General features: G+C 70.7%; 108 protein-coding genes and 1 riboswitch (2 of these 109 cut by a window edge). Of the genes, 70 read left to right on the forward strand and 38 right to left on the reverse strand.

Annotated features, from left to right (window positions below; all coding sequences use genetic code 11):
• A protein-coding gene (locus MUY14_RS43810) for a helix-turn-helix domain-containing protein (protein WP_247018685.1) crosses the window boundary here: on the forward strand, window positions 1-885 show its end. 1749 nt of this gene lie to the left of the window's left edge; 885 of the gene's 2634 nt are visible here — the last part of the coding sequence; its start codon lies off the left edge, out of view; the stop codon is at window positions 883-885.
• A 9-nt stretch (window positions 886-894) separates the two neighbouring features.
• Here the strand turns inward: MUY14_RS43810 and MUY14_RS43815 are convergent, their stop codons facing one another.
• Window positions 895-1983, reverse strand: a complete 1089-nt coding sequence (locus MUY14_RS43815; RefSeq protein ID WP_247017498.1) for an IS630 family transposase — start codon at window positions 1981-1983, stop codon at window positions 895-897.
• Window positions 1984-2660: 677 nt separating this feature from the next.
• Here MUY14_RS43815 and MUY14_RS43820 point away from each other — a divergent pair.
• From MUY14_RS43820 to MUY14_RS43875, 12 genes are all read left to right on the forward strand, one after another.
• On the forward strand, window positions 2661-5042 hold the full coding sequence (locus MUY14_RS43820; protein ID WP_247018687.1) for a hypothetical protein: 2382 nt from the start codon (window positions 2661-2663) through the stop codon (window positions 5040-5042).
• A gap of 47 nt (window positions 5043-5089) precedes the next feature.
• The gene (locus MUY14_RS43825) at window positions 5090-6325 is read left to right on the forward strand and encodes a helix-turn-helix domain-containing protein (protein ID WP_247018690.1); all 1236 of its coding nucleotides are present in this window, start codon (window positions 5090-5092) and stop codon (window positions 6323-6325) included.
• Between the two features lie 4 nt (window positions 6326-6329).
• Window positions 6330-6887, forward strand: a complete 558-nt coding sequence (locus MUY14_RS43830; RefSeq protein WP_247018692.1) for a flavoprotein — start codon at window positions 6330-6332, stop codon at window positions 6885-6887.
• 103 nt (window positions 6888-6990) lie between these two features.
• Window positions 6991-7263: a hypothetical protein gene (locus MUY14_RS43835; RefSeq protein ID WP_247018693.1), complete on the forward strand. Its 273-nt coding sequence runs from the start codon at window positions 6991-6993 to the stop codon at window positions 7261-7263.
• Window positions 7264-7297: 34 nt separating this feature from the next.
• Window positions 7298-7744 (forward strand): hypothetical protein, encoded by a 447-nt coding sequence (locus MUY14_RS43840; protein WP_247018694.1) that lies wholly within the window; start codon window positions 7298-7300, stop codon window positions 7742-7744.
• Window positions 7745-7987: 243 nt separating this feature from the next.
• The gene (locus MUY14_RS43845; RefSeq protein WP_247018695.1) at window positions 7988-8263 is read left to right on the forward strand and encodes a hypothetical protein; all 276 of its coding nucleotides are present in this window, start codon (window positions 7988-7990) and stop codon (window positions 8261-8263) included.
• Window positions 8250-8495 carry an AMED_5909 family protein gene (locus tag MUY14_RS43850; protein ID WP_396126640.1) on the forward strand — a complete coding sequence of 82 codons (246 nt, stop codon included), beginning with the start codon at window positions 8250-8252 and terminating at the stop codon, window positions 8493-8495. The genes MUY14_RS43845 and MUY14_RS43850 overlap by 14 nt, the downstream gene beginning before the upstream one ends.
• A gap of 334 nt (window positions 8496-8829) precedes the next feature.
• Entirely contained in the window at window positions 8830-10383 is a 1554-nt protein-coding gene (locus MUY14_RS43855; protein ID WP_247018697.1) for an FtsK/SpoIIIE domain-containing protein, read from the forward strand.
• A complete protein-coding gene (locus tag MUY14_RS43860; RefSeq protein WP_247018698.1) occupies window positions 10380-10766 on the forward strand; it encodes a hypothetical protein in 387 nt (128 codons plus the stop codon). The genes MUY14_RS43855 and MUY14_RS43860 overlap by 4 nt, the downstream gene beginning before the upstream one ends.
• Window positions 10766-12370: a replication initiator gene (locus MUY14_RS43865; RefSeq protein WP_247018700.1), complete on the forward strand. Its 1605-nt coding sequence runs from the start codon at window positions 10766-10768 to the stop codon at window positions 12368-12370. The genes MUY14_RS43860 and MUY14_RS43865 overlap by 1 nt, the downstream gene beginning before the upstream one ends.
• 13 nt (window positions 12371-12383) lie before the next feature.
• Window positions 12384-12569 carry a helix-turn-helix domain-containing protein gene (locus MUY14_RS43870; RefSeq protein ID WP_247018703.1) on the forward strand — a complete coding sequence of 62 codons (186 nt, stop codon included), beginning with the start codon at window positions 12384-12386 and terminating at the stop codon, window positions 12567-12569.
• 25 nt (window positions 12570-12594) lie between these two features.
• Window positions 12595-13830, forward strand: a complete 1236-nt coding sequence (locus MUY14_RS43875) for a site-specific integrase (protein ID WP_247018705.1) — start codon at window positions 12595-12597, stop codon at window positions 13828-13830.
• A 27-nt stretch (window positions 13831-13857) separates the two neighbouring features.
• Here the strand turns inward: MUY14_RS43875 and MUY14_RS43880 are convergent, their stop codons facing one another.
• Window positions 13858-14529 carry a hemolysin III family protein gene (locus tag MUY14_RS43880; RefSeq protein WP_247018707.1) on the reverse strand — a complete coding sequence of 224 codons (672 nt, stop codon included), beginning with the start codon at window positions 14527-14529 and terminating at the stop codon, window positions 13858-13860.
• 79 nt (window positions 14530-14608) lie between these two features.
• On the opposite strand from MUY14_RS43880, the gene MUY14_RS43885 reads away from it, so the two are divergent.
• Complete coding sequence (locus MUY14_RS43885) at window positions 14609-15385, forward strand: isoprenyl transferase (RefSeq protein WP_281506227.1); 777 nt, start codon at window positions 14609-14611, stop codon at window positions 15383-15385.
• Window positions 15386-15437: 52 nt separating this feature from the next.
• Here the strand turns inward: MUY14_RS43885 and MUY14_RS43890 are convergent, their stop codons facing one another.
• The gene (locus MUY14_RS43890; protein WP_247018708.1) at window positions 15438-15686 is read right to left on the reverse strand and encodes a hypothetical protein; all 249 of its coding nucleotides are present in this window, start codon (window positions 15684-15686) and stop codon (window positions 15438-15440) included.
• Between the two features lie 117 nt (window positions 15687-15803).
• On the opposite strand from MUY14_RS43890, the gene MUY14_RS43895 reads away from it, so the two are divergent.
• The gene (locus tag MUY14_RS43895) at window positions 15804-16019 is read left to right on the forward strand and encodes a hypothetical protein (protein WP_247018709.1); all 216 of its coding nucleotides are present in this window, start codon (window positions 15804-15806) and stop codon (window positions 16017-16019) included.
• A 390-nt stretch (window positions 16020-16409) separates the two neighbouring features.
• Window positions 16410-17702 (forward strand): PhoH family protein, encoded by a 1293-nt coding sequence (locus MUY14_RS43900; RefSeq protein ID WP_315863245.1) that lies wholly within the window; start codon window positions 16410-16412, stop codon window positions 17700-17702.
• Between the two features lie 61 nt (window positions 17703-17763).
• Here MUY14_RS43900 and MUY14_RS43905 read toward each other — a convergent pair whose 3' ends face one another.
• Window positions 17764-19203, reverse strand: coding sequence for a GuaB1 family IMP dehydrogenase-related protein (locus MUY14_RS43905; RefSeq protein ID WP_247018711.1), 1440 nt, complete (start codon window positions 19201-19203; stop codon window positions 17764-17766).
• A gap of 34 nt (window positions 19204-19237) precedes the next feature.
• On the opposite strand from MUY14_RS43905, the gene MUY14_RS43910 reads away from it, so the two are divergent.
• Both MUY14_RS43910 and MUY14_RS43915 read left to right on the forward strand, forming a co-directional pair.
• Entirely contained in the window at window positions 19238-19705 is a 468-nt protein-coding gene (locus tag MUY14_RS43910) for a DUF309 domain-containing protein (RefSeq protein ID WP_247018712.1), read from the forward strand.
• Window positions 19699-20211, forward strand: coding sequence for a hypothetical protein (locus MUY14_RS43915; RefSeq protein ID WP_247018713.1), 513 nt, complete (start codon window positions 19699-19701; stop codon window positions 20209-20211). The genes MUY14_RS43910 and MUY14_RS43915 overlap by 7 nt, the downstream gene beginning before the upstream one ends.
• Here the strand turns inward: MUY14_RS43915 and MUY14_RS43920 are convergent.
• Window positions 20208-20831: an MBL fold metallo-hydrolase gene (locus MUY14_RS43920; protein WP_247018714.1), complete on the reverse strand. Its 624-nt coding sequence runs from the start codon at window positions 20829-20831 to the stop codon at window positions 20208-20210. The genes MUY14_RS43915 and MUY14_RS43920 overlap by 4 nt on opposite strands.
• A gap of 97 nt (window positions 20832-20928) precedes the next feature.
• Between MUY14_RS43920 and MUY14_RS43925 the strand changes: the two genes are divergently transcribed.
• Window positions 20929-22149, forward strand: coding sequence for an NADH:flavin oxidoreductase/NADH oxidase family protein (locus tag MUY14_RS43925; protein WP_247018716.1), 1221 nt, complete (start codon window positions 20929-20931; stop codon window positions 22147-22149).
• Here MUY14_RS43925 and MUY14_RS43930 read toward each other — a convergent pair.
• The 5 genes from MUY14_RS43930 to MUY14_RS43950 all read right to left on the reverse strand — a co-directional run bounded on the left by MUY14_RS43930 (window position 22121) and on the right by MUY14_RS43950 (window position 28447).
• The gene (locus tag MUY14_RS43930) at window positions 22121-22738 is read right to left on the reverse strand and encodes a Pr6Pr family membrane protein (RefSeq protein WP_247018718.1); all 618 of its coding nucleotides are present in this window, start codon (window positions 22736-22738) and stop codon (window positions 22121-22123) included. The genes MUY14_RS43925 and MUY14_RS43930 overlap by 29 nt on opposite strands.
• Window positions 22739-22850: 112 nt before the next feature.
• Window positions 22851-24143, reverse strand: coding sequence for a S8 family serine peptidase (locus MUY14_RS43935; protein ID WP_247018720.1), 1293 nt, complete (start codon window positions 24141-24143; stop codon window positions 22851-22853).
• A gap of 137 nt (window positions 24144-24280) precedes the next feature.
• Window positions 24281-25813, reverse strand: a complete 1533-nt coding sequence (locus tag MUY14_RS43940; protein WP_247018722.1) for an ATP-dependent DNA ligase — start codon at window positions 25811-25813, stop codon at window positions 24281-24283.
• Between the two features lie 40 nt (window positions 25814-25853).
• A complete protein-coding gene (locus MUY14_RS43945) occupies window positions 25854-27548 on the reverse strand; it encodes a PstS family phosphate ABC transporter substrate-binding protein (RefSeq protein WP_247018723.1) in 1695 nt (564 codons plus the stop codon).
• A 35-nt stretch (window positions 27549-27583) separates the two neighbouring features.
• On the reverse strand, window positions 27584-28447 hold the full coding sequence (locus tag MUY14_RS43950; RefSeq protein WP_247018724.1) for a helix-turn-helix domain-containing protein: 864 nt from the start codon (window positions 28445-28447) through the stop codon (window positions 27584-27586).
• A 100-nt stretch (window positions 28448-28547) separates the two neighbouring features.
• Here MUY14_RS43950 and MUY14_RS43955 point away from each other — a divergent pair, with 100 nt between their 5' ends.
• Window positions 28548-29573, forward strand: coding sequence for an aldo/keto reductase (locus MUY14_RS43955; RefSeq protein WP_247018725.1), 1026 nt, complete (start codon window positions 28548-28550; stop codon window positions 29571-29573).
• A 1-nt stretch (window position 29574) separates the two neighbouring features.
• Here MUY14_RS43955 and MUY14_RS43960 read toward each other — a convergent pair whose 3' ends face one another.
• Both MUY14_RS43960 and MUY14_RS43965 read right to left on the reverse strand, forming a co-directional pair.
• Window positions 29575-30972: a class II fumarate hydratase gene (locus MUY14_RS43960; RefSeq protein ID WP_247018726.1), complete on the reverse strand. Its 1398-nt coding sequence runs from the start codon at window positions 30970-30972 to the stop codon at window positions 29575-29577.
• A gap of 321 nt (window positions 30973-31293) precedes the next feature.
• Window positions 31294-31917, reverse strand: a complete 624-nt coding sequence (locus MUY14_RS43965) for a hypothetical protein (protein WP_247018727.1) — start codon at window positions 31915-31917, stop codon at window positions 31294-31296.
• A gap of 77 nt (window positions 31918-31994) precedes the next feature.
• Here MUY14_RS43965 and MUY14_RS43970 point away from each other — a divergent pair, with 77 nt between their 5' ends.
• Window positions 31995-32984 (forward strand): NAD(P)/FAD-dependent oxidoreductase, encoded by a 990-nt coding sequence (locus MUY14_RS43970; RefSeq protein ID WP_247018728.1) that lies wholly within the window; start codon window positions 31995-31997, stop codon window positions 32982-32984.
• 1 nt (window position 32985) lies between these two features.
• On the opposite strand, the gene MUY14_RS43975 is transcribed toward MUY14_RS43970, so the two are convergent.
• From MUY14_RS43975 to MUY14_RS44000, 6 genes are all read right to left on the reverse strand, one after another.
• The gene (locus MUY14_RS43975; RefSeq protein ID WP_247018729.1) at window positions 32986-33735 is read right to left on the reverse strand and encodes a trypsin-like serine protease; all 750 of its coding nucleotides are present in this window, start codon (window positions 33733-33735) and stop codon (window positions 32986-32988) included.
• Between the two features lie 8 nt (window positions 33736-33743).
• A complete protein-coding gene (gene glpX, locus MUY14_RS43980) occupies window positions 33744-34793 on the reverse strand; it encodes a class II fructose-bisphosphatase (RefSeq protein WP_247018730.1) in 1050 nt (349 codons plus the stop codon).
• A gap of 84 nt (window positions 34794-34877) precedes the next feature.
• Window positions 34878-35105, reverse strand: a complete 228-nt coding sequence (locus MUY14_RS43985; protein WP_247018738.1) for an exodeoxyribonuclease VII small subunit — start codon at window positions 35103-35105, stop codon at window positions 34878-34880.
• On the reverse strand, window positions 35102-35500 hold the full coding sequence (locus MUY14_RS43990) for a hypothetical protein (protein WP_247018740.1): 399 nt from the start codon (window positions 35498-35500) through the stop codon (window positions 35102-35104). Before MUY14_RS43990 ends, MUY14_RS43985 begins: the two co-directional genes overlap by 4 nt.
• On the reverse strand, window positions 35497-36732 hold the full coding sequence (gene xseA, locus MUY14_RS43995) for an exodeoxyribonuclease VII large subunit (RefSeq protein WP_247018742.1): 1236 nt from the start codon (window positions 36730-36732) through the stop codon (window positions 35497-35499). Before xseA ends, MUY14_RS43990 begins: the two co-directional genes overlap by 4 nt.
• On the reverse strand, window positions 36729-37466 hold the full coding sequence (locus tag MUY14_RS44000) for a lipid droplet-associated protein (RefSeq protein ID WP_247018744.1): 738 nt from the start codon (window positions 37464-37466) through the stop codon (window positions 36729-36731). Before MUY14_RS44000 ends, xseA begins: the two co-directional genes overlap by 4 nt.
• Before the next feature lie 151 nt (window positions 37467-37617).
• On the opposite strand from MUY14_RS44000, the gene MUY14_RS44005 reads away from it, so the two are divergent.
• Complete coding sequence (locus tag MUY14_RS44005; RefSeq protein ID WP_247018746.1) at window positions 37618-38613, forward strand: 4-hydroxy-3-methylbut-2-enyl diphosphate reductase; 996 nt, start codon at window positions 37618-37620, stop codon at window positions 38611-38613.
• A 59-nt stretch (window positions 38614-38672) separates the two neighbouring features.
• On the opposite strand, the gene MUY14_RS44010 is transcribed toward MUY14_RS44005, so the two are convergent.
• Window positions 38673-39533, reverse strand: a complete 861-nt coding sequence (locus MUY14_RS44010) for a DUF6542 domain-containing protein (protein WP_247018748.1) — start codon at window positions 39531-39533, stop codon at window positions 38673-38675.
• Window positions 39534-40463: 930 nt separating this feature from the next.
• Complete coding sequence (gene rmuC, locus MUY14_RS44015) at window positions 40464-41378, reverse strand: DNA recombination protein RmuC (RefSeq protein WP_247018750.1); 915 nt, start codon at window positions 41376-41378, stop codon at window positions 40464-40466.
• Between the two features lie 222 nt (window positions 41379-41600).
• Between rmuC and MUY14_RS44020 the strand changes: the two genes are divergently transcribed.
• From MUY14_RS44020 to MUY14_RS44030, 3 genes are read left to right on the forward strand one after another with little or no spacing between them, the layout of a single operon-like run.
• Window positions 41601-42752, forward strand: coding sequence for an exonuclease SbcCD subunit D (locus MUY14_RS44020; protein ID WP_247018753.1), 1152 nt, complete (start codon window positions 41601-41603; stop codon window positions 42750-42752).
• A complete protein-coding gene (locus MUY14_RS44025; protein WP_247018755.1) occupies window positions 42749-45700 on the forward strand; it encodes an AAA family ATPase in 2952 nt (983 codons plus the stop codon). The genes MUY14_RS44020 and MUY14_RS44025 overlap by 4 nt, the downstream gene beginning before the upstream one ends.
• 21 nt (window positions 45701-45721) lie before the next feature.
• The gene (locus MUY14_RS44030) at window positions 45722-45913 is read left to right on the forward strand and encodes a DUF1737 domain-containing protein (RefSeq protein WP_125312655.1); all 192 of its coding nucleotides are present in this window, start codon (window positions 45722-45724) and stop codon (window positions 45911-45913) included.
• A gap of 6 nt (window positions 45914-45919) precedes the next feature.
• Here MUY14_RS44030 and MUY14_RS44035 read toward each other — a convergent pair whose 3' ends face one another.
• Window positions 45920-47503: a DNA-3-methyladenine glycosylase 2 family protein gene (locus tag MUY14_RS44035; RefSeq protein WP_396126641.1), complete on the reverse strand. Its 1584-nt coding sequence runs from the start codon at window positions 47501-47503 to the stop codon at window positions 45920-45922.
• 102 nt (window positions 47504-47605) lie between these two features.
• Here MUY14_RS44035 and ychF point away from each other — a divergent pair, with 102 nt between their 5' ends.
• The 4 genes from ychF (at window position 47606) to MUY14_RS44055 (ending at window position 50137) form a co-directional block, all read left to right on the forward strand.
• On the forward strand, window positions 47606-48688 hold the full coding sequence (gene ychF, locus MUY14_RS44040; RefSeq protein ID WP_247018757.1) for a redox-regulated ATPase YchF: 1083 nt from the start codon (window positions 47606-47608) through the stop codon (window positions 48686-48688).
• A 65-nt stretch (window positions 48689-48753) separates the two neighbouring features.
• Complete coding sequence (locus MUY14_RS44045) at window positions 48754-49347, forward strand: ArsR family transcriptional regulator (protein WP_247018758.1); 594 nt, start codon at window positions 48754-48756, stop codon at window positions 49345-49347.
• Window positions 49344-49811 (forward strand): hypothetical protein, encoded by a 468-nt coding sequence (locus MUY14_RS44050; RefSeq protein WP_247018759.1) that lies wholly within the window; start codon window positions 49344-49346, stop codon window positions 49809-49811. Before MUY14_RS44045 ends, MUY14_RS44050 begins: the two co-directional genes overlap by 4 nt.
• Window positions 49811-50137 (forward strand): hypothetical protein, encoded by a 327-nt coding sequence (locus MUY14_RS44055; protein ID WP_247018761.1) that lies wholly within the window; start codon window positions 49811-49813, stop codon window positions 50135-50137. The genes MUY14_RS44050 and MUY14_RS44055 overlap by 1 nt, the downstream gene beginning before the upstream one ends.
• A gap of 211 nt (window positions 50138-50348) precedes the next feature.
• Here the strand turns inward: MUY14_RS44055 and MUY14_RS47060 are convergent, their stop codons facing one another.
• Together MUY14_RS47060 and MUY14_RS44060 are read right to left on the reverse strand one after the other, a co-directional pair.
• Window positions 50349-50477, reverse strand: a complete 129-nt coding sequence (locus tag MUY14_RS47060) for a hypothetical protein (protein WP_281506229.1) — start codon at window positions 50475-50477, stop codon at window positions 50349-50351.
• 75 nt (window positions 50478-50552) lie between these two features.
• On the reverse strand, window positions 50553-50837 hold the full coding sequence (locus MUY14_RS44060; protein WP_247018763.1) for a 4a-hydroxytetrahydrobiopterin dehydratase: 285 nt from the start codon (window positions 50835-50837) through the stop codon (window positions 50553-50555).
• A gap of 32 nt (window positions 50838-50869) precedes the next feature.
• Window positions 50870-50977: riboswitch (TPP riboswitch) on the forward strand.
• A gap of 22 nt (window positions 50978-50999) precedes the next feature.
• On the opposite strand from MUY14_RS44060, the gene MUY14_RS44065 reads away from it, so the two are divergent.
• The 3 genes from MUY14_RS44065 to MUY14_RS44075 all read left to right on the forward strand — a co-directional run bounded on the left by MUY14_RS44065 (window position 51000) and on the right by MUY14_RS44075 (window position 54732).
• The gene (locus MUY14_RS44065; RefSeq protein ID WP_247018765.1) at window positions 51000-52049 is read left to right on the forward strand and encodes a thiamine ABC transporter substrate binding subunit; all 1050 of its coding nucleotides are present in this window, start codon (window positions 51000-51002) and stop codon (window positions 52047-52049) included.
• A gap of 113 nt (window positions 52050-52162) precedes the next feature.
• Window positions 52163-53719, forward strand: coding sequence for an iron ABC transporter permease (locus MUY14_RS44070; protein ID WP_247025523.1), 1557 nt, complete (start codon window positions 52163-52165; stop codon window positions 53717-53719).
• A complete protein-coding gene (locus MUY14_RS44075; RefSeq protein ID WP_247018767.1) occupies window positions 53719-54732 on the forward strand; it encodes an ABC transporter ATP-binding protein in 1014 nt (337 codons plus the stop codon). Before MUY14_RS44070 ends, MUY14_RS44075 begins: the two co-directional genes overlap by 1 nt.
• Before the next feature lie 44 nt (window positions 54733-54776).
• Here MUY14_RS44075 and MUY14_RS44080 read toward each other — a convergent pair whose 3' ends face one another.
• The 3 genes from MUY14_RS44080 to MUY14_RS44090 are packed head-to-tail and all read right to left on the reverse strand — an operon-like array spanning window position 54777 to window position 57714.
• A complete protein-coding gene (locus tag MUY14_RS44080; protein ID WP_247018769.1) occupies window positions 54777-55655 on the reverse strand; it encodes an ABC transporter permease in 879 nt (292 codons plus the stop codon).
• Complete coding sequence (locus tag MUY14_RS44085) at window positions 55652-56626, reverse strand: ABC transporter ATP-binding protein (RefSeq protein WP_247018771.1); 975 nt, start codon at window positions 56624-56626, stop codon at window positions 55652-55654. Before MUY14_RS44085 ends, MUY14_RS44080 begins: the two co-directional genes overlap by 4 nt.
• Window positions 56623-57714: an outer membrane lipoprotein carrier protein LolA gene (locus MUY14_RS44090; protein ID WP_247018773.1), complete on the reverse strand. Its 1092-nt coding sequence runs from the start codon at window positions 57712-57714 to the stop codon at window positions 56623-56625. Before MUY14_RS44090 ends, MUY14_RS44085 begins: the two co-directional genes overlap by 4 nt.
• A gap of 147 nt (window positions 57715-57861) precedes the next feature.
• On the opposite strand from MUY14_RS44090, the gene MUY14_RS44095 reads away from it, so the two are divergent.
• From MUY14_RS44095 to MUY14_RS44105, 3 genes are read left to right on the forward strand one after another with little or no spacing between them, the layout of a single operon-like run.
• A complete protein-coding gene (locus tag MUY14_RS44095; RefSeq protein WP_247018775.1) occupies window positions 57862-58578 on the forward strand; it encodes a response regulator transcription factor in 717 nt (238 codons plus the stop codon).
• Window positions 58575-59897: a HAMP domain-containing sensor histidine kinase gene (locus MUY14_RS44100; RefSeq protein ID WP_247018777.1), complete on the forward strand. Its 1323-nt coding sequence runs from the start codon at window positions 58575-58577 to the stop codon at window positions 59895-59897. The genes MUY14_RS44095 and MUY14_RS44100 overlap by 4 nt, the downstream gene beginning before the upstream one ends.
• Window positions 59898-59908: 11 nt before the next feature.
• A complete protein-coding gene (locus MUY14_RS44105; protein ID WP_247018779.1) occupies window positions 59909-60298 on the forward strand; it encodes a (deoxy)nucleoside triphosphate pyrophosphohydrolase in 390 nt (129 codons plus the stop codon).
• Here MUY14_RS44105 and trpS read toward each other — a convergent pair.
• The gene (trpS, locus tag MUY14_RS44110) at window positions 60291-61256 is read right to left on the reverse strand and encodes a tryptophan--tRNA ligase (RefSeq protein ID WP_247018780.1); all 966 of its coding nucleotides are present in this window, start codon (window positions 61254-61256) and stop codon (window positions 60291-60293) included. The genes MUY14_RS44105 and trpS overlap by 8 nt on opposite strands.
• A gap of 181 nt (window positions 61257-61437) precedes the next feature.
• On the opposite strand from trpS, the gene MUY14_RS44115 reads away from it, so the two are divergent.
• Window positions 61438-61737, forward strand: coding sequence for a YciI family protein (locus MUY14_RS44115; RefSeq protein WP_086859227.1), 300 nt, complete (start codon window positions 61438-61440; stop codon window positions 61735-61737).
• On the opposite strand, the gene MUY14_RS44120 is transcribed toward MUY14_RS44115, so the two are convergent.
• A complete protein-coding gene (locus MUY14_RS44120; RefSeq protein WP_169734962.1) occupies window positions 61734-61886 on the reverse strand; it encodes a hypothetical protein in 153 nt (50 codons plus the stop codon). The two genes, MUY14_RS44115 and MUY14_RS44120, sit on opposite strands and share 4 nt — an antisense overlap.
• Window positions 61887-62079: 193 nt before the next feature.
• On the opposite strand from MUY14_RS44120, the gene typA reads away from it, so the two are divergent.
• The 6 genes from typA (at window position 62080) to MUY14_RS44150 (ending at window position 71403) form a co-directional block, all read left to right on the forward strand.
• On the forward strand, window positions 62080-64005 hold the full coding sequence (gene typA / locus MUY14_RS44125) for a translational GTPase TypA (protein WP_247018781.1): 1926 nt from the start codon (window positions 62080-62082) through the stop codon (window positions 64003-64005).
• A 336-nt stretch (window positions 64006-64341) separates the two neighbouring features.
• Complete coding sequence (locus MUY14_RS44130; RefSeq protein WP_247025524.1) at window positions 64342-66078, forward strand: ABC transporter family substrate-binding protein; 1737 nt, start codon at window positions 64342-64344, stop codon at window positions 66076-66078.
• Window positions 66079-66368: 290 nt separating this feature from the next.
• Window positions 66369-68180, forward strand: coding sequence for an ABC transporter family substrate-binding protein (locus tag MUY14_RS44135; RefSeq protein ID WP_247018782.1), 1812 nt, complete (start codon window positions 66369-66371; stop codon window positions 68178-68180).
• A gap of 185 nt (window positions 68181-68365) precedes the next feature.
• Entirely contained in the window at window positions 68366-69382 is a 1017-nt protein-coding gene (locus MUY14_RS44140) for an ABC transporter permease (RefSeq protein WP_247018783.1), read from the forward strand.
• Window positions 69375-70304 carry an ABC transporter permease gene (locus tag MUY14_RS44145; RefSeq protein ID WP_247018784.1) on the forward strand — a complete coding sequence of 310 codons (930 nt, stop codon included), beginning with the start codon at window positions 69375-69377 and terminating at the stop codon, window positions 70302-70304. The genes MUY14_RS44140 and MUY14_RS44145 overlap by 8 nt, the downstream gene beginning before the upstream one ends.
• A gap of 82 nt (window positions 70305-70386) precedes the next feature.
• On the forward strand, window positions 70387-71403 hold the full coding sequence (locus tag MUY14_RS44150; protein ID WP_247018785.1) for an ABC transporter permease: 1017 nt from the start codon (window positions 70387-70389) through the stop codon (window positions 71401-71403).
• 7 nt (window positions 71404-71410) lie between these two features.
• Here the strand turns inward: MUY14_RS44150 and MUY14_RS44155 are convergent, their stop codons facing one another.
• Both MUY14_RS44155 and MUY14_RS44160 read right to left on the reverse strand, forming a co-directional pair.
• Window positions 71411-71764 (reverse strand): hypothetical protein, encoded by a 354-nt coding sequence (locus MUY14_RS44155; RefSeq protein ID WP_247018790.1) that lies wholly within the window; start codon window positions 71762-71764, stop codon window positions 71411-71413.
• A 117-nt stretch (window positions 71765-71881) separates the two neighbouring features.
• Window positions 71882-73663, reverse strand: coding sequence for an ABC transporter ATP-binding protein (locus tag MUY14_RS44160; protein ID WP_247018792.1), 1782 nt, complete (start codon window positions 73661-73663; stop codon window positions 71882-71884).
• Window positions 73664-73776: 113 nt separating this feature from the next.
• On the opposite strand from MUY14_RS44160, the gene mshB reads away from it, so the two are divergent.
• Genes mshB through MUY14_RS44175 form a run of 3 tightly spaced genes read left to right on the forward strand, consistent with a single transcriptional unit; the run spans window position 73777 to window position 75777 of the window.
• The gene (mshB, locus tag MUY14_RS44165) at window positions 73777-74619 is read left to right on the forward strand and encodes an N-acetyl-1-D-myo-inositol-2-amino-2-deoxy-alpha-D-glucopyranoside deacetylase (protein ID WP_247018794.1); all 843 of its coding nucleotides are present in this window, start codon (window positions 73777-73779) and stop codon (window positions 74617-74619) included.
• On the forward strand, window positions 74616-75005 hold the full coding sequence (locus tag MUY14_RS44170) for a hypothetical protein (RefSeq protein ID WP_247018796.1): 390 nt from the start codon (window positions 74616-74618) through the stop codon (window positions 75003-75005). Before mshB ends, MUY14_RS44170 begins: the two co-directional genes overlap by 4 nt.
• The gene (locus MUY14_RS44175) at window positions 74998-75777 is read left to right on the forward strand and encodes a hypothetical protein (protein WP_247018798.1); all 780 of its coding nucleotides are present in this window, start codon (window positions 74998-75000) and stop codon (window positions 75775-75777) included. The genes MUY14_RS44170 and MUY14_RS44175 overlap by 8 nt, the downstream gene beginning before the upstream one ends.
• 28 nt (window positions 75778-75805) lie before the next feature.
• Here the strand turns inward: MUY14_RS44175 and MUY14_RS44180 are convergent, their stop codons facing one another.
• Complete coding sequence (locus MUY14_RS44180) at window positions 75806-76567, reverse strand: site-2 protease family protein (protein WP_125313546.1); 762 nt, start codon at window positions 76565-76567, stop codon at window positions 75806-75808.
• A gap of 263 nt (window positions 76568-76830) precedes the next feature.
• On the opposite strand from MUY14_RS44180, the gene MUY14_RS44185 reads away from it, so the two are divergent.
• From MUY14_RS44185 to MUY14_RS44195, 3 genes are all read left to right on the forward strand, one after another.
• Complete coding sequence (locus tag MUY14_RS44185; protein WP_247025525.1) at window positions 76831-77118, forward strand: WhiB family transcriptional regulator; 288 nt, start codon at window positions 76831-76833, stop codon at window positions 77116-77118.
• A gap of 133 nt (window positions 77119-77251) precedes the next feature.
• Window positions 77252-80515: a glycosyltransferase family 2 protein gene (locus MUY14_RS44190; protein WP_247018800.1), complete on the forward strand. Its 3264-nt coding sequence runs from the start codon at window positions 77252-77254 to the stop codon at window positions 80513-80515.
• The gene (locus MUY14_RS44195) at window positions 80512-80985 is read left to right on the forward strand and encodes a hypothetical protein (protein WP_247018802.1); all 474 of its coding nucleotides are present in this window, start codon (window positions 80512-80514) and stop codon (window positions 80983-80985) included. The genes MUY14_RS44190 and MUY14_RS44195 overlap by 4 nt, the downstream gene beginning before the upstream one ends.
• 637 nt (window positions 80986-81622) lie before the next feature.
• Here the strand turns inward: MUY14_RS44195 and MUY14_RS44200 are convergent.
• A complete protein-coding gene (locus MUY14_RS44200; RefSeq protein WP_086865629.1) occupies window positions 81623-82087 on the reverse strand; it encodes a metallopeptidase family protein in 465 nt (154 codons plus the stop codon).
• Window positions 82088-82166: 79 nt separating this feature from the next.
• Here MUY14_RS44200 and MUY14_RS44205 point away from each other — a divergent pair, with 79 nt between their 5' ends.
• From MUY14_RS44205 to manA, 5 genes are all read left to right on the forward strand, one after another.
• Window positions 82167-82520, forward strand: coding sequence for a DUF3499 domain-containing protein (locus MUY14_RS44205; protein ID WP_247018803.1), 354 nt, complete (start codon window positions 82167-82169; stop codon window positions 82518-82520).
• 80 nt (window positions 82521-82600) lie between these two features.
• Window positions 82601-83956 (forward strand): phosphomannomutase/phosphoglucomutase, encoded by a 1356-nt coding sequence (locus tag MUY14_RS44210; protein WP_247018805.1) that lies wholly within the window; start codon window positions 82601-82603, stop codon window positions 83954-83956.
• An 85-nt stretch (window positions 83957-84041) separates the two neighbouring features.
• On the forward strand, window positions 84042-84263 hold the full coding sequence (locus MUY14_RS44215; RefSeq protein WP_247018807.1) for a Trm112 family protein: 222 nt from the start codon (window positions 84042-84044) through the stop codon (window positions 84261-84263).
• Window positions 84247-85341, forward strand: a complete 1095-nt coding sequence (locus tag MUY14_RS44220; protein WP_247018809.1) for a hypothetical protein — start codon at window positions 84247-84249, stop codon at window positions 85339-85341. Before MUY14_RS44215 ends, MUY14_RS44220 begins: the two co-directional genes overlap by 17 nt.
• A gap of 54 nt (window positions 85342-85395) precedes the next feature.
• Window positions 85396-86625 carry a mannose-6-phosphate isomerase, class I gene (manA, locus tag MUY14_RS44225; RefSeq protein WP_247025526.1) on the forward strand — a complete coding sequence of 410 codons (1230 nt, stop codon included), beginning with the start codon at window positions 85396-85398 and terminating at the stop codon, window positions 86623-86625.
• 809 nt (window positions 86626-87434) lie between these two features.
• Here the strand turns inward: manA and MUY14_RS44230 are convergent.
• Window positions 87435-90365 (reverse strand): BTAD domain-containing putative transcriptional regulator, encoded by a 2931-nt coding sequence (locus tag MUY14_RS44230; RefSeq protein ID WP_247018811.1) that lies wholly within the window; start codon window positions 90363-90365, stop codon window positions 87435-87437.
• Window positions 90366-90590: 225 nt separating this feature from the next.
• Between MUY14_RS44230 and MUY14_RS44235 the strand changes: the two genes are divergently transcribed.
• From MUY14_RS44235 to MUY14_RS44245, 3 genes are all read left to right on the forward strand, one after another.
• Window positions 90591-91508 (forward strand): cation diffusion facilitator family transporter, encoded by a 918-nt coding sequence (locus MUY14_RS44235; RefSeq protein ID WP_247018813.1) that lies wholly within the window; start codon window positions 90591-90593, stop codon window positions 91506-91508.
• 99 nt (window positions 91509-91607) lie between these two features.
• Window positions 91608-93137 carry an amino acid permease gene (locus tag MUY14_RS44240; protein WP_247018815.1) on the forward strand — a complete coding sequence of 510 codons (1530 nt, stop codon included), beginning with the start codon at window positions 91608-91610 and terminating at the stop codon, window positions 93135-93137.
• A gap of 274 nt (window positions 93138-93411) precedes the next feature.
• Window positions 93412-94080, forward strand: coding sequence for an LPXTG cell wall anchor domain-containing protein (locus MUY14_RS44245; protein ID WP_247018817.1), 669 nt, complete (start codon window positions 93412-93414; stop codon window positions 94078-94080).
• Window positions 94081-94139: 59 nt separating this feature from the next.
• On the opposite strand, the gene MUY14_RS44250 is transcribed toward MUY14_RS44245, so the two are convergent.
• Complete coding sequence (locus MUY14_RS44250; RefSeq protein WP_247025527.1) at window positions 94140-96395, reverse strand: hypothetical protein; 2256 nt, start codon at window positions 96393-96395, stop codon at window positions 94140-94142.
• Window positions 96396-96487: 92 nt separating this feature from the next.
• Here MUY14_RS44250 and ahcY point away from each other — a divergent pair, with 92 nt between their 5' ends.
• From ahcY to MUY14_RS44275, 5 genes are all read left to right on the forward strand, one after another.
• The gene (ahcY, locus tag MUY14_RS44255; RefSeq protein WP_247018819.1) at window positions 96488-97960 is read left to right on the forward strand and encodes an adenosylhomocysteinase; all 1473 of its coding nucleotides are present in this window, start codon (window positions 96488-96490) and stop codon (window positions 97958-97960) included.
• Window positions 97961-98070: 110 nt separating this feature from the next.
• Window positions 98071-98358, forward strand: a complete 288-nt coding sequence (locus MUY14_RS44260) for a FitA-like ribbon-helix-helix domain-containing protein (RefSeq protein WP_247018821.1) — start codon at window positions 98071-98073, stop codon at window positions 98356-98358.
• On the forward strand, window positions 98355-98795 hold the full coding sequence (locus MUY14_RS44265; protein ID WP_247018822.1) for a type II toxin-antitoxin system VapC family toxin: 441 nt from the start codon (window positions 98355-98357) through the stop codon (window positions 98793-98795). The genes MUY14_RS44260 and MUY14_RS44265 overlap by 4 nt, the downstream gene beginning before the upstream one ends.
• Window positions 98792-99133, forward strand: a complete 342-nt coding sequence (locus tag MUY14_RS44270; protein ID WP_247018823.1) for a VOC family protein — start codon at window positions 98792-98794, stop codon at window positions 99131-99133. The genes MUY14_RS44265 and MUY14_RS44270 overlap by 4 nt, the downstream gene beginning before the upstream one ends.
• Window positions 99134-99192: 59 nt before the next feature.
• Window positions 99193-99531 carry a DUF2992 family protein gene (locus MUY14_RS44275; protein ID WP_247018824.1) on the forward strand — a complete coding sequence of 113 codons (339 nt, stop codon included), beginning with the start codon at window positions 99193-99195 and terminating at the stop codon, window positions 99529-99531.
• Here MUY14_RS44275 and MUY14_RS44280 read toward each other — a convergent pair.
• Window positions 99482-100480, reverse strand: a complete 999-nt coding sequence (locus MUY14_RS44280; protein ID WP_103341215.1) for a hypothetical protein — start codon at window positions 100478-100480, stop codon at window positions 99482-99484. The genes MUY14_RS44275 and MUY14_RS44280 overlap by 50 nt on opposite strands.
• A gap of 247 nt (window positions 100481-100727) precedes the next feature.
• Between MUY14_RS44280 and MUY14_RS44285 the strand changes: the two genes are divergently transcribed.
• The 3 genes from MUY14_RS44285 to MUY14_RS44295 all read left to right on the forward strand — a co-directional run bounded on the left by MUY14_RS44285 (window position 100728) and on the right by MUY14_RS44295 (window position 102771).
• The gene (locus MUY14_RS44285) at window positions 100728-101303 is read left to right on the forward strand and encodes a papain-like cysteine protease family protein (RefSeq protein ID WP_247018825.1); all 576 of its coding nucleotides are present in this window, start codon (window positions 100728-100730) and stop codon (window positions 101301-101303) included.
• A complete protein-coding gene (locus MUY14_RS44290; protein WP_247018826.1) occupies window positions 101300-102055 on the forward strand; it encodes a hypothetical protein in 756 nt (251 codons plus the stop codon). The genes MUY14_RS44285 and MUY14_RS44290 overlap by 4 nt, the downstream gene beginning before the upstream one ends.
• Before the next feature lie 83 nt (window positions 102056-102138).
• Entirely contained in the window at window positions 102139-102771 is a 633-nt protein-coding gene (locus tag MUY14_RS44295) for a dTMP kinase (protein WP_247025528.1), read from the forward strand.
• Here MUY14_RS44295 and solA read toward each other — a convergent pair.
• Both solA and MUY14_RS44305 read right to left on the reverse strand, forming a co-directional pair.
• Window positions 102760-103890 carry an N-methyl-L-tryptophan oxidase gene (gene solA / locus MUY14_RS44300; protein WP_247018827.1) on the reverse strand — a complete coding sequence of 377 codons (1131 nt, stop codon included), beginning with the start codon at window positions 103888-103890 and terminating at the stop codon, window positions 102760-102762. The two genes, MUY14_RS44295 and solA, sit on opposite strands and share 12 nt — an antisense overlap.
• A 56-nt stretch (window positions 103891-103946) precedes the next feature.
• Window positions 103947-104396 (reverse strand): hypothetical protein, encoded by a 450-nt coding sequence (locus MUY14_RS44305; RefSeq protein ID WP_247018828.1) that lies wholly within the window; start codon window positions 104394-104396, stop codon window positions 103947-103949.
• 64 nt (window positions 104397-104460) lie between these two features.
• Between MUY14_RS44305 and MUY14_RS44310 the strand changes: the two genes are divergently transcribed.
• Window positions 104461-105429, forward strand: coding sequence for a YafY family protein (locus MUY14_RS44310; RefSeq protein WP_247018830.1), 969 nt, complete (start codon window positions 104461-104463; stop codon window positions 105427-105429).
• Here MUY14_RS44310 and MUY14_RS44315 read toward each other — a convergent pair.
• Window positions 105426-106211 carry an IclR family transcriptional regulator gene (locus tag MUY14_RS44315; RefSeq protein ID WP_247018832.1) on the reverse strand — a complete coding sequence of 262 codons (786 nt, stop codon included), beginning with the start codon at window positions 106209-106211 and terminating at the stop codon, window positions 105426-105428. The two genes, MUY14_RS44310 and MUY14_RS44315, sit on opposite strands and share 4 nt — an antisense overlap.
• Window positions 106212-106547: 336 nt before the next feature.
• Here MUY14_RS44315 and mtrA point away from each other — a divergent pair, with 336 nt between their 5' ends.
• The 5 genes from mtrA to hpf form a co-directional block, all read left to right on the forward strand.
• On the forward strand, window positions 106548-107225 hold the full coding sequence (mtrA, locus tag MUY14_RS44320) for an MtrAB system response regulator MtrA (RefSeq protein ID WP_005150760.1): 678 nt from the start codon (window positions 106548-106550) through the stop codon (window positions 107223-107225).
• Between the two features lie 7 nt (window positions 107226-107232).
• Window positions 107233-108957 (forward strand): MtrAB system histidine kinase MtrB, encoded by a 1725-nt coding sequence (mtrB, locus tag MUY14_RS44325; RefSeq protein ID WP_247018834.1) that lies wholly within the window; start codon window positions 107233-107235, stop codon window positions 108955-108957.
• Entirely contained in the window at window positions 108954-110663 is a 1710-nt protein-coding gene (locus MUY14_RS44330) for an LpqB family beta-propeller domain-containing protein (protein ID WP_247018836.1), read from the forward strand. The genes mtrB and MUY14_RS44330 overlap by 4 nt, the downstream gene beginning before the upstream one ends.
• 514 nt (window positions 110664-111177) lie before the next feature.
• Complete coding sequence (locus MUY14_RS47170; RefSeq protein ID WP_315863246.1) at window positions 111178-111543, forward strand: hypothetical protein; 366 nt, start codon at window positions 111178-111180, stop codon at window positions 111541-111543.
• A 725-nt stretch (window positions 111544-112268) separates the two neighbouring features.
• Window positions 112269-112816, forward strand: partial view of a ribosome hibernation-promoting factor, HPF/YfiA family gene (gene hpf, locus MUY14_RS44340; protein ID WP_247018838.1) — the 5' portion only. 139 nt of this gene lie beyond the right edge of the window; 548 of the gene's 687 nt are visible here — the first part of the coding sequence; the start codon lies at window positions 112269-112271; the stop codon falls past the right edge of the window.

Below are 112816 nucleotides of genomic sequence, written 5' to 3' on the forward strand. Positions count from 1 at the left end.
ACCACCATCCGGGACGCCACGCTCAGCCGCGACGGCCGCTCGCTCGCGTTCACCACGGTGGCGGCCGTGCAGGTGTGGGACGTGCCGCACTACCGCCGCCTGGCCACCATCCCCGGCGACCTGGGTCCCCAACCGGCGATCGCGTTCAGCCCGGACGGCCGCTGGCTGACGGTGTCGCGACCGCGCAACGTCGTCGAGCTGTTCGACGTGGCGAACCTGGCCGCGCCGACCGCCACGTTCCCGGACGCCGAGAGCGCCCGCATCGACCCCACGGGAAGGGTTCTGGCGCTTCGCGCGGACGGGCACCCCACCCGCCTGCTGGCGATCGACCACGTCGACGCGCCCAGGCAACTCGCCGAGCTGCCCCCGACCAGATCGGTCACCTTCGGCCCGGACGGCCACACGGTGTTCACCGGCCTGCAGGAGGGGGACACGGCGTCGATCCAGGTCTGGAGCTTGGCGGACGAGGCCCGCCTGACCACGACGTGGCGCGGAATCGGCAACGTGGTCTTCGACGCGGCCCAGGGATTCATGGCGATCGCCGACGTCTACGGCGACGAGCAGTTGCGGTTGTGGGACACGAGCAACGTCCTCGAGCCCCGCGAGCTGGGCACGCTACCGCTGCCCCCGAGCAGCATCCAGACGGCGGTCTTCGACCCGGGAGCGCGGAAGCTGGCGGTGAACGACCGCAGCACAACGGTCCGGATCATCGACCTGACCGACCCCCACCACCCACGCCTGGATGCGTCCCTGTCCGGGCACCTGGCCCCGATCCACGCGATGACGTTCCTGCCGGACGGACGCCTGTTGAGCGCGGGGGCGGACGGGACAGCGCGCCCGTGGAACCTGGACTTCGACGCGGTCACTGCCCACATGCGACGGTAAGACCGCAGGCTAGTGTCTTGAGTCGTTAATTCGTTGGCAGTATGCGGCGAGGGTGTCGAGGATCTGGTCGGCGGTCTTGGTCCAGACGAAGGGTTTGGGGTCGTCGTTCCAGGCGCCGATCCAGGCCTCGACGTCGGCTTCGAGTTCGGTAACGCTGCGGTGGGCGGATCGGCGGAGCTTGCGGTTGGTCAGCTCGGCGAACCAGCGTTCGACCAGGTTGAGCCAGGAAGCGCTGGTCGGGGTGAAGTGCACGTGGAAGCGTGGATGCTGCAGCAGCCAGTTCTTGATCGCCGGAGTCTTGTGGGTGGCGTAGTTGTCGCAGACCAGGTGCAACTCAAGATCACCCGGCGTCGCGGCATCGATGGTCTTGAGGAATTTCAGGAACTCCTGATGCCTGTGCCGTCGGTGATGCTGGGCGATCACCGACCCGGTGGCCAGGTTCAGCGCGGCGAACAGGCTCGTCGTGCCGTGGCGCACATAGTCGTGGGTCATCCGCGCCGGCGTGGTGGGCATGATCGGCAACGTGGGCGCGGTCCGGTCGATGGCCTGCATCTGCGACTTCTCATCGACGCACAGCACGATCGCGTTGTCCGGCGGGGCGAGATACAACCCGACCACGTCCCTGACTTTCTCCACGAACTGCGGGTCTCGTGAGAGCTTCCACGTCTGAACCTGATGCGGTTTGAGGCCGAACGCCCGCCAGATCCGTGACACCGTCGACTGCGACATGCCGGTGGCTACGGCCATCGACCGTGTCGACCAGTGTGTGTCCTGATCAGGTGGGGACTGCTCCAGGGTCTTCACGATCACCGCTTCCACGCGTTCGTCGGTGACGGTGCGCGGCGCGCCCGGTCGCGGTTCGTCCGAGAGGCCTTCCAGCCCGTCGGCGAGGAACCGCGACCGCCACTTCGCCACGGTGTGACGCTTCACCCCGAACTCGTCGCCCACTTCCGAGTTCGAGCCGCCATCCGCGCAGCGCAACACGATCCGCGACCGCAGTGCCAAAGCCTGCGCCGTGGTCCGGCGACGCGACCACCGCAGCAACGTCTCGCGTTCCTCATCGCTCAACATCAGCGGCGGCAGCTTCGGGCTTGGCATCACAGCATCCTAGACACTGGCCACGAAATTAAGACTCAGGACACTAGGCGTACATGGCCAGCCAGATCGCGATGATCTGCTCGGGGGTTCTGCTCGACCTGGGCTTGGGTGCTTTATAGGTACGCTGAGCTGCAGTTTTGTCTGTCATCAGTTCTCGCGGGTGCTTGCCTCTTCCTGACCTCTGACGGCCTGGAGACGGCCTGGCGGACCGACGCCACACCCTGCCCTGCATCCCGATACGAAGCCTCCACGCGGCCGGTGGTGCCGGGTCAAGACACGCTTCATCGTCTTTGACGCGGTGCTACCGGCCGTTGTCACGATCAGGCTTCGGGATGGAGGTCTCCCACGACGGTGCGTAACGGAGATCGAGTCACGAACGACCCGAATGTCACCACCGCTTGTAGCTCGTCGAGGAGGCCGGGGATGGCTCAGGGGACCCGTGTGCCGCCGCCGCGCGGCGCTACGCCAGGTGACCCGCTGGCGGCCGCTCCGCCCGGCCGGCGGGCGAAGCGGAGCGGCAGCCCGCCGTGTCGGAAGGGGATGCGGCCGCCAAGGCGAGGGGCTACATAAGAGACTGGCGCGCCGCCACCGGCGGCGCGCCCTTGATCCCATAGAGCCAACTTCGGCAACATTTATGTGCAGGCATTGGCGAGTCGACTATGTGAGGGTTACGGCTGATGGCCGAAAAAGTGGAAACAGACGTCGCAGAGTCTGACGAGAATGTTGAAGTGATCGTTCGATGTTTTTATTTGGGTCAATTGATTGAGGAGAGCTTTGTTGAGACCGGGTATGATCCCCCGCGGGCAATGACTTCTCAGTTGAAACTGAGTCGTGCTGGATCGCGAATCGCAAACCAAGAGAAGGGTGCAAGTATTGGTTTGCATGAAGCTCAGCTTGCGGTTCTTATAACTCTCTGGTCTGGGGCTGACCTTCTGATCGATCCGGATGGCTTTGATCTAGAATCGTTGCGGCTGCATGTATCTTCCGAGTTGAAGCGAGGAAAACTCAAGCTTCCGTGGATTTACGGGAGGCAGCTTTACGATTTGGTTGCCGATTCGACATTTCATGGACATATGCAGCCAACGTATGACGAAAGTCAGCAACTTCTATCTGAGCTTCCTCAGGGTGTGTTTCAATACGGGCCCTATGTTTCCGGACCATATGGAGTTATTGAGTCAACTCAGTGGCGACAGATTGAGGTGCCGTTCACGATACCGGCCTATCACTGCGAAGAGGTTGACTGTCATCGTGTTCATGGGATACGGTTTAGTACCGGTGAATCTGGGACGGCGAAAGCTCTTGAGCAGACAAGAAAAAAGGCTGCAAAGAAGCATGACAGGAACGACCGTCATGCTGAAAAGGCGACGGCCTTCTTGGCTGGCAAGGTGCCACCCTACGCGTGGTCTTACAGTGGCTCTCTTCCATACTTCCTGGTCGACTCTTTTAGTTTGGATGAGTTGCGCCTGCTGCTGGCGGATCTACTTGACTCAACAAAAGGTCATTTGCGCACTGAGATTAGGCGGGCGACGGAGATCGAAGTCAGATCTGCCGACGATTTTGTCGCTGAAAAGTCAAATGCGGATATTCTGCAACTACTCCTCCTTGCGTCGGATGAGGATATCCATGCGCGTTTAAATTGCCTCATTCGTGGCGGGACTATTGACATTCCCAGTGGCGAGACCCGTCTTTCAAAGATTCACCAGCGCGGCGACGGTCCAATGCAGGTGTCAATCGACGCTTCTGCTCTAGGTGTGCGGCATGTTCCACCTCTCAAGCTGGTGCAATTAAGGCTTTGGCAAGTGATAGCTAGAGTCTTCCCAATTGACGACGCCGACGCTGAAGCTAAGGTAATGTGGAAATTGCGCGGATATGACGGTGACTCGGCTGAAAAGAAGTTATCCGCTGCACTTGCGGACGAAAGTCCTGCCGTCCTTATTCGTAAACTAATTGTTCCCGATGAGGAAGCTTGCGCTAGGGTGCTTGAGCACCTGTGGCTGCCGAGAGAGCTTGTGGCGAACCTTGACGATGAGTCATTGAGTTCGATGTTGGCATGGCATATCGGATTCACTAATGTGGATTCGGATCCTGCGCTACAATCTTTTAGGGAACACGCCGATGAGCTGGAGAGGATGGCTCTTAGTCTGCCGGTTACGTTGGACAGGCAGGACGTGAAAGCAATTCGGGGGGTTGCGGCCAACCTGTTCGCGAGTCTAGAAGAAGTCCTGAAGGTTGCGTTATGCTTTTCCGGATGGGCTCTTCTGCGGGATCATTATGCAACGGGAGCTGAGTTCGAGTACTCGAAAGGTCAAGCCAGTCAATTTATGAGTGACTGGCTTGCGTCGAGAGATATTGGAACCGAAGTTCTCAACATTGAGAAGATGCGACTGAGTGACTTGTTGGAGTGTCTTGGCTCGGTGGCTGGATTCTTGACTTCTGCGGCAAAGTCGCCGTTATCTCATCGACGCGAGAAGTCAAAGTGGCCTCGCTTTTCCGGCGAGGTGTCTTCTCCATTTGAGTTCCCTTTCAAGCATTTGCTCCCTTTTTTGGATCTTGACGAGAGATCTCAGAAGGTCTTAATTGATACTCTGCATTCTGTTGTTAGTGACCTAAATTCAGCAGGAGCGTTGGCTGTTCGAAACGCGCTTCTGCATCACAACGAAGAAGTTCCTGCGCGCGATAAAATCTTGATGGCACTTTCCGCCGTTTCTGGCCGAGTTGGTGAAATGGTAAGCGTTGGCCTTTATCCGACTCGCTTCACGATGTACTCAAATGACTCCGATCTGAATGGTCGACGGCGAATTATGCTTAGATCGGAGGAGGGGGCGGAAGTTACGTTGAAACGTCCTAGTTCGATCAGGTTGTCTGGACTTCCAGCGATTAACTCTTTGCAAGTTGTGGTAACTCGCGCCGGGATTGGCAGTACTTCCGAGCCGCTCAGATTTAAAGTCGAATGTGATTCAAGTTATAGGGAAAAGTGGAAAGATTTCCCTAAACGTCCCGAGAGGCGAGTTCAGCATGGATTGCCGACTCAATTCAGCGGCCTAGGAAATCAAACTTGACGATCGCGTAGGCGGTGCCATCGAGTTGTGCCATGTAGCCTGGCGGCATGCGTGGTGCGGGTGACCAGCTCAGCATCGGTGAGCGGATCGCGTTCTACCGGAGGCGGCGTGGGCTGTCGCAGGCGGTCCTTGCTGACCTGGTGAGCCGTACTGAAGACTGGTTGAGCAAGATCGAGCGCGGAGAGCGGGATATCCGCAGGCTCGACGTCCTGGCCGACCTCGCGCGAGCGCTGCGGGTGACGCTGGGCGACCTGCTCGGCGAACCTGTGCTGATGGAAGAGCAGGACAAGCACGATGACGTCCCGGCGATCCGGGATGCGCTGATGGCTCCTCGTCGGCTGTCGCGGACGCTGTTCTCCTCGGCCATGTCGCCCGAGTACATCGATCCACAGCCGGTCCGTCAGCTGGTGGAAGGTGCCTGGTCGAGCTACCAGAAGGGTGACCTCGGCCGGGTCGTTACCGCACTGCCGGGCCTGATCAAGACCACGCAGGCGATGGAGGCGGCTTCGTCGGACGACGCCGGGTACAAGCGGGCCTGCGCGGCCATCTCGGCGCGGGTGCACCACCTGGCCGCGACCACGCTGAGCAAGATCGGTGAGGCTGACCTCGCCTGGATCGCGGCCGAGCGTGCCATGCAGGCGGCAGACGACTCCGACGACCCGTTGGTCCTCGCCTCCGCTGCTCGGTCTGGCACTCATGCGCTCCTGGCCGTGGGGCGGTTCGACGACGCGCTTGAGCTGGGCGACGTCGCGGCGAAATGGCTGCTGCCGAGGATGGCCGAGGGTGATCCTGCTGCGCTGAGCTTGTACGGGATGCTCTACCTCCGCACGGCTGTCGCGGCAGCGCGACACCAGGATCGGACCACGGCGAATGACCTTCTCGGGCACGCAGAAACTGCTGCTGACCAGCTGGGCGTGGACGCGAACTACTGGCAGACCGGGTTCGGGCCGGCCAACGTGGAACTCCACCGGTTGTCGGCGGCTCTGGACCTCGGCGACGTGAGTCAGGTGATCGAGACCGCTCCGCGCGTCAACGTCGACCACTTGCCCGTGGAACGCCAGGTCACGCACCTGATCGACTTCGCCCGGGCGCTGAGCCTGCTCGCTAAGGACGACGACGCGCTTCAAGTCCTTCTGCAGGCCGAGCAGAAGTCGCCGACCATCGTCCGGCACAACACGATGGTTCGGGAGGTTGTCCGGTCGATGTATCGGCGCGCCCCCGCGACGGCTGGCAAGTCCTCGGCGCTGCTCGCGCTGGCTGAGCGCTGCGGCGCGGTGAGGTAGCCGCATGTCACGAGTTCTTGGGCTTGTTGCCTCCGGGGCCGGCGGGGTCGAAGACCTGCTTCCGCGTCTGATCAAGCCTGCCCAGGAAGCGGGCTGGACGGTCGCGGTCACCCTGACCCCCACCGCCGGCCGCTGGCTGGCCGAGAGCGGGCAGCTCGACGAGATCGAGCAGGCCACCGGCTACCCGGTGCGGGTCGAGCCCCGGTCTCCGTCGCAGAAGAGCCCACACCCTGCCCCGAGCTGTTACCTGGTGGCGCCGGCCTCGGCGAACTTCGTCGCGAAGATGTCTCTCGGCATCGCTGATAACCAGGCGTTGACGCAGGTCAACGAGGCGATCGGGACGCTGAACCTGCCGGTGATCGTGTTCCCGCGCGTCAACGCAGCCCACGCGCGCCAGCCAGCCTGGACCACGCACATCGAGAACCTCAAGAGGGTCGGTGTGGACCTGCTCTACGGTGAAGACGTCTGGCCGCTGCATGAACCGCGGTCCGCTCCTGGCCGGGATCTGCCCTGGTCAGCCATGCTGGACGCGATTGAGAAGGCCGTTCCGGCCGACCGCTAGAACCGACCCGGACAGTTTGTCCGGGTGATCTTCCTTACCCGGGTGTCTCCTGGTCTCAGCGCGCCCAATCGGACGCGCGAAAGCCGAGACATCGGGAGAGCACATGGGCATTCACGTGGTGATTCAGCCCCTCGTCGGATATGGCGCTGCCGTCGTGTCGCCTTCCCCGGGAGTCCGCCAACTGGTGGCCGGGGGCGATGAAGCCGCGATTTTGATCCAGGTACCGGCTCGGATCGGCGGCCTGATGGACACCGCGCGGTTCGTGCGGAGCCTCGCGGTGGCCGCGAACGAGTTCGGCGAATGGTGCGAGACGCAGAACCGCACGCGCACCTACTCCTCTCCTGTCGGCGACCAGTGGTCGGAAGAGCGCGACTGAGCGCCAGAAACCCAGACGAGCAAAGGGAATCAGCATGGCTATCGACAAAGGGCACCGGTTCAGCATCGACTTCGACGACGCGTTCACACAGGGACTCGTCATGGTGGGCGAAGTGTCTCCCGACAACGAGTACCAGTCGCGTGAGGACCGGGCCGCTAATCGCCCGGTGCGGCAGCGGGTCGACGAGATTACGGGTAAGCGGCAATGGAAGGTCATGGTCACTGACCCGGCCGAGACGCGGGCGAAGCGGGCGTCGTTCGAGATCACGCTTCTCGCCGACGTCCAGCCGGTGCCGACGACGTCGGAGGCGCTGCCGGGGATGCGGCCGATCGAGCTGGAGGGGCTGACGGCTGAGCCGAAGGTGGCTGGTCAGGGTGAGTTCAAGTACCAGTCCTACGTGTTCCGCGCGACCGGGTTCAAGCAGGCCGCGAGCAAGGCGTCCCGGTCCGGTGGGTCCGGTGAGACGCCGAAGGCCGCGTGACAGGGATGGGCTTCCGCGAGCAGGTCGAGGCGTGGGAGCAGGCGTATCGGGACTACATGGCCGCGTGGGAACACGGCCGCGCGGTCCTCTCGCCGATGAACGCCACCAACACGGCCAACGCTGCTCGGCGGGTGTCGCGGGCATGGCACGAGCTGGCGCAGACGCGCGGGCTGCCGTGGTGGTGCGTGGCCGCATTGGAGTCGGCGGCCGAGGGGTTCGCCGAGCTGGCAAGGGATTGGGCAAGTGAAGCAGGACACGGCCGTGATGGACGGGCTGGGAGTGCGCTGGGCGGTGGGGCCGGGTATCGAGGTGACGGTGGAGGAGACCGGTCCGGGGCAGTCTTCTCCGCCGGTCCTGGTGCTGGCCGGGATGCCCTTCGTGCTGACGCTGGTCCCGCCGCAGGATCAGGAGACGTGGCCGGCCTGCGTGGCATTCCTTCGCCAGCTCCGCGACCACGCCGAGGAACTGGCGGCGCTGCTGGAAGCCCGCGCGGGGAGGCGTGACAGTGCGCAGGACTGAGCCGAAGACGCTGCGCGACGCCCACGAGGTCGTGATGGACCGCCGCCCGCCGAACGACGCGAACCCGTCAGTCTGGCTGGCGTTCCGCCTCGGCAATGCACGGCTCTATAAGGCTGTTGCGGACGTCGATCGGGGGCATCACCACGAGGCGCTGTACTGGGCCGGATACGAGGAACGGAAAGCGGGTGAGATCTCGGCGAACCTTCAGGCGGAGGGCAAGCCTGCTGATTAGTCGCATGTAGACGACTAGAAAGTCAACAGTAATAGCGAAAAACGCACGCAGCGACGTGCGGCGATAAAGCACGTCCTGTTGCGGGTGCGTGTGATCCGTAAGGCGCAGAAGCGGAACCTGGCTACCAACCTTGCCGCTCCTGCGCTGTCCACAACCAGCGGAAGTGAACAATGACAACGCTAAACGATGACAACGGGCGAGCGTCAACGGGGGTCACCCGAACGCGCTGCGCTTCATGCAAACGATTCGCGAAACTCCTGCCCGGTGAGACCGAGTGCGCTTCCTGCTTGGGGATGCTGCCGCTGGACCTCGACGTGAAGCGGGGTGGTCGGTGATGTCTCCCGGCTTCGCGGTAGTGGCTCTGGCCGGGCTGGGGCTCGGCGTGTGGGTGCTGCACAAGATCGGCCGCGCCCTGGCCTCGATTCTGGAAGCCTTGGCTGCGGCAGCCGTGGTGTTCGTCGCGCTGTGGTGGCTGTGCAAGGCCGTCGTGTGGATGCTCGCGCAGGTGGTGACCCGGTGGCGGACCAGCCTCGCCCTGGTCGCGGTCTACGCCTGGTGCCAGCTTCTCGGCTGGCTCCCCCTGGCGATCACACTGGGCAGCGTCGCGGCAGTCCTAGCGACGTGGTGGGCGATCGATGCCGTCTCGTTCGACCAGTGGTGCGGACGGTTCCTGCGCTCCTGGTGGGCCCGCTGGGCGGTCTACGGCCGGAAGCTGCCGGAGTGGCTGCACGCCTGTGGCCTGTCAGTGCGGGACGAGGCGCTGCCGGTGGTGGTGAACGTGAACCTCGTCGGTCGACGACGCGCGCTGTCCCGGTCGACGTCGAACCGGGCGAACGCACGGCTGCCCAAGGTGCTCGGCGTCCGCTCCGGTGCCTCGTGGGATGAGGTGCGAGTGGAGCTGGTGCCGGGGCAGAAGCCCGAGGACTTCGACGACGCCGCTCGTGCCTTGGCCGTTGCGCGCAAGGTCACTCGCTGCCAGGTTCGCGAGCTGGCACCCAACGTCGTGTCCATCGACTTCCAGCGGCGCGACCTCCTTGCCGGAGGTGTGGCCGGCCCCCAGGTCCCGGACGGCGTCGACGCGACCGGTGTGGACCTGCGCAACGTCTGGGCCGGGCGGACCGAGTACGGGCGTGACTGGCGCGTACCTCTGCTCGGCTCGGGTGCGCACTGCCTGACCGCCGGTGCCTCCGGGGCGGGCAAGAACTCGGTGATGTGGTGCCCGCTGGTGGCGGCGGCCTCGGCGATCCGAGCTGGGGTGGTGCGCATGTCCGGGATCGACCCGAAGGGCATGGAACTGGCCTACGGGCGCGGAATCTTCACTCGCTACGCGGTGGGTGGCAAGGACGCGGTCCAGCTGCTTGACGGCCTGGTGGAGGAGATGGAATCGCGCAAGCGCGCGTTCGCCGGTCGGCTGCGGACCATCCCGGTGTCGACGGAGTATCCGTTGGAGCTGCTGGAGTTCGACGAGATCGGCGCGTTGACCAAGTACACCGACCGCAAGACCCGTGAAGCCATTGTGGAGCGCGTCGCGCTGCTGACCACCCAGGGCCGGGCGTTGGGGATCTCGGTCCGTGGTTACGTGCAGGAGCCGACCAAGGACACCGTCCCGGTTCGTGAGCTTTTCACTCGCCGGGTGTGTCTGCGGGTCACCTCGAAGACGCACGTGGGGATGGTCCTGGGCGACGGGGCCTATGAGCGCGGGGCGTGGGCGAACCGGATCGGCGATTCGGAGGCCGGTGTCGGTTACGTGTGGGGCGAGGGCATCCGTGAACCGTTGCGCGTCCGCGCCGGGTGGGTCTCTGACGCCACGGTGAAGGCGCTGGAGGCGTATGTGACCAACGGTGGTGTCGCGGATCTGCGGCACGGCGGCGAGGGGGTGGCCGCGTGAACCGGCTGATGATCTTCCTCAACGCGATCCGTGACCACCTGGACTCGCATCAGTTGCCACCGGCGGCGTCGGTCGACGTCAACGCCTGGTTCAGCCCGATCACGGTTCAGCTCGACGTGGACGGCCTGCCCGAGGTGTCGCGGGCGTTGCTGGTGTGGACGCAGACCCTCGAGGACGTGTCGGCTCGGCTGTGGCGGCTGGTCGACGGGCGGTGGGTGCACCTGTCAATCAGTGGCCGGACGCCGTGCGGCATTCCGGTCGTGGTGTTCGGAGTGGTCCGGTTCGAGCCGAGCGTGTTCCCGGACCTCCCGGTGGGAGCCAAGCAAGAGATGCCGGTGTTCCTGCTGCGTGGTTGGTCGACTTCCGGGGAGGTGGCGGCCTGATGAGTGAGACTCGCGCGGAGCGGATGCGGACACCGCTCGCTGCTGACGTGATCCGGGCGACGGCGGAAAAGCACGGCGTCTGCGTCCGCCCGTTCACGATGGAAGTCGGCGACACCGAGACCGGCGAACTCCGCTACGTCCCGGTGCCGTGCGGGTCCACCGTCGAGTCGGTGTGCCTGCCGTGTGCCCGGAAGGCGAAGGCGCTTCGCCAGGTCCAGTGCCGCGAGGGCTGGCACATGACCGAAGAACCCGTCCTCGCCGCCGAGCCGCCCTCGGAGGATCACAAGGAGCTGTTGACCTACCGCGCGGACCTGGTGGCCGCGTACCGGGAGGTGGTCGAGCACGACCAGGCCGAAGCCGAAGAGCTGCGGGAGGAGGTCGCCGGGGTCGACGCGGAACTTCGGCAACTCGGCATGCGCGGCCGCCTGCCTGCCCTCGACCTGCCTACCAAGCGGGCCGTGAAGCGGTCGACCAAGCGGCGCCAGGACGCGCCGAACCTGCCTCGGCAGAAGGTCGCCAAGACCACCATCGGCCGCGAGTATGCGGGGAAGTTCCGGCCGTCCATGTTCGTGACGCTGACGTGCGACACCTACGGCCCGGTCCGCGATGGCGCCCCGGTCGACCCGAGTCGATATGACTACCGGCGGGCCGCCCGGGACGCGGTGCACTTCTCGGCGCTGGTGGACAGGTGGTGGCAGAACCTCCGCCGCGTCGTCGGTTGGGACGCGCAGTACTTCGCCACCGTCGAACCCCAGAAGCGCACGGCCCCGCACCTGCACGCCGCGATCCGCGGGGCGATCCCGCACGACGTCATCCGCCAAGTCACCGAAGCCACCTACCACCAGGTCTGGTGGCCGTCGCATGACCAGATCGTCTACGTCGACCGGATGCCGGTCTGGGACCCGGACAACCGCGCGTTCCTCGACCCGGACACCCGGGAGCCGCTGACCAGCTGGGACGACGCTGTGGAAGCGGTCGAGGCCCCGGCGCACGTGGTCACCTTCGGGCGGCAGGTGCACTCGAAGGGCATCCTCGGCGGGACCGAAGAGGCCGGCCGTCACATCGGCTACCTCACGAAGTACCTGACCAAGTCCACCGGTGAAGTGGTCGAGGCGGACACGGCGCGGCTGCGGGATCACCACGACCGGCTGCACGCCGAACTGTCGGTCACGCCGTGCTCCCCGCGGTGCGCGGTCTGGCTGCTGTACGGGGTCCAGCCCAAGGGCGCGGGCAGCAAGACCAGGCCGGGGCACTGCAAGGGGCGGGCTCATCGGCGGACCACGCTCGGGCTGCCGGGGCGTCGGGTACTGGTCTCCCGGAAGTGGTCGGGCAAGACGCTCGATGACCACAAAGCCGACCGGAAGGCGTTCGTGCAGCAGGCGTTGGCCGCGATCGGGATCGAGAAGCCACAACCGGACCCGGACAGGCTGGTGTGGCGCAAGGTCGAGCCCGGAGACCCGCAGGTCCCGCCTCGGCCGCACTTGGTCATGCGGGCGATCGCTGAGCGGATCACGTGGAGAGCCGAGTACGACCGGGCACTACTCGCGGCCGCTGGACCACCGGGGAGTGATCCAGAAACTCCGGCAACTCAGCTCGCAGCGTGACTAAGGGGGAGCAATGAACAACGTCCACAGCATCGAACGCCTCTGGTCCGTCGAGGACGTCTCGGACTACCTCGGCGTCCCGGTCAAGACGCTCTACCAGTGGAAATGGCGCGGTGAGGGCCCGCCGGTGAAGAAGATCGGCCGGCACCTGCGCTACAACCCGGCCGCCGTACGGGCCTGGGCCACCGAAGCCGCCTAACCAGTTTCGAGAAAGGAGAGTCCACATGGGACATATTCAGGACAGGTGGTACCGCCAGGCGCGGCACCCGGAAACCGGACGGCTGCTCTTCAACGACAAGGACAAGCCGGTCATGGAGCGGTCCGAGCTGTATGGCATCGGACTGCGATACAAGGTGCGGTACCTCGACCCGGACAACAACGAACGTTCGAAGTCGTTCGCGGACAAGCAAAAGAAGCGCGCCGAGAACTTCCTCATCGAGGTCGAGTCGGACAAGCGGGAAGGCAAGTACGTCGACCCGCAGGCCGGCCGTGTGCTCTTCGCCGTTGTCGCGGATCGGTGGGTCGCGGCGCAGACCTTTGACCACACGACGCGGGAGCGTGTGATCAGCCGTCTCGCCAACCACCTCAAGCCGTTCTTCAAGGCGAAGACGATCGGGGCGATCAAGCCCAGCGACGTCCAAGCGTGGCTCCGCTGGCTCCAGGATCGCGGGGTGAGCACGCGCTCTCGGGTCCTGTACTTCACCCACCTCGTGTCCATCCTCAGCTTCGCGAAGGAGGACAAGCTCATCGTGAGCAACCCGGCTCAAGCGTCGAGCGTGACTCGGCCCCGGGCGGATCTGCGGCAGGTACAGCCCTGGCGGCCGGAGCGGGCGCAAGCCGTCTTGAACGCGCTGCCCGTCCGGTTCAAGCCGGTCGTCAGGATTCCTGCCGGGATCGGGCTGCGACAGGGAGAGGTGTTCGGGTTCTCCCTGGACGACGTCGACAGGGAGCGGAACATCGCCCAGATCGAGCGTCAGGTCCGGATCGTCGACAACGTCCTGTGCTTCGCGCCGCCGAAGCGGGGCAAGACGCGAGAGGTGCCGATCGGCGGTGAGCTGCTGTCCGCGCTGGACGAGTACGCCGAGCAGTTCCCGGCGACCGAGATCACGCTCCCGTGGGTCCACCCCGAGGGCAAGCCAGTCACCGTGAAGCTGCTGATGGTCGACTACGACGGGTTGCCGTTCCGGCGCGGCGGCTTTCGGTTGAGCGTTTGGCTACCTGCGCTCAAGAAGGCCGGTATCGAGAAGCCGACCCGGGCAGACGGGATGCACGCGCTCCGTCACCTCTACGCCTCGGTGCTGCTCGACGCGGGCGAGTCCATCAAGGCGCTGTCCAGCTACCTCGGCCACTCGGACCCGGGCTTCACGCTGCGCGTCTACACGCACCTGCTCCCGACCAGCCACGAGCGGACCCGCAACGCCGTTGACGCCCTGTTCAGAGACGGCCTGGCGGCGGCCTGAGGAAGATCCACAAGGGTAAAACCGCAGCTAGGCGTACATGGCCAGCCAGATCGCGATGTAGTGCGAAACCGCCGCCAGCACCGTGCACGCGTGGAAGAACTCGTGGTAGCCGAACGTCTCCGGCCAGTGGTTCGGCCACTTGAAGCCGTAGAACGCCGCTCCCAGCGTGTAAAACAGGCCGCCCACGCAAAGCAGCACCAAAGCGGCAACTCCCGCGTGCGAAAGGAGCTCCGGGAACACGAACACCGCGACCCAGCCCAGTGCGATGTAGATCGGCACCCCGAGCCACCGCGGTGCGTGCGGCCACAGCATCTTCAGGGCCACACCCGCGATCGCTCCACCCCAGACGATCGACAGGATCACGTACCCCGTCGGCTTCGACATCGCCAGCAGCGTGAACGGTGTGTACGTGCCCGCGATGAACAGGAAGATCATCGAGTGGTCCGCGCGCTTCATCCACTTGTACGCGCGGGGGCTCCAAAAACGACGGTGGTATAGCGCGCTCACGCCGAACAGACCCAGCACCGTCAGGCCGTAGACCGACGTCGCCAGTGCCGCCACCGGGGACACCGTCGACGCTGCCAGGCTGATCAGCGCCGCCGCCGCGGCGAGGGCGCCGAAGAACGTCCAGAAGTGGATGTGACCGCGCAAGCGGGGGCGAAGGTCCTCCACCGGCTCGGGTTCCGTCGTCAGGCTCACCCTTTGAGGTTACGTGAGCGTAGGTTCTCCAGCAGTGCTCAGTCACGCGCCTCACACCGGGTGCGTAGGCTGCCTCGACGTGAGTGTTCGCTCCTTCTTGTCCGACGTCGTGTACAGCGCCTACGGCAGGCGCCTCATCCAGCAGGCCGCCGGCCGGCATCCCCGGCACATCGCCATCATGCTCGACGGCAACCGCCGTTGGGCCCGGGAAGCAGGCTTCGCGGACGTCGCGGACGGGCACCGGGCCGGGGCGAAGAAGATCGCGGACTTCCTGAGCTGGTGCCAGGAGGCCGACGTCGAGGTCGTCACCATGTGGCTGCTCTCGACCGACAACCTCAACCGCGATCCGGACGAGCTCACGCCGCTGCTGAAGATCATCACCGACGTCACCGACGAGCTCGCCGGGCCCGGGACGTCGTGGCGGCTGCGGATCGTCGGGGCACTCGACCTGCTACCGGACGAAGTCGCGAAGCGACTCAGCGAAGCCGCCGCGCGCACCGAGGGGCGGACCGGGATGGAGGTCAACGTCGCGGTCGGTTACGGCGGGCGCCAGGAAATCGCGGACGCCGTGCGCAAGCTGCTGCTCCAGCACGCCGACGAGGGCACGACCATTCACGAGCTCGCGAAAATCCTCGACGTCGACCACATCTCCGAGCACCTCTACACCTCGGGGCAGCCGGATCCGGACCTCATCATCCGAACTTCCGGTGAACAGCGGCTTTCCGGATTCCTGCTCTGGCAATCCGCGCATTCGGAATTCTGGTTCACCGAAGCTTATTGGCCCGCCTTCCGCCGGGTCGACTTCTTGCGTGCCATCCGCGACTACGCGTGGCGGCACCGGCGCTTCGGTTCGTAGAAAAGCCGAAGGGCCCCCGGAGCGAACTCCGAGGGCCCTTCGAAGGCCTGACTCAGTGGTGGTGGTGCTCCAGCGAGTGCAGCACCAGCGCCGGCGAGGTCAGCACGCCGGTGTAGGCGCCGGCGACCAGGGAGGCCGCACCGTAGCCCAGCGCGCCGCCGCCCTCGATGAAGGTGGCGTAGGCGTCGCCGAACGTCGGGTCCGGGGTGCCCGTCGTGTCGCCCGTGGCGGCGAACGCGGTGCTGCCGATCATCATGAGGCCCGCAGCGGTGGCGGCCACGAAACCAGCCTTCTTCAGCACTTCGCACACTCCTAGGTAGAACTGTTGGGGTCCGGGCACCGGCGAACCGGTGGTGTGTCCCGCAGTCAGAAAATTACTCGCTTGACGGGCATCCCGTCCGGCTTGTACGCCCATTGTGTGAGCCTGATGCAGGCGCTTTCACTCGGACCGGTTCTCTCTTGGTGGCGCAAAATGCGCGGCCCATCCGAACGTGGTAAAAGCCGTTCAGTCGATCTTGTGAATACGCGCGGTCAGCAATTTTCCCAAGATCAATCCGACGAGTGTGCATCGATCGAGACGATGATGACGCAGGGTGAGCGTCACCGGACGTCGATGTCGGACGACCGACAGTGAGGTGACGATCTGGCGAATCACCGTGTTGGCTCCCTGCGCGATCCGGCATTCGTGGGTACCTTCCGAAGTGAGGGCGCGCGATCAGTGCGGGTCCTCGCGGGAGGCCCTGGTCGTGACGGTGATCGAGGGGGCGGCGCAGCCGCCCACGAGACGCACGAGGGGGCCGGCACCCGGCCCTCGTGGCCGCGCCACCTGACCCACCGGTCAGAGGGAGTGGTCCAGCCAGGGAGGTGCCCGGCCCAGCGAGTGCGGGCGTGAGGTGCACACGCCCTCGAGGGAGATGCCGTCGTGACTGCGCAGCGTTTGCCCCGTAAGGCCTCTGGCCGTTCTTCGACCGGTGCCGTTCCTGGCCCGGAGAAAGCCTCGACCTCGCCCGAATCCCAGCAGCACATGTACGTGCTCGACACGTCGGTCCTCCTGTCGGACCCGTGGGCGGTCACCCGCTTCGCCGAGCATGCCGTCGTGCTTCCGCTGGTCGTGATCAGTGAACTGGAGGCCAAGCGCCACCACCCGGAGCTGGGCTGGTTCGCCAGGGAATCCCTGCGCATGCTCGACGACCTGCGCCGCCAGTACGGCCGGCTCGACGCGCCGCTCCCCATCGGGGACCACGGCGGCACGTTGCAGGTGGAGCTGAACCACTCCGACCCGTCGGTGCTCCCGTCGGGGTTCCGGACCGACTCCAACGACCACCGGATCCTCGCCTGCGCGCTCAACCTGGCGGCGGAGTTCGAGTCGGTCACGCTGGTCACGAAGGACATCCCGCTGCGGGTCAAGGCCGGGGCCGTCGGTCTCGAGGCGGACGAGTACCGCGCGCAGGAAGTCACGCCGTCCGGCTGGACGGGCATGGCGGACGTCGACGTCGATCAGGACGTGCTCGACACGCTGTTCGGCGGCGGCACCGTCGACCCGGTCGAGTACGGCATGGACGAGCTCGCCGAACTGCCCTGCCACACCGGGCTGCGGCTGCTCGCGGGCAGCTCCAGCGCGCTCGGGCGGATCACGGCGGACAAGCGCATCCGGCTGGTGCGCGGCGACCGCGAGGCGTTCGGCCTGCACGGCCGCAGCGCCGAGCAGCGCGTCGCGCTCGACCTGCTGCTCGACTCCGACGTCGGCATCGTCTCCCTCGGCGGCCGCGCCGGCACCGGAAAGTCGGCGCTCGCGCTGTGCGCCGGCCTCGAGGCGGTGATGGAACGCCGTCAGCACCGCAAGGTCGTGGTGTTCCGGCCGGTCTACGCGGTCGGCGGCCAGGACCTCGGCTACCTGCCCGGGTCCGAGAGCGAGAAGATGCAGCCGTGGGCGCAGGCGGTGTTCGACACCCTCGGCGCGCTGGTCAGCCAGGAGGTCCTCGACGAGGTCTTCGACCGCGGCATGCTCGAGGTGCTCCCGCTGACCCACATCCGCGGCCGCTCGCTGCACGACACGTTCGTCATCGTCGACGAGGCGCAGTCACTGGAACGGAACGTCCTGCTCACGGTGCTTTCGCGGCTCGGCACGGCGTCGCGGGTGGTGCTCACGCACGACGTCGCCCAGCGCGACAACCTGCGCGTCGGCCGGCACGACGGAGTCTCGGCGGTGATCGAGAAGCTGAAGGGCCACCCGCTGTTCGCGCACGTCACGCTGACGCGCTCGGAGCGCTCGCCGATCGCCGCCCTGGTCACCGAAATGCTGGAGGACCACGGCTGACGTCGCACCAGGTCGTGAGTGTTCAGGGCGGTTGGAAGGCCCTGAACACTCACGACCGGGTTCACCAGCCGGAGGGGAGGGGGCGGCCTTCGGCGAAGCCGGCCGCCGACTGGACGCCCAGCAGCGCGCGCTCGTGGAACTCCTCCAGGGTGCGCGCGCCCGCGTACGTGCACGACGAGCGGACGCCGGAGCCGATCGAGTCGAGCAGGTCCTCGACGCCGGGGCGGGCCGGGTCCAGGGACATCCGCGACGACGAGATGCCTTCCTCGAACAGCGCCTTCCGCGCGCGCTCGAACGAGTTGTCCGTGCGCGTCCGCGCGCCCACCGCGCGCTTCGACGCCATGCCGAACGACTCCTTGTAGGGACGGCCCTGCTCGTCGAACCGCAGGTCGCCGGGGGATTCGTAGGTGCCGGCGAACCACGAGCCGACCATCGCCGCGGACGCGCCGGCGGCCAGGGCCAGCGCGACGTCGCGCGGGTGGCGGACCCCGCCGTCGGCCCAGACGTGCTTGCCCAGCTCGCGGGCGGCGGCCGCGCAGTCGGCGACCGCGGAGAACTGCGGGCGGCCCACCCCGGTCATCATCCGGGTCGTGCACATCGCGCCCGGCCCGACGCCGACCTTGACGACGTCGGCGCCGGCCTGGATCAGGTCGCGCGTGCCCTCGGCGGTGACGACGTTCCCGGCGACCACCGGGACCTTCGGCGACACCGACCGGACGGCCTTCAGCGCCGCGATCATCTTCTCTTGGTGCCCGTGCGCGGTGTCCACGACCAGCACGTCGACGCCCGCGCCGAGCACGGCTTCGGCCTTCGCCGCGACGTCGCCGTTGACGCCGACCGCGGCGGCCACGCGCAGCCTGCCCGCGTCGTCGACGGCCGGGGTGTAGATGTCCGCGCGCAGCGCCCCGACGGCGGTCAGCACGCCCGCGAGGCGGCCTTCGGCGTCGAGGCCGAGGGCCAGGGTCGCGCCGTGGCTGTGGAGCTGCTCGAAGACCTCACGCGCCGGTGTGGTCAGCGGCACCGCGACCGACGCGGGCTGCGCGACGTCGGCGAGCCGCGCGAAGCGGTCGACGCCCGCGCAGGCCGCTTCGTCGACGATGCCGACCGGGCGGCCTTCGCCGTCCACGACCACGACGGCGCCGTGCGCGCGCTTGTGGACCAGGTTGAGCGCGTCGGCGACCGCGTCACCGCCGGTCAGCACCAGCGGGGTGTCCCACACGGTGTGGCGGCTCTTGACCCAGCCGACGATCTCGCTGACGGCGTGGCTGTCCACATCCTGGGGCAGCACGACGAGGCCGCCGCGGCGGGCGACGGTCTCGGCCATCCGCCGTCCGGCGACCGCGGTCATGTTGGCGACGACGATCGGGATGGTGGCGCCGGTGCCGTCCGCGGTGGCGAGGTCGACGTCGAAGCGGGACTCCACGTCCGAACGGTTCGGCAGCAGGAACACGTCGTCGTAGGTCAGGTCGTGGGCAGGCCGGTGGCCGTCGAGGAAACGCACGAGTCACCAGGCTACCCGTGGCAGGATCGGGGGCATGAGCCGCCGCGACCGCGACCCCGAAGGACGGGCACGCAACGCACGCCCGCGCGACGGCCTCGGCCGGCCGTTGCCGTACGGCGCCGACGGCGTCGAGCGCCAGCCCGAAGGTGTCGCGAGAACGCCGGCGCAAACGCTTGCGGAGGCGCAACGGCTGCTCGACGACGGCAAGCCGTTCCACGCGCACGAGGTCTTCGAGGACGCGTGGAAGACGACCGACGGCCCCGACCGCGAACTCTGGCGCGGCCTGGCCCAGCTCGCGGTGGGGCTGACGCACGCGGCGCGCGGCAACAACGTCGGCGCGGTGTCCCTGCTCGAGCGCGGGGCGGCGAACATCGAGCCGTTCCGGGGTGAGCCGCCGCACGGGATCGACGTCGCCGGCCTGCAGCGGTGGGCGCTCGCGCTGGTCGAAGAGGCGAAACAGCGCGTCCGGGTGTCGCCGACGCCGCCGCGGTTGACGTGCTGACGGCGGTCGGGGCCGCGGCCATCGCGGCCGTCGCGTCGCTGATCGGCGTGACGCTGGGGGCGCTCGTCGAGCCGGTGAAGCTCAACGCCGCCCGGCGCGCGAAGCTGCGGCAGGACCGGGCCGACCGCTGTGCGGGGTTCATCGAGGCCGCCGCCCGTGCCCGGCAACACAACGTCAGCTTGAACGTGATCCACCGCCAGCGCGAAAGCGCGCGGAGTGCAGAAGGCGATGCTGCGCGCGAAGCGGAGTTCGAGGAGTCGTACTACACCGCTCGTGCGCAGATGCGGTCGTTCTTCGGACTTCTGGTCATGAGCGGACCGGATGAACTGGTTGAGCAGGCCAGACACGTACGGGAGCGAGACATGGACCTCCACCACGTGCGCCACGAACTCGACGAGGGCGAGTTCGATGTGATCTACCTGCCACCGGTGGTTCATGAGGCGGTGACCGCGCTGGACCGGGCGATCGAGGAGTTCGCCCTCGTCGCCCGGAAGCACACCTCTTAAGGCTGGTCCCAGCCGCTCGAAGCGGCCTTCTCCGCGCCGATCGTGGTGCCGTCGCCGTGGCCGGTGTGGACCTTCGTCGACTCCGGGAGGGTGAACAGCTTCTCGCGGATGGACTTCACGATGGTCGGGTAGTCCGAATAGGACCGTCCGGTGGCGCCGGGGCCGCCGTGGAACAGGGTGTCGCCGGTGAACAGCACGCCCAGTTCCTCCGCGTACAGGCAGACCGCGCCCGGGGCGTGGCCGGGCGTGTGGATGACGCGCAGGGCCGTGCCCGCGATCGTGAGGGTCTGGCCGTCGGTCAGCTCGCCGTCCGGGGCGCGGTCGGGGTGGGTGAGGTTCCAGACGACCCGGTCGTCCGGGTGGAGCAGGATCGGCGCGCCGGTCGCGTCGGCGAGTTCCGGGGCGGCGTTGACGTGGTCGTTGTGCGCGTGGGTGCAGACGATCGCGACCAGCTTCCGCTCGCCGACGACGTTTTCGATCGCCTTCGCGTCGTGCGCCGCGTCGATCACGATCACTTCCGCGTCGTCGCCCACCAGCCACACGTTGTTGTCGACGTCCCAGCTGCCTCCGTCGAGCCGGAAGACACCGGACGTCACCAAGTTCTGCACGATCGCCGTCATGCGCCCGACCCTAACGGTCATTCGACGGGTAGATGACATACCGGCGGTATGCTACGGTCGCGTCACCTTACTGCGAGTAAGTTCGAGGAGCGACGCGATGACCGCGACCCGGGAACTCCTGGCGGAGCCGCTGAAACTGCGCTGCGGCGCGGTGCTGCCGAACCGCCTGGTCAAGTCGGCGCTGAGCGAGCAGCTCGGCGACCGCCGCAACGCGCCCACCCGCGAGCTGGCCGAGCTGTACCGCACCTGGGCCCGCGGTGGCGCCGGCGCGCTGATCACCGGGAACGTCATGGTCGACCCGGCCGCCTTGGGCGAGCCGCGCAACGTCGCCGCCGCCGGAGACCCGGACGGCTACCGGCCGTGGGCCCGCTCGGTCGAGGGCACGGACACGCAGCTGTGGGTGCAGTTGAACCACCCGGGCCGGCAGAGCCCGCGCTACCTCTCGCGCGAGCCGGTGGCGCCGTCCGCCGTGCCCTTCGGCAACCGCGGCATCCGTACCGCCTTCGCTGCTCCGCGCGCGTTGTCCGGCGAAGAGATCGAAGCGATCATCGAACGCTTCGCCGTCGCGGCGCGCACGTTCGCCGAAGCGGGCTTCGCAGGCGTTCAGATCCACGGCGCCCACGGCTACCTCGTGTCCCAGTTCCTGTCCCCGCTGACGAACCTGCGCACGGACGAGTGGGGCGGCGACGCGGTCCGCCGCCGCCGCTTCCTGCTGGAAGTCGTGCGGCGCGTGCGGGCAGCCGTCGGTGACGACGTCCCGGTGTCGGTGAAGCTCAACAGCGCGGACTTCCAGCGCGGCGGCTTCACCGAGGAGGAATCGCTCGAAGTCGTGCGTGAGCTCGGGGAAACCGGGCTGGACCTGCTCGAGGTATCGGGCGGCACGTACGAAAAGGCCGCGATGATGGGCTCCGGCCGGGCCAGTTCGCAGGCGCGCGAAGCGTACTTCCTGGACTACGCGGCGAAAGCACGTTCGGTGTCCGACGTCGCCCTGATGGTCACCGGCGGGTTCGCGACGCCGGGCGGGATGAGCGAGGCGCTGCGCTCGGGCGCGCTGGACGTCATCGGGCTCGGCCGGCCGCTGATCGTCGACCCCGGGCTGCCCGCGCGGCTGCTCGACGGCGAGGACGCCCGCGCGGAGCGGCGGTGCCCCAAGACCGGCGTCCGGCTGGCCGACAGCCTCCTCGAGATCCAGTGGCACACCCGGCAGATGCACCGGATCGCGGCGGGCAAGCCGGTCGACCGGCGCGGCGCGCTGCCGACTCTGGTCCAGGCCGGGCTGACCGACGGGCTCAACGCGTTCCGTCGGGTGCGAGGCTGAGCCGGCGGTCGTAGTAGCGCGCGCCAGCGGCGAGCGCGGTGAAGAACAGGCCGATGAAGACGCAGTTGAGCGCCACCTGGCCGTAGCCGAGTGCGCCGGCGTCGACGAACGGGTACGGGTAGAAGCCGGTGATCGCGCCGCGCGGCAGGGTGAACGCGAGCCAGGCCAGCGGGTAGAGCAGCGACCACCAGACCGCGCGCCAGGTCAGGACGCCGCGCGGGGCCGCGAGGAGCCAGCCGAGCACGAACAGGATCGGCGTCACCTTGTGCAGCATGGTGTCGGCGAAGAAGGCCAGGCCGTCCAGCTCGTACAGCCCGGCGAGGGCGACCTGGTAGACGATGCCGGTCACGATGATGCCGACCAGGGCGTCGAGCCACAGCACGGTGAACAGGCGCCCGCGGGCCCGGCCCAGCGCGACCAGCGCCGAGGTGAGCGCGACCAGCAGGTTCGAGTCGATGGTGAAGAAGCAGAGCAGGTTCGCGACCCGGCCGTCCCCGGACGCGGTGGACACCACCTGGCTGACGAGCCCGGTCAGCGCGACCACGGCGGTGACCGCGAACCAGGCGCGGGTGAGCTTCTCGCTGCGCATTTCGGGAGCTTAGCTCCACAGTGGACTCCTCGATCGGGATGACTCGATCGAGGCGCGTCGGGTTGCCGGGGTGATCGTGCCGCTCTGTTCGCCGAGCGGCACGATCACGAGGTCAGCGGAGTGCTTTCACCAGGGCCGGCACGAAGACCGACGCGTCGACGGTGCCCCAGCCGCTGGCGATGTCGAAGCCCTTCGCCGCGGTGAAGCCGACGACGCCGTCCTGGCTGTTGTCGCCTTCGGTGACGTCGACGATGCCCGCCTTCGCACCCGCCGGGCCCAGCTTCGTGTACAGCGCCGGGTTGATCTGGCCGAGCTTGCCGTGCTTGGCCTGCACCGCGAGCGCGAGGACGCCGGCGAACAGCGGCGCGGACTGCGACGTCCCGTAGACGCCTTCCATGCTGATGTCCGGGAACGAGCGCATCTTGCTGCCGGTGATCTTCTTGACGCCGTCCTGCCAGTTCGGCCGCGCGTAGGCCTTCGACAGCCCGGCGCCTTCGGAGAAGCCGTTGTCGGCGACGTTCACCACGTCGTCGGCCTTGGTGCGGGTGCCGTTCGCGTCGAGGTGCAGCTGCGTGCCGCCGAGCGTCGTGACGCGCGGGTCGGACGCCGGCCAGCTCGCGACGCGGTACGGGTAGTTGCCCGGGCCGTAGAGGTAGCCGCCGGTCGGGCCGTCGTCGCCGGAGGAGGCGACCATCGTGATGCCCGCCTTGCTCGCGCGGTCCAGCGCCGGGTCGAGCGTCTTGATCGAGTCGAACGACGGGAAGTTCTCTTCGGTCGTCCCGAAGCTCATCGAGATCACGTCGACGAGCTTGTGCTCGGTCATGTAGTCGACCGCGTGCATCATCTCGGGCAGGCCGGTGAAGCCCTGCGTCTCGGCGACCGGCGTCGCCGCGACGACGATCTTCGCGTTCGGCGCCATGGCGTGCATCATCGTGACGTCGAGGTCGGTCTCGCCGCCCCAGCCCTGGCAGGTGGCGGTGTCGACACCCGGGTCGGTGCACGCGGGCACGGCGCCGGACGGCTCGATCACCTCGACGTTCGCCGGCGGCAGGCCGTGGTTCTTCGAGTAGGTGTCGAGCACCTCCTTCACCTTGTCGTCCCCGAAGGACACCAGTGTCGCCACGGTGCTGCCCGCGCCGGTGATGCCGGCGTTCCACAGCTTCGTCGCGTTGTACGCGGTGCTCTCCTTCGGCAGCGCCGCCATCGCCGCCTCGAGCTTCGCGACGCGCTTCTGCACGGTGTCGGCGCCGACGAACGACCGCGCGGCCGCCGAGAAGTGGTGCTTCGACGGCTGGTGCCCGGCGTCCGGCGTGCTCGGCACGGGCGTGGCGAGAGCCGGTGCCGCGAACGCGGTCACGAGCAGGGTCGTGCTCGCGAGCAAGCCGGACACAGCGCGCAATCTCATGCTTTTCTCCCGTGGCTGAAGGAAACTCCGTCAGCCACTCTGGCCAGAACCGGGAGGGGGCAACATCGACTTTCGTCTTTCCTTTTACGAGGAAAGCACCCCGAAGACGCGCGATGTCGTGATCGAGACTTTCGTAGTCAGCTCCCTTCCGACCGGTCGCCGTGCAGGAGGCCGCGGACCGTGTCGATCGTGTCCGCGTCGGCCGGGTCCTTGTCCGGGCGGTAGCGGACCACCCGGGCGAACCGCAGCGCGAGGCCGCCCGGGTAGCGCGTCGACACCTGGGCGCTGTCCAGCTCGATCTCCACCACCACCTCGGGCCGCACGTACACCGTCCAGTCGTCGCGGTGGGTCTCGATCTCCTGGAACCTCGTCGTCTGCCACGCGAGGATCTCGTCGGTCATGCCCTTGAACGTCTTGCCCACCATGATCGGCGGGCCGCCGTCCGGGTCGCGGGCGCCCAGGTGGAGGTTGGACAGCTTGCCCGTGCGCCGGCCGTGCCCCCACTCCGCCGCGAGCACCACCAGGTCGATCGTGTGCACCGGCTTGACCTTCAGCCACGCCCGCCCGCGCCGCCCGGCCGCGTACGGCGACGCCAGGTCCTTGACCATCACCCCTTCGTGCCCGGCCGCCATCGCCGCCTCCAGCACGGCATCCGCCCCCGCCACGCCCACCTCGCCGGGGATCACGTGCGCCCCGGCGACCTTGCGCAGCGCCGCGTTGCGCTCGGACAGCGGCGCGTCCAGCAGGTCGACGCCGTCGAGGTGCAGGCAGTCGAAGAAGTACGGCCGCAGCAGCAGCGCCTTGACCTGTTCCTCGCGCGTGCTGCCGAACCGGCTCATCGTGTCCTGGAACGGCCGCGGCCGCCCCGCGTCGGTCAGGGCGAGCGTTTCGCCGTCCAGGACCACCGATTCGCACGGCAGCGCCCGCACGAGCTCGACCAGCTCCTGCACGCTGGAGGTGATCTCGCGCAGCGTCCTCGTCCAGACGTGCACCTCGTCGCCGTGGCGGTGCACCTGGATCCGCGCACCGTCCATCTTGTACTCGACGATCGCCTCGGCGTGCTCGGCGACGGCCTCCTCCAGCGACTCCGCGGGTGAGGCCAGCATCGGCTTGACCGGCGTGCCCAGCGTCAGCCGGAACTCCGCCAGCGCGGCCTGCCCGCCGGTCATCGCCGCGACCCCGGTGGTGCCCAGCTTCCCGGACAGCATGAAGGCCCGCCGCACGTCCTCGGCCGGCACCTCGGCCGCGGCCGCGACGGCGTCGACCATCACGCCTTCCAGCGCGCCCTGCCGCAGCTCGCCGGTGACCAGCCGGAACAGGAACTGCTGCTCCTCCTCGGTGAGCCGGACGAACAGCGCCCGCAGCACGTCCTGCCGCCGCGTCGACGAGCCCGTGCCCGCCGCGACGCCCGCGGCCTCCGTCAAGGCCGCGTCCACCTCCAGCACCGTGATCGCGGGCTCCGACGCGGGCGACGCGCCGAGCCCGGCCAGGGTGCGCCAGCCCGCACCCAGCCGGTCCTGCGCCGTCTGCCCGGTCAGGTACGCGATCACCGTGGCCAGCTCGGGGAACTCGGCGGCACGCAGCAGCGCGGCCAGGACGGCGATCTTCGCCTTCCTGGACCTCGTCGCCGCCAGCTCGGCGGACGCCCGGACTATCTCGCTCAGCAACACCCGGACATCATGACCCGCACCACCGACAATTTCAGTCCGGTCAGATGTCTCCCCTGGTGCAGAGGGGGTCGAGCAGGCCGTCCCTGGTCACGCAGGGGGTGTACCCGGCGTCCTGCAGCTCGGCGCGGGCGGTCGCGCTCGCCAGGTAGTCGAGGAACCGCTTCAGCACGCTCTCGCCGTCCGGTACGCCCTTCGTGTAGAGGTACTCGACGGTCCAGAAGCGGTAGCCGGCACCGATCGTCGTGGTGTCCGGGTAGTGGCCGTCGAGCTGCACGATCGTCACCTGCTGGTCGCGGGCGGCCGCGGTTTTGGCCGCCGGGACGTCGGCGTAGCCGATCGCGCCCGGCACGTTCGCGACCTCGGTCAGCACCTCGGCCGTCGTACCGCGCTCGCAGCGGGTGGTCGCCGCGGCCGGGTCGCGCTCCGGCTTGCGGCACGAGTCCGACGTCAGCCGGTCCTCGGCCCCGCCGAGCACCTTCTGCTCGAACGTCTTGCGTGTGCCGGACTCCTGTCCGCGCCCGACGATCCCGATCGGCACCGACGGCCCCGGCCGCAGCTGGTCCCAGTTCCGCACGCGGCCGCTGAAGACGTCCTCGACCTGCTGGGTCGTCAGCTTGTCGACGCCGGCGGCGCGGTTGACGACCAGGCTGTAGACGACCACCGCGACGGCCTTCGCCTCGAGGTCGGGTCCGGCTTCCCCGGACCGGCCGTCCGACAGCACCGCCAGCCCGTTCTTGCCCGCCGTGTCGACCGGGGCGAGCGCGCGGACCCCGGTGACGCTGCCGGTCGCGCGGGTCGTGATCGCGGCGCCGTCGCACTGGCCGTGGTACTCGGCGGCGATGCGGTCGATGATCGGGACGAACGCGCTCGACCCCTCGACCGACAGCTTCCCGGTGGCGCACTGCGCGGAGACGGCCGGTCGCGACCAGGACACGAGCAGCGTGGCCAGCAGGGCACCGGTGAGCAGCACCCCGACCGCGGTCGTGATGACCGGCCAGCCGAACCGGCGCTGCTTGCGGTCGTCCTTGATCCGGCCGGCGGCGAGCCGCGCGTGGTGCTCGATCTCCTTGCTGATCTCGCCGTCGTGCCCGGCCGATTCGCGCAGGACGACGACGAGCTTGAACTTCTCCTTGCGCTTCAGGGAAAGCCGCGCCAGCCGCACGCCGTGCCACTCGGGCGCCTCGGGCGGGGGCTCGGCGGCGGTCAGCCCGGCGAACCGCTTCGGCAGCCAGGCGCGCACGCGGGACAGCTGGACGGCTTCGACCGGCCGTTGCGGGCTCTCGCGCGTGAAGAACTCGAGGCCGTCGCGGACGTGCTGGCGCAGGCCGTCGTCGGTGGCGTCGGACACCCGCGCGTCCCAGACGATCCGGCTGCCGAAGGTGAACGACAGCGGGATTTCGAAGTCGCCGGGCGCGATGTCGAACCCGCCGGTGTTGTGGATCCGGATGACGACGATGCTCATCCGCTCGAGCAGCCGCCCGACCTGTTCGAGCTGCGGGGCCGCCTGCGCCGAGCCGTTCTCGCCGTCGTGCAGGTCGATCGGGGACAGCCCGATCTTGGAGTTGTAGAGCACGCGGAACGTCAGCCGGCGCCGCCGGATGAAGTAGCGGTCGATGAACGGCGCGGCGATCGCGACCAGCGCGGCGATGCCGAGGACGAGGCTGCCGGAGTCGGAGCTCAGTATCTCGGCGAGGGACTGCATGGTCGCGCCGACACCCACCGTGCTGCTCCCCACCCCCGGCTCCCCAGGACAAGGAGCCTAGGCAGGGCTCACCCGGCGTGGGGCTGCGACGACCGAGTGTTCACCGGCCGTTCATCGGCGGCGATCCAGCTGGCCAGCAGGCCGAGCGCGCGTTCGGTCTCCGACCCCGGTTCGGCGTGGTAGACGACCAGGCCCTGGTCGGGGTCCTGGGGCAGCCGCAGCGTCTCGTAGCGCAGCCGCAGCTCGCCGACGACGGGGTTCATCAGCACCTTCCACCCCTGCGCCTTCTCCTGCACGGCGTGCTCGGCCCACAGCTTCCGGAACTGCTCGCTGGCCAGCGAAAGCTCGCCGATCAGCTGGGCGAACCGCGGGTCGCCGGGGTGCCGGCCGCTCTCCGCGCGCAGGTTCGCGACGAGCTCGCGGCAGACGGCGTCGTACTCCGGGTGCAGCTGCTTCGCGCGTTCGTCGGTGAAGACGAGCTTCGGCATGTTGCGCTCGTCGAGGTCGGCGAAGGCGAACGCGACCGCGCCGCCGAGGGCGTTCCAGGCGAGCACGTCCAGGTACCGCCCGAAGACGAACGCCGGCGTCCCGATGGCGTCGAGCAGCTGCTGCAGCTCGGGCCGGACCCGCTGCGGCGCGCGCTCGTCCCGGCGCTTCGGCGCGGCGAGGTTGCGCAGGTAGGCCTCCTCGCCGGGGTTGAGCCGCAGCGCGCGGGCCAGCGCGTCGAGGACGGCGTCCGAGACGTTCTTCGCGCGCCCCTGCTCCAGCCGCGTGTAGTAGTCGACGCTGATGCCGGACAGCTGCGCCAGCTCTTCGCGGCGCAGGCCCTTGACCCGCCGCTGCGTGATCCCGGGCGGCAGGCCCAGGTCGGCGGGGTCCAGTGCGGCGCGGCGCGCCTTCAGGAAGGCGCCGAGCTCGGCTGCGTCACTCATGCCCTCCAGTATCCCCGGCTCACGGCCGCCCGCCTGGTACTGCCGGACCCAGGTTGCGCGTGACCTGGTCCGGCGTCCCCGCCGGCCGCAGGGTGGTGGCATGGAACGACGAATTCTGGGCGGCACGGGGATTTCGGTCAGCGAGTACGCGTTCGGCGCGATGATGCTCGGGCAGTGGGGCAACCCGGACCACGAAGAGGGGGTCCGGATGCTGCACACGGCGCTCGACGCCGGGGTCAACTTCTGGGACACCGCGGACATGTACAGCCACGGCGAGAACGAGCGGATCGTGGGGAAGGCGCTGAAGGGCCGCCGCGACGACGTCGTGCTGGCCACCAAGGGCTTCTTCCGGATGGGCGATGACCCGAACCAGGGCGGGCTGTCCCGGCGCTGGCTCACCCGCGCGCTGGACGACAGCCTGCGGCGGCTCGACACCGACTACGTCGACCTCTACCAGGTGCACCGGCCGGATCCTGCGACCGACATCGAGGAAACGCTTTCGGTGCTCACGGACTTCGTGCGGGCGGGGAAGGTACGCGCGATCGGGTCGTCGGACTTCCCGGCCGAGCAGATCGTGGAAGCCCAGTGGGTGGCGGAAAAGCGGGGCCTGGCGCGGTTCCGCGCCGAGCAGCCGCCGTACTCGATCTTCAACCGGGCGATCGAGGCCGCCGTGCTGCCGACCGCGCGGAAGTACGGCATGGGCGTGCTGACGTGGAGCCCGCTGGCGAGCGGCTGGCTGTCGGGCAAGTACCTGAAACCGTCCGATGTGGACCTTTCCGAAGGCCGCCGGACGTTGCAGATTCACAAGTTCGACCCGGCGCTGCCGGAGAACGCCGTCAAGTTCGAGGCGATCGCGCAGCTCAAGAAGATCGCCGACGACCTCGGCCGGCCGCTCACGCACCTGGCGACGGCGTTCGTCCGCGCCCACCCGGACGTGACGTCGGCGATCATCGGCCCGCGCACGCCCGCCCAGCTCGACGACCTGCTCGCAGGCGCGGACCTGGTGCTGGACGGCGACGTGCTGGACCGGATCGACGAGATCGTCCCGCCGGGCACGGACCTGAACCCGGCGGAGAAGGACTACACCCCGCCGTCGCTGGCGGACAAGACCCTGCGCCGTCGGTGAGCTACTTGCCGCCGCGGGCCATGCGGAGGACGTCGAGCGCTTCGTCGAGCTGGGCTTCGGTGAGCTTGCCGTCCTGCACGTACCCGCGCTCGATGACGACCTCGCGGATCGTCTTCAGCTCCTTCAACGCCTGCTTCGCGACCGCGGCGGCTTCTTCGTAGCCGATGTACTTGTTCAGCGGCGTCACGATCGACGGCGAACCTTCGGCGTAGGTACGGGCGCGGTCGACGTTGGCCTTGACGCCGTCGAAGACCTTGTCCGCCAGCAGCCGCGAGACGGCCGCGAGCAGGCGCGCCGATTCGAGGACGTTGCGGGCGATCACCGGCAGGTTGACGTTCAGCTGGAAGTTGCCCGCGGCGCCCGCGAACGCGACGGCCGCGTCGTTGCCGATCACCTGCGCGACGACCTGCAGCGTCGCCTCCGGGATCACCGGGTTCACCTTGCCCGGCATGATCGACGAGCCCGGCTGCAGGTCGGGCAGCGCCAGCTCGGCGAGGCCGGTGCGGGGGCCGGAACCCAGCCAGCGCAGGTCGTTCGCGATCTTGTTGAGCGACACGGCGACCGTGCGCAGGTGCCCGGACGTCTCGACGACGCTGTCCTGCGTCGCCTGCGCCTCGAAGTGGTCGCGGGCCTCGGTCAGCGGCAGGCCGGTCACGGTCGCGAGTTCGGCGGCCACGCTGGAGCCGAAGCCCTCGGGCGCGTTGAGGCCCGACCCGACGGCCGTGCCCCCGATCGGCAGCTCGCCGAGGCGCGGCAGGCCGGACTTCAGCCGTTCGACGCCGAAGCGGACCTGCGAAGCCCAGGCGCCGGCTTCCTGGCCGAGCGTGATCGGGACGGCGTCCATCAGGTGCGTGCGCCCGGACTTCACGACGTCGGCCCACTCGGCGGCGCGGACCTCGATGGCACCGGCGAGGTATTCGAGCGCCGGGACGACGTCCTTGAGCACGGCTTCGGTGGCAGCGACGTGAATGGTCGTCGGGAAGGTGTCGTTCGAGGACTGCGACGCGTTGACGTGGTCGTTCGGGTGCACGTCCCGGCCGAGGGCCCGGCTGGCGAGCGTGGCGATGACCTCGTTGGCGTTCATGTTCGACGAGGTACCGGACCCGGTCTGGAAGACGTCGATCGGGAAGTGCGCGTCGTGCAGCCCTTCGGCGACCTCGTCGGCGGCCTCGGCGATGGCCTCCGCGACATCGGCGTCGAGCACACCGAGCTTGAGGTTCACGCGCGCGGCGGCGGCCTTGAGCAGGCCGAGCGCACGGATCTGAGCCCGCTCCAGCCCCCGGCCGGAGATGGGGAAGTTCTCGACGGCCCGCTGGGTCTGCGCGCGGTAGAGCGCGTCGGCAGGCACGCGGACCTCACCCATGGTGTCGTGTTCGATCCGGTATTCCTGATCAGCCATGACACCGATTCTGGACCTGTTCGGGAGTTACCGCGTGGTGGCGTTGCGCACCCTGCGACGGCGTGGGTGGTTTCCAGGGATCGCTGCACCACCTGAGTGGTCAGGAGTCGCAACGCACGACCACACGCAACCGTGACCGGATTCCGGAAGGCATGAGCCGGGATCGGTCTCTGCGTGGCAAGGCCCCGAACCTCTGACCGGGCCGTCTGCCTTGCGCTGGGGGGTCAGGCCGCCGGGTTGTCCACAACCGCGCGAGGCTGTGGATCGTCGGCCGAGCCGTCTCGTCCGGAACGGGCGAAAGGCAGGGACGAGACCAAGCCGTCAGCGCGTGGTGGCGTTGCGCACCCTGCGCCGCTCACCGACCGTCGCCGTCACGGCCACCGAACCGATGAGGCCGCCTGCGCCCAGGCACGCGAAGACCAGCGGCACCGCCGGGTCCTCCTTTCCCGCCAGCTGGGTCGCGACGAGCCCGCCGGGGTCTTCGACGACCGGTACCCGGCTGCCGACCTCCAGGCGGGTGTCGACGCCCGGGTCGAGTGAGCCGGTGCTGCCGTCCGGGTTCCGCAGGTCGTACGTGTAGTCGATGCCGGCCTTGAGGCGGTGCGGGGTCTCCGCCGCCACCACGGCGTCGACCGGCCGGCCCCGGGCGAGCAGGATCTCGTCGCCCGTCGCCGCCCAGCCGCCGAAGAACGCGGAGTACGCCGGCAGCAGGCCGAGCAGCACGAGCAACGCGCCCGTCCGGGCCAGCCAGCGGCCGAGCACCAGCAGGAGCACGAAGGACCCGGCCACGAAGAACACGAGACCGTCCGCTTCGGCCGACGGCAGCGAGAGCCAGACCGCGAGTACGAACCAGCCGAGCAGCACGACGGCCGCGGCCAACCCGCTCAGCAGCGTCCGCCGCACGCCCCAGGGTGGCCGCCGGTCGTCCGGACGACGGTGTCGCACCACGTCGAGTGAACTCCGATCCGGCTAGGATCGGGTGTGTTCTCGATCACCGCCATCCACCACTGGCTGGAGCGAGCATGACTGAAGTCCCTGGGGACTCCTACGACCTCGTGATCATCGGCGCGGGCCCGACCGGCCTGTTCGCCGCCTACTACGCCGGGTTCCGCGGCCTCTCCATGGCGGTGGTCGATTCGCTGCCCGAGCCCGGCGGCCAGGTCACCGCGATGTACCCCGAGAAGATGATCTACGACGTCGGCGGGTTCGCCGAGGTCCGCGGCCGCGATCTGGTCGAGGGCCTGGTCAAGCAGGCCGCGCCGTTCAAGCCGAAGTACCTGCTGGGGCGCAAGGCCGAGAAGCTCGAGACCGTCGGGGACGAGGTCGAACTGACCCTCGACGGCGGCGAGACCCTCAAGGCCGGCGCCGTCCTCATCACCGCGGGCATCGGCGAGTTCACCCCGCGCCCGCTGCCCGCCGGCGACGGCTGGCTCGGGCGCGGCATGGTCCACTTCGTCCCGGCGCTGCAAGCGCACGCCGGGCAGCACGTCGTGGTCGTCGGCGGCGGGGACTCCGCGTTCGACTGGATCCTCGCGCTGCACCCGGTCGCGGCGAGTGTGACGCTCGTGCACCGCCGCGCCAAGTTCCGCGCCGCCGAGTCCATCGTCCGGCAGGCGCGCGAGCTCGGGACCCGGATCATCACCGACGCCGAGGTCACGCGGTTCGTCGAGAACGCCGACGGCGCGCTCGAAGCCGTCGACATCGCGGTCAAGGGCGCCGAAGAAGAGCGGCTGCCGGCCAACGCCGTCGTCGCGGCGCTCGGGTTCACCGCCGACCTCGGGCCGATCGAGAGCTGGGGGCTGGAGATCGACCACCGCGCCATCGCCGTCGACTCGACGATGGCGACCGCGCGCGAACGCGTCTACGCGGCCGGCGACGTCGCCGCGTACCCGGGGAAGGTCAAGCTGATCGCGACCGGCTTCGGCGAGGCCGCGACGGCCGTCAACAACATCGCCGTCGCGCTCGACCCGGACGCCCACCTGTTCCCCGGGCATTCGAGCAACGCCGAGTAGTTCAGGACTTCGTCTTCTCCGCGATCCACGGCGCGTACGCGACCACCGACGTGTAGATCGACGGCGCCGTCGCGCATTCCGGGTCGTTGTTGCCCGGGCGGCTCGTGACGCCCACGAGCGACCAGTGGTCGCCGTCGCGCACGATTTCCGGGCCGCCGGAGTCGCCGAAGCACGCGCCGGACTTGCCGCCGGGGTTGTCCGTGCACAGCTCGGCCGTGCCGTCGAACACCGACGTGCACTTCGCGCCCTCGACGATGTGCGTGTCGAGCTGCTGCAGCGTCTTCGGGATCTGGCCGCAGTTCAGCTTCGGGCACGTCTGGCCCCAGCCGAGGAGCCGGGTCGCCGTGCCCGGTGCCGCCGCCGTCGCGAGCCCGACCGGCGCCGCCTGCACCGGAGCCGCCAGCCGCAGCAGCGCGATGTCGCCCGCCGGGCTCTGGGTGTTGAAGGCCGGGTTGACGACGATGCCGGCGAGCTTGGCGACCTCGCCGCCTTCGCCGGAGTCGTTCGTCCCCACCCGCACCGACACCCCGGCCGGGGACTTGTCGAACGCGCAGTGCGCCGCGGTGACCACCCAGGTGGGGGCGATCAGCGCGCCGGCGCAGAACAGCCTGCCGCTCGAGGAGTGCAGCGACGCCGCGAACGGGTACGGCTCGTCGGCGTCGCCGCCCCCGACGATGCCGGGTTCGGCCGACGCGGTGGCGGGGACCAGGGCGAACACCAGAACCAGCAGGACCAGCAGTCGCCTGGGCACGGATCTCCTTACGGCAGCGGGGGCACGACGTCGTCGTCGGGCGCGTCCAGCTGGCCGTCGAAGTTGACCGAGGAGTACGCCCGGAGCTTGGTGAGCCGGTGGTAACCGTCGATCATTCTGACGGTCCCGGACTTGGACCGCATCACGATGGACTGCGTCGTCGCGCCGCCCTCGCGGTAGTGGACGCCGCGCAGCAGGTCGCCGTCGGTGACGCCGGTGGCGCAGAAGAAGACGTTGTCGCCGGTCACGAGGTCGTCGTTCAGCAGCACGCGGTCGAGGTCGTGCCCGGCGGCGATGGCCTTCTCGCGCTCGGCGTCGTCCTTCGGCCACAGCCGGCCCTGCAGCTCGCCGCCGAGGCACTTCATCGCGCAGGCGGCGATGATGCCCTCGGGGGTGCCGCCGATGCCGACCAGCATGTCGACGCCGGTGGTCGGGCGGGCCGCGGCGATCGCGCCCGCGACGTCGCCGTCGGAGATGAACCGGATCCGCGCACCCGCGTCGCGGATCTCCTTGATGAGCTGCTCGTGGCGCGGGCGGTCGAGGACGCACACGGTGACGTCGCCGACGCTGCTGTTCTTCGCCTTGGCCACGCGGCGGATGTTCTCCGCGATCGGCGCGCCGAGCTCGACCTTGCCCGCCGCCTCCGGCCCGACGGCCAGCTTCTCCATGTAGAACACCGCGGACGGGTCGAACATCGCGCCGCGCTCGGCGACCGCGAGGACCGCGAGCGCGTTCGGCATGCCCTTGGCCATCAGCGTGGTGCCGTCGACCGGGTCCACCGCGACGTCGCAGTCCGGCCCGTCGCCGTTGCCGACCTCTTCGCCGTTGAACAGCATCGGGGCTTCGTCCTTCTCGCCCTCGCCGATCACGACGACACCGCGCATCGACACCGTCGACACCAGCTGGCGCATCGCGTCGACGGCCGCGCCGTCCCCGCCGATCTTGTCGCCGCGGCCGACCCAGCGACCGGCGGCCATGGCGGCGGCTTCGGTCACCCGGACCAGCTCCATCGCGAGGTTGCGGTCGGGTGCTTCACGACGACGCGGCTCGGTGGACATCAGGCCTCCCGGATCGTGGAACTGGCGGGTGCTAAGTCTGTCAGATCCCTGTCCGGTTTCCCGATGCCGAAGACATGGCAAACGTCACTGACCGTCGCCGGTTTCGTCCTCGACGGACGCCAGAGCAGCTTCGACGCGCTCGCGCGCGCCTTCGAGATGGCGCTCACAGACCTTCGCGAGCTTCTCGCCCTTCTCCCACAACGCGAGCGACTGCTCGAGGGACAGGCCACCGGCTTCGAGCTCGCGGACGACCTCGACGAGGCGGTCGCGGGCCTGCTCGTAGCCGAGTTCCTCGCTGGCTGCTTCACTCACGCTCGGTGCTCTCCGACCTTCCGGGCTTCCACGCTGTTCGCGCACACTACCGCGCTGGCCATGGCGTGGTCGTACCCGACGAACGCCAGCGCGAACTCCTGGCCGTCACCGTCCGCGATCGCCTCTTCGAGGTTCTCCTGCGCGCCGGCCACCCGCCGCCGGTGCCCGGCACCCTCGGCGAACCACCAGCGCGAGCCGACCTGCATCGACGTCGCCTCGGACAGCCGGCGCAGCTGCGGGCCCAGGTCGCGGCGGCCGGCGCTGTGGCAGCCGGCGAGCAACGCCGTCCAGCACTCGGCGGCGGCCCGGTCGGTGCGCTCCGCCTGGTCCAGCAGCGGCCGCGCGCCCAGGCGCCGGGCCGCGTCCACCGTGAGCGGGAGGAACGTCGCTCTCACTCCTGTGCCCCTTCCGCCACCGCGCCGATCGCGCCGTCACCCACGCGCACGCGCAGCTGGGCACCGGCCTCGACCTCGGAGACGGAGCGGAGTACCTGGAGGTTGCCTTCGGCGTCGATGAACTGCACGACCGCGTACCCGCGGGCCAGCGTCGCGGCCGGGCCGAGCGCGGTGAGCCGGGCCCGCGCGCTGGCGATCTCGGCCTGGTCCTTGGCGAGCAAGGTCAGCATGGCTCGGCGCGCGCGCTCGCGGTGGACGTCGACGTCGTCCTGGCGCCGTTGGATCGGTCCGAGGGGATCGGCCAGCGCCGGACGGCTGCGGATCTGGTTCAGCAGCCGCGCCTGGGTGTCGACCCAGCCGTGCAGGGCGCGGCGCCCGCGGTCGCGCATCTGCCGGACGCGTTCGGTCTCCTCGCGCAGGTCCGGGACGATCCGCTTGCCCGCGTCGGTCGGCGTCGAACAGCGCAGGTCGGCGACGTAGTCGAGCAGCGGCGTGTCCGGCTCGTGCCCGATCGCGCTGACGACCGGCGTACCGGTGGCCGACACCGCGCGGCAGAGCGCTTCGTCGGAGAACGGCAGCAGGTCCTCGACGCTGCCGCCGCCGCGGGCGATGACGATCACGTCGATCTCGGGGTCGGCGTCCAGCATCTTCAGCGCGCGCATGACCTGCGGCACCGCCTGTGAGCCCTGGACGGCGGTGTTGAACACCTTGATCCGCACGTGCGGCCACCGCCCCTGCGCGTTGGCCAGGACGTCCCGCTCGGCCGCCGACGCGCGGCCGGTGATCAGCCCGACGCCCTTCGGCAGGAACGGGATCGGCCGCTTGCGCTGGGCCGAGAACAGGCCCTCGGCGGTCAGCAGCTTCTTGAGGCGTTCGATCCGGGCCAGCAGCTCACCGATGCCGACCGCGCGGATCTGGTCGGCGCGCAGGCTGATGGTGCCGCGGCCGAAGAAGAACGACGGCTTCGCGTGCACCACCACGCTCGCGCCTTCGCGCAGCGGCGGCTCCATCTCGCGGATCAGCCAGTTCGGGCAGGTCACCGACATCGAGACGTCCGCCGACGGGTCGCGCAGGGTGAGGAACGCCGTCTGCGTGTTCGGGCGGGAGCTGACCTGCGTGACCTGGCCTTCGACCCAGACGGCGCCGAGGCGGTGGATCCAGTCGCCGATCTTGCGCGCGACCGTGCGCACCGGCCACGGCTTCTCGGCGGTGCTCGCTTCGGTTTCGGTCACTGGCCTTCCGCGTCGTCGCCGGTTTCTTCGGGCGGCTCGGTCCCGGCTCGTTCGGCCTTGCGCGCGTTGGCGATCCGGCGGGACAGCATCCCGGTGAACGACGAGCGGTCGGCGTGCGCGCGCTCGTAGTCGAGGATGGTTTCGAGCTGCGGGATCGACAGCTGGCGCAACCGGGCCCGCAGCTGCGGGAGGGTGAGCTGGTCGTAGCCGGTCAGCCCGGCCGGACCCTCGTACCCGCCGGCGCTGGTCCGCGGGACCTCGCTCTTGGCCTTCTTGTCGATCTTGGGCGTGCCGGGCTGCGGTTTGTTGTCCTCCGGGGCGTCGTTCTCGCCGTCGGCGTGGTCCTCGGCGAGCGCGCGCTCCTCGTCGGCCCACGGATCACCCAGTTCCGCTTCGAGGTCGGAAAGTGACCCAGGGTGACCGTTGAGTTCCGAACGGGGCTCAGGAACGTCGGCGACGGGTGTCAGGTTCGGCCGCTGGGGCGTGACGTCGAGGTCCTCGTCGAACGTCGCCCAGCTCGGCGTGTCCTCGACCGGGCGAAGACTCGAGAGCGCGTTGTCGCCCTTGATCGCCAGCTCGGTGACGTGCTGCTGGACCCGCATGGAGGCCTGCAGCACCTGGCTGACCACGGTCACCGGGAGGCCGGCGAGCTGGCGGGGGAGGTCACGAACCCGCTCGGCGGTGGAGACGGCGAGGCCCGCGGCGACCCGGAGGGGGAGCGGGAATGGCTTCATGCGTCTAGCCTGCCCCATGTCCGCCATCCTGCCCAACCGAACGGGTGGGTTCGGGCGCGTTGCGTGACCCCGGGCACAGCACCGAAGGGGGACGAAGCTCACCCGAAAGGGACTTCGAGTTCGGCTCGGGGCTGCCCGTACCCTGGGTGCCATGAGTTCAGCGAGTCCCGGAATCGAGCCCGCGGGTACCCCGACGATCACCGGAACCGCCTCCGGCAAGCGGGTGCTGCTCGCCAAACCGCGTGGTTACTGCGCCGGCGTCGACCGGGCGGTGATCGCCGTCGAGAAGGCCCTCGAGGTCTACGGCGCCCCGGTGTACGTGCGCAAGGAGATCGTGCACAACAAGCACGTCGTCGAGACGCTGCGCGAGCGCGGCGCGATCTTCGTCGACGAGACGTCCGAGGTGCCCGAAGGCGCGCTCGTGGTGTTCTCCGCCCACGGCGTCTCGCCGATGGTGCACCAGGAGGCCGCGGACCGGAAGCTGCGCACGATCGACGCGACCTGCCCCCTCGTCACGAAGGTGCACAAGGAGGTCAACCGGTTCGCGAACGACGACTACGACATCCTGCTGATCGGCCACGAAGGCCACGAAGAGGTCGAGGGCACGGCCGGCGAGGCGCCGGACAAGGTCCAGCTGGTCGACAAGGCCGAGGACGTCGACAAGGTCGAGGTGCGCGACCCGTCGAAGGTGATCTGGCTGTCCCAGACGACGCTGTCGGTCGACGAGACGATGGAGCGCGTCGACCAGCTCCGCGAGCGCTTCCCGGGTCTGGCGGACCCGCCGAGCGACGACATCTGCTACGCGACGACGAACCGCCAGGTCGCGGTCAAGGCCATGGCCGCCGAGTGCGACCTGGTGCTGGTGGTCGGGTCGACGAACTCGTCCAACTCGAAGCGCCTGGTCGAGGTGGCGCTGAAGGCGGGGGCGCGGGCTTCGTACCTGGTCGACTTCGCGCACGAGGTCGACGAGGCGTGGCTGTCCGGGGTGACGACGGTCGGCGTCACGTCGGGTGCGTCGGTGCCGGATGAGCTGGTCATGCAGCTGCTGGACTGGCTGGCCGAGCGCGGCTACGGCGACGTCAACGAGGTCACGACGGCGAACGAGAAGATCACCTTCGCGCCGCCCAAGGAACTGCGCAAGGTCTGAGGTTCCTCCGCGAACCGGCGGTCATCTCCTGGCTGGAGGTGACCGCCGTTCTCGTTGCTTCAGCGCTCTTCGTCGTCCCAGGGACGGTTCCGCCGAGGCGGCGCACCCCGCCCACCGGACGGACGTCGAGGCGGCGGAGCATCCCGGCCGTCTTCGGGCGGCCGCGGACGGCGTCGCGGAGCATCACCGCGAGGCTCACGCCGCCGCGGGTCGGCGTCGTCCGGACGCGGCCGCCGGTTCGCGGGCGGCGGCTTCCGGGCGCCCCGGGTGTTCGGGTCACCGGCGGGCGGACGCGGCGTCCGGCGTTCGCCTTCCGCAGGGGGACGCGGACGTCGAGGCGGTTCCCCGTCCCGGCCACGTCGCGGCGGCACGGGCGTCTGACCGGTCCGGTTCGCCGGCCGCGGCCGGCTCGGCCGGGGCTGCTCGTCGTCGTCCTCGACGGCCTTGGCCTTCTTCGGGGCGTCCGGGTCGCGCTCGCGGAAGATGCGGACGAAGCCGATCAGCAGCGTGATGCCGGTGGTGATGGCCATCATGGGGAAGCTGTTGATCAGCGGGCTGCCGATGTTGAGGGCCTTCGCCAGCATGTCGTCGCCCTGCGACCCCGAGGTCAGCAGGATGACGCCGGGCACGGTGACGGCCAGCACGAGCGGCGGCATCACCATCGGCCCGAACAGCCCCCGCCGCCGCACCGCGCAGACCGCGATCACGGCCCCGGCGATGTAGCAGACGACGAAGACCACCGGAATGTTCGCCTGACTCGGCTTGCCGAGGAGGGCGCCCACGACCGCCAGGACGAGGCCGACCAGGACCGCCGCCCACCAGGGCAGTCCGCGCCTCGAACCGACGACAGGACGCTCATCCCACGGAACAGGGACGTCGTCGGCATCTGGATCGCTCTGGCGATCGCGAATCGCGGTCACAGGGCAACACCGTATCTCGTGGTTGTGAAGATCTTGCCAGCACCGCCGCCGACGTGGGGCTAAAGCCACCCGGCGGCCTGACCCGGAGGCCAGGTCGAAGCGGACGGTGACGGTGCTGGGGACCTTCGCCACGAGTGCTCAGGCGAGGGGTGCGGAGGTGCGCGGTTCGGCTTCGAGCGACTTGCGCAGGGCTCGTTCGGCGGCGGATCGTGCCTGGTCACGTCGGCTGCGGGCATGCTCGCGGTACGGCGCCGGTCCTCGTGGCTACCTGCGCGGGCTTAGCCGCCGCTGGAGGTGGCTTGCGCCGCTGATCGCGTCGCCCGCGCGGCTGCTCGCCGTGCGCGTGGCCACGTGATCGAGGGCTCGTGCCGCCGCTCGCCTGGCTCGGCATGCGCTCGGGTCGCCCCGGGCCGCCGGTGGCTCATGCGCCGCCGGCCGCAGGCTCGCCGGCCGAGGCGGCCTGCGCCACCGATCGCGCCCGGCCTGCGCTGGTGCTCGTAACCGGCCTCGCCGCAAGAGCGCGCCCGGCCTGCGCCGCTGCTCGCCATCGGCCTGCGCCGCCGATCGCACCTGGCCTGCGCCGCCGATCGCAACCGGCCTCGCCGCAAGGCCGCGACCGGTCTCGCCGCAGGAGCCCGGAGTGCCGCTGCCGTCCGGCTTGGCCGCGCAGCCGCCTGTAGAAGCCGCCGCAGGAGCGCCCGGAGTGCCGCTGTCGCCTGCCTGGCCGCGGAGCCCGGAGTGCCGCTGCCGTCCGGCTTGGCCGCGCAGCCGCCTGTAGAAGCCGCCGCAGGAGCGCCCGGCGTCCCGCTGCCGCCTGCCTGGCCGGAGCCCGGAGTGCCGTTGCCGTCCGGCCTGGCCGCGTAGCCGCCTGTGGAAGCCGCCCCAGGTGCCGTGCCGCTGCCGCCCGGTCGCCGCCGGGGTGCGGGTCGTTCAGCTTGCCGCCAGTTCGTCTCCCTTCCGCACCGTCGGGACCGGCGCCGGACTACCCGACGCGTCCGTCAACGGGGCCACCGTCGCCCGGAACGTCTCCAGCGCCTCCAGTTCCCGCCGCCGGGCCGACAGGAACCGCTGCAGGTGCGTGCTCGACAGGTTCAGCGCCTCCACCGCGCCACCGGCCGCCCGGTGGGCCGCCGCGGCTCCCGCGCGGACCTGCTCGACGTCCGCCTCCAGGGTCCGGTCGCTCGCCGCGAACAGGGCCGCCGAAGCCAGGACCCCGAAGCCCGTCGGGCCGCACAGGAACACCCGGCGGTCGATCAGCCACCTCAGCAGCTCCGGGTCCGTGTCCATCGCCGCGACCACCGCCGCGTCCGAGGGGACGAACATGATCGTGCCGTAGATCGCGTCCGCCCAGCGCTGGTAACCCTTGCCCGCCAGCTCGGCCGCGCGTGAACGGATCTGACGGACGTGCGCGCGCAACGCGTCGATCCGCTCGTCCGGGTCGTCGGTCTCGATCGCCTCCGACCACGTCGCCATGCTCGCCTTCGCGTCGACGGGCACCGTGCGGCCGCCGCCCACGCTCAGCACCATGTCCGGTTTCGCCGCGCCGCCGCCCGCCAGGTCGGTCTGCAGCGTGAAGTGGAGGTCCTCGCGCAGCCCGAGCGCGCGCGCCGTCTCGACCAGCACCTGCTCGCCCAGCTCGCCGCGCCCGCTGATCGACGCGAACGCCACCTCGTAGCGCCGCAGCGCCAGCTGCTGCTGATCCGCCTTCGCGCGCTCGGCCGCGACCAGCCGGGCCGCCGCGTCCGCCCGGCGCATCCCGTCGTTGTACAGCCGCCACAGCACCGCGACGGCGACGAGCAGCAGGACCGCCAGCACGATCGCCGCGGTGGTCAGCACTGTCGCCACTTCGTCTCCTCCCTCCGGCCGGAATCGGACCGCGGGGACATCATGGCGGACCCCACCGACAAAATCCGCACCCGGACCGTCGCTCTGGGTAGCTGACCTGCGAACACTTCGATTCCCCGCAGGGCGTGTCCGAACCGGCACTCTCGTGTTAGTACACACGTTCGAGTGAGCGGGCGGCGAGCCTCCGGGTTTTCGTCGGACCCGGGTCGTACCTTGGCTTCCGTGAGATTCCTGCACACCTCCGACTGGCACATCGGCCGCACGTTCCACGGCGCCGATCTGCTCGCGGAACAGGAAGCGGTGCTCGGGCACCTCGCCGACCTCGTGGCCGGCGAGGCGATCGACGCCGTCTTGGTGGCAGGTGACGTCTACGACCGCGCGGTGCCCTCCGCCGAGGCGGTCCGGGTGGCCACCGCGGCCGTCGCCCGGATCCGCGCGGCCGGCGCCCAGCTGATCGTCACGCCCGGAAACCACGACTCCGCGCCCCGGCTCGGCGCCTTCGCGGAGTTCGCCGCGGCGGGCGGCCTGCACCTGCGCACCACCGTCGGCGGGCTGGCCGAACCGGTGCTGCTCGACGACGACCACGGGCCGGTCGCCGTCTACGGCATCCCTTACCTGGAACCGGAACCGGCGCGCCACGCGCTGGGCGTGCCGGAGGCGCGCGGCCACACCGGCGTGCTCACCGAGGCCATGCGCCGGATCCGCGCGGACCTCGCCACCCGGCCGGGCGCGCGGTCGGTCGTGCTCGCGCACGCGTTCGTCACCGGCGGCGAACCGACCGAGTCCGAGCGGACGATCGCGGTCGGCGGCGTCGAGCAGGTGCCCGGCTCGGTCTTCGACGGCGTCGACTACGTGGCCCTCGGCCACCTCCACGGCCCGCAGACGCTCGCCGAGCACCTCCGCTACTCCGGCAGCCCGCTGGCGTACTCGTTTTCCGAAGCGCGCCAACGGAAATCGGTCTGGCTGGTCGACGTGGACGCCGATGGTCTCGGTGAGGTGCGCCGGCACGAGCTGCCGGTGCCCCGGGCGCTCGCCACGATCAGCGGCGAGATCGAGGACCTCCTGCACGACCCGGCGCACGAGGTCCACCTCGGCCACTTCCTCTCGGTCACGGTCACCGACCGGGTCCGCCCGGTGGACGCGATGCGGCGCCTGCGCGAGCGGTTCCCGTACGCGGTGCACCTGGAGTGGGAGCCCGCGGGCGGCCACGACGGCGCCCCGCTGCGCTATTCCGAAGCCGTCCGCGGCCGGTCCGACATCGAGATCTCGCGCAGCTTCCTCGACGACTGCCGCGGCGCCCCGCCGACCGAGAGCGAAGAGCAGCTCCTCTTCAAGGCACTGGAAGCGGCCGACCGGGGGGCCCTCGCGAAATGAGGCTGCACAGGCTGGAGGTCGAAGCCTTCGGGCCGTACTGCGCACGCGAAGTGGTCGACTTCGACGTGCTCGGCGCCGACGGTCTCTTTCTCCTGCACGGCGAAACCGGGGCGGGCAAGACGACGCTGCTCGACGCGATCGCGTTCGCGTTGTTCGGCGTGGTCCCCGGCGCCCGCAACGAAGCCAAGCGGCTGCGCTGCGACCTCGCCGACTCCGACCAGGTCACCGAGGTCGCGCTGGAGCTCACCGTGCAGGGGCACCGGCTGAAGATCGTGCGCAACCCGGAGTACCAGCGGCCGAAGCGGCGCGGCGAGGGCACGACCACCCAGCAGGCCCGGGTGTCGCTGAGCTGGATCGGCACCGCGCCCGCCGGCCTGGCCCCCGAGGGCCTGATCCGGATCGAGGAGGTCGCGCGCACCGTCGAGCGGCTGCTCGGGATGACCGCGGCGCAGTTCTTCCAGGTGGTGCTGTTGCCGCAGGGCGAGTTCGCCCGGTTCCTACGGTCGGACACCGCCGAGCGCGAGAAGCTCCTCGAGCGGCTCTTCGGCACCGAGCGCTTCGCCGACGTCGAACACTGGTTCGCCGACCTGCGGGCCGACCGCGGCCGCGAGCTGGAAAAGCGGCAGCAGGACGTGCGGGAGCTGTTGGCCCGATACGCGCAGGAGGCCCAGCAGGATCCACCGGAGACCGACGTCGCCGAGTGGGTCGCCGACGTGCTCGCCGCCTCGGGCGAACGCGTCGGGCAGGTCACGGCCGAGGAGGAACGCGCGCGGGCGGCCGCCCAGCGCGCGGACGTCTACCTGCAGGAAGAGCGCGCGGGCGCGGAGAAGATCCGGCGCGTCCGCACCGCGCACCTGCGGCTCCTGGAGATCACCGAGCAGGCGCCGCAGCGGGCCGAGTGGGCGCAGGAGGTCGCGGCCGCGCGGCGGGCGGCCGGGGTCGCCGTCGAAGCCGATCTGCTGGACCGCCGGGCCGCCGAACTCGCCGAAGCCGAGCAGGCGGAGAAGGCGTGCGGTGGGCACCTGCGGGAGTTCGGCACCCGCGCGACCGGTGACCTGAAAGCGCGGGCGGCCACCGCGCGGGAAGAGGCCGGCGCGGTCGCCGAGCTGGTCGCCGAAGCCGAGCAGCAGCAGATCGACGTGATGCGGCGCGACGACCGGAAGCTGGCCGCCGTCACGGCCCGGCAGCAGGCCGAGCAGCTGACCGCCGAGCTGGCCGCGATCCCCGGCCAGCTGGCCAAGCTGCGGGCGGACGCCCTCGAAGCGGCCGAGGCGGAAGCCAAGCTCGACGGGGCCCGCGCCAAGGTCGAGGAGCTGGCGGCCGCGGCGCGTGACGCGGCCGAGCTGCCCGAGGCGCAAGCGAAAGTCGGGCGCGGCGAGGCGAAGCTGCGCGAGGTGATCGACACGCACCAAGCGGCGCGGCAGCGGCGGCTCGACCTGCGCGAGCGGCGGCTCGACGGGATGGCGGCCGAGCTGGCCGCCGCGTTGCCGGAGGGGGCGCCGTGCCCGGTGTGCGGGTCGGCCGAGCACCCGTCGCCGGCGAACCGGGACGCCGAGCTGGTCGACCCGGCCGAGGAACGGGGCGCCGAAGAAGCCGAGCAGGCGGCGGACGCGATACGGCAGCGGGTCGTGGTCGCGCTCGAAGAGGCGAAGGCGCGGCTGGCCGGCTTGCTCGAACGGCTGGCCGGGCGCACGGCGGAGTCGATCGCCGCCGAGCTGGCGGAAGCCCGGTCGACGGTCGCGGTGCTGACGCAGCAAGCGGCCGGTAAGGCGAAGCTGGGGCAGCAGGTCGTCCTCTTGCAACGAGACCTCGATGCGCGCACCGAGCGCCGCCGTCAGGCCGAGCAGGCGGCGACCGAGGCGACGACCGACGTCCGGGCCCTCGAAGAACGGCTGGCCGAGCGTGAACGGCGGCTGGTCGCCGGACGCGGCGAGTTCGCGGACGTCGCGGCCCGGCGCGGGCACCTGATCGGCCTGGCGGAGGCTCTCGAGGCGGTCACAGAGGCCCGGACGGCGGTCACCGGCGCCCGGGAACGGGTGGCCGAGCAACGCACGCTGGTCGAAGCGGCGGTCACGGCGAAGGGGTTCACGTCGCTGAAGAAAGCGCGGGCCGCGATGCTGCCGGACGAGCAGATCGAGAAGCTCGAACAGGGCATCGCGGAGGCCGAGGCGACCGCGGCCGGGGCACGGGCGCTGCTGTCCGAGCCGGACCTGTTCGGGATCTCGCCGGACGACGTCGCGGACGTCGACCGCGCGGCCGACGCGGCCGAACTGGCGCGGGCGCGGGCCGACTCGGCGTACGCGGCGCTGCGGGTGGCCGCCGCGCAGCACGAGGAGCTGACGAGGCTGGCCGGCCTGCTGCGGAAGGCGCTCGCCGGGCTGGCGCCGGCCGAAGCGGCGTACGCCGAACTGCGGGCGCTGGCGGAGGTCGTCAACGGGCGCGGTCAGAACAGCCGGAAGATGTCGCTGCGGTCGTACGTGCTGGCGGCGCGGCTGGAAGAGGTGGCGGTCGCGGCCACGCACCGGCTGCGCACCATGAGCCAGGGGCGCTACTCGTTCGTGCACTCGGACGCGGCCGGCGCGCGCGGCACCCGCGGCGGGCTCGGCATCGACGTGCTGGACGACTACTCGGGCACCATCCGCCCGGCGAAGACGCTGTCCGGTGGCGAATCCTTCCTCGCGTCGCTGGCCCTCGCGCTGGGGTTGGCCGACGTCGTCGCGGGGGAGACCGGCGGCGCGCTGCTGGACACGCTGTTCGTCGACGAGGGTTTCGGCACCCTGGACGCCGAAACGCTCGACGTCGTGATGAACATCCTCGACGAGCTCCGCGCCGGCGGCCGGGTGGTTGGGCTCGTGTCGCACGTCGAGGAGCTGCGGCAGCGCATCCCGACGCGGCTGCGGGTCCGCAAGTCCCGCACGGGCTCGACATTGGAGGTGCGCGCCGGCTGATCGCTCGGACAAGATGAAGCCATGACGGACCAGCCGCCGAACGGCCTGCCCCGCTACCGCCTGCTCACCGGCCCCGACGACGCGAAGTTCTGCCACCGCGTCAGCGAGGCACTGGAGCTCGGCTACCGCCTGCACGGCTCACCGGCCGCGACGTTCGACGGCGATCAGGTGATCGTGGCCCAGGCCCTGTTGTGGCAGGGCGAGCAGGGCTGACGCGGCTCAGCCGGCGGCTCGCTGGAGGTACCTGCCGGCGTAGGAGCACCACGGGGTCCACCGGCGCGCATGCTCCGGCAACGACTCCGGAGAGATGCCCAGTGCTTCGGCGCCGTGCCGGACCGCGGCGTCCTCGACGAGCAGGACGTCCGGGGCGCCGAGGACGCGCATCAGCACGTAGTCGGCGGTCGACGCGTCGATGCCGGGGCACGCCAGCAGCTCCGCCCGCAGGTCGGCGGCATCCCGGCCGACGTGCACGTCGAGCCGCCCCTCGGCCAGCGCGACCGCGACGGGGTGGCCGGTGGCCGCCAGCTGGGCCGTGGCTGGGAAAAGCCGCGTGACGCCCCACTCGCCGGGGATCTCCTCGCCGAGGCCGCGGAGGGGGCTAGGCGAACGGGCCGAGTCGAACGCCCTGAGCGGGCCGGGCGTTCCGGGCGAGCTGAGCTGGCCGAGCGACCCGAGCGAGTTGAGCACCCTAGGCGAGCTGAGCGGATCGGGCGCTCCGGGCGAGTTGAGCACCCCGGGTGAGCTGAGCGGACCGAGCGCCCCGGGTGCCCTGAGCGGACCGGGCACCTCGTCGCCGAGCAGGGTGCGGAGCAGCAGTTCCTCGCCGTCTACCGTGCCGGGCACCCGGATTCCCGGCGCCGCCGCCACCAGCGGGGCCAGCGCCGGGTCGGCGCCGAGCACACGCGTGACCGCCGCCGGGTCGGCGTCGAGGTCGAGCAGGCGGCGGACCCGGCTGACCGCGCTGCCGAGGTCGCGCAGGTCGGTGAGCACCAGCTCGCAGCGAACGTGGTCCGGTCGCGGCGTCAGCCGGACGACGCCGGTGCCGTGGGCGAGCCGCAGCGACCGGGCGTAGGACTCCGAAGTGACGACCTCGACCCCCGGCAACGCGTGGTCGGCGAAGAACCGAAGCAGCCCCAGAGCGTCGAACGGTGGCCGGAACGGCAGGCGCAGGCTGAGGCGCGTCCCGCTCACGTCGCCGTGGCGCCCCCGTCGTGAAGCCGCGAAGGCGCGAAGCTGCGAAGGCGTTGTCGCGAACACTTCGCGGATCGTCTCGTTGAACTGCCGCACACTCGAGAACCCCGCCGCGAACGCGACGTCGGTCAGCGGCAGCTCGGACAGCTCGATGAGCAGCCGGGCCGAGTGGGCGCGGTGCGCCCGGGCCAGGGCGAGCGGGCCCGCGCCGAGTTCGGCGGTGAGGACCCGGCCGAGCTGGCGTTCCGAATAGCCGAGCCGGCGTGCGAGGCCGGGGACGCCTTCGCGCTCCACAGTCCCGTCCGAGATCAGGCGCATCGCCCGCGCCGCGAGGTCGGCGCGGACGTTCCAGTCGGGCGAGCCGGGCACGGCGTCGGGCAGGCAGCGGCGGCAGGCGCGGAAGCCGTTGGCCTGCGCGGCCGCCGACGTCGGGAAGAAGCGGACGTTCTGCGCTTTCGGCGTCGACGCCGGGCACGACGGGCGGCAGTAGATGCCGGTGGTGCGGACGGCCATGATGAACTGGCCGTCGAAGCGCGAGTCGCGGGCGGTGACCACGCGGTAGCAGCGTTCGACGTCGCGCCAGAGCGCCGGCGCTTCGGTTGTCGTGACCATGGATTCGAGCATGCCAGCAGGTCAGCGCCGTGGCTGGCGGAAATCCGACGCGGCGTCGGGTGCGTGGGGCCCGACCGGGGCAGCCACGTAGACTGCGGGGTCGTGAGCCTCACCCTCGGTATCGTCGGCCTGCCCAACGTCGGCAAGTCCACTCTGTTCAACGCGCTGACCCGCAACGACGTGCTCGCCGCGAACTACCCGTTCGCGACGATCGAGCCGAACGTCGGCGTGGTCCCGCTGCCGGATCCCCGGCTGGACAAGCTGGCCGAGCTGCACAAGTCGGAGAAGATCGTCCCGGCGGTCGTGTCCTTCGTGGACATCGCGGGCATCGTGAAGGGCGCCTCCGAGGGTGCCGGGCTGGGCAACAAGTTCCTCGCGAACATCCGTGAGGCCAACGCGATCTGCCAGGTCATCCGCGTGTTCGACGACCCGGACGTGATCCACGTCGACGGCCGGATCGATCCGCTGAGCGACATCGAGACGATCAACACCGAGCTGATCCTGGCCGACCTGCAGACCCTCGAGAAGGCCGTCTGGCGGCTGGAGAAGGAAGCGCGGACCAAGAAGGAAGCGAAGCCCGCGCTCGAGGCCGCGCAGAAGGCGAAGGAGATCCTCGACAGCGGGCGCACGCTCTTCTCGGCTCAGAAGGACGTCGACCTCGAACTGCTTCGCGAGCACAGCCTCCTGACGACGAAGCCGTTCCTGTACGTCTTCAACGCCGACGAAGGCGTCCTCACCGACGAAGCCCGCCGCGAGGAGCTGACCAAGCTGGTCGCCCCGGCGGACGCGGTGTTCCTCGACGCGAAGGTCGAGGCGGAGCTGCTGGAACTGGACGACGAGGAGTCGGTCCGCGAGCTCCTGGAGTCGGTCGGCCAGCCGGAGCCGGGCCTCTACTCGCTGGCCCGTGCGGGCTTCCACACGCTCGGCCTGCAGACGTACCTGACGGCGGGCCCGAAGGAGTCCCGCGCCTGGACGATCCCCCAGGGCGCGACGGCCCCGCAGGCCGCAGGCGTCATCCACACGGACTTCGAGCGCGGCTTCATCAAGGCGGAAATCGTCTCCTACGACGACCTGATGACCGCCGGCTCGATGGCGGCCGCCCGCGCGGCGGGCAAGGTCCGCATGGAGGGCAAGGACTACGTCATGACCGACGGCGACGTGGTCGAGTTCCGCTTCAACGTCTGACGCACGCCTGGTGAGCAAGAACTACTGAGTGTTGCTTTCATTCGGCGCAGGGTATGCTGCGTCCAATGAAAGCTTCGCCGAGTTTGCTGCCTTTGCTGCGTTCGCGCATGCAGGGCGAGCTGCTGGCGCTGGTCCTGCTGCACCCGGAGCGCGAATACAGCATCACCGAGCTCGCCGAGGCCTGTGGTGTCACGCCGACGGCCGTGCTGCGCGAGGTCGAACGGCTCGTGGGTGGCGGCATCCTGGAAGACCGGCGAGTCGGCCGGAGCCGGCTTGTCAAAGCCCGCACGGACACCCCGCTCTACCGGCCGTTGAGCGAGGTCATCGCGGTCACCTTCGGGCCGCTGCCGCTGCTCGCCGAGGCTTTGTCGGGTCTGACGGGTGTGCACGAGGCCTACATCTACGGGTCCTGGGCCGCGCGCTACCGCGGCGAACCGGGCCCGCCGCCCGGGGACGTCGACGTGCTCGTCGTCGGTTCGCCTGACCCGGACGTGCTCTTCGACCTGGCTGAAGGCGTGTCGCGCCGGCTGGGCCGTGAGGTCAACGTCCACCGGATCTCGCCGGCCTCGTGGGCGGCAGGCAGCACGGATCCGTTTCTCGTCAGCGTGCGTGAGCGTCCGCTGGTCCCGTTGTCCCTCGACCAGGAGCCATCCCGATGACCCCGTGGAACCAAGGGCGCGCCACGATCGACGCGCTCATCGCGCGCGGTTCCCTCGAACACGTCCCGGCTTCACGGGAAGCCGCGGAAGGGGAGCTCGCCAGGGCTCGTACCCACGTCGGTTCGGCGCGGCAGCTGCTGAACTCGGATCCGGAAGGCGCCTACACGCTGGCGTACGACGGCGCCCGCCGGGCTTTGGCGGCCATCCTGCAGAACCAGGGCCTGCGTGCGACGAGCCGCGGTGGCCACATCGCCGTCTACGAAGCGGTTCTCGCGCAGCTCGATCCGCCGCTGGGGCCGCTTCTGCGTCCCTTCAACCGGATGCGGGTTCGGCGCAACGAAGTCGCCTACCGTTCTTCCGTGGCACCTTCGGTGACTGCTGAAGATGTGACAGCCGACGTGGCGAAGGTCGAGGACCTCATCGGGGTCGCGGAGAAGGCGATCCCGAACATGTCCCGCTACTGATGGTGAGCCGCCCGCTCACGCGGAACGAGCGCGAGACCCTGGAAGTCCTTCTCGCGGGGGACTTCCCGGGCGCCGCTGAACTGCGGGTGCAGGCCGCCACCGCGAAGGTGAGCGGCCGCTGCGGTTGCGGGTGCCCGACCGTCGATCTCGAAGTCGATGCGGACGCGCCCACGTTCGAGGTCGCCGAGCGGGTGGCGGTCGAAGCCGACGTGCCGGGCGGCGGGCTCATCGTGTTCGTCGACGAAGGCCGGTTGTCGGCGCTCGAATACTGGACTGTCGAGGACGAGCCACCGGCCGCGTTTCCGGCACCGGAAGAGATCCGTTGAGAACGCCGCCGCTCGAGAAGTCAGAGCGGCGGCGTGGTCGAACTCAGCCGAGCAGGCCCATCAGGGCGATGGTGATCAGCACCACCGCGGGGGCGAGGGCGTTGATCCAGGCGCGCTGCGCGGAGGTGAGGGTGGCGGTGCTGTTCATGGCGTTTCCTAGGGCCGAAAACCGATGCTTCCGCCCTGCTCAGCGCGCTGATCTTGCGCTTCGTTAGCGGCTGTGATCGAACTCACCGGCATCCGGGTGACGGCGGCCCTTGGCGGTGAACCAGAGCACACCGCCGGCTGCCGCCACCATCGTCGCGAATGCTGCTGTGCCGACCACGATGGCCTGGGTCATGTCCGTCTCTCCTAGCAAAAGTCGTTTACCGAGAGACGTCGAACCGGCAAAAAAGTGCACTCAGAGTAACCAGGATCACAACGCCGAAAGCACCGAGTCGATCTCGGCCGCCAGGGAGAAGTCCTTCGCCGTCAGGCCGCCCGCCGAGTGCGTGCTGAGGCGGAACGTCAAGGTGCGCCAGCGGATGTCGATGTCCGGGTGGTGGTCGGCCGCCTCCGCCAGCACGGCCACGCGGTCCACCACCTCGATCGCCTGGGAGAACGAAGCCAGCTCCACCTCCCGGGAGATCACCGCTCCGGTACGCGTCCAGTTCGCGCCCAGTCGTCCGTCGGCCTCGGAGTCGCTCAAGATTTCCGTCATGTCTCCATGGTCGTCCGTCCTGGACTACGCTGCACGGTTGCCACGGGAGTCCGGTCAGCCGGGCTGAGAGGCGGGTCACCCCGCGACCGTTCGCACCTGACCGGATCATGCCGGCGAAGGGAGGGCTTCCTCTCCTCGTCCGGCGAAGTGCAGGAGGGGTAGATGAAACGCAGGGCTGTTCGCGCCGCGACGGCCATCGCCGTCGTCAGCGTCGTCGCCGCGGGGTGCTCGCTGTCGGACGGCGACGGTGGCACGCAGCAGACGCCCACCGTCACCCTCGTGACGCACGACTCCTTCCTGGCGCCGCAGGAGGTGCTCGACGCCTTCCAGAAGCAGTCGGGCATCAAGATTTCCGTGCTCAAGCAGGGCGACGCCGGATCGCTGACCAACAAGCTCGTGCTGACCAAGGCGAACCCGGTCGGCGACGTCGCGTACGGCGTCGACTCGACCTTCGCCTCGCGCGCGCTCAAGGAAGGCGTATTCGAGCCCTACACCAGCCCGGAAGCCGACCGCGGGCCGCAGCGCTACGCCGTCGATCCCGAGCACCGGCTCTCCGCCGTCGACGTCGGGGACGTCTGCGTCAACGTCGACACGAACTACTTCGCCACCAAGGGCATCCCGGCGCCGTCGAGCTACGACGACCTGGCCGACCCGAAGTACAAGGACCTCCTCGTCGCCGAGGACCCGGCCACGGCGTCGCCCGGGCTCGCGTTCCTCCTCGGCACCATCGCGAAGTACGGCGAGTCCGGCTGGCAGGGCTACTGGACGAAGCTGAAGGCCAACGGCCTCAAGGTGGTCAGCGGCTGGGAAGAGGCCTACACCAAGGACTTCTCCGGCTCCGCGGGCAAGGGGCCGCGGCCGATCGTCGTCTCGTACGCGTCTTCGCCGGCCGCCGAAGTCGGCGACGACGGCAAGCCGCGCACCAAGGCGCTGCTCGACACCTGCTACCGCCAGGTCGAGTACGCCGGCGTGCTGGCCGGCGGCAAGCAGACCGAAAGCGCGCGCAAGGTCGTCGACTTCCTTTTGTCGCAGCAGTTCCAGGCGACCGTCGCGGCCAACATGTACGTCTACCCGGCGCGCCAGGGCGTCGACCTGCCCGCGGGCTGGGCGCAGGTCGCGCCGCTGCAGCAGAAGCCGCAAGCGCTGACGGCGGACCAGGTGCAGGCCGGCCGGGAGAAGTGGATCGGCGAATGGCGCACGCTCGTGCAGTGACAGTGACACCCGAGGCTCCGCCCCGGGCCGGGGGCTCCGCCACCCGGAGCCCCCGCAAAGCAGCGGGGGCCCCGCCGAGAACCGCCCGCGGGCTCGGCCTGGCGCTGCTGGGGCTGGCCCCGATCGGGTTCCTGGTGGTCTTCTTCGCCTGGCCCGTGCTGGCGATCGTCGGGCGCGGGTTCGCCGAGGGCGGGCTCGACGTCGTCCTCGGCGACGCGCGGACCTGGCAGCTGGCCGGCTTCACCGTGGCGAGCGCGGCGGCGTCGACGGTGGTCGCCGTGGTCGCCGGGCTGCCGGTGGCGTTCCTGCTGGCCCGGGTGGAACTGCCCGGCGTCGGCCTGGCGCGGACCCTGGTGCTGGTGCCGTTCGTGCTGCCCACGGTCGTCGTCGGGCTGGCGTTCCGGGCGCTCTGGCCGGACGGCGGCGTGCTGCCGATCGTGCTGGCCAACGCCTTCTTCAACGTCGCGGTCGTCGCGCGCACGGTCGCCGGGCTGTGGGCGCGGCTCGATCCGCGGACGACCGACGCCGCCCGCGCGCTCGGCGCGTCCCCGTGGCGGGCTTTCCGCTCGGTGACGCTGCCCGCGCTGGCCCCGGCGGTCGCGTCCGCCGCGGCCGTGGTGTTCCTGTTCTGCGCCACCAGTTTCGGGGTCGTCCTGATCCTCGGCGGCGCGAAGTACCGGACGTTGGAAACCGAGATCTACCTGCGCACGGTCGACCTGCTGGACCTCTCGGGCGCGGCGGCGCTGTCGGTCATCCAGTTCGCGGCCGTGGTCGCCGCGCTGGTGCTCGGCGGGCTGGCCCGGCGGCGCAAGGACGGCGCCCGGATCGGCTCCGGCGGGCCGCGGCGGCCGAGAGGCGGCGAATGGTGGGGCGTCGGCGCGGCCGGCGTCGTGCTCGCCCTGCTGCTGACGCCGATCGTCGCGCTGCTCGCCGAGTCCGTGTCCACTGAGGACGGCTGGAGCCTCGCCGGGTACCGGGCACTGACGAGCACCGGCGAGAAGGGCGCGCTGCAGGTGTCCGGTTGGGACGCCGCGGTGAACTCGCTGAAGGTCGCGATCGACGCGACGCTGCTCGCGATGGTCGTCGGCGTGCTCGCGTCCGTGGTGCTGGTGGCGCTGCGGCGGTCGCCGTCGAAACCCGCGCGCGGGCTCGGGGAAACCATGGACGCCGTGCTGATGCTGCCGCTCGGCGTGTCCGCGGTGACCGTCGGCTTCGGCTACCTCGTCACGCTCGACGCGCTGCCCGGCGACCTGCGGACGTCGCCCTACCTCGTCCCGCTGGCCCAGGCACTGGTGATCACGCCGCTGATCGTGCGGATGGTGCTGCCGGTGCTGCGCTCGGTCGACGTCCGGCTGCGGCAGGCCGCGTCGACGCTCGGTGCGAGCCCGCTGCGCGTGTGGCGCGAGATCGACCTGCCGCTGGCGCTGCGCCCGCTGGTCGCCGCCGCCGGGTTCGGCTTCGTCGTGGCGCTCGGCGAGTTCGGCGCGACCAGCTTCCTGGCCCGCCCGACGGCGCCGACGCTGCCGGTGGCGATCGCGTCACTGATGGGACGGCCGGGGGAGCTCAACAACCAGATGGCGTACGCCGCGTGCGCGCTGCTGATGCTCGTGACGGTGCTGGCGGTCGCGCTGATCGACCGGCTCGGACGCGGCCGGGTGGGGGAGTTCTGATGGCGTTGTCGGTGCGGGACCTGACCGTCCACTACGGAACGTTCGCCGCGGTGCGCGACGCCCGCCTGGACATCGCGGACGGCGAAGTGCTGGCCCTGCTCGGCCCGTCGGGGTCGGGGAAGTCGACGCTGCTGCGCGCGATCACGGGGCTCGAGCCGGGCACGCGCGGTTCGGTGAGCTGGGACGGCGAGGACCTCGGCGCGGTGCCGGTGCACAAGCGCGGCTTCGGGCTGGTGTTCCAGGACGGCCAGCTCTTCGGCCACCGCGACGTCGCAGCGAACATCGCGTTCGGCCTGCGCATGCACGGCGTGCCGCGCGCGCAGTGGGCGCCGCGGGTCGCCGAGCTGCTGGCGCTGGTCGGCTTGACCGGCTTCGAAAAGCGGCGCGTCACCGAGCTTTCCGGCGGCCAGGCCCAGCGGGTCGCACTGGCCAGGGCGCTGGCACCGAAGCCGCGGCTGCTGCTGCTCGACGAGCCACTGTCCGGATTGGACGCCGGGTTGCGCGAGCAGCTGGCCATCGAGCTCGCGGAGCTGTTGCGGCGCAGCAAGATCACCGCGTTGCTGGTCACGCACGACCAGGAGGAGGCGTTCACGCTCGCCGACCGGGTGGCGGTGCTCGACGCCGGGGAGGTCCGGCAGGAGGGCGCGGTCCGGCGCGTCTGGCGCAACCCGGCCGACGACGACGTGGCCCGCTTCCTCGGGGTGACGACGTTCGTGGACGGCGTCGTGGCCGGCGGGCACGCGCACACACCCCTCGGTGACGTCGTCCTCCCGGACGTCGCCGACGGCCCGGTGCGGCTGGGCTTGCGGCCGCACGCGCTGCGGGTGGCCGCTTCCGGTACGGCCGGGGAAGTGGTGGAGGCCGTGCACCGGCGGGAGCACGTGCGGCTCGTGGTGCGCTCGAGTGAGTCCACAGTGGACGCGGTCGCGCCGGCGGCTTCGGATCTGCGTGCGGGCGACGCGGTGGCGCTCGAGCTGGACCCGGACGGTGTTGCTGTGGTCGGGTTGTCGTGAGTGTTTAGGGCGGTTAGAACCGCCCTAAACACTCACGAGGAGTCTCAGCCGTCGCGGGTGGAGAGCCTCGCGTAGGCCAGGGAAAGGCCGATGACGATGTAGCACACCGCGCGCAGCGCGCCTTCGCCGAGCATCTGCGTGCCCATCGGGTCCTGCAGCACCTCCGCCGGTGCCATCGACCAGTTCTGTGTCAGCAGGAACGGGTGCAGCCAGTCCAAAGAGGACAGAAACCCGAGGATGGTGAACACGATGTCGGTCGCCAGGACCGACGCCACCACCAGCATCGGGTGCTCGGTCCAGCTGGAGATCGCCAGCGCGACCGCGCCGACCGCCCACAGCTGGAGCACCACCCAGCCCGCCACCAGCAGGATCCGGGCCAGCGCGCCGCCGAGCGACAACGTCGTGCCCGACAACGTGAACAGCGAGTCCGTGCCGTTGATGATCAGCCCGGTCACGACGCCGGTCACGCACATCGCGAGCACCGAGACCACTGACACGGTCGCGACGCCGAACGCCTTGACCGCCAGGAGCCGGCCGCGGCCGACCGGGGCGATCAGCCAGCCGCGCAGCGTTCCGTGCGCCGTCTCGCCGGCGATCGCGTCCGCGCCCGCCATGGCCGAGGCCAGCGGGAGCAGCAGTGCCAGCGACATCACGATCGCCGCGATCGGCAGGACGAACGCGTTGTTGACCGCGGACGCCAGCAGCGCGCCGCCGCCCTCGTCCGGGCCGCCGCCGCTGCCCGGCTGGTCGTCGACCAGGGTCAGGCCGATGCCGATGATCACCGGGATCAGCGCCAGCAGCCCGAGCACGGCCAACGTGCGCGGCCGCCGGAAGATCCAGCGCAGCTCCGCGGCCAGCAGCCGGGGCAGCGGCACCGTGTCGTGGCCCGTGCGGGCCGCCGGTGCGTCGAGTACCGCGGTCATTCCGCCCCCTCCGTCAGCCGGGCGAACAAGTCTTCGAGCCCGGTGCGCGCCCGCGTCGCCTCGTGGACCGCGACCCCCGCGCCCACCAGGACCTGCAGCACCCGCGGTGCTTCCGCCGCCGTGAGGTCGACGCGGACGCCGTCCGGCGTCAGCCGGGCGCCGATCCGGTTCTCCCGCAGCACTTCCACCGCCTGCTCCGCGTCCGGCGTGCGGACCAGCAGGGCCGCGTTCCCGGACTCCAGCAGCTCCGCCAGCTCGCCCTGCGCGACGACGTTCCCGCTCTGCAGCACGGCGACGTGCGTGCAGGTCGCTTCGACCTCGGCCAGCAGGTGCGACGACACCAGCACGGTGACGCCCTCGGCGTGCAGCTCGGCGACGATCCTGCGGATCTCCCTGGTACCAGCAGGGTCGAGGCCGTTGGTCGGCTCGTCGAGCACGACCATCTTGCGCGGCACGAGCAACGCCGAAGCGAGCCCGAGCCGTTGCTTCATGCCGAGCGAGTAACCCTTGTACCGGCGGCGCGCGGCGACCGTCAGCCCGACGCGCTCCAACGCGGAGTCGACGGCGGCGGGGATCCCGGCCGAAGCCAGCCGGGGTTCCGCGGCGGCGAAGCGCAGCAGGTTGTCGCGCCCGGACAGGAACGGGTGGAAGCCCGGCCCCTCGACGAGCGCGCCGACGTCGGGCAGCGCGTGCGCGGCGGCGTCCGGCATCGGGCGGCCGAGCAGCTGGACCTCGCCCTCGGTCGGCCGGACCAGGCCGAGCAGCATCCGGATGGTGGTCGTCTTGCCCGAGCCGTTCGGCCCGAGCATCCCCACGACCGCGCCCTGCGGGATGTCGAGGTCGACGTGGTCGACCGCGACCGTGCTGCCGTACACCTTGCGCAACCCGCGCGTGCGCGCGGCGAGCGGGACCGCCGGGGCGGACGCCTCCGAAGAGACGTCCGCCCCGGACTCCACAGCCGTGCTGGTCACTTCTGACCCAGCGCTTCGTAGAGGACCTGCTCCGGCACCGCACCGGCGGCGAACCGGCCGTCGTCGGTCAGGACCGCGGAGCCCACCTTCGTCGTGACGAGGTAGCCGCTGCCCCAGGTGCCGCTGACCTTCTTGGCGAACCGCTCGAGCAGTGCCTTCGGGTCGGCCGGCGCACCCTTGCGCTCGCCCTGGGCCTTCGGCGCCGCGTTCAGCGCGTCCGCCGGGACCTTGCCGGTCACCACGGTGTCCCAGCCGTCGCCGACGACCTTGACGTCCTGCTTGGCCTGCTCGGCGAGGTCCTTGTGCTGCTGGTCGACCGTCGGCGTCTTCTCCTGCACCTTCGCGCCCTTCGGCGGGGTGAAGGTGAAGAGGTCGGCCGGCTGCTGCGTGAACCGGATCTCGCTGAACGCGACCTCGAGCGCCGGCGTCGACGTGCCGTTGCTCAGCACCGACACCCGCAGCGGCATGCGCGTCTGCGAGTCGACCGCGACGCGGATCTCGCGCAGCAGCGTCCGCTCGGTCGGCTTCGGCGTCAGGACCAGCTCGTACGCGGGGCGGTCGGCGACGGTCGCGGTGCCGTCGACCGACACCGTGCTGCTCTCGCGGACCTTCGCCAGCAGTTCGGTGGACGCCGTGACCGGGTCGGGCGTCTTCTCGCTGCCCGCGCCCTTCTGCTTGGCCACGTCGGCCGGGATGGTCACCTTGGTCGCGGTGTTGGTCTTGGAGCTGTAGTCCCACACGGTCGTGCCGTCGTGGACCACGGTCTCCTGGCTGGCCCCCTGCGTGACGGCGAGGCGGCTCTTGCCGGCGCCGTCGCTGAAGATGTGCGCCGAGTCCATGTTCAGCGCCGACGCGCCCGGCACCGCGTTCCCCACCGCGGGCAGGCCCAGGTCGTTGCTCACCTTCACGGTGCCGTCGAACGCGCCCGGCTTCGCCTTGACCACCGACTGGACCAGGTCCTCGGCGCTCACCTGCGGCAGCGCCGGCTTGTCGTCGGCGCTGGCCGGCATCGCGACGAACGCGAGCCCGCCGGCGCCGAGCGCGGTGCCGACGACCGCGGCGGTGATGCCCTTCGTCTTCGGTTTCATGCGTCTCTCCCTGTGGTGTTCCCGGGCCGAGTGTGCCCGGTTCCCTGGCCACGACGCTTCCCTCTCGAGGCTGAGATACCCCTGAACGTTCTCCCTCCCCGGCTGAGATCGTGCTGAGAGCCGCCGCACGACCTGCGCGAACCGGTCATGATGAACCTCGTGAAACCTCGGGTGCTGGTGGTCGACGACGAACCGGGCGTGCGGAAGGCGCTGCAACGCGGGTTGCGCGCGGAGGACATGGACGTGGTCACCGCCGCGGACGGGCCCACCGGGCTGCAGCTGGCGAGCACGGGCTCCTTCGACGTCATCCTGCTCGACATCATGCTGCCCGGCCTGTCCGGTTACCGCGTGCTGGAGCGGCTGCGCAAGGACGGCGTCACGACGCCGGTGCTGCTGGTCTCGGCCAAGGACGGCGAGATCGACCAGGCCGACGGCCTCGACCTCGGCGCCGACGGCTACCTCGTCAAGCCGTTCTCCTTCGTGGTGCTGGTCGCGCAGGTCCGCGCGACGCTGCGCCGGGCGGGGCCGGACGCGAGCCGCGGCACGCTGCGGCTCGGCGCGCTGGCCGTCGACCGCGGGCTGCGGCAGGTGCGCTGGAACGACGAGGAGGTCGGGCTGAGCCCGCGCGAGTTCGCGCTGCTCGAAGTGCTCGTCGGCCGCGCCGGCACGGTCGTCACGAAGGACGAGCTGCTGCGCGCGGTCTGGGGCGAGGAGCAGGCCGTGACGCGCAACCTCGTCGAGGTCTACGTCGGATACGTACGCCGTAAGTTGGACGCGGTCGGCGCGGGCGCGCTGCTGCGGACCGTGCGCGGGCACGGCTACCTGGCCTCGGACGCGCGGCTCGACGAGGTCATCACCCCGTGACCGGGTGGTGGCGGGGCCGGTCCCTGCAAGTGCGGATCACCCTGCTGGCCGCGACGATCACCCTGGTCTGCCTGCTCGGGCTGGCCGCGCTGGCCGCGTCGAACCTGTCGCCGCTGCTCATCGGCTCGGTCGACCGCGAGCTCTCGAGCGCACTCGGCCCGGCCGGCGCCGAGGTGGGCGCCGGGCGGCCGCTCTCCGGCGCGGCCCCGGTGACACTGCGGGTGCTGGACACCGCGGGCGCGCCGGTGGACGGCGGGACGCCCACCGGCCTTACGGTGTACGACATCTCGACGCTCAAGGCGGGCCAGCCGGTCCAGCGCGACGGCGCGCGGTACCTCGGCGCCGTCGTGAGCGCGCCGGACGGGGCGCAACGGCTGGTCGTGGCCGGTGCGGGCCTGGTCGGGTTCTCGGCCGCGGTGCACTACGGCGGGGTGTGGCTGGTCGTCGTCGCGTCGGTCGGCGCGCTGGTTGCGGGCTTCGCGACGTGGCTGGTGGTGCGCCTGTCGCTGCGGCCGGTCGCGCGCATGCGGGGTTCGGTGCGGGCGCTGCCGCCGGGCGCGCGGCTGGCGCTGCCGGACTCCCACGACGAGCTGCGCGCGCTCGCGGAGGAGTTCAACGCGCTGCTGGAACGGCAGGAGCAGGCCGCCGAGCGGCTCCGGCGGTTCACCGGCGACGCGGCGCACGAGCTGCGCTCGCCGGTCGCGTCGATCCGCGTCCAAGCCGAGGTCGCCGTGACGAACCCGGATCCGGAGCTGTCGCAGGAGACGTTGTCGGACATCCTCACCGAGGCCGAGCGGCTGTCGTCGCTGCTGGACGGGCTGCTGTCGCTGGCGCGGTCGGACGCGGGGGAGGTGCCGCCCGCCGCGCCCGTCGAGCTGGTGAGCGAGGTGCGTTCGGCGGTGGCCCGGCTGACGGCGGAGGCGCCGGAGACGCGGGTGAACACGGCGGTGGCGCAGGCCTGGGCGTCGTCCGCGCACGCCGAGGTGGAGCTGGTGCTGGACAACCTGCTGCGCAACGCCTGCCGCTACGCGCGCGGGGAGATCGTGGTGTCGGTGCTGGCGTCCCGCTCGACGGTCCGGGTGGTCGTCGACGACGACGGCCCGGGCATCGCGCCGGAGCACCGCGAGAAGGTGTTCGACCGGTTCTACCGGATCGCCGACGACCGGGCCCGCTCGTCCGGCGGCACCGGGCTGGGGCTGGCGATGGTGGCGGAGACGGTCCGGCGGCGGGGCGGCCGGGTGCAGGTGGGCGAGTCCCCGGACGGGGGAGCGCGGTTCGTGGTGGTCTGGCGCGCGGCCGTGGGAGAGGCTTCCGGGTAGATTCCGGGGCTGTGAACGGTGTGATCGTGGGTGCCGCCCTCGTGCGTGACGGGAAGCTGCTCGCCCAGCAGCGCGCCTGGCCCGCCGACCACGCGGGACAGTGGGAGCTGCCGGGCGGCCGGGTCGAAGCCGACGAGTCCGACGCCTTCGCGCTCGCCCGGGAGTGCAGCGAGGAGCTCGACGTCGTGATCGAGGTCGGCGCGCGCGTCGGGGACGACGTCCCGCTGCCGGGCGGGAAGGTGCTGCGCATCTACGCCGCTTCGCTCGTTTCGCCCGGTGGGGAGCCGCGGGCCGTCGAGCACCGGGCCGTGCGCTGGCTCGGGCCCGACGACCTCGACGACGTCGACTGGCTGCCCGCCGACCGGATCCTGCTCCCGGAACTGCGCGCGCTGCTCAGTTAGCGCCGATCATCCGCAGCGCCGCGTCGAGCCGGTGGGAGCCGCGCTCCCGAGCCCGTTCCGCACCCGCCTTGCGGACCCGGTCCAGCTCCGCGACGTCGTCGAGCAGCGTTAACGCTCGTTCACGCAGGGGCCGCAGCTCCTCGATCACCGCGTCGGCGACGGCGTCCTTCACCGCGCCATAAGACGTGAACTCCTCGGCCAGGTCCGCCGGCGAGCCGCCCCGGCAGGCGGCCAGGACCTCCAGCAGGTTCGCCATCCCCGGCCGGGTGTCCGGGGCGTGCACCGGCACCGAACCGCCGTCGGTGACCGCCCGGCGGATCTTGCGGCGGACCTGGTCCGGCTCGTCCAGCGCGAACACGACGCCGGCCGCGTCGCGCGTCGACTTCGACATCTTGCGCGTCGGGTCGGTGAGGTCCTTCACCCGCGCGCCCGCCGGCGGGAGGACCGCCTCCGGGATGGTGAAGACCTCGCCGTACGTGCTGTTGAAGCGCTTGGCCAGCGCCCGCGTCAGCTCGACGTGCTGCCGCTGGTCCTCGCCGACCGGGACCTCGTGCGCGCCTTGGAGCAGGATGTCCGCGGCCATCAGCGCCGGGTAGGTCAGCAGCGACAGCCGCACCCCGGCCTGGCCCTTGGACTTCTCCTTGAACTGGATCATCCGCGCGGCCTCGCCGTAGTTGCAGGTGCACTCCAGGACCCACGTCAGCGCCCCCAGCTCGCGGGCCAGGTCGGACTGGACGAACACCCGCTCGGGATCGATGCCGGCGGCGATCAGCACGGCGAGCTGCTCCCTCGCCAGTGACCGGAGTTTCGCCGGGTTGTGCGGGGTCGTCATGCCGTGCAGGTCGGCGACGAAGTACAGGTCGTCCGCGCCGCCCTCACGCGCCCAGCGGCGGACCGCGCCGAGGTAGTTGCCGAGGTGGACGTGACCCGACGGCGTGATCCCGGACAGCTTGCTCATATGTCTTCCCTTCGGGGAGGGACCACCCCGGAGAAGGCACGAAAAAAGGCCGCCCGTCCGGGGCGGCCGCTGGTGATCAGCGCAGGACTAGACGGCCGCCGAGGGCGGCCACCAGCTGGACGTCTGCGCGTGCATGCGGCGATCATAGGCGCGAAGGGGCTTGCGGGTCTACCGTCTAACCATGTATGTCGTCCTGCTGAACTACACGGCCCCGATCGAGCAGATCGACCTCGCGCTCCCGGACCACCAGGAATGGCTGAACAAGCAGTACGAACACGGCCACTTCCTCGCGTCCGGGCGGCGGAACCCGCGCGTCGGCGGTGTGATCATCACGCGTCCGCTGAACCGCGGGAAGCTCGACGCCATCCTGGCGTCCGACCCGTTCTGCGTGCAGCACCTCGCGCAGTACGAGGTCATCGAGTTCTCGCCGACCAAGACCGCTCCGGAGCTGCGCTTGCTCAACGAAGCGGTACCGCACTAGGCGGCCAGGTCCTGCTTCGCCTTCTTCAGAGCCAATACCGGGCACTTCTTGCAGCGCGGCTTCGACCGGCAGCACTTCTTCTTGACCTTGCCGGCCTTCATCAGCTTGCGCACGACCTTCCTGGGGTCGTCCGGCTGCTTCTTGCCCACGCGCACGCACCTTCCGGATCGGCGAGGTCACCGGGTCTCCACGTTAGGTGAGGCTAACCGATCTGGGGGCGTGGGGCTGCTCACAAACGCGTGGAAGGTATCCTTGGTGAGGTCCGCGTGTGACCAGAGCCGGTCACGGGATGCCTGACGGCTTGCGCGGCCACCCACACCTTTGAAGTTCAGGAGTCTTCGCGTGCCCGCAGCCAGCGCTACCGTCGAAACCGGCCGGCCGACCGGTAAGACCCGGCCCGACCTGCGCAACGTCGCGATCGTCGCCCACGTCGACCACGGCAAGACCACGCTCGTGGACGCGATGCTGCGCCAGTCCGGCGCCTTCGCCGAGCGGGCCGAGCTCGTCGACCGCGTGATGGACTCGGGGGAGCTCGAGCGCGAAAAGGGCATCACGATCCTCGCGAAGAACACCTCGATCCACCGCCAGACGCCCGAGGGCTCGGTGACCATCAACGTCATCGACACCCCCGGCCACGCCGACTTCGGCGGCGAGGTCGAGCGCGGCCTGGCCATGGTCGACGGTGTCGTCCTGCTGGTCGACGCCTCCGAGGGCCCGCTGCCGCAGACCCGCTTCGTGCTCCGCAAGACCCTCGAGGCCCGCCTCCCGGTGATCCTGCTGGTCAACAAGACCGACCGGCCGGACGCCCGGATCTCCGAGGTCGTCGAGGAGACCCACGACCTGCTGCTCGAGCTGGCCAGCGACATCGAGGACGCCGACCACGACGCGATCCTCGACCTCCCGGTCGTCTACGCCTCCGCGCGCGCCGGCAAGGCGAGCCTGGAGCAGCCCGCCGACGGCGAGATCCCCGAGAGCGAGAACCTCGACCCGCTGTTCGACACGCTGCTCCGGCACGTGCCGCCGCCCGCCGCCGACCTCGACGCGCCGCTGCAGGCGCTGGTCACCAACCTCGACGCGTCCAACTTCCTCGGCCGCATCGCGCTGATCCGCATCCACGCCGGCAAGCTGCGCAAGGGCCAGACGGTGGCCTGGATGCGCGAAGACGGCAACGTCCAGAACGTCCGGATCTCGGAGCTGCTGGTCACCGAGGCGCTCACCCGCGTCCCGGCGACCGAGGCCAGCGCCGGCGAGCTGGTCGCCATCGCGGGCATCCCGGACATCACCATCGGCGACACCCTCGCCGACTCCGAGAACCCGGTGGCCCTGCCCCGGATCACCGTCGACGAGCCCGCGATCTCGATGACCATCGGCGTCAACACCTCGCCGCTGGCCGGGCGCAACGGCGGCGACAAGGTCACCGCGCGCCTGGTCAAGGCCCGCCTCGACCAGGAGCTGATCGGTAACGTCAGCATCCGCGTGCTGCCGACCGAGCGCCCCGACACCTGGGAGGTCCAGGGCCGTGGCGAGCTGGCGCTGGCCATCCTCGTCGAGCAGATGCGGCGCGAGGGCTTCGAGCTGACCGTCGGCAAGCCGCAGGTGGTCCTGCGCACGATCGACGGCAAGCTGCACGAGCCGTTCGAGCGCCTCTACATCGACTCGCCGGAAGAGCACCTCGGCGCGATCACCCAGCTCCTGGCCGCCCGCAAGGGCCGCATGGAGGACATGAGCGGCAACGGCACCGGCCGGATCAAGCTGGAGTACGTGCTCCCGTCGCGCGGCCTGATCAGCTTCCGCACCGACTTCCTCACCGAGACCCGCGGCACCGGCATCGCGAACCACGTGTTCGAGGGCTACTTCCCGTGGGCGGGCGAGATCCGCACCCGTCACAGCGGCTCCTTGGTCGCCGACCGGACCGGCCCGGTCACCGCGTACGCGATGATCCAGCTGGCCGACCGCGGCACCTTCTTCGTCGAGCCGGGCGCCGAGGTGTACGAGGGCATGGTCGTGGGCGAGAACCCGCGCTTCGAGGACCTCGACATCAACATCACCAAGGAGAAGAAGCTGACCAACATGCGTCAGTCCTCCGCCGACGTGATGGAGACGCTGGCCCGCCCGCGCAAGATGGGCCTGGAAGAGGCGCTGGAGTTCTGCTCCGTCGACGAGTGCGTCGAGGTCGCGCCGGAGGTCGTCCGGGTCCGCAAGGTCACCCTGGACGTCAACACCCGCGCGAAGGAGCGCTCGCGCGCGAAGAGCCGCGACAACGGCTGACCGTTTCGAGAACGCGAAAAGCCTCCCGGTGCGAGCCGCCGGGAGGCTTTTTCGTCCCTGCTCCCGCTACCCCCGGTGCAAAGGCGGCGAACGGGTTGTCACGAAATGCGGTTGCCTTCTCCTTATATCTTTATAGGGCGGTGGGTGGCGTTCGCGCGTGTTCCGCCGTTCCGGAACGGTCCGGGAACCCGGACGGTGGTTCGCGCGTCTTTTCCAGAGCGCCCACCTTGGGGCGGTGAGCCCGGCCGATCCGGGTATGGGAATCTCGGTTCCGGCCGCGAAGGCGGGCGTGGGAGCATGGCTGACCCGATCGGCGGAATCTGGGAGGAACGGGGCGTGCGGGTGAATCGCAAGGCGGTGCCGGTACTGGCACTGGCGGCCGTGCTGCTCACCTCGTGCTCGAACACCCCGCCACCGCCGGTGGTGTCCTCGTCGGTCGCGCCGGTGTCGACCACCGGCAAGACCCCGTCGCAGATCGTCGTCGGCGTCGACGACGTGCTCGGCGGGTACAACCCGCACAACCTCGCGGACTCGTCCCAGGTGACCTCGGCGCTCTCGCAGCTGCTCCTGCCCTCGGTGTTCCGGCAGAAGGACGACGGCAGCAGCCAGCTCGACAAGAACCTCATGAAGTCCGCCCAGGTGGTCTCGCAGCAGCCGTTCGTCGTCGCCTACGAGATCCGGCCGGACGCGTCCTGGTCCGACGGCGCGCCCATCGCCGCCGAGGACTTCGACTACCTGCGCACCCAGATGCGCGACCAGCCCGGCGTGCTCGAACCCGCCGGCTACCGCCAGATCTCCGACCTGCAGTCCCGCGAGGGCGGCAAGCGCGTCGAGGTCACCTTCGCCAAGCCGTACCCCGGCTGGCAGGCGCTGTTCTCCGGCCTGCTGCCCGCCCACCTGCTCAAGGACGCCCCCGACGGCTGGCGCGGGGCCCTCGCGGCGAACTTCCCGGCCGTCGCCGGCCCGTTCTCGATCAAGAGCATCGACACCGCCCGCGGCGAGGTCATCCTCGAGCGCAACGAGCGCTACTGGGAGAAGCCCGCGGCGATCGACCGGATCGTGCTGCGCCGGTCGGACCAGAACACCCTGCTGGCCGCGCTGCAGAGCGGCAACGACCAGTTCGCGCTGGCCAGGACCACCGGCGACGAGCTCAAGCGGCTCGGCGAGCTGGGCTCGGCCGTGCGGCTGCACACGGTCGCCCGGCCGGTGGTGGCCGGCGTGCTGCTGCGCCCGGTCAGCGCCACCCTGCAGGACGCCCAGGTCCGCGCCGGGGTCGCCGCGTTCGTCGACCGGACCAAGCTGATCACCGAAGGCGTGGCCGGCGGCCCGTCGTCGGCGCTGCACGCCGACGCCCAGGTCAAGGCGCCGTCGGAGGCCGGGTACGCGGCGACCATCCCGCCCGGCCCGCCGACCGCCCCCGACGTCGCCAAGGCCGAGGAGTCGCTGAAGGCGGCCGGCTACGCCAAGACCGCGGGCACCTGGCGCAAGAACGGCAAGGCGCTCTCGCTCGTGATCGCCTCGCCGGGCACCCAGGAGCCGTACGCGTCGATCGCCAAGGAGCTCACCGCCCAGCTCGTCGCGCAGGGCATCGAGGTCAACGCGATCACCCCGCAGCCGCGCGACCTGTTCGGCGGCCTGCTCGCGATGCCGGTCGTCGACGGCGTCCAGCAGCCGACCGGCGACTCGGCGGGCAACGTCGGGATCGACATCGCGGTCGTGCCGCAGGCGGTCGGCGGCGACCCGGCCTCGGTGCTCGCCTCGAACTTCGGCTGCCGCCCCGAGCAGACGGTCACCGGAACGGACCCGGCCAAACCCGTCGTTCCGGGCAATTCGGCGGGCTTCTGCGACCCGGCGCTGCAGCCTTCGATCGACGCGGCGCTGTCCGGCTCGACGCCGATCACCGAGGCGCTGACCACCCTTGAGCCTGAACTTTGGCGCCAGAACGTGGTACTTCCGCTGTTCCAATTGGCTGACACCCTGGCGATCGGATCCGGCATCTCGGGCGTCACGCCGGGTCCCCCCATGGTGGGCCCGTTCGGGTCCGCGGTGAACTGGACTCGCGGCCCGAAGTAATCGCTCGACTACGCATTCAGTACTACCGGGTGATCTTTACGGACGCCTTCGAGTGGGTGACTTTGAATCCGTGAGGTAACCGTCGTATTTCTGGATGTCCACTGGAAGTCACCCTTTGGTCACGATCGACCCTGAACTGGTGACTGTCGGTGCTTTTCCTTTCTAGCGTGCACCCGCAGTGCGCCAGTTGAGTGTCGCTTGGCGTGTCGTAGGCTCCGGCCCATCCAAACCGGAGCGGTGTGGGCCCTTGTCCCGATATTCAAGGGCTCAGTGCTAGGAGGGCACACTTCATGAGGAGATCCAAAGCAGTCTCCGCTTTGTCGCTCGTCGCGGGCGCTTCACTGCTGCTGAGCGCCTGCAGCGGTGGTGATTCGGGTTCGGGCAACACCGATCAGAACGGATCGTCGACCGACGTCAAGGCGATGGCTGTCGGCAAGGCCGAGACCGGTGACCTGTTCAAGCTCGCGGACACCCCGGGGTACGACGGCACGGTCACGATCGGTATCGACGACGGGTACTCGGGGTACAACAACCAGACCCCGGACACCAACAGTTCGTACAACAACTACGTCCTGACCGCGGTGCTCTCCGGTACGTTGAGGCTCGACGGCAACAACAAGGTGCTGCTGAACAGCGACGTCTTCGAGTCGTGGGACATCACGACGAAGGACCCGCAGCAGGTCACCTACAAGATCAAGCCGAACGTCAAGTGGTCGGACGGGCAGCCGTACGACTGCAAGGACCTGTACCTGGCGTGGCTGTCGCAGAGCGGCCTGGCGAAGGGCCCGGACGGCAAGAACCCGTTCAACTCGGCCTCGACCACCGGGTACTCGCTGATCAAGACGGCGACGTGCAAGGACAACCTGACCTTCGTCACCGACTACAGCGAGCCCTACCTCGACTACAAGGGCCTCTTCAACGCGCCGGCGATCATGCCCGCGCACATCCTCGAGGCCAAGACCGGCATCGCGGACATCACGAAGCTGGCCCCGACCGGCGACCCGGCGCAGATCAAGGCCGCCGGTGACTTCTGGTCGAACGAGTGGAAGGGCTTCAAGGCGGACATCATGCCGTCGTCGGGCCCGTACAAGATCACCGCGTTCGACGCCAACCAGAAGGCCGTCACCCTCGAGAAGAACCCGACCTGGGTCGGCGGCAAGGGTGGCCCGTCGAAGATCATCGTCAAGGCCATGGAAGACACCAAGGCCATGGCGACCGCGCTGCAGAACGGTGAGATCGACGTCGCGGCGTCGACCCAGCCGGACGCCACCGCGGCCCAGACGATGAAGGGCCTCGCGGCCCAGGGCGTGGTCTACGGTTCGGCCCCGCAGCTGACCTACGAGCACCTCGACCTGAACTTCAAGCGCATGTTCGCCGACAAGGACCTCCGCAAGGCGTTCCTCGAGTCGGTCAACCGCAAGGAGATCACGGACAAGCTGCTCAAGGAGGTCCAGGCGGACGCGGAGCCGCTGAACAGCGTCGTCTTCTTCCAGGGTGAAGAGGGCTACACCGACCTGTACAGCAGCAAGGCGGGCCTGGGTGCCGACGCGGCGGCCAAGACGCTGACCGACGCCGGCTGGGTCAAGGGCGGCGACGGCATCTTCGCCAAGAACGGCGTGCGTGCCTCGTTCAAGATCACGCACAACCAGAACGCCCGCCGCAGCCAGACCGTCGAGATCATCATCTCGCAGGCCAAGGCGGCCGGCATCGAGGTCAAGGACGAGACCGACGCCAACTTCCTCAAGGGTGGCCGCGTCTCGACCGGTGACTACGACGTCGCGCTGTTCGGCTGGTCGGCCCAGCCCTTCAAGGCGGAGTCGAAGTCGATCTACGTCTGCCCGGACAACGGTGGTGAGCAGAACTACCAGTCGCTGTGCGACAAGAAGATCGACGACGCCTACACCGCCGCGGTGAAGGCGACCGACGAGCAGGTCAAGCTGCAGAAGTACCAGGAGGCCGACAAGGCCATCGCGGACGACTACGCGACCCTGCCGCTGTTCCAGACGCCGAGCATGTGGGCGTTCAAGGGCATCGACCGCGTCTACATGCAGTCGTACGACGGTGTGCTGTGGAACGTCGGCGAGTGGGAGCAGAAGAAGTAGGGCTCGTCCCGCCTCTTCTTTCCCCTCGCTCCAGATGACCTGGGGGTATCGGGGTCCGGCCACGAGCCGGGCCCCGGTACCCACCGGAAGTAGCTGTTGACCGTAGGGTTACCGCCACTACGGTAGACAACCGGGTAGCGGTCCAGCGCACTTCTGACGACCAGGCCCGGATGAGGAGCAGTTCGTTGAACCTGGTGATCTACATCTTTCGCCGTCTGGCGATATCGATTCCCGTCCTCCTGGTCGGGACTTTCTTGTGTTTCGTCATGGTCGCCGGCACCGGCGACCCGCTGGGCGAGCTGCGCCAGAACCCGCAGATCAGCAAGGAAGCGCTGGCCGCCACGGCCACCAAGCTCGGTCTCGACCAGGGCATCATCCCCCGCTACTTCTCGTGGCTCGGTGACTTCCTGACCGGCGACTGGGGCATCTCCATCGCCCAGGGCAACGCCCTCGCGCCGGTCGCCCCGAAGGTGATGGCCGCGCTCGGCGTCACCTTCAAGCTGGTCGTCGGCGCCGAGATCCTCGCGCTGATCATCGGCATCATCATCGGCGTGCTCGCCGCGGTGAAGCAGTACTCGATCATCGACTACATCGCGACCACCCTCGCCTTCCTGCTCTTCTCGATGCCGATCTTCTGCGTCGCGATCGTGCTGAAGCGCTACGCGATCGAGATCAACGGCTGGGTGCGCGACCTCGGCCTGTCCGACGTCCTCGGCAACCCGTGGCTGCGCACGACCAGCCCGGAACAGCTGAAAACGGACGGCGTCGGGGACTTCATAACCAGCACGATCGGCGCGTACCTGCTGCCGACGCTGTCGATCATGGCGATCAGCTTCGCCGCGTACAGCCGGTTCCAGCGCGCCTCGATGCTCGAGGTCATGGGCTCGGACTACGTGCGCACCGCGCGTGCCAAGGGCCTCCCCAACGGCCGGGTCATCTTCCGGCATGCGTTCCGCAACGCCCTGATCCCCGTGACGACGCTGTTCTCGGTGAACTTCGGCTCGGTCCTGGCCGGCGCCATCATCACCGAGACGGTCTTCAACTGGCACGGCATGGGCACGTTGCTGGTCGAAGCGGTCACGAAGAACGACACCCAGGTCATGATGGGCTGGCTCGTGGTGATCGCCTCCCTCGTGATCATCGCCAACCTGATCGCCGACCTGATGTACGGCATCCTGGACCCGAGGATTCGCGTTGGCTGACTTGAACTCTCTTCTCGCGACCGAAAAAGCGACCGCCGACGGCACGCTCCCGCCGGACGCGCTCCCGGAACCGCGGAGCCAGGGCAAGCTGGTCCTGCGGAAGTTCCTGCACCACAAGCTGGCGATGGCGTCGACGGCGGTGCTGGTCCTGATCGTGCTGATCAGCGTGATCATGCCGATCTTCTGGAAGCACGGCTACCAGGACAGCTCGTTCCCGTCCTTCGCCAAGCCCAGCGGCGACTTCCCGCTCGGCACGACCCAGGTCGGCAAGGACATGGTGTCGCAGGTGCTGCGCGGGACGCAGTACTCGCTGCTGATCGCGCTCACCGTGTCGATCCTCGCGACCGTGATCGGCGTCGTGTTCGGCGCGGTCGCCGGTTACCTGCGCGGGTTCACCGACTCGGCGATCTCCCGGGTGACGGACCTGTTCCTGATCATCCCGCAGATCGCCGCGGCGGCCATCCTCGCCAAGGTGTTCGGCGGCGGTACGTGGTACATCGTCGCGCTGGTGCTGTCCGCGTTCGCGTGGATGCCGATCGCCCGGATCACCCGGGCCGAAGCGATGTCGCTGTCCCAGCGCGAGTTCGTCGACGCGGCGCGCGCTTCGGGGGCCGGCATTTTCCGGATCATCTTCAAGCACCTGGTGCCGAACATGGTCGGCAGCATCACGGTCAACGCGACCCTCGCGGTCGCGCAGGCCGTGCTGGCGGAAGCCGCGCTGTCGTTCATCGGCCTCGGTGTCCAGCTGCCCGACACTTCGCTGGGCCGCGTCATCCTGGAGAACTACGCCCAGCTGCAGACGCGGCCGGCGCTGTTCTTCGGGCCGTTCATCGTGCTCGTGCTGATTTCACTGACGATCAACTTCATCGGTGACGGTCTTCGCGACGCCTTCGACCCGCGCCAGCGGAGAATGAAGGCCTGAACGCACGACGCGGGGGTGACCGGGGTTCCGGTCACCCCCGCGCTCGTTCTCGCCGCGGGATCGCCGGACCTGGGGGTTTCGGATGAACCTTGTGCTCTACGTGCTCAGACGGCTGGCCATCTCCGTCCCGGTCCTGCTGGTCGGCACGTTCCTCTGCTTCGTCATGGTGGCCAACACCGGCGACCCGCTGGGCGAGCTCCGCAGCAAACCGGGCATCAGCGCGTCGGCGATCGCCGACACCGAGCACAAGCTCGGTCTCGACCAGAGCGTCGTCGCCCGCTACTTCACCTGGCTCGGCCACTTCCTGACCGGCGACTGGGGCATCTCGATCGCCCAGGGCAACGCGTTCACGCCGGTGGCGCCGAAGGTCATGGCGGCGTTCAACGTGACGCTGGAGCTGGTCCTGACGGCGTCCGTGCTGGCGCTCTTCTTCGGCGTGCTGGTCGGCGTCCTGGCCGCGGTCAAGCAGTACTCGATCTGGGACTACGCGGCGACGACGCTGGCGTTCCTGATGTTCTCGATGCCCATCTTCTGCGTGGCGATCGTCCTCAAGGGCTACGCGATCCGCGCCAACATCTGGGTCCGCGACCTCGGCCTCGCCGATGTCCTCGGTGACCCCTGGCTGCGCACGACGAGCCCGGAGAGCCTGTCCGCGACCGGGGTGGGCGACGCGCTCGCGAAGTACGTCGGCGCGTTCCTGCTGCCGACGCTGTCCATCATGGCCATCACGTTCGCCGCGTACAGCCGGTTCCAGCGCGCGTCGATGCTGGAGGTCCTGGGCGCGGACTACGTCCGCACAGCGCGCGCCAAGGGCGTCTCGAACAGCCGCGTGATCTGGCGCCACGCGTTCCGCAACGCCCTGATCCCGGTGATGACGCTGTTCTCGGTCAACTTCGGCGCCACGGTGACGGGCGCGATCATCACCGAGACGGTCTTCAACTGGCACGGCATGGGCACGCTGCTGGTGGAGGCGGTCAACAAGAACGACCCGCAGGTCCTGATGGGCTGGCTGGTGGTGATCGCGGCGAGTGTCATCGTGGCGAACCTGCTGGCGGACCTGCTGTACGGCATCCTGGACCCCCGCATCCGCGTGGGCTGAGCCCGGCTCACCACAGCTCGGCGAGAGCGGCGAGGCGGTTGCGGAAGGTCCGGGCGTCGCCGGCCGGCAGGGCGTGGGCGACGAGGTCCAGGACGTGGCGCACCTCGTCCGGATCGGGGCAGCACCGCAAGACGCCGCACCCGGACTCCGGATCCCACAGCCGGTGGATCGGGTCGCGCACGAACCCTTCCCACGCCCGGAGCGCCTCGGCCGCGGCGCCGGGCCACAGCCGGGTGCGTTCGAGGCGGACGAGGCACGCCAAGCCCCTCGGTGAGAGACCGCCGAGCGTGGGGACGGGCTCGCCGGTGGTGCCGCGGCGAGGGGGGTCCGCGCGGACCCGGGCCGGCGATCTACGCGCCATGGCCCTTTCGCGTGGTCGACATGGACCGATTCTCGCACGCGAGCCCCGCCCACCGCCTCGTAACGCAGTGAAGGCCGCCGCCCAGCCCGGGCGGCGGCCTTCAGTGTGCTCAGAGCGTCAGTCGGCCACGGGAGCCAGCTTGCCGGCCTCCCAGGCCGCGCGGCGCTCGGCCTGCAGGACCGGGTCCGCGACCGGGGCCGCCGACAGCAGGCGCCTCGTGTAGTCCTGCTGCGGCGAGTGGAGCACCTGGTCGCGCGTGCCGACCTCGACCAGCTTGCCGTGCTGCATCACCGCGACGCGGTCGGCCAGGAGGTCGACCACCGCGAGGTCGTGGCTGATGAACAGGCACGCGAACTGCAGCGACTGCTGCAGGTCGAGGAACAGGTCCAGCACGCGGGCCTGCACCGACACGTCCAGCGCCGACGTCGGCTCGTCCGCGATGAGCAGCGCCGGGTCGAGCGACAGCGCGCGGGCGATGGCCACGCGCTGGCGCTGGCCGCCGGAGAGCTCGTGCGGGTAGCGGTTCATGTAGTGCCCGCCCAGCTCGACCTTGTCGAGTAGCGAACGCACCCGTGCCGACAGCTCCTTGCCGGAGAGCACCTTGTGCAGCACCATCGGCTCGGCGATCGACTCGCCGATCGTCATCTTCGGGTCCAGCGTGGACGCCGGGTCCTGGAACACGATCGAGAAGAACCGGCGAAGCGGGCGGATCTCCTTCGCCGACATCGTCGTGATGTCCTTGCCCGCGATCGCGATCGTGCCCTGGGTCGCGCGCAGCAGCCCCACGGCGCAGCGGCCGACGGTCGACTTGCCCGAACCGGACTCGCCCACCAGGCCGACGATCTCGCCCTTGGCGATGGTCAGCGAGACGTCGTCCACCGCGCGGTTCTTGGCCTGGCCGCGGCGGCCCGGGTACTCGAGCACCAGGTTCTTGATCTCGAGGGCCGGCGCGGCCTCCTCGATCACGGCCTCCAGCTCGGCGTCGGCGAGCCGGATCTCCTCGGCGATCTTGGCGGCCTCGGTGCTGTCGGAGGCGATCCCGGTGTCGTCGAGCAGGCGGCGGCCTTCGGGGCGCTGGCCGAGCACCGGCACCGCGGCGAGCAGCCGCCGGGTGTAGTCCTCCTTCGGCGACGCGAACAGCTCGCGCACCGGCGCCTCTTCGACGATCTCGCCCTGGTACATGACGATGACGCGGTCGGCCATGTCGGCGACGACGCCCATGTCGTGGGTGATCAGCACGATCGCGGTGTCGAGCGTGTCGCGCAGCTTGCGCAGCAGGCCGAGGATCTCGGCCTGGACCGTGACGTCGAGCGCCGTGGTCGGCTCGTCGGCGATGATGACCTTCGGGTCGCACGAGATCGCCATGGCGATCACGACGCGCTGGCGCAGGCCGCCCGACAGCTGGTGCGGGTACTGCTTGAACCGCAGCGGCGGGTTCGGGATGCCGACCATCTCGAGCAGCTCGATCGCGCGCTGGTCGGCGGCGGCCTTGGAGATGTCGAGGTGCGAGCGGAGGGACTCACGCAGCTGCCAGCCGACCGTGTAGACCGGGTTCAGCGCGGTCATCGGCTCCTGGAAGATCATCGCGACCTGGTTGCCGCGGATCTTCTGCATGTCCTTCTCTTTGAGGTCCGCCAGGTTGCGCTCGCCGAGGCGCAGCTCGCCGGCGATCCGGCTGGTCTTCGGCAGCAGGCCCAGCACCGACATCGACGTGACGGACTTGCCGGACCCGGACTCCCCGACCACGGCGACGATCTCGCCGGGCTGCACGTCGAACCCGATGCCCTTGACGGCGTCGACGACGCCGTCCTCGGTCTGGAACGACACGCTGAGGTCGGAGATCGACAGAACGGATCCGGACACGCCGGCGACGTCCGCCGAAGTTGCTTCAGTGCTCACCAAGATGCCCTTCGTGGGGGTACAGACGATCGCGACGCGGCGGTCGCGACTCGCGCGAGGATAACCGAGGGTGTCCCCGACGAAGGTCGGAGCACGGGAATTACGCTCAACCCGTGATCTCTCCGGTACCGCGCAGGCTGCTGCTCGTCCACGCCCATCCCGACGACGAGAGCATCACCACCGGCGCCACGATCGCACGATACGCCGCCGAAGGCGCCGAGGTGACCGTGGTGACCTGCACGTTGGGTGAGGAAGGCGAGATCATGCCGGGCCTGGCGGAACTGTCCGGGCTGGGCGCCTGGGCCGCCGACCAGCTGGGCGGCTACCGCGTCAGCGAGCTGACGGCCGCGTGCGCCGCGCTGGGGGTGGCCCGGCACCGTTACCTCGGCGGGATCGGCCGGTGGCGCGATTCGGGCATGGCGGGCACGCCGTCGGCGGCGCACCCGCGCGCGTTCACCGGCGGCAGCGCCGAAGAGCAGGCCGCGCAGCTGGCGGAGATCCTCGACGAGGTGCGGCCCCAGGTCGTCGTCACCTACGACGCCTTCGGCGGCTACGGCCACCCCGACCACATCCGCGCCCACGAGATCACGATGGCGGCGGCGCCGCGGGCGGCGTCGGTGGCGCGCGTGTTCCACACGGTGGCGTCGAGGAACGCGGTGCGCACCGGCTTGAACGCGCTGCGTGCGGGCTCGCCCGAATACGGCGTCCCGGCCGACGAAGAGCTGCCGACGACCCCGGACGAAGAGATCACGACCGTGCTCGACGTCGCCGCGCACGTCCCCGCGAAGGTGGCCGCCCTGCGCGCGCACGCGACGCAGCTGGCGGTCGTCGAGGGGCCCGTTCCGTACTTCGCGCTCACGAACGAAGTCGCCCAGCCGATCGCGTCCGAGGACTACTACGTACTGGCGCACGGTCCCGCCGAGGGTGCGGCGGACGACCTGTTCGGCGGACTGTGACCGTGGAACCGCTGACCTGGCAGCAGCGGCTGCTCCTGCTGGTGCTCGTCTTCGACACGGTGCTGCTGGCGATCGTCGAGCTGTTCTTCCTGCCGCTGCGGATCGGGGTCGTGCCGCTGCCGGTGACGGTGCTGGTCGGCGCGGTGACCACGCCGTGGCTGGTGTCGACCACCGCGAAGCTGGTGCGGCCCGCTCTTTCGTGGGTACCCCTCGCCGTGTGGGTGCTCGTCGTGTTCGGGGTCGGCATGCTGGGTCCGGGCGGCGATCTGGTGCTGATCCAGGACTGGCGGGCCCTGCTGTTGCTCGGCGCGAGCGCGCTGCCGGGCGCACTGGTGCTCGGCGGCGGGCTGGGCCGTGCGGTGGGAAGGGGAGCGGGACGTGGCTGAGGCGATTTCCGACGGGCAGGTCGTGGCGGTGCTGCGGCCGTTCGTGCGCGCGTGCGGGCCGATGCTCGACGCGCTGCGCGAGTCCGACCCGTTCGGCCTTCAGGCCCGCGCGGCGGACGACCTGGCCGAGGTCGAGTCCGGCCTGAAGGCGAAGCTGATCCACGGCGTCACGTCGGTGAAGGTCCCCGGCACGGCGGCGTGGGCCCGGATGACGGGCTACGACCGGTCCAGCTGGTGGATGAACCGCGTCGGCCGCTTCACGGCGGTGCTGACGTCGATCCCGGGCCTGGGCGGCGCCCTGGCCGACCGGCTGCCGGTGCAGGACGCGCTGGGCGCGGCGTCGCAGGGGCTGCTGCTGTGCGCGATCGCGGGCGAGTACGGCGTCACGGACGTCGGCACGCGCGTGCGCCTGATCGCGTGGGTGCTCTTCGAGCGGGACATCGACGCCGACCTCGCGGCGGGCAAGCACGCGGAGCACGACGAAGCCGCGGAGGCGGACGAAGCCGCGAGGTTGACCGAAGAACTGACAGCGTCGGAGAAGAAGCACGGCAAGGCGACGGTCAAGGCCGCCGGCCGCACGCTGTGGCGGCTCGGGCGCGGGCTGCTCGGGATCACGGGGGAACTGGAGAAGCGGCCCCGCGGCAACTTCCTGCACCGTGCGATCGGCATGTTGCCGGTCGTCGGCGCGGCGGGGGACTACTTCGGGGAACGGTCGGGCCTGCGGGAAGTCTGGAAGCGGGCGCACGTCTGGCTGACGGAGCACCGCGCCTGACCTTCCCGCGCGGCGCCCCCGCCAAACCTCAGTTCCAGAACTGGAAGACGCTGAACCCGATCTGCGCACCGTCCACATAGCCCCCGAAGGCGCCGAAGATCGAGTACGAGGCGTTCCACAGGAGCGCGTTCGCCGGCTTGATGAACCACAGGATGGCGAACAGGATGATCGGCGCCCACGGGCGGACCTGCGCGCCGATTTCGCGGGCGCGCGGGGGCAGGTACGGCTCGATCGCGCCCCAGCCGTCGAGGCCGGGGATCGGGAGGATGTTGAGGATGAAGGTCACGATCTGCAGCAGCGCCAGGTAGGACATCGCGATCACGAGGCCGCCCGCCATCGGGACCAGCGCGACCACCAGCGCCAGCGCCGCGCCGACCGCGAGGTTGCTCAGCGGACCCGCCAGCGACACCCAGGACGACGTCCCCCGGGAGCGCAGCGCGCCGCGGTTGATCCAGACCGCGCCGCCCGGGAGCGGGATGCCGCCGATGATGAGGAAGATCAACGGCAGGACGATCGACAGGACCGGATCGGTGTACTTCCGCACGTCCAGGGTCAGGTAACCCTTGTGGGCGACGCTGTAGTCGCCGCCGCGGTAGGCGACCATCGCGTGGCCGAACTCGTGCAGCGACAGCGACGCCACCCAGCCGGCGGCGACGAAGATCACGACGCCGGCGATGAGCAGCGGGTCGCGGTCGCGGACGAAAACGGTGTTGATGTCACCGAACGCGGCCATCGCCCCACCGGCGACGGTGAGCGCGAGGATGCCGAGGAAGACCGGGCTGGGGCGCACTGCTGACTTCTGCACGACTCCCAGTCTTCCGTATGCCCGGTGTGAAGTTACCGGCGTGTCCCCTTGCGCGATCGGGCTCCGACGTCCCCCGAACTCGCTACTCCGCTTGACCTGACCGCACTACACGGGTGTAATCACAGTGATGTCATTCGCCGCCAGAGGGGGCGGCGAGTGTCGTTTCACCACCGCCAGCCTGGGGAGTGCTAGGGAGCGAGGAGGCGGACGTGCGGTTGGAAGCCGATGGTAAGGAATGGGGGCACGTCATGAGTTGGGGCGAGATCCCGGAGCAGGCTCTGGGAGATCTCACCGAGCTCATCGATGCCACCGAAGAAGAGCAGGATTGGCAGGAACGCGCCCTGTGCGCGCAGACGGACCCGGAGGCGTTCTTCCCCGAGAAGGGCGGCTCCACCCGCGAAGCCAAGCGGATCTGCCTGGGCTGCGAGGTCAAGGACGAGTGCCTTGAGTACGCGCTGGCCAAGGACGAACGCTTCGGCATCTGGGGTGGTCTGTCCGAGCGGGAGCGCCGGAAGCTGAAGAAACGCGTCGTTTGAGGGGGAGTCACCGGTGATGCGTCGCGTCACCGGTGATTCCACGTGGTGAACGCCCGGCGTGGGTTCACCACCGGGTGACGGGCCGGGGCCGTAGGGTGGCCGCACCGACCCGCCGCCTGATCTGGAGCGTTCGTTGCCCCGCACCGCCGCGCCGCCCGTCCTGCGCACCGCGCCCGTTCTGGCCATTGTGGTCTGTCACAACGGCGAAAACTGGCTGCCGCTGGCGCTTTCTTCGTTGCGCCGCAGCACCGTCCGGCCGCGGCACGTGCTGGCCGTCGACACCGGCTCCACGGACGCGACCGCGCGGCTGCTCGCCGAAGCGGCGGACGACCCCGGCTCGGATTCTTCTCCCGTGCTCTCCGGCGTCATCACACTTTCGAGCGACACCGGCTTCGCGGCCGCGGTCGCCGAGGCCGTCGGGCACGCCACCGAACGCTGGGGCGACCCCGGATCGTGGCTGTGGCTGCTGCACGACGACTGCGCGCCCGAGCCCGACTGCCTCGACGAACTCCTGCGCGTCGCCACGAAAACGCCGTCGGCGACCGTGCTCGGCGCCCTCGGGCTCGACTGGACGGACCCGCGGCTGATCGTCGAAGCCGGCCTGTCCACCGACGCCTCCGGGCACCGCCAGCAGGTCGCCGCGCTCGGCGAGGAGCCGGCCGAGGTGCTCGCCGTGCCCAGCGCGGGCTCGCTCGTGCGCCGCGACGCGTGGGACGACCTCGGCGGCTTCGACCCCGGTTTCCCCTTGCTGCGCGAGGATCTCGACTTCGGCTGGCGCGCCAACGCGGCCGGCGGGATCGTCCTCTCCGTGCCGACCGCGCGGGTCCGGCACGCGCGGGCGGTCACCACCGGCCAGCGCACGGCGGACGCCGTCACCGCGCCGCTGCCCGCCGCGAACCGGGCTCACGGGCTGCGCGTCTTCCTGGTGAACTGCTCGCCCTTTTCCTTCTGGCTGGGGATGATCCGGCTCCCGCTGCTCTCGGTGCTGCGCGCGCTGGCGTTCGTCCTGCTGCGCCGCACCGGCGAAGCGCGGGCCGAGTTCGCCGCGGCCGCGTACCTCCTCAGTGGACGCGGCGGATTGCGCGCCGCCCGGGGCCGCCGGCGGCGGAATCCGCGGCCGGGCACGGTGCGCGGGCTCTTCACCGGGCGCGTCACCCGCCTCCGCAACGCTTTCCGCGCGGGCGTGGTCGGCCTGGTGCGCCGGGGCGTGGAGAGCGACGTCGCGCTCGGCCGGGTCCCCGAGACCGTCGAAACCGAGTCGGCGTGGGTCACACCGGAAGCGCTCGACGCCCGCGAGACCCGTCCCGTCGGCCCGGGCGCGCTGCCCGCGGGCGCGCTGCGCGGGATCGGCTCACGCGGTTCCGGGCTGCGCCGGCCGGGCACGCTCGTCGCCGTCACGCTGCCGGAAACCGCGGCGCCGGAACCGGTCTCCGACGAACCGGCCGAAGAGGCCGAGCCCGAACTCGTCTTCGTCGAGGTCAACCGGCGGCGGGTGCTCGCGGCCACGATCTTCGCGCCGCCGGTCGTGCTGCTCGTCGTGATGACGGCGCTCGGGCTGGTCGTCAACCGCGCCCGGCTCGGCCTCGACCTCTTCGGCGGCAAGCTGCTCCCGGTCGGCGGGCTGGGCGAGCTCTGGTCGTCGTACCTCACGCCGTGGCACGCGATCGCGGGCGGCACCGGCGCCCCCGCGTCGGCGACGCTGCCGGTGCTCGGCACGCTCGGCGCGGTCTTCGCCCCGCTCGGCGGGCCGGCCGCGCTCGTCGCGATCCTGCTCCTCGGCGACATCCCCTTGGCGGCGCTGAGCGCGTACGTGGCGACGCGGCGGCTTCGCGTGCGCCGCTGGGTGCGCGCGGTCGTCGCGGCGACGTACGCGCTCCTGCCCGCGGCGACTGCCGGAGTGGCGCAGGGCCGGCTCGACGTCGTCGTGGTGCACCTCGTGCTGCCGCTGGTGGCCGCCGGCATCGCCGGGCTGCTCGTGCACGCGGACACGCGCTGGCTGCACGTTTCCGCGCTCTCGGCGTTCGGGGTGGCGCTGCTGGGCGCGTTTTCCCCGCTGGCGCACGGGCTCGCGCTCGCCGGGCTGCTGATCGGGTTCGTCGTGCTGCCCGCGCCGACCGGGCTGGCCCGGCGGATCGCGTCGGTCGGCATCGTGGTGCTGCTGCCGCTGGCGCTGCTGCTGCCGTGGCCGACCGTGTTGCTGCGGCACCCGGAACTGCTCGTGCAGGGCCTCGGCGGCGCGGCCGCGGCGGTGTCCGGCACCGACCTGGCCGGCCTCGACCCCGGCGGGCCGGGCGCGTGGCCGATCGGCGTCGCGGTGATCGCCGCGGCGCTCGTGGCGGTGGTCGTCCGCCCGACGAAGCTCGCCGCGGGCGGGATCGCGCTGGCGGTGCTCGGCGCGGGCGGCCTGGTCCTGGTCCGGCTGGTCACGGCGGCGCCGATGCAGGGCGGCACCGCGGCCCACGGCTACGCGGGCGTCCCGCTGCTGATCGTCGGCGCCGGGCTGCTGTGGGTCGTGCTCGGTTCGTGGCAGCGCGGCGGTTCGGCCGGGGTGCCGTCGCCGTGGCTGCCGCAGGTGATGGCGGTGGCCGGGGTGGTGGTGTTCCTGGCACTGGCGGGCGGCGCCGTCGCCGTCGGCGGTCAGGGCCCGCTCCGCGCGGGTCCGCGCCCCGCGCTGGCCCCCGAAGCCGCGGCGGAGATCTCGGCGTCCGGCCGGTCGGTGCTGGACCTGGCGTCCGACGCGACCCGCCAGATCGGCGGCCGCCTGCCCCACTACGGCGACGACGAGCTGGCCCCGCCCCCGGGCACCCCGGCCCGCCTGGCGGCGTGGCGCCGCGACCTCGGCCAAGGCGACGCGGCAGCCGTCCAGCGCACGTTCGCGGCCGCGGCCGCCGCCGGCGTGGAGTACGTGGTGCTGCCGCCGGGAGCGGACCCGCGGGCGTACCCGCCGCTGGCGAAGGACCTGGTCTCGGTGGCCGCCCCGACGTCGGACGGCCGCGGCGTCCTCCGCCTGCTCGCCCCGGCGGGCCAGGTGATCCTCATCTCCCCGGAGCAGGCGAAGGCAGCGGTCACGGGCGGCGGCGCCCCGGGTCTGGCGCCGGGCGTGGCCCCGGTCCAGGCGGGTCTCCCGGACGTGCGCGTGCGGGTCTCGGACGGCCCGACCGGCCGCCTGCTGGTGCTGGCGGCGGAACAGGAAGCGGGCTGGAAGGCCTCGGTGGGCGGCAAGAGCGTCCCGATCGTGCCGGCGTGGGGCCACCAGGTGGCGGTGTCGGTCCCGCCGACGCCGTCGGAGGTGACGGTGGAGTACCCGGGAACGGAACGCAACCTGTTGCTGCTGGCCCAGCTGGCGGCGGTGTTGTTCACCCTGCTGACGGCGGTCCCGGCCCGCCGCCGCCCGTGACGGTCACCGCGCAGTGGGTCCACGTGTCGTGGACGAAGCACTCGCGTGGCGGTCCGGCCGCGGCGGTCCGCAACGCGGTCCCGGCCGGCTTCGCGCTGCCCGCGCTGCCGGGCGGGGTCGCGCACGTGGGGCGGCTGCGCGAGCAGGACGGGTTCGCGCCGGTCGCGTCGTCGGAGAGCCTCCGGGACGTGCCAGTGGACCTGCGGGAGGCCGATGGTCGCCTGAGGGTGCTGCCCCGCGTCGGCGAGCTGTTCGGGATCCCGCCCCGCGAGCGGCGCCCACCGGCGGTGAAGCTCGCGCCGGGCGAGTGGCTGCGCTGGCGGCTCAACTACCGCTTCAGCAGCGCGGCGGGCAGGCAGGATTGGTCGTACTGGCCGGACACGTTCAACATCGGCTACGGCGAGCTGCCCGCCGACGCGTTCCTGGGCGAGCCCACGTACTTCGTCGACGAGCGGGGGCCGGTCCGGTAGGTCACTGGCCTTCGATGAGGTCGGTGGGGGCGTGTCGACCGCGCGAGTGGGCCGTTGGTGCCGCCAAAGGCGTCGCGAGTGGCCCATCGGTGCCGCCGAGTCCGACGCGAGCGGACCGTTCGCGAAGGCCGTCGGAGCGCGCAGGGTCCTTTCGGTCCCGCGGCGGCGTCTCTCGCCTTCGATGAGGTCGGTGGTGGCGTGTCGACCGCGCGAGTGGGCTGTTGGTGCCGCCGTAGGCGTCGCGAGTGGCCCATTGGTGCCGCCGAGTGCGACGCGGGCGGACCGTTCGCAGCGGCCCTCGAAGCGCGCAGGGTCCTTTCGGCCCCGCCGCGGCGTCTCTCGCCTTCGATGAGGTCGGTGGTGGCGGGTCGGCCGCGCGAGTGGCCCATTGGTGCCGCCGAGTGCGACGCGAGCGGACCGTTCGCGACGGCCGTCGAAGCGCGCAGGGTCCTCTCGGTCCCGCGGCGGCGTCTCTCGCCTTCGATGAGGTCGGTGGGGTCGTGTCGACCGCGCGAGTGGGCCGTTGGTGCCGCCAAAGGCGTCGCGAGTGGCCCATCGGTGCCGCCGAGTGCGCCGCGAGTGGACCGTTCGCAGCGGCCCTCGAAGCGCGAAAGGCCCTCTCGACCCCGCCGCGGCGTCACTCGCCTTCGATGACGTCCGGTTCCACGCCCAGGTACCCCGCCACCTGCTCCACCAGCACGTCGTGCACCAGCTCGGCCAGCTCCGAAGGGTCCTTCGCCCGCGCCTCCAGCGGCCGCCGGTACAGCACGATCCGGGCGCGCGTCGGCATCCCCGTGCGGTCGACCCCCGCCGGGACCAGGCGCGACAGCGGGACCGCGCCGTCGTGGAGGACGCCGTCCGCCGGGGAGTGGCCGTTCTCCCGGATCTCCGGGACGTCGTCCACCGCCACGTCGAGCTTCGTCAGCTCGTGGCGCCAGCGGGCCTCGATCGGTTCCAGCGCGTCGAGCACCAGCGCGTCGAACCGCTCCGCGCGGCTCGCGGCGGCGGGCAGGGTCGCCGGGTACAGCGTCCCGCGCAGGCCCCGGCCGTGCCGGTCCCGTCGCAGGCGCCGCCGTTGTCGGTAGTCACGAGCCGTCGCCACCCCGGAAGTCTATGCGGTCGGCACGTCCCAGCGCGTGTCGCTCCTCCTACCTTGCGGCGACGCGCTATCGTTTCGGATCGTGCGGAACGTACGGAAGTGTTCGCGTACCGGCTGTCTAGAGCCGGCTGTGGCCACGCTGACGTATGCCTACAGCGACTCCACCGCCGTCGTCGGCCCACTGGCCACCGCCTCCGAGCCGCACTCCTACGACCTCTGCGAAGCGCACGCGCTGCGGCTGACCGTCCCCAAGGGCTGGGAAGTCGTGCGGCACGAAGGCGCCTTCGCCGCGCCGGACCCGTCGGCCGACGAGCTGACCGCGCTGGCCGAGGCCGTGCGCGAGGCCGGCCGCTCCGACAAACCGGCCCCGGCACCCGAGCCGGAAGGCCCCTCCGGGCGCCGCGGCCACCTGCGTGTCCTCCCCGGTCGCGCCTGAGCGCGTAACCCACCACCACCGCCGGTAGGCTTTCCGCGCGGCGCAGCGGGCGCCAGGACGACTAATCGCGGGGAGACGGCGTGCCAGACCTTTCGGGCATCGTGAAGGCCTACGACATTCGCGGCGTGGTCGGCGAGCAGCTCGACGCGGACCTCGTCCGCGACTTCGGTGCCGCGTTCGCCCTGCTCATCAAGCCCGAAGCACCGTCGGTGGTGATCGGCCACGACATGCGCGACTCCTCGCCGGGCCTCGCGGCCGCCTTCGCCGAGGGCGTCACCTCGCAGGGGCTCGACGTCGTGAGCATCGGGCTGGCCAGCACCGACCAGCTCTACTTCGCCTCGGGTTCGCTGAACCTGCCGGGCGCGATGTTCACCGCGAGCCACAACCCGGCCAAGTACAACGGCATCAAGATGTGCCGCGCCGGCGCGTCCCCGGTCGGGCAGGACACCGGGCTCGCCGAGATCCGCGACACCGTCGAGCAGGGCGTGCCCGAGTTCGAAGGCCAGCGCGGCAGCGTGTCCGAGCGGGACGTGCTCGCCGACTACGCCGCCTACCTGCGCAACCTCGTCGACCTGTCGGCCAACCGGCCGCTGAAGGTCGTCGTCGACGCCGGCAACGGCATGGGCGGGCACACCGTCCCGACCGTCTTCGACGGACTGCCGATCGACGTCGTCCCGATGTACTTCGAGCTCGACGGCACCTTCCCGAACCACGAGGCCAACCCGCTCGACCCGAAGAACATCGTCGACCTGCAGGCGAAGGTGCGCGAGGTCGGCGCGGACGCCGGCGTCGCCTTCGACGGCGACGCGGACCGCTGCTTCATCGTCGACGAGCGCGGCGAGCCGGTTTCGCCGAGCGCGATCACGGCGCTGGTCGCCGTCCGCGAGCTGGCGAAGGACCCGGGCGGCACGATCATCCACAACCTCATCACGTCCAAGGGCGTGCCGGAGATCGTCGCCGAACACGGCGGCAAGCCGGTCCGCACCCGCGTCGGGCACTCGTTCATCAAGGCCGAGATGGCCAAGACCGGCGCCATCTTCGGCGGCGAGCACTCCGCGCACTACTACTTCCGCGACTTCTGGCGCGCCGACACCGGCATGCTGGCGGCGCTGCACGTCCTCGCCGCGCTCGGCGAGCAGAACGGCCCGCTCTCGGAGCTGACCAGCGCGTACTCGCGCTACGCGGCCTCGGGTGAGATCAACTCCACGGTCGACGACCAGGTCGCCAAGATGATGGCCGTCAAGGACGCCTTCGGGGCGCGCTCCGGCGTCGAGATCGACGAGCTGGACGGCCTCACCGTGCAGCTGCCGGGCGGCGCCTGGTTCAACCTGCGCCCGTCGAACACCGAACCGCTGCTCCGCCTGAACGTCGAGGCCGCGAACGCCGAGGCCGTCCAGGGCCTGGTCGACGAAGTGCTCGCGATCATCCGCAACTGACCCACCCCCTAACCAGGGTGCCTAGGGGCCGAACTGTGTCCTGAAGTGCTCTTCACCACAGTGCCCCGCGTGGTATGGAGGAACCATGGCCATCACGCTCGACGCCCAGCTCCTCGAGATCTTGGCGTGCCCGTCGCCGGATCACGCCCCGTTGCGCCCCGGCGCACCGGACGATCCCGAGGCCGACGCGCTGACGTGCACCGAATGCGGCCGGGTGTACCCGGTGCGTGACGGGATCCCGGTGCTGCTCCTCGACGAAGCGACGCAACCGGGCACCACGGGAAGCTCCGATGCCGACAGTGCTTGACGACTCCCTGCTCGACGACCCCGCGCGGTTGGCCGAGGCCGACAGCGCGGGGCTGCTGCGGGCCGCCGCGATGGCCGGCGCCCAGGTGCGGGCGACCGCCGAGCTCGCCGCCGAGCTGGAGCTGGCCGAGCGGCTCGACGTGGGCCGTCCGCGCGCGGTCGTGCTCCTCGACCGGCCGGGCGTGTCCCGCACGCTCACGCGGCTGCTGGCCGCGCTGCTGACGCCGTCGTGCCCGGTCCCGGTGGTCGTGGCCGAGGTCGTGCCGAGCTGGATCGGCGCGCTCGACGTCGTGTTCGCGCACACCGACGACCCCGGCGACCGCGAGCTCGCCGCGTCGCTGGAGCGCGCGGCCCGCTACGGCGCTTCGGTGGTGCTCTCCGCGCCCGCGGAGGGCCCGGTGGCGGCCGCGGTGGCGGGCAAGGGCGTGCTGCTGGCGCCGCGCGTCCCGGTGCCGCCGGAGCTGGCGTTCCCGCGCGGCCTGGCCGCCGGGCTGCTCACGGCGAACGCGCTGGGGCTGCTGATCTCCGACGTCCAGGTGCTGGCCGACCAGCTCGACCTGGAAGCCGAGAAGGACTACCTCGCCCGGGAGTCGTTCGCGAACCCGGCCAAGGCGCTCGCGCTGCGGGTCGCCGACCGGGTGCCGCTGCTGTGGGGACTGGACCCGGTCGCGGTCGCCGTCGGCGAGCACGCGGCGCACGCTTTCGCCGCGCACGCGGCCATGGTCTGCGATGTCGAGGACTATCGTCAGGCCCTGACGCGGCCCGCTTTGCGGCGAGCGGCGCAATCGGGGGGCTCGGAGCGTGACATCTTCGCCGATCCGGACGATTCCTCTGGTGACATCCCCACCCGGGTGCTGCTGCTGTCGGTGCGCACCGGTCCGGCGACGGACGCGGCGCGGTACGAGGCCGAGGACCTGCTCCCGGGTGCGGACGTCATCGCCCCGGCCGAGGAGATCGAGGCCGACGAAATCGTGCGGGCCGCGGTGCTGGCGCTGCGGTTCGAACTGGCGGCGGTCTACCTCGGGCTGGCGGCGGGCAGCATCGGCGGCGCAGGCCGCTACGCGCCCGCGACGGCGTGAGACCCGCCGAGCACCGGCTCCGGCCGGTGCCGAAGGAGTGGAGTTGAGGTGACAGTGGAGCTGCTGCGCAACGCGGTGCGGCCCTACGCCTGGGGATCGCGGACGGCGATCCCCGAGCTGCTGGGCCGTCCGGTCCCCGCGCCGCACCCCGAGGCCGAGCTGTGGATGGGTGCCCACCCGGGCGACCCGTCGCACGTGATCGGCCCGGACGGCACCGAACGGAGCCTGCTGGAGCTGGTGGACGCCGACCCGGTGACGCAGCTCGGCGAGAAGTGCGCGAAGCGGTGGGGCGGGCGGCTCCCGTTCCTGTTGAAGATCCTCGCGGCGGAGGAACCGCTGTCGATGCAGGCGCACCCGTCGGCGGCGCAGGCCGCGGAGGGGCACGCCCGCGAGGAGAAGCTGGGCATCGCTCGCGACGCCGCGAACCGCAACTACCCGGACCCGACGGCGAAGCCGGAGCTGGTCTGCGCGCTGACGGAGTTCCACGCGCTGGCGGGGTTCCGCGCCCCGGACCGCACGGTGAAGCTGCTCAAAGCGATCGAGACGCCGGGGCTGGCGAAGTACACCGGGCTGCTCGAGGCGCAGCCGGACCCGTCCGGCCTGCGGGCGCTGTTCACGACGTGGATCACCTTGCCGCAGCGGACGCTCGACTCGCTGCTGCCGGAGGTGCTGGACGCCTGCGTCCGGCACGTCCAGGAGCACGGCGAGTTCGCGGTCGAGTGCCGGACCATCCTGGAACTCGGCGAGACGCACCCGCGCGACGCCGGCGTGCTGGCGGCGTTGCTGCTCAACCGGCTGACGCTGCGCGCGGGCGAGGCGATCTACCTGCCGGCCGGCAACCTGCACCTGTACCTGCACGGAACGGCCGTGGAAATCCTGGCGAACTCGGACAACATCCTGCGGTGCGGTCTGACGCCGAAGCACGTCGACGTCCCGGAGCTGCTGCGGGTGGTCGACTTCGCGTGCGGCGAGATGCCGGTCCAGTGCGGAGACGGTGGCGGGCGTCTGTCGGTGTACCGCACGGACGCACCCGAGTTCGAGCTGTCGCGGGTGGAGTGGGCCGAGGGCCAGGACGACGAGATTTCGGTGGACAGCGTCGGTCCGCAGATCCTGTTGTGCACGGCCGGTGACCTGCTGGTGACGGCGGACGACGGCGAGAAGGTGGAGCTGCGCCGCGGCCAGTCGGTCTGGCTCCCGGCGGCGGATCCCCCGGTGCGGATCCGCCCGCTGGACGGCACGCGTGCGCAGATGTTCCGGGCTACGGCCGGGACTTGCGAGGACTGACGTTCGGGTGTTTTCGGCGGGGGCCTCTTCGGGGCCTCCGCCGTTTTTGTGTGCGTTCCGTGTGGCGGCGTCGGCCAGTATCTGACTCAACGGGGGGACCCTGGTGCGCTGGCGCGCGCTGCCGGTCCGCTGGGGGTGGCGCCGGTCGGTTCCCGCCCGGCGCCCGTGGGCTGAAGGTGGTGCCGCGAGGGGGCGGCATCACCTGCCCAGGGGTTTCGCGCAGCCGGGCCGGGGAGGACCCGGAGGCGCGATCACAAGGGGCGGGGACCACCGGTGCTGCGGTGCTGCCGGGGGCGAGCACTGGAGGGGCGGGCCGGTCGTGGGGGCGAGCAACGGCGGGCTGGCGCGGTCGGTGGGGGCCCGGTGGAGCGGGGCTGTGCGCTGGTGTGGCTGGGCGGGGGCCCGGTGGAGCGGGGCTGTGCGCTGGTGTGGCTGGGCGGGGGGCCCGGTGGAGCGGGGCTGTGCGCTGGTGTCGCTGGGCGGGGGCCAAGCAGGGCGGGACCCGTGCGCTCGCGATGGGCGAGCAGCGGCTGGTGCCAGCGGGGGCGCGGGGGCGAGCAACGGCGGGCTGGCGCGATCGGTGGGGGCCGTGGGCTGGGCGAGCACTGGCTGGTCGGGGAGCCTGGCCGGCGGCGGTGGGGTGTAGCCGCTGGCTGGCGAGCCGGCTGGGGAGGAGCCGGGCCGCGGTAGGGCAGCTGGCGTGCCGCGGCCGTTGAGGTGGGCGAGCGGCCCCCGGGTGGGGAGCCTGGCGGGCCTGCTGCGGTTCGGGGTCGGCGAAGGAGCCAGCGGCTCGCGCTAGGCCGTCCGGCTCACACCTGGTCGGTCAGGGCCAGCAGTGCTCGCCTCAGTGCTGCCGCGCTGGCGTCGCGGGGGTCGGTGTACTGCGCCACCTCCCCGGCCGCCTCCGCTGCTCCCTCCCTGTCGCCCAGCGCTTCGCACGCCCTCTCCAGCACCAGCCACGTCAGGCCCGTCGCCGATCTTCCGCCCATCTCGCGGAACTCCGTCAGGCACTGCCGCAGCACCGGGATCGCCTGCGCCGCACGGCCTTCGCCGATCCAGCCTGCCGCCAAGGCGCGGGTGCACGACAGCTCGCGGGGGCGCTCGTCCAGTTCCCGGGCCAGCTCGCGAGCCTCCCCGAACGCCGTCATCGCGCGTTCGCGGTCGCCCGTTGCCGCGGAGATCGCGCCCAGGGTGCGCAGCGACTTCGCCAGCTCCGAACGGGCCGGGGTCCGGCGGAGGTGGTCCACCGACTCCGCGATCGCCGTTGTCGCTTGGGGGTCGGCGCCGTTCAGGAGGGAGGACCACGCGAAGCCGTGCAGGGCCATGCCGATCTGGCGGGCGTCGCCCGTTTCGCGTGCTGCCGTCAGGGCGATGTGGTCGACCTCCCGCGCCTCCGCCACCCGGCCGAGGCGCAGCAGGGCCGCCGATTCCGCCGAGCGGACGCGGATCGGCTCCGGGTGACCGTCCACAGTGAACAGTTCGCGGGCCTGGGCCGCCGTCTCCAACGCCTCTTCGGCGTGGCCCAGACCGATCAGGCAGTGCGCCAGGTTCGCCGTCACCCATGCGTGGGTGCGGTGATCGCCGCGCACCTCCAGCTCCTTCGCGCACTGGCGGTACGCGGTCGCGGCCTCCTCGTACTGACCGCGTTCGTGGCGCAGCAGCGCGAGGTTCGCCTCGGCGAGCAGCGTGACCGCCGGGTCGTCCGTCGCCGCCAGGACCGTTTCGTACGCCGCGCGCATCTCCGCGTACTGGCCGTGCAGGTACAAGTACACGCTCAGCTTGTCCAGCAACCGCACCGCATCCGGGGCCGGCAGCCAGCCGATCAGCAGGACGAGGTTCGCGCGCTCGGCGGCGAACCAGTCGTCCGGGCGGGCCAGCAACCGCGCCACCAGCTCGTCGGGCAACGGCTGGGGAAGCGGCGCGGCGGCCGGCGGTGGCATCGGGACCGTGCGCGGCAAGCGGGCCGCCGCCGCGTCGGCCAGTGCGAGCGTTGCCGACAGCACCGTCCGGAGGCCGCCGGTGTCTTCGGCGAGCTCCGCCGCGTACAGCCGGACGAGGTCGTGCATCCGGTAGCGGCCCTCGCCGGCCGGGTCCGCGCCGCGTGCCTCCAGCAGGCTCGCCTCGACGAGCTCTTCGACGGCTTCGTCGGCGTCCGGGGCGCCGACCAAAGTCGTCACGGCCCAGGCCGGGAGGTCGGCGAGGCGGCAGCGGCCGAGCAAGCGGAACGCGCGTTGCGCAGGCGGCCGCAGGCCTTCGTAGCTCAGCGCGATGCTGCTGCGGACGGCCAGATCGCTCACGGTCAGCTCGTCGAGCCTGCGGACCTCGTCTTCGAGGCGCCCGGCCAGCTCGCCGAGCCGCAGGTGCGGGCGGATGGCCAGCCTGCTGCCGGCGATCCGCAGCGCCAGCGGCAGCCGCGCGCACGCCGCGATGATCCGCTCGGCATCCGCCCGTTCGCGGACGACCCTCGCCCCGGCGAGCCGGTTCAGCAGCTCGGCGGCGTCGGCGCCGGACAGCGGGCCGAGCGGCAGCCGGTGCGCCCCGGCGAGCCCGCTCAACCGGCGCCGGCTCGTCACCAGCACCGCGCAGCCCGGCGTCCCCGGCAGCAGCGCGCGGACGTCGCCGGGGTCCGCGGCGTCGTCGAGCACCACCAGCACCCGCCGGTCGGTGAGCCGGCCGCGGAACACCGCCGCGCGCGCCCGGACGTCGTCCGGTACCGCCGGGCCGGGTACGCCGAGCGCGCGCAGGAGATCGGCCAGGACCTCGCCGATGTCGCGGCCGGCGAGCGGGACGTACAGCTGCCCGTCCGGGAAGCGCGCCCGCAGCCTGTGCGCGGCCCGCACGGCCAGGGTGCTCTTGCCCGCGCCCGGCTCGCCGCTGAGCACGGCGACGGGGACGCCGCGGTCGTCGCCCAGCACCCCGGTCAGTTCGGCGAGCTCGGCTTCGCGGCCGGTGAAGTCCCCGATGTCCGGCGGCAGCTGGCACACCGGCCAGACCGGCGGCGGCAACCGCGGCACGGGGTCTTCGCCACGCAGGACGGCCGCGTGCACCCGGCGGGCCTCCGCGCCCGGTTCGACGCCGAGTTCCTCGATCAGGGTGGTCCGCAGCCGCCGGTAGACCTCGAGCGCGTCGCCCTGGCGCCCGGCCCGGTGCAGCGCGATCATCAGCTGCGCGGCGAGCCGTTCGCGCAGCGGGTGTTCGGTGATCATGGCCTGCAGCTCGCCGGTGAGCTCGCCGTGGCGCCCGGCGGTGAGCTCGGCGTCGGCGCAGTCTTCGAAGACGGCGAGCCGCTCGGACTCCAGCCGCGCGACGTCGGCGTCGAGCCGCGGCACGTGCAGCCCGGCCAGCACCGGCCCCCGCCACTGCGCGAGCGCCCGCCGGTAGTGCCCCGCCGCGGTGACGGCGTCGCCTGCCCGCTTCCCTTCCGCGACGGCGGACCGGAAGACGAGCAGGTCGAGCTCCTCCGGCTCGACGCGCAGCCGGTAGCCGAGCGGGCCGTGCTCGATCCGGAGGCCGCCGATCCGCTCGCGCAGCCGGGAGAGGTAGGTGTGCAGGTTCGAGGTGTGCGACTTCGGCGGCCCGCCCGGCCACAGCGCTTCGACCAGCACGTCGACGTGGACGTGCTGGTTGGCGTTGACGAGCAGCACGGCCAGCAGGGTGCGCTGCCGCTCGCCGCGCAGCGCGACCCAGTGCCCGGGCGCCCCTTCGACGGCGAGCGGCCCGAGCACGCCGAAGTGAGCCATGTCCACCCTCCCGGTACCGGAACGGCCACCGTAGCGAAGGGGTCCGACAGAAACGGGCGGCCGCGGGAGGGCGGTGGGTGCGGCCGGGCCGAAGTGCCGAACGACCGCTGGTCGCCACCGTCGCCCGAGCTGAACCCGCGCCCGAAGGCACGGGCGGTGGGGACCCGGCCGGACCGCGCCCATTACGCTCCACCCGGACATTCAGGACCTACCAGGGGAGCGGTCGTGTCAGCTGGAGGCGGAACCAAGGCGATCATCGCGGCCCTCGGGGCGAACGCCGGGATCGCGGTCGCGAAGTTCGCCGGCTTCCTCGTCACCGGGTCGTCGTCGATGCTGGCCGAGTCGGTGCACTCGCTGGCCGACACCACGAACCAGGGGCTGCTGCTGCTCGGGCAGAAGACGTCCAAGCGGGAAGCGGACCAGGAGCACCCGTTCGGCTACGGCCGCGACCGGTACTTCTACTCCTTCATCGTCGCCCTGATGCTCTTCACCCTGGGCTCCGCCTTCGCGATCTACGAGGGTATCCACAAGATCGGTCACCCCGAGCCGCTCGAATCGCCGATCGTCGCGGTGATCATCCTGCTCGTCGCGATCTGCCTCGAGGGCTACAGCTTCCACACCGCCATCGGCGAGTCGAAGAAGATCAAGGGCGACGCGAGCTGGTGGGGCTTCATCCGCCAGGCCAAGGAACCCGAGCTGCCGGTCGTGCTGCTGGAGGACGCCGGTGCGCTGCTCGGTCTCGTCCTCGCGCTGGCCGGCGTCGGACTGTCCGTGGTGACCGGCAACCCCGTCTGGGACGGCGTCGGCACCCTCGGCATCGGCGCGCTGCTCGGGGTCATCGCGATCATCCTGATCATCGAGATGAAGAGCCTGCTCATCGGTGAAGGCGCCACCGCGCCGGTGCTCGCGGTCATCGTCGACGAGCTCGCCGCCGGGAAGGTCGAGCGCGTCATCCACATCCGCACCCAGTACCTGGGGCCGGACGAGCTGCTCGTCGCGGCCAAGCTCGCGATGGTGCCGGGGCTCGACACCGCCGAGCTGGCGATGGCCATCGACGACGCCGAGGCCCGCGTCCGCGCCAAGGTGCCCGTCGCGAAGCTGATCTACCTCGAGCCGGACCTCGACCGCAGCCTGGCGAAGTAGTTCCAAGATCCACTCCCCGGCGCTCGGCGAGCCGTCACGGACGTGACCCGTTAGGGTGACGTACCGCGATACACGCAGTTCAGCCGCAGGAGGTCAACGGTGCCCGGAACGGGATTGTGGCGCACTAAATCGATCGAACAGTCCATTTCGGACACTGACGAGCCGGACACCAAGCTCCGGCGGAACCTCAGTGCCTGGGACCTGACGGTGTTCGGCGTCGCCGTCGTCATCGGCGCCGGCATCTTCACGCTGACCGCGCGCACCGCCGGTGACTACGCCGGCCCGTCGGTCTCACTGGCGTTCGTGTTCGCGGCGATCGCCTGCGCGCTGGCCGCGCTCTGCTACGCGGAATTCGCCTCGACCGTGCCGGTCGCGGGCAGCGCGTACACGTTCTCCTACGCCACCTTCGGCGAGTTCATGGCGTGGATCATCGGCTGGGACCTGATCCTCGAACTCGCCGTCGGCGCCGCCGCGGTCGCCAAGGGCTGGTCGGTCTACCTCGAGACGGTGCTCGGCTACCTCTTCGGCAAGGGCAGCAAGACGACGTTCGACATCGGGAGCGTGACCGTCGACTGGGGCGCGCTGCTCGTCGTCGTGGTCCTGACGACGCTGCTAGCGCTGGGCACGAAGCTGTCTTCGCGGGTGTCGATGGTGATCACCGGCATCAAGGTCGCCGTCGTGCTGTTCGTGATCATCCTCGGCATCTTCTACATCAAGGGTGCCAACTACACGCCCTACATCCCGCCGGGCGAGACCGGCGGGGCCGGCCAGACCGGTGTCGACCAGTCGCTCTTCTCGCTGATCGCGGGCGGCGCGAGCAGCTCGTTCGGCGTCTTCGGCCTGCTCGCCGGCGCCTCGCTGGTGTTCTTCGCGTTCATCGGCTTCGACATCGTCGCGACCACCGCCGAGGAGACCAAGAACCCGCAGAAGGCCGTGCCGCGCGGGATCATGGGCTCGCTGGCCATCGTCACCGTGCTGTACGTGGCCGTGTCGCTGGTGGTCGTCGGCATGACGAACTACAAGAAGCTCGCCACCGACGCCGGCGACGGCAGCCACAAGACGCTCGCCACGGCGTTCTCCGACAACGGCGTCGACTGGGCGGCCAACATCATCTCCTTCGGCGCGCTGGCCGGCCTGACCACCGTCGTCATGGTGCTCATGCTGGGCCAGGTCCGGATCATCTTCGCGATGTCGCGCGACGGCCTGATGCCGCGCCGACTGGCGAAGACCGGCGAGCACGGGACGCCGAAGGGCGCGACGCTGATCGTCGGCGGCCTGGTCGCGCTCGCGGCCGGCTTCTTCCCGGCGGACAAGCTCGAAGAGATGGTCAACGTCGGCACCCTGTTCGCCTTCGTGCTCGTCTCGGCGGGCGTGCTCATCCTGCGCCGGACGCGCCCGGACCTGCCCCGCGCGTTCAAGGTGCCGCTGGTGCCGGTCATCCCGATCCTGGCGATCCTGGCCTGCCTGTGGCTGATGCTGAACCTGACCGTGCTGACCTGGCTGCGGTTCGTCGCCTGGATGGTGCTGGGCGTGGTCATCTACTTCGCCTACAGCCGACGGCATTCGCTGCTCGGCAAGCGGCAGGCCGACGGCGGCACCGGCGACCCCGTCAAGGAACTCGACGCCTGATCCGCACGAGAAGGCCCCGTCGACCGGATTGCCCAGGTCGGCGGGGCTTTCGCGTGCGCAGGGTACGGAACAGCCGGTCACGAACGAGTTAAAAGGATCTTGCTCTGCGCGCCCAAAGGGGGACCCCGCGTAAAGGGTCGAGTGACGTGCGATACCTTTCGTTCCTCCGCGTGCCACTGACGGGTGAATTACAGCAGTGTGGTTACACGCTCAGTGGTGCCGCGACCACAGATTTCGCAAGTGCTGTCCTCCCCGCCGGTACAGGAGTTCCCCTATGCGCAGACGTACCTTCCGCGGCGCCGTTGCGGTCATGGCGCTGACCACCGCTGCCCTCATCGGCACCGCCGGCTCCGCGCTGGCCTGCCACAGCGACGACAACCGCCCGCACCCCACGCCGGGCAAGGCGACCCCGTGCGCCGAGGGCACCGACCTCAGCCAGAGCGACGTCGACTTCAAGATCGTCAAGAACCGCCTCAACATCTCGAAGGTCAACGAGGGTGTGACGGTCAAGCGCATCGTCGTCATCGGTGGCGACGACGGCTTCAACGACTACGCCCCGGGTGCCCGCGGCCTCGACAAGGCCGCGCCGTGGAACGACCTGCGCGCGCCGTTCAGCCGCAACGGCCGTCAGGCCGACATCGAGAAGTGGTACCTGTGCGGCACGAAGACCGAGAAGCCGACTGAGACCACCACGGCGCCGACGCGGCCGACCAAGCCGACCGAGACCACGAAGCCGAGCGCCCCGGCGTCCTCGGAGACGGTCGCGCCGACCAGCACCACCGCTCCGGCCGCCGTCCCGGCGGGCAACGAGTCGGGCACCGGTGGCGGCCTGGCCAACACCGGTTTCGACAACAGCTGGCTGATCTGGATCGCGGCCCTGCTGCTGGTCGCCGGTGGCGGTCTGCTCGCGCTGCTGAAGTTCCGCCGCAAGGCTTCCGAGTAAGCCTCAGCGAAGCGCCGTGAAGGCCGCTTTCGGGAACTACGAGTTCCCGAAAGCGGCCTTCACGGCTTTCCGGGGAAGTCGCCGAAGAGCAGGCCCTGTTCGCCGCCGGAAGGTTTGCCGAGGCCGGCGGCCATCGCCACGGCGTGGTCCCACTCCGCGTCCACCACGTAGTCCTGGTGCCGGAGCACCCCCGGCGCCCAGCGGTGCCGCCCGGTCGGGCCGCGCAGCGGGTCCGGCAGCCAGTGGTCGCCGCCGAGGATGAGGACGCCGTTCTCGTCGGCCTTCGCCTTCAGCGGCCCGGTGCCGCCTTCGGGCTGGTAGCCGACGCCGAAGAGTTGCCGGTCGGAGACCTCGTGCCGCCAGGTCGTCACGCCGCCGCCGAAGATGTCGGTGCCGCGGCAGAGGGCGCGCCAGCGGCCGTCCAGGTCGGCGAACAGCGTCTCGAGCGACTCCTGCGGCAGCAGCGCCGGGAACGCGCGCTGGTAGCCCCACTGCAGCGGGGACCCGGCGGTCAGCACGCCGACGCGTTCGAGGTCCGCCGCCGGCAGCTCGGCCGCGAGCCGGGCGGCCGCCATGACGGTGAGCAGGCTGCCGAGGTTGTAACCGGAGAGGACCACCCGCGTCCCCGGTTCGGCGAGGTGCTCGCGGGCCCGCGCGGCCAGTTCCGGGACGACCTTCAGCGCGTAGCACGGCGGGACCGTCGGGTGCGCCGCCCGCGGCCAGAAGCAGACGAGGTCGGCCAGCGCCCCGAGGTGCCGGCTGCGCTGCGGGGTGCGCGCGGCCGTGTAGACCACGCGCAGCAGGCCCGCGGCCAGGGCGCCGAGCGCGACCACGCCGATCGCGGACAACGGCTTGAACCAGCCGGGGACCAGCCCGAACCCGAAGCGCAGCACCAGCAGCGCCGCGCCGCCCGCGGACATCGCCGACGCCACCGCGAGGGCCAGGTGGTGCAGGTGCCGCCGTTCCCACGCCGAGCGCGCCCACGCCGCCGCGGCCTGGGCTTCCTGGCGCTCGTCGTGCTCCATCAGCTCGACGATCTCCGGGACGCCGCGCCGCAGCCGGCGCAGCGGGACGGCGACCGCGAAGCCCAGCAGGGCGAGCACCGCGGCCAGCGCCAGCCCGGCGCCCCACAGCACCGTGACCAGCAGGTACGTGTCAGGAACCTGCAGCAGTTCCGCGCCGGACAAGCGCCGGAGGGCTTCGGCGAGGCCGGCGCCGAACCCGCCGCCGAGCAACCCGGCCAGCGCGAGCACCGGCGCGGCCGCCCAGCCGCCGAGCCACGGCCGCAGCCGGCGTGGCTTGTGCCGCCAGCTCGGCCGGGCCAGCAGCGCGGCCGGCACCAGGACCAGCGCGAACAGCACCGCGACCGCGACCAGCGCCGCGCCGAGGCCTTCGACGACGCCGTTCGTGCCCGGCAGCGGGCCGGTGCCGGGGCGCAGGCGCACCGCGGCCACGACGACCAGCAGGCTCGCGAAGGCGAGCACGCCGGGCCGGGCGAACCGGCCGGTGTCGACGCCGATCGCGGCCGCGACGACGACCGCGAGCACCACGGCCAGTGTGACGATCCAGACGACCAGGCCGAAGGTGTCGCCCGGCACCCGGAACGGCCCGCCCAGCAGCAGCAACGCGACCGAGGCCAGCGCCGCGACGGTGTGCAGGCAGCGCAGCGCCGGCGTCTCCGGGTCGGCGCGCATCCGCAGCGGGCCGCCGGTGAGGTCACCGTCGGCGTGCACCGCCCACGTCGCCGACGAGATCCGGTGCAGCACGAAGATCACGGCCAGCAGCGGCACGACGCCGAGCGCGATCCGCGCGGGCACCGTGCGGACCACGTCGGGGACCACCGGCAGGCAGCCCGAGCCGGGGGCGAGGCACTGGGTGGCGAACAGGTCGAGCGCGATCGCCGCGAGCTGGCCCATCAGCAGCATGGTCAGCAGCAGGGCGCCGACGCGCAGCAGGCCGCGGCACACGGCGCCGACGACGCGCGAGAACCGGCGGTCCGGCAGCGGCGGCAGCATCCAGAAAGCGACGTTGGCCAGCGAGAACGGGAACAGCAGCGCCCAGGTGGCCTTGGCGGCGCCCCCGGACGTCATGCCGTGCCACAGGTAGCCTTCGAGGGTCCGCGGGATCGTCCGGCCGAGTGCCGGCAGCACGGGCCCGGGCGCGGGCCGCCGCAGCCGGTCGGCCGGGCGGATCACCCGGCCCAGTCCGTCGCCGGCGACGTCGACGGTCGCGACCGCGTCGAGCAGCGTTTCCCCGCTGGTGCCCACGAGGCCGGCGACGCGGATTTCGACGACACGGGTGTCCGGGCCGGGCATCGGCACGGTAAGGGTCTCCTAACCGCTCTAGGGAAGGTCGAGCGGACAACGGTAGTGTTCCGGTGTCATCGAGTCTTGGAGGAATCGCCACTATGCCCCCCGAAAGCGTTGCGAAGCGGCACGAGACCCGCAACGGCATCGAATTCGCCGTCGCCGACCTCGCCGCCGCCGAGTTCGGCCGCAAGGAGATCCGCCTCGCCGAGCACGAGATGCCCGGACTGATGGCGCTGCGCCGCGAATACGCGGAGGTCTACCCGCTGCGCGGGGCGCGCGTGTCGGGCTCGCTGCACATGACCGTGCAGACCGCGGTGCTGATCGAGACGCTGGTGGCGCTGGGCGCGGAGGTGCGCTGGGCCTCCTGCAACATCTTCTCGACGCAGGACCACGCGGCCGCCGCGATCGTCGTCGGCCCGCACGGCACGCCCGAGGAGCCCAAGGGCGTCCCGGTCTTCGCGTGGAAGGGCGAGTCGCTCGAGGAGTACTGGTGGTGCACCGAGCGCATGCTCACCTGGGACGGCGAGGGTCCCAACATGATCCTCGACGACGGCGGTGACGCCACGATGCTCGTCCACAAGGGCACCGAGTTCGAGAAGTCCGGCGTCGTCCCGACCCCGGACGAGAACACCTCGGACGAGTTCCGCGTGTTCCTCGAGCTGCTGCGCGCGTCGGTCGCGGCCGACACGGGCAAGTGGACGAAGATCGGCGAGGGCATCCGCGGCGTCACCGAGGAGACCACCACCGGCGTCCTGCGGCTCTACCAGCTCGCGGCGGCCGGTGAGCTGCTGTTCCCGGCGATCAACGTCAACGACGCCGTGACGAAGTCGAAGTTCGACAACCGCTACGGCATCCGCCACTCGCTGATCGACGGCATCAACCGCGGCACCGACGTCCTGATCGGCGGCAAGGTCGCGGTCGTGTGCGGCTACGGCGACGTCGGCAAGGGCGCGGCGGAGTCCCTCCGCGGCCAGGGCGCCCGCGTGGTCGTCACCGAGATCGACCCGATCTGCGCCCTGCAGGCGGCGATGGACGGCTACCAGGTCCGCACGCTGGAGAACGCGCTGCCCGAGGCCGACATCGTCATCACGACGACCGGCAACAAGGACGTCGTGCTGGTCGAGCACATGGCGAAGATGAAGCACCAGGCGATCCTGGGCAACATCGGCCACTTCGACAACGAGCTCGACATGGCGGGCCTGCAGCGGTACCCGGGCATCCGCCGGATCAACATCAAGCCCCAGGTCGACGAGTGGATCTTCCCGAACGGCAACACGATCATCGTGCTGTCCGAGGGCCGGCTGCTGAACCTGGGCAACGCCACCGGGCACCCGTCGTTCGTGATGTCGAACAGCTTCTCCAACCAGGTGATCGCGCAGATCGAGCTGTTCACCAAGCACGAGGAGTACGACAACGAGGTGTTCCGCCTCCCGAAGAAGCTCGACGAGAAGGTCGCGAAGATCCACCTCGACGCGCTGGGCGGTGAGCTGACGAAGCTCACGAAGGAGCAGGCCGAGTACATCGACGTGGACGTCGAGGGCCCGTTCAAGCCGGAGCACTACCGGTACTGAGGTTTCCGCGTTTTGGCTGGTGAGGGCCGCCCCGAAAGTGTTCGGGGCGGCCCTTTGTCTTGCGTTGTGAACAGTGATAGCTCGAATGGGCGACGCGCTATCATGGTGAGGTGAAGCAGTTGATCACGAGGATCGACGACGAGCTGCACACCCGGTTGAAGGCGAAAGCCGAAGCTGAGGGGCGCAGCATGAACGAACTGGTCACCGAGCTGCTGCGAGGTGCGGTCGCCAAGACCGAGACGCGCGCCGAATGGAAGCAGCGCCTGGTTGCCGAAGGCAAGCTGATCACCTTCGAACCCGAAGGTGAGCCGCCGGGCCACGACGAACTGGAGGAACTCTCGCGCGGCTGGGGTACTGCCGTCAGCGAAGCGCTCGACTGGACCAGGGGTGAACAGTGACCGTGTTCTACGCCGACACGAGCGCCGTGGTCGGGGCCTATCTCACCGACGAGCCCGATCATGCCGAGCTGCGGAAACTGCTGATCGACGGTGACCACCGCGTGCTGACCAGCGAGCTGACCCGGCTGGAGTTCGCCAGCGCGATCACCGCGGCCAAGCGGACCGGGCGAATCCCGGACGCCCGTCGCTTCCTCGACCAGTTCGACGAGGACGCCCGGACTGTGTTGGGGATCATCCCGTTGGAGCCTCCGCGCATCTTCGCCGCGGCGCGGCGACTGGTCACCGAGAACTACCCGGTGCGCACGCTCGACGCGATCCACATCGCGGTCGCGATGCACGACACCGCCGAGCTCACCGGCGGCGAGCCGGTCACCTTCGTCACCCGGGCCGAGCGTCAAGCCGACGCCGCGAAGGCCAACGGATTCGAGGTGCTGTGAGCGTCGAACTCTTCGCCGGGATCGCCGTCCGCGACTACCCCGCCGCGCTCGCCTGGTACGAGCGCCTCTTCGGCTCCCCGCCGACGTTCGTCGTGCACGAGACCGAGGCACTCTGGCAGGTCACGGACCACGGCTCGGTCTACGTCGTGCTCCGGCCCGAGCGCGCCGGTCTCGCCATGCACACCCTCTTCGTCGAGGACCTGGACGAGCGCGTCGCCGGGATTTCCGCGCGGGGCATCGAGCCCGCGGACCGCGAGACCTACGACAACGGTGTGCGCAAGATCATCTACCGCGACCCGGAGGGAAACGAGCTCGGCATCGGCGGCGGACCCGCGTAGTCCGGGCGACGCAACGGGGCTGGTGCCCGGCAAGGGAAACCGGTGGCGCCAGGCTGAGGGTGTTCACGCTGTCCCACGACGGCCCCTTCCGGGTCGGCGTCTACGAAATCCACGAAGACGGCCTGGTTCCCCTGGCGCGGCGTCCGAAGCGGACCAACGACGATGAGGGCATCGGCACCGCCGCCCAGCGGGCGCTCCAGCACGCGGTTACCGAGCGGGCGACCGAAATCGAAGCAGCCCGCAAACGCCGTGCCGCCGCCGAAGGCGCTCGCCGTCGTGTGCTCGCCAAAGCGAAGTCGCGCGCCAGGCACCGCGGCCGCTGGCGTCGCTTTCACGTGAAAGCGACGCTCAGTTCCACTCCACCGCGACGCCGGCCAGCCCCGGGCCCGCGTCGTTGAAGAACGCGCTGCTCACCCCGCCCATGTCGCACGCCAGTTCCTCCGCCACCACCGGCAGGGCGTCGTCGCGCGCCCGCACCTGGCGCGTGCACCGCGCCGGCAGCGCGTTGCGGTCGAAGCGCAGCTGCACCAGGTAACTCGCGCACCGGTCCCGCAGCATCCGGTAGTACCCCGGCGACGCCGAACCGGAATCGTCGCGGACCTCGAAGCAGAACACGTGAATGTCGCCCTCGGCGAGCTTGCGGTCGAACAGCAACTCGGTCGCCATCGTGTCCGCGTCCGGGTTGCGGCGCATGCGGCCCACCCGGCAGCCCTCGTCGGTGATCAGCTCGACGTCGTCGATGCGGCAGCCCGGGTCGCCGTTGTACACCGTCAGGTAGCGGTCCGGGCCGTGGCGGCGGGCGCGGGTCACCAGCCGCGTGCGCAGGCTTACCTGGCGGTGTTCCGCGTCGAACGTGATCGTGTCGTGGACCGACAGCAGTTCGAGGTCGGCGTTGTAGTGGTTCGACGACGGGTACGCGCCCAGCTCGGCGAGCAGGTCCTCCACGATCGAGCCCATGTCGCCGGACCGCAGGTCGTGGAACGACGCCGCCGGTTGGTGGCCGCGGCGGACCAGGCGCGGCCCGATCAGCACCACCAAGGCGTCCGCGGGCAGCTGCAGGACCGATTCGAGGGCCCGGACCGCCGGCAGCGCCTTCGGCACCTCGGGCTGGCGGAGCCCGCGTTGCCAGTAGCTCAACGTGGACTGTCCGATTTGGACCCCGCGCAGCGCGAGGTGCGCGCGCAGCCGCGCGAGCGAGAGGCCGCGGTAAGCGATCGCCAGTCTCAAGGCGTGGTGGAACTCGCCCGTGCGGAGCGCTTCGGTCAGCTCTTTGGGCAGCTCGGCTACCGATGCCCGGGTCGTGCGGGCGCCATCGATGATCAGTGGGAGGTTCCCGTCTTGTGCCACCGCTCGTCCCTTCACCCGACCAGTGTGTGCGCTGGGCGTGAACACCGCGGAACGTTCACGTTAGCAGCGTAGAGTGCCCCGGCCGACCCCCGTTCAGGGTGGTTGGCCACGTAATGGTGACTGTTCCGCGTTCCGGCTGTCCCCCGGAACGGTCCGTTCCTCCGGATGGCGTTCTTGCTCCGGGTGACCACGTTGTTCACCGTTGTGACCACCGCTGGTTCGCCCACGTTCGAGCAGGAGGCCGTCCGTGCTGGTGAAGTCGAGGCAGGTGCAAGCCGCACTGGCTCTGAGCCTGATGATGTGCCTGGTCGCCCCGGTCACCGCCGGAGCCGCGCCAGGAGTGCCTTCGACCTACCGCAACCAGATCGTGATGCAGGTGCAGCAGAAGAGCCAGTGGTGCTGGGCCGGCGCGGGCAGCACCATCGCCGCCTTCCACGGTGCCGCCGTCGGGCAGCCGGAGTTCTGCCGGCTCGCGCACGGCGAGACCGGCCGAAACTGCGCCAACCTCCCCGGCACGCTCGCCGACCCGCAGCGCGCCTTCGCCCGGCTCGGGTTCACCTCCCCGGGCCGCTACCTCGACCGGCCCATCACCTACGCGGCGATCCGGGCGCAGACCGCGGCCGACCGGCCGGTGGAGACCAGGGTCGGCTTCCGCTCGGGCGGCGGGCACTCGCACGTCGTCTACGGCTACGACACCCGCGGCGACTGGGTGTTCTGGGGCGATCCGGGCCCCGCCAAGCGCTACAACTGGTCGACCTACGGGTTCTACCGGCACAATCCGTCGTTCTCCTGGACGCACACGCTCACCGGGATCGCCCGATGAGCAGGCGAGTGGTGGTCCTCGCCGTGCTGACCGGCGCGGCGCTGCTGATGACGGCACCGGTGTCAGGCGCGGCCCAGGCCGCCGGCATCAGCAGCGCCGACGCCGTGGCCGCGCAGTCCGCGGCCGCGAACCTCCAGGACACGCTGGTCCGGTTCTTCGCACAGGCCCCGGACGCGCGGGGGCCGGTCACGGTGAAGATCGCGCCGGACGCCTACCCCGTCTACGAGCTGTCGCCGGGCTTCGTCGCGGGCGAGCCGGGCGCGGCGCCCGGTGACTTCGCCTACTTCGCCGTTCCCGCCCAGGCGTCGGACGGCCGGACCGCGACGCTCTGGTCGGTGCGCGGCGACGACGGCGCCTGGCAGGTGGGCAACATCGCTTCGGGCGACGTCGAAGGCGCGTACGCCCGGCAGTTGCCCGCGGGAGCCCAGCTCCTGCACGAGCCCCAGGTCGACGCCTGGTACGCGGTGCGGGACGGCCGCCTCACGCCCCTCGCGGGCGGGACCGCGGTCACCGTCGCCGACTACCAGCGGACCGTCGGCGCGCGCTACGCCGACAAGCTGCCCGGCTCGGCCTACGCCCGCGACGGCGAGGCCGGCGGCTACGACGCCACGTCCCAGGTGATGCCCCGCGGCGACGGCGGCCCGGCGGCGCCGAGCCACGACACCGGCTGGGTACCGCTGCTGATCCTCGTCGGCGTGCTCGCGGTGAGCGGCGCCGGTTACGTGTTCCACCTGCGGCGGCACACCGCATAGACGAACCGGCGGGCTCGGCGTCGATCCCCTTCCACCGAGCCCGCCGGTCCACCAACGCTACTGTTGCGGCCGTGGGTCGATTGGTGGTCATCGAAGGGCTCGACGGCGCGGGCAAGCGCACGTTGACCGACGGGCTGACGGCGGCGCTGGGCGCCCAGGGTGCGAGCGTCGCGTCGCTGGCGTTCCCGCGCTACGGCAAGAGCGTGCACGCCGACCTCGTCAAGGAGGCGCTGCACCGCGGGCACGGCGACCTCGCCGACTCGGTGTACGGCATGGCCGTGCTCTACGCGCTGGACCGCAGCGGCGCCGCGGACGACATCCGCGCGCTGCGGGACACCCACGACGTCGTCCTGCTCGACCGGTACGTCGCTTCGAACGCCGCGTACGCGGCCGCGCGGCTGCGCCAGGACGCGACCGGCGACGTCGTGCGGTGGGTGTGGGAGCTGGAAGTCGACCGCTTCGGCTTGCCCCGCCCGGACGCGCACCTGCTGCTGCGGGTCGCGCCCGCGGTGGCGGCCGAGCGCGCCGAACGCCGCGCCGCGGCGGAGACCGACCGCGAGCGCGACGCCTTCGAAACCGACGACGGCCTGCAGCAGCGCTGCGCCGCCGTGTACGACGAGCTGGCCGCGTCGGGCTGGCTCGCGCCTTGGCACGTCCTGGACGGCGTCGCGGGTGTCGACCACGAAACGCTCGCGACGACGGTGCTAGGTCAGTAGCCGCGCCGGGTCGAACCGCTCGATCGGGTACGGGGTGGTGCCGTCGACGACCAGGTCCGCGAGGACCTCGCCGACCACCGGCGCGAACTTGAAGCCGTGGCCGGAAAAGCCGCAGGCGAGCACGACCCGTTCCTCGGAAGGGTGCGGTGCCAGCACGAAGCTTTCGTCGGCGGTGTCGGTGTACATGCACGTCGCCGCGCGGAGGAACGCGCCGGGCAGCGTCGGCAGGTGCCGCTTCACCGCCGTCGCGATCCGGTGGACCTCGTCGCCGGTCACCGCGCGCTCGATGCCCTCCGGCGTGCACACGCTGCCCCCGCTGTGGAACGCGACCTTGACGCCGTCCGCGGGCGCGTTGTGCGCCGGGAAACCGTAGAACGTGTAGTCCTCGCCTTCCCAGATGTACACCGGGTGCCGCTGGAACGGCTCGACCCCGCCCGAAGGCGCGAACCAGTACTGCACCTGCCGCCGGACCGTGAATTCGACGCCGAAGTCACGCAGCAGTTCGCCGGCCCACGCGCCGGGGCACAGCACCAGCCGGCCCGCCGTGTAGTAGTTGTGCGACGTCCCGACGCGCACCCCGCCGGCCGGCGTGCTCCAGGTGAAGACCTTCTCCTCGTGGTGCAGTTCGGCACCGCTGCGCGCGGCGAGCTGAAGGTGCGCCGCGACGCTGCCCTCAGGCGACACGAGCCCGGCGCCCGGCTCGTACAACGCGACTTCGTCCGGCGACGGCGCCATGGTCGGGAACCGCTGCCGGACTTCTCGCGCGTCCAGGAGTTCGTGCGGGATACCGAAGGCCGCCGCCGAGGCCAGGCTGCCGGTGATCGTCCGCGAGGCCGCCGTGCCGACCATGACGCCGCCGCAGCGGGTGAACAGCCGCCGTCCGCTGTCGCGTTCGAGGCCGTCCCACAGTTCGTGCGCGCGCAGCAGAAGCGGTACGTACTCCGGCCCCTCGAGGTACGCCTGGCGCGTGATGCGCGAACCGCCGTGACTCGACCCGCGGTTGTGCACCGGCGCGAACTGGTCGATGCCGAGCACCCGCTGCCCGCGTTGCGCCAGCCGGTACGCGGCCGCGCTGCCCATGCCGCCGAGCCCGACGACGATGACGTCGTAGTGCGTCATGGCACCCTCCGAAGTTGCGCCCTCGGCAACAACGTGCGTGGTGCGCGACGCGCTTGTCAAGCGCGGGCGAACTCCATGACCCAGTTGGACTCCCAGGTCCGGCCGCCGTCGGTGGAGAACGCCTGCTCCCACCGCGGCGAGCCCGTCGTCGTGCCCGTCCACGCGTAGTGCACCTTGATCGGCGTCCCCTCGTAGGTGTCGTCGCCGTAGAAGTCGCCGCGGCCGTCCTTGAACGCGCCGGTGACCGGCGGCTGCAGCAAGCCGTCGCGGCTGCTGGCCCAGTACAGCGACCACTCTTCGCGCTCGACGTCGAAGAGCCGGAGGGTGCAGCCGTGGGAACCGAGGGTGGGGAAGGTGATCTCGTCCACGTTGCCGCGGCCTTCGAAGAGGGACCAGCAAGTCGACGTGCCGGGGAACTCGGTCCAGTCGTCGCTGCCGGCGAGGAGCGTCCCGAGCCGTCGGTTCGTGACGGTCCAGGAGCCGATGAAGAAGTCGAAGTCGTTCATGAGGACGAGCTTGGGGCCGCACCACTGACACCTTTTGTCAGTGGTCGCCGGCAAACTCCGGCGGGTGCGCGCGAGCCGGCTGGTGTCCCTGGTGTTGCTGCTGCAGAACCGCGGGCGGCTGAGCGCCGCGCGGCTGGCGGCGGAGCTCGGCGTGACCGCGCGGACGGTGTACCGCGACGTCGAAGCGCTCGCCGCCGCGGGCGTCCCGATCTACGCCGAAGGCGGTCCGAACGGCGGCTACCAGCTGGTGGACGGCTACCGGACGCGGCTGACCGGGCTGACCGAAGGGGAAGCGGGTTCGCTGTTCCTCACCGGCTTGCCGCAGCCGGCCGCCGAACTGGGCCTGGGCGCGCAGGTGGCAGCCGCCGAGCTGAAGCTGATGGCGGCGCTGCCGACGCCGTACCGGGACGCGTCGCTGCGCATCCGGGAACGCTTCCACCTCGACGCGCCGGGCTGGTACCGCGAAGCCGACCCGGTGCCGCGGCTGCTCGCCGCGGCGGAAGCGCTGTGGCAGGACCGGGTCGTCGAGGTCCGGTACCGCCGTTGGTCGCCGTCGCCCGGCGTCGTGACGCGGCGGCTGCACCCGCTCGGCCTCGTCCTGAAGGCCGGCGTCTGGTACCTCGTCGCCGGGCCGGAGCCGCGGACCTACCGCGTCTCGAACGTCGAAGACCTGCGGCCGCTCGACGAACACTTCGTGCGGCCGGCTGGTTTCGGGCTCGCGAACTTCTGGCGCGCGCACGTGGAGCGGTACGAGGAAAGCGAAATCGACGAGACCGCCGTCGTCCGGCTCACGCCGGCCGGGATCGCGGCCCTGCCGGACGTCCTCGGCCCGAAGGCCGCCCGGCTCGTCTCGCGCACGCTCGAACCCGAGGACGCCGAAGGCTGGCGCCGCGCCCGCGTACCACTGGAAAGCGTCGCGCACGCGGCCACCGGGCTGCTGCGGCTCGGCGCGGACGCGCAGGTGCTCGCGCCGCCGGAACTGGTGGCGCACATGGGAAAGACCGTCGCGGCGTTGGCCCGGCTGTACGCCTAGTCCCGGAAGTACCCGAGCTGCGCGGAAAGTTCGTCCGCCGCCTCGGTCATCGGGCGCACGACCTGCTTCACCCGCTGCTTCGAAAGCCGGTACGCCGGACCGGAAGCGCTCATCGCGGCGACGACGTCACCGCCGGGGCCGTGGATCGGCACGGCGACCGCGTGCATGCCGAGTTCCAGCTCCTCGTAGCAAGCCGCGTAGCCGTCTTCGATCACCCGCTCCAGTTCGGACAGCAGCTCGTCCGGCTCGACCGTCGTGCGCGGCGTGTACTGCTCCAGCTTCCGCTTGAGCACCCGCTTGCGCTCGGCTTCGCCCATGTACGCCAGCAGGATCTTGCCGCTGGACGTCGCGTGCAGCGGCGTGCGCTGGCCGGTCCAGTTCTGCGTGGTGATCGCGGCCGCGCCGCGGGCCTGGCTGATGTTGATGGCGACGCCGTCGTCGGCGATCGCGATGTTCACCGTCTCGCCCAGCTCCTCGGCGAGGGTCAGGCAGCTCGCGCGGCCGAGCTTCGCCAGGTCCATCCGCCCGGTCGCGGCGCCGGCCAGCCGGACGATCCCGAACCCGATCGCGTACTTCCCGCGTTCCCCGAGCTGTTCGACGAGCCCTCTGGACTCCAGGACGCTGAGCAGCCGCGACGCCGTCGACTTGTGGACGCCCAGCTCGCCCGCGATCTCGGTGATGCCGGTTTCGCCGTGGCGGGCGAGCAGCTCCAGCACGCTGATCGCACGGTCGACCGACTGCACCTGGCTCTGAGTTGCGTTGCCCGAGTCCTGGTTCCGCATAGCGCAACACTATCCGTTTCGTGCGTTTCCTATCGGCTGAGTGGGCGAATCGCTTGACGGGCCGGGAGGGGAGGCCCGATTGTTGCGCACGGGGCACGGAGTAGCGCACTGCGCAACTTTCACGCACTGCCGCAACATCCGGCCAGCCGTTTCCCAGAACTCGCCTCGCAGGTCCGCGGAGGCCGCGCCGAACACCCGCGCGGCCTCCGCGGACCGTCCAAAGCCGCCGGTACCGGCACCCGGATGGAGCAGAGGCCGGTGGCGATCTTGATCTTTCTGGTGGTCAAACACGCGGGTCGCGCGTCCGGCCGCCGGAACTAGTGCGAACATGTGGACATGAAGGCACGTGTTCTCGTGGTCGACGACGACCCCGCCCTCGCGGAGATGCTCACCATCGTGCTCCGTGGGGAGGGGTTCGACACGGCGGTGGTCGCCGACGGCTCACGCGCGCTTCCCGCGCTGCGCGAGCTGAAGCCCGACCTCGTCCTGCTCGACCTGATGCTGCCCGGCATGAACGGGATCGACGTCTGCAAGGCGATCCGCGCCGAGTCCGGCGTGCCGATCGTCATGCTCACCGCCAAGAGCGACACCGTGGACATCGTCCTCGGCCTGGAGTCCGGCGCGGACGACTACGTCGTCAAGCCGTTCAAGCCGAAGGAGCTGGTCGCGCGGGTCCGGGCGCGGATGCGCCGCACGGAGGCCGAACCCGCGGAGTCGCTGACCATCGGCGACCTGGCGATCGACGTGCCGGGGCACGAGGTCACCCGCGAGGGCAAGGCCATCCCGCTGACCCCGCTCGAGTTCGACCTGCTGGTCGCGCTGGCCCGCAAGCCGCGCCAGGTGTTCACCCGCGAGGTGCTGCTCGAACAGGTCTGGGGCTACCGGCACGCGGCCGACACCCGGCTGGTGAACGTGCACGTCCAGCGGCTGCGTTCGAAGGTGGAAAAGGACCCGGAACACCCCGAGGTGGTGTTGACCGTTCGTGGTGTCGGGTACAAGGCAGGCCCGCCGTGATGAGTCGATGACCAGGGAGACCGGCAGACGGCTCCCCGCGTTCGCGCGTTCGACGGCACGCCTGGTGCGGCGTGTCGTCGTTTTCGCGCGCCGGCGCGCGGTCGCGTTCAACGAGCTGTGGAAGCACTCGCTCCAGTTCCGCGTCACCGTGTCGACGCTCGCGCTGTCCTCCGCCGTGGTCTTCGTGCTGGGCATGGTCCTGCAGAACCAGATCACCGAGCGGCTGCTGGACACCAAGCGCGACGCGGCGATCGCGCAGACCCGTGCCGCGGCGGAGACGGCGGCCGGCGAGCTGGTCGGCCTCGGCGGCGAGGCGCGCGACGCGACGACCAACCGGCTCGAGAACGCGCTGAAGAAGATCGCGATCACGCCGACCAGCCAGGACGCGGCCGGGTCGGCGGCGGGCACGTTCGTCCCGGTGCTCGCCAGCGGCGGCCACGACCAGTCCGGCGACGAGCCGGCGTCCGCGGGCCCGTTCGAGAACGTGCCGCCGCGGCTGCGCCAGTTCGTCGAGGCCGACCAGATGAGCTGGCTCGAGCACACGGTCCCGGACACGATGGGCGGGCGCACGACGTACCTGATCGTCGGCATCCCGCTGAACACCGTCGCGAGCCCGCTGCAGCTGTACTTGCTCTTCCCGCTGACGACCGAGCAGAACACCGTCGCGACCGTGCAGAACACACTGCTGGTCGGCGGGCTCGTGCTGCTGCTCCTGCTGGCGGGCATCACGAACCTGGTGACCCGGCAGGTGGTCCGGCCGGTCCGCTCGGCCGCCGCGGCGGCCGAGCAGTTCGCGGGCGGTGACCTCGACCAGCGCCTCGCCGTGCTCGGCGAGGACGACCTCGCGAAGCTCGCCGTGTCCTACAACGGGATGGCCGCCAGCATCCAGCGCCAGATCCGCCAGCTCGAGGAGTTCGGCGGGCTGCAGCGCCGGTTCACCTCCGACGTCTCGCACGAGCTGCGCACGCCGCTGACCACCGTCCGGATGGCCGCGGACGTGCTGCACGCGTCGCGCGAGCAGTTCCCGGCCGGGCTGGCCCGGTCGACCGAGCTGCTGGTCGACGAGCTCGACCGGTTCGAAGCGCTGCTCGGCGACCTGCTGGAGATCAGCAGGCTCGACGCCGGCGTCGAGGAGCTGGCCGCGGAGTTCATCGACGTCCGTCCGATCGCGACCCGCGCGGTCGAGCAGGTGCGGGTCATCGCCGGCAACGCGGGCAGCTCGGTCGAACTGGTGCTGCCCGACGACGAGGTGATCGCCGAGGTCGACGCGCGGCGCGTCGAGCGGATCCTGCGCAACCTGCTCGCCAACGCGGTCGACCACAGCGAAGGCCGCCCGGTGGTGCTGCGCGTCGGGGCGAACGAGAACGCCGTCGCCATCACGGTCCGGGACCACGGCGTCGGCCTGCGGCCCGGCGAAGCGGACCTGGTGTTCAACCGGTTCTGGCGCGCCGACCCCTCGCGCAACCGGCGCACCGGCGGCACCGGGCTCGGCCTGGCGATCAGCCAGGAGGACGCGCGCCTGCACGGCGGCGAGCTCGACGCGTGGGGCGAACCCGGCTACGGCGCCTGTTTCCGGCTGCTGCTGCCGCGCCGCCAGGACGTGCCCGCCGGCGATTCGCCGTTGACCCTGCCGCCGCCGGACCACGTCGCGGCCGAGGTGCCACTGGGGATCATCGAAGTCACGCCGGCACCCGAAGCGATCTTCGCCGAACGTGAGGAAATCGGTCAGTGAAACGGCTTCTGGTGTCTCTGCTGTGCTTCGCGCTGGTCGCCGGGTGCGCCAACGTCCCGCTCGAATCGCAGCCCGTCGTCGTCCCCGGGCAAGGTCAGGGCCAAGGCTCGGGTGACGTCGTCGCCGAACCGCGGCCGGACCTCGACCCGCTGACGCTGGTCCGGGAGTTCGTCCGCGCGACGCTCAAACCGGGGCAGAACAACGCCGCCGCCCGCGCGTACCTCGACGACGCCGGCCGCGCGAGCTGGCGGCCGAGCCGCAGCCTGACGATCATCCAGAACACCTTCGGCACGGTCTACGACACGAACCCGCAGCCCGACCCGAACACCCAGGTCGTCAACGTGCGCGGGAGCGACATCGGCACGCTGGACCAGAACAACGCGTTCGTGCCGGACTTCAGCCCGGCGCTGCTGCAGGTCAAGGTGCGCAAGCAGGCGAACGGCCAGTGGCGGATCGTCGACCCGCCCGCCGACCTCTACGCGACCGAGTCCGACTTCAGCGAGAACTACACGCCGGTCCCGGTGAGCTTCTACTCGGAGTCGTCGAACACGTTCGTCCCCGACCGCCGCTACGTCGTCGCGAAACCGCAGTCCGGGCTGCCGGGCCGGGTGATGGACCTGCTGGTCAGCGGGCCGTCGACGAGCCTGGCCGGCGCGGTGAAGAACTTCCTCGGCGAGCCGGTCGAGATCGACACGAACGTCAAGAGCCTCGACGACGGCACGCTGGTGGTGCCGCTGACCGGGCTGGCGGGAGTGTCCGACGACACCCGGAACCTGATCGCGGCGCAGATCGTTCTTTCGCTCCAGTACGTCACTTCGGCGCGGATCCGGATCCTCGCCGACGGCGCCCCGCTGGTGCCGAACCACCCGGACTGGCGCCTGAACGACCTGCCGGCGTACGGCGCGACGCTCTCGCCCAACCTGGAGCTCTCGGGCCTGATGACGGTCGGCGGCCGCGTCCGTTCCCTCGGCGACGGCGCCCCGGTCCCCGGCCCGGCCGGCAACGGCGGCTACGACGTGGTGAGCGCGGCCCAGTCCCTCGACGGCAAGCGCCTGGCGGTGGTGGAGCGCGACGGCGGCGGGGTCCGCCTGCGGATCGGCGACATGGGCCGCGACCTGTCCCAGGTGGCCCTCGGCGGCTCCACCCTGAGCCGCCCGACGTGGCGCCCCGGCACCGGTGAGGTGTGGACGGTGGTCGACCGCCTGTCGGTGGGCCGGATGGTGGTCAACCAGAACGGCGTCTGGACGGCGCTGGGCGTCAACGCGACGGACCTGAACCAGCAGGGCGAGATCTCGGAGCTCAGGTTCTCCCGCGACGGCGCCCGCGTGGCCGCGGTGATCAAGGGCGAGCTGTGGGTGGCCTCGGTGGTCGGCGTCGGCGACTCGGTCTCGTTGCGCGAGCCCCGCCACCTCCAGCCCCACGACCTCGAAGACGTGGTCGACGTCGACTGGGTCGCCCAGGACAACCTGGTGGCGGTGACGAAGTCCTCGTCCCAGCCGGTGGTCCGCGTGACGGTGGACGGGCAGCGCATGGACGCGTTCAACAGCTCCAACCTGACGCCCCCGGTCCACGGCGTGACGGCGGCCCCGGGCCGCCAGATCGTGGTGGCCGACTTGAGTGGCTTGTGGACGGCCTCGGTGCTGGGCGAGGTGTGGCGGCCGCAGGCGCACACGATGAAGGACGCGGATCCGTTCTACCCGGGGTGATTTCACTCGTGTGGGTGGCGGTCGGACGTTCGAAACTGTCGGTGGTGGCCGCGAGACTGTCCGTGTGCTGGAGAAGCTGCTCGACCTGGTGATCCCGAGCCGGTGCGCCGCGTGCGGGGCGCGCGGCGAGCCTTGTTGCGCCCGCTGCCGGGTGGTGTGGGGCGCGGTGCGTGAGGTCACGCGGGTGCCGACGACCGGGGTGGTGCGGGTGTTTTCCCTGGCCCGCTACTGCGGCGTGGGCCGGCGGTTGCTGCTCGCGTATAAGGAGCGGGGGCGGCGTGATCTGGCGCCCCCGCTGGGTCTTGCGCTGGCGGAGGCGGTGGTGGAGCTGCCGCTGGGGGAGGCTGTGGGGGCATCCGTGTCGCGGGCGTGGGGGGAGGCTGCGGCACTACCGCGGGCGTTGGCCGTGGTTGCCGGCCCATCCGCTTCCGTGTCGCGGGCGTGGGGGGAGGCTGCGGCACCACCGCGGGCGTTGGCCGTGGTTGCCGGCCCATCCGCTTCCGCGCCGGCCCGCGTGGCCCTGGTCCCGGCACCGAGCCGTCCCTCGGCATCGCGAGTCCGAGGCGGCCCGCACATCGAGCGCCTCGCGAACGCCGCCGCCGAAGCCCTGGCCGCCCGGGGCGTCGAAGTCGCCGTCGCCCCGGCACTCGAACTGGCCGGCGGCGCCCGCGACGCAGTGGGCCTCGGCCGCGCGGAACGGGTCGCCAACCTGGCCGGCCGCCTGCGCTTCCGCGAGGCCGGCCGCCCACCGCCGGGCTACCCGGTCGTGGTGCTGGACGACGTGGTCACGACCGGCGCCACCGCGGCCGCCTGCGCGAGGGCGCTGGCCGCGGCCGGGGTCACGGTCTCCGCCGTCCTGACCCTGCTCTCGGCCGGGTGAATCCCCGGCCGGGCAGCACCCGGCGCGCGGGTGTCGAAGCCTCGGCGTCCAGCGGGTCCATGCCCCCACCATGGCACCGCGGCCGCGGAAACGCACACCCGAAGTCCCGCAACGGACCTGGGCACCCGCGCCACCGCGAAAAACCGGTACCGGTTCCACGCGGAACGCCCCGCACCCGGGTGAACCCACCCATCACCTACACGAGTGACACCGGCCGGGAACGCGAGCGCCCCGGCGGCCGTTGTCCGGGCATGAGGGTGTCGATCACGACCACTCGGCTGCCACACCACTCCACCGGGGTGGCGGCTGTGCTTGACGAGGCCGTCACCCTCGGCGTCGACCTGCAGACAGTGGTGCGCCGTCCGTGTGAACGGACGATCAAGGCACCGCGTCCGACCAGCGGGTGTTTTCTGGTGTTCATCCCGCGATCACTGCGCGGGGTGACGGAGTCTCATTCCTCGACATCCCCCGGCTCGGGGGCTGTTGCAACGGGCGTGAGGAAGCTAACGTGCTCCGCTATCAGCAATCCCCGCAGGCAGGGAGGTGACGAGCCCATGTCCCTGGCGCCGGAGGTGCGCTGAGTCCGCGCTCGGGCTTTCGGCACGAGACGTCGTGAACCGTTCCCGAGTTCCTTCTCGGCCCGCGATCCGGGCTTCCGTCCCCGCAATACCGGCGCCGTGTGAAAACACAACAGCTCGCAGTCATCGAAGCGAGGGAGGTCGTGTATGGACATCGTCGTTAAGGGCCGCAACGTGGAGGTGCCCGACCACTATCGGGCGCTTGTCAGTGAAAAGCTGGCCCGGCTCGAGCGCTACGACAGGAAAGTCATCCGGTACGACGTGGAACTGTTCCACGAACCCAACCGACGCCAGGCCAAGAGCTGCCAGCGCGTCGAAATCACCGGAAAGGGGCGGGGCCCGGCCGTACGCGCTGAAGCGTGTGCCGCCGACTTCTACGCAGCGCTTGATTCCGCAGTCACTAAGCTGGAAAACCGGCTGCGGAGGACACACGACCGGAGGCGTGTGCACTACGGGCGCAGCCGCCCGGAATCGGTCGCCGAAGCGACCTCGATGCTGCCCGGTGGTGGATCCCCGGCCGCAGCCAGTCCCGCCGCGAGTACCGCGGTGTTGGAAGCACCCGAAGCCCTGCCGCAGACGAACGGCTTCGCGAGTGCCGACGAGGTACACCTGCCCCAGCAGCAGAGCTGGGCCGACGACGACCTCGGTCACCAGCCCGGTCGCGTCGTTCGCGAGAAGCAGCACACCGCGGAGCC

It is taken from the genome of Amycolatopsis sp. FBCC-B4732 (assembly GCF_023008405.1).
GTDB classification, from domain to species: domain Bacteria; phylum Actinomycetota; class Actinomycetes; order Mycobacteriales; family Pseudonocardiaceae; genus Amycolatopsis; species Amycolatopsis pretoriensis_A.

What these genes read in the sequence shown, in the direction of transcription:
- MUY14_RS43815 (WP_247017498.1), bottom strand. Translation starts at nt 1,983, where the DNA reads ATGCCAAGCCCGAAGCTGCCGCCGCTGATGTTGAGCGATGAGGAACGC.
- MUY14_RS43820 (WP_247018687.1), top strand. Translation starts at nt 2,661, where the DNA reads ATGGCCGAAAAAGTGGAAACAGACGTCGCAGAGTCTGACGAGAATGTT.
- MUY14_RS43825 (WP_247018690.1), top strand. Translation starts at nt 5,090, where the DNA reads ATGCGTGGTGCGGGTGACCAGCTCAGCATCGGTGAGCGGATCGCGTTC.
- MUY14_RS43830 (WP_247018692.1), top strand. Translation starts at nt 6,330, where the DNA reads ATGTCACGAGTTCTTGGGCTTGTTGCCTCCGGGGCCGGCGGGGTCGAA.
- MUY14_RS43835 (WP_247018693.1), top strand. Translation starts at nt 6,991, where the DNA reads ATGGGCATTCACGTGGTGATTCAGCCCCTCGTCGGATATGGCGCTGCC.
- MUY14_RS43840 (WP_247018694.1), top strand. Translation starts at nt 7,298, where the DNA reads ATGGCTATCGACAAAGGGCACCGGTTCAGCATCGACTTCGACGACGCG.
- MUY14_RS43855 (WP_247018697.1), top strand. Translation starts at nt 8,830, where the DNA reads ATGTCTCCCGGCTTCGCGGTAGTGGCTCTGGCCGGGCTGGGGCTCGGC.
- MUY14_RS43865 (WP_247018700.1), top strand. Translation starts at nt 10,766, where the DNA reads ATGAGTGAGACTCGCGCGGAGCGGATGCGGACACCGCTCGCTGCTGAC.
- MUY14_RS43870 (WP_247018703.1), top strand. Translation starts at nt 12,384, where the DNA reads ATGAACAACGTCCACAGCATCGAACGCCTCTGGTCCGTCGAGGACGTC.
- MUY14_RS43875 (WP_247018705.1), top strand. Translation starts at nt 12,595, where the DNA reads ATGGGACATATTCAGGACAGGTGGTACCGCCAGGCGCGGCACCCGGAA.
- MUY14_RS43900 (WP_315863245.1), top strand. Translation starts at nt 16,410, where the DNA reads ATGTACGTGCTCGACACGTCGGTCCTCCTGTCGGACCCGTGGGCGGTC.
- MUY14_RS43910 (WP_247018712.1), top strand. Translation starts at nt 19,238, where the DNA reads ATGAGCCGCCGCGACCGCGACCCCGAAGGACGGGCACGCAACGCACGC.
- MUY14_RS43920 (WP_247018714.1), bottom strand. Translation starts at nt 20,831, where the DNA reads ATGACGGCGATCGTGCAGAACTTGGTGACGTCCGGTGTCTTCCGGCTC.
- MUY14_RS43925 (WP_247018716.1), top strand. Translation starts at nt 20,929, where the DNA reads ATGACCGCGACCCGGGAACTCCTGGCGGAGCCGCTGAAACTGCGCTGC.
- MUY14_RS43930 (WP_247018718.1), bottom strand. Translation starts at nt 22,738, where the DNA reads ATGCGCAGCGAGAAGCTCACCCGCGCCTGGTTCGCGGTCACCGCCGTG.
- MUY14_RS43935 (WP_247018720.1), bottom strand. Translation starts at nt 24,143, where the DNA reads ATGAGATTGCGCGCTGTGTCCGGCTTGCTCGCGAGCACGACCCTGCTC.
- MUY14_RS43950 (WP_247018724.1), bottom strand. Translation starts at nt 28,447, where the DNA reads ATGAGTGACGCAGCCGAGCTCGGCGCCTTCCTGAAGGCGCGCCGCGCC.
- MUY14_RS43955 (WP_247018725.1), top strand. Translation starts at nt 28,548, where the DNA reads ATGGAACGACGAATTCTGGGCGGCACGGGGATTTCGGTCAGCGAGTAC.
- MUY14_RS43960 (WP_247018726.1), bottom strand. Translation starts at nt 30,972, where the DNA reads ATGGCTGATCAGGAATACCGGATCGAACACGACACCATGGGTGAGGTC.
- MUY14_RS43970 (WP_247018728.1), top strand. Translation starts at nt 31,995, where the DNA reads ATGACTGAAGTCCCTGGGGACTCCTACGACCTCGTGATCATCGGCGCG.
- glpX (WP_247018730.1), bottom strand. Translation starts at nt 34,793, where the DNA reads ATGTCCACCGAGCCGCGTCGTCGTGAAGCACCCGACCGCAACCTCGCG.
- MUY14_RS44000 (WP_247018744.1), bottom strand. Translation starts at nt 37,466, where the DNA reads ATGAAGCCATTCCCGCTCCCCCTCCGGGTCGCCGCGGGCCTCGCCGTC.
- MUY14_RS44005 (WP_247018746.1), top strand. Translation starts at nt 37,618, where the DNA reads ATGAGTTCAGCGAGTCCCGGAATCGAGCCCGCGGGTACCCCGACGATC.
- MUY14_RS44025 (WP_247018755.1), top strand. Translation starts at nt 42,749, where the DNA reads ATGAGGCTGCACAGGCTGGAGGTCGAAGCCTTCGGGCCGTACTGCGCA.
- MUY14_RS44030 (WP_125312655.1), top strand. Translation starts at nt 45,722, where the DNA reads ATGACGGACCAGCCGCCGAACGGCCTGCCCCGCTACCGCCTGCTCACC.
- MUY14_RS44035 (WP_396126641.1), bottom strand. Translation starts at nt 47,503, where the DNA reads ATGGTCACGACAACCGAAGCGCCGGCGCTCTGGCGCGACGTCGAACGC.
- MUY14_RS44045 (WP_247018758.1), top strand. Translation starts at nt 48,754, where the DNA reads ATGAAAGCTTCGCCGAGTTTGCTGCCTTTGCTGCGTTCGCGCATGCAG.
- MUY14_RS44050 (WP_247018759.1), top strand. Translation starts at nt 49,344, where the DNA reads ATGACCCCGTGGAACCAAGGGCGCGCCACGATCGACGCGCTCATCGCG.
- MUY14_RS44055 (WP_247018761.1), top strand. Translation starts at nt 49,811, where the DNA reads ATGGTGAGCCGCCCGCTCACGCGGAACGAGCGCGAGACCCTGGAAGTC.
- MUY14_RS47060 (WP_281506229.1), bottom strand. Translation starts at nt 50,477, where the DNA reads ATGACCCAGGCCATCGTGGTCGGCACAGCAGCATTCGCGACGATGGTG.
- MUY14_RS44060 (WP_247018763.1), bottom strand. Translation starts at nt 50,837, where the DNA reads ATGACGGAAATCTTGAGCGACTCCGAGGCCGACGGACGACTGGGCGCG.
- MUY14_RS44065 (WP_247018765.1), top strand. Translation starts at nt 51,000, where the DNA reads ATGAAACGCAGGGCTGTTCGCGCCGCGACGGCCATCGCCGTCGTCAGC.
- MUY14_RS44075 (WP_247018767.1), top strand. Translation starts at nt 53,719, where the DNA reads ATGGCGTTGTCGGTGCGGGACCTGACCGTCCACTACGGAACGTTCGCC.
- MUY14_RS44080 (WP_247018769.1), bottom strand. Translation starts at nt 55,655, where the DNA reads ATGACCGCGGTACTCGACGCACCGGCGGCCCGCACGGGCCACGACACG.
- MUY14_RS44090 (WP_247018773.1), bottom strand. Translation starts at nt 57,714, where the DNA reads ATGAAACCGAAGACGAAGGGCATCACCGCCGCGGTCGTCGGCACCGCG.
- MUY14_RS44095 (WP_247018775.1), top strand. Translation starts at nt 57,862, where the DNA reads ATGATGAACCTCGTGAAACCTCGGGTGCTGGTGGTCGACGACGAACCG.
- trpS (WP_247018780.1), bottom strand. Translation starts at nt 61,256, where the DNA reads ATGAGCAAGCTGTCCGGGATCACGCCGTCGGGTCACGTCCACCTCGGC.
- MUY14_RS44115 (WP_086859227.1), top strand. Translation starts at nt 61,438, where the DNA reads ATGTATGTCGTCCTGCTGAACTACACGGCCCCGATCGAGCAGATCGAC.
- MUY14_RS44135 (WP_247018782.1), top strand. Translation starts at nt 66,369, where the DNA reads ATGAGGAGATCCAAAGCAGTCTCCGCTTTGTCGCTCGTCGCGGGCGCT.
- MUY14_RS44150 (WP_247018785.1), top strand. Translation starts at nt 70,387, where the DNA reads ATGAACCTTGTGCTCTACGTGCTCAGACGGCTGGCCATCTCCGTCCCG.
- MUY14_RS44155 (WP_247018790.1), bottom strand. Translation starts at nt 71,764, where the DNA reads ATGGCGCGTAGATCGCCGGCCCGGGTCCGCGCGGACCCCCCTCGCCGC.
- MUY14_RS44185 (WP_247025525.1), top strand. Translation starts at nt 76,831, where the DNA reads ATGAGTTGGGGCGAGATCCCGGAGCAGGCTCTGGGAGATCTCACCGAG.
- MUY14_RS44215 (WP_247018807.1), top strand. Translation starts at nt 84,042, where the DNA reads ATGGCCATCACGCTCGACGCCCAGCTCCTCGAGATCTTGGCGTGCCCG.
- MUY14_RS44220 (WP_247018809.1), top strand. Translation starts at nt 84,247, where the DNA reads ATGCCGACAGTGCTTGACGACTCCCTGCTCGACGACCCCGCGCGGTTG.
- MUY14_RS44230 (WP_247018811.1), bottom strand. Translation starts at nt 90,365, where the DNA reads ATGGCTCACTTCGGCGTGCTCGGGCCGCTCGCCGTCGAAGGGGCGCCC.
- MUY14_RS44245 (WP_247018817.1), top strand. Translation starts at nt 93,412, where the DNA reads ATGCGCAGACGTACCTTCCGCGGCGCCGTTGCGGTCATGGCGCTGACC.
- MUY14_RS44250 (WP_247025527.1), bottom strand. Translation starts at nt 96,395, where the DNA reads ATGCCCGGCCCGGACACCCGTGTCGTCGAAATCCGCGTCGCCGGCCTC.
- ahcY (WP_247018819.1), top strand. Translation starts at nt 96,488, where the DNA reads ATGCCCCCCGAAAGCGTTGCGAAGCGGCACGAGACCCGCAACGGCATC.
- MUY14_RS44290 (WP_247018826.1), top strand. Translation starts at nt 101,300, where the DNA reads ATGAGCAGGCGAGTGGTGGTCCTCGCCGTGCTGACCGGCGCGGCGCTG.
- solA (WP_247018827.1), bottom strand. Translation starts at nt 103,890, where the DNA reads ATGACGCACTACGACGTCATCGTCGTCGGGCTCGGCGGCATGGGCAGC.
- MUY14_RS44305 (WP_247018828.1), bottom strand. Translation starts at nt 104,396, where the DNA reads ATGAACGACTTCGACTTCTTCATCGGCTCCTGGACCGTCACGAACCGA.
- MUY14_RS44315 (WP_247018832.1), bottom strand. Translation starts at nt 106,211, where the DNA reads ATGCGGAACCAGGACTCGGGCAACGCAACTCAGAGCCAGGTGCAGTCG.
- mtrA (WP_005150760.1), top strand. Translation starts at nt 106,548, where the DNA reads ATGAAGGCACGTGTTCTCGTGGTCGACGACGACCCCGCCCTCGCGGAG.
- mtrB (WP_247018834.1), top strand. Translation starts at nt 107,233, where the DNA reads ATGACCAGGGAGACCGGCAGACGGCTCCCCGCGTTCGCGCGTTCGACG.